Here is an 81,795-nt window from a genome sequence, read left to right on the forward strand (position 1 = left end):
GGCGCACCAACGGACAAATTACTGACTAAATATGAAGCGGCACTAGCTCAGTTGGTAGAGCGCGACCTTGCCAAGGTCGAGGTCACGAGTTCGAGCCTCGTGTGCCGCTCCAATCTCTCTAAATACTCCACTAAAATAAACATCTCTTTAAAACAATATCTTGATCTGATTTATAGCTACGAAAATTATTTATAAATATTAAACGCACGAGTGGCCGCATGCCGCCGCGCGATATAAAGGGTTTTAAATAATGCGAAGTGGCGTGGGTAAAAGCTAGGGAGGGGAGGTCAATACAAGGTTAAAAGGTTTCGCCTTGCAAGGTCGCTATAATACGTCTTGCACCGCCAGCGTCGCGATGCTCACCTAAGTAAATACCTTGCCATGTACCTAGCGCTAAGCGCCCATTGCTTATAGGAATACTTAATTCACACCCTAACGTACTGGTTTTTATATGGGCTGGCATATCATCATCACCTTCGTAATCGTGACGATAGTAAGGCTGGCGCTCAGGAACGAAATGGTTAAAGTGGCTTTCCATATCCATGCGCACTGTTGGATCGGCGTTTTCGTTTATGGTTAAACTTGCCGATGTGTGCTGAATAAACAAATGTAATAGGCCAACTTTATAATTGGCCAGCTCGCTCAGCTGCGCGAGTATTTCATCATCAATTAAATGAAATCCTCGAGCACGCGGTTTTAAGGTTATTTGAGTTTGTTGCCAGCTCATAACTTATCAAAGCTAACTTCTATATTTGCATCGCCTGCATCACAGCTAAATGGCATAATTATTTTTTTGCCCTTACTTTTATGTGTGATGGTGTGGCCTTTACCTGCAACTACAATTGGCGTAGCCATATCAAAGTCATAGCCTTTTTCGCCGAGTAAGTTTTTAGCTCCACCGGTAACCATATTAGTAATTTCCCCAACCATATCAGTTACTTCATCGTCTATGTTGTCAGGGCGCTCACCAAGCATGCGTTCCATGATGGTCAGAGCTAAGTTTTCATCAAAGGTAATTGAAAATGAGCCACGAGTTTGCGCGCCCACCATGCCAATTAAACCAGATACATCGCCACAGGCGACTTCGTCTGTTTTTATACGCGGCTTACCTGGTTTTAACTCGGTTTGTGCCATTGTAGATAACACATTGATCAAAGAAGATAAAAATGGATTAATGAACTCAACATTCATGTTAGGTACTCTTAAAATTGGTGCTAAAGTGGCTATCTAAATATGAGTATAGCTTTAAAACAAACTTTGGGTTTAGCTTCTACAAGACTCACACTTACCGTGTGCTTCAATAGTTTGCCCTGATACAACAAAGCCGCTTTCTGCTGCTAAGTTGTTTAGCTCGTGAGAAATAACCGTAGAGTGCAGCTCTTTTACAAAACCACAACTGTCACAGATTAATAGCTGCACAGGATGAATATGATCAAAGTGATGGCAAAGCATAAATGCATTGGTGCTTTCTATTTTGTGAATAAAGCCCAGCTCTGATAAAAAGTCTAGCGCACGGTAAATTGTTGCAGGTTTTGCGCCTGTTTCTGTTACTTTTAATTGCTCAAGTAAATCGTACGCCCCAACGCCGCCTTGGGCGCTAGCTAATAGGCGAAATACTTTTTCGCGGATAGGCGTAAAACGCGCACCACGGTTGTCACAAACTTGTTTTGCTTTACTTACGAGTGATTCTATATTCATCATTCTCTTATCCTTACGCTACCGTGATATACTAACATACTGTGTTGTACTTGCAGCGTTTTTATTAAACACTTTTTATCTAGGAACCCCATTAATGCATGAACTGGTAGCTATATTTATTTTCTTTTTTGCGGTGATAGACCCTATAGGTACAGTGCCTGTATTTATTGCTGTGACACGTGGGGAAGATGAAAAGTTTAAACGAAAAGTTGTTTTTAAAGCCGTGGGTGTATCCGCTGTGGTTTTACTCTTTTTTGTTATTGCCGGTGAGCAGCTATTAAATGCAATAGAAATACCGCTGTCGGCGTTTCAAATAGCCGGGGGCATAGTCCTGCTTATTTTTGCGCTTTCAATGATTTTTGGTGAAAGTAAGCCCGAGTCTGAGATTAAAAGTGTGCGCGACAGCACAGAAACCGCTATTTTTCCGCTAGCCATTCCCTCTATAGCAAGCCCAGGCGCCATGCTTGGCGCAGTACTGATGACCCGCAACGAAGAATACACGTGGGTTGAGCAAGTTACTACATCGTCGATGATGTTGGTTGTATTAGTTGTTGTACTTGTGCTGTTGTTACTCGCAAATCATGTGCATAAATTAATAGGCGACAGTGGCGCAAGTATTATAAGTAGAATCATGGGGTTAATTTTAAGCTCTGTGGCAGTTACAAATATACTCAACGGTATCGCGCATTATTTTGGTTTACAAATATACAGCTAACATTGATGCTAATTAGGCTTTTGTGTAAAATACAGCGCCTTTTTATGGGCGCATTTACTTATAATCCCCGAGGCTTTTACATTGCAAAAACGCACATTAGATAATCCAACGTTAAACAGACGTTTTTCTGTTGCACCCATGCTTGATTGGACTGATCGTCATTGTCGCACTTTTCATCGTAAGATGACTAAGCACGCTGTTTTATACACTGAGATGATCACCACGGGGGCGATTTTATTTGGTCGCGGCGATTACCTACACTTTAATCAGCACGAGGGGCCGGTTGCTTTGCAGCTGGGGGGTTCTGATCCCGAGGCGCTAGCAAAGTGTGCAAAGCTTGCTGGTGAGCGCGGTTACGATGAGATTAACTTAAATGTAGGCTGCCCTTCAGATAGAGTACAGAACGGGCGCTTTGGTGCATGCCTAATGGCCGAGCCTGAGCTGGTTGCACAGTGTGTTGCGGCAATGAAAAGCGAAGTTAGTATTCCTGTTACGGTAAAAACACGAATCGGTATTGATGAGCAAGACTCGTATGAGTTTTTATGCGCATTAATTGAAGCCAGCCATAAAGTTGGCTGTGATGACTTTATTATTCATGCCCGTAAAGCGTGGTTAAATGGTTTAAGCCCTAAAGAAAATCGTGAAGTACCGCCTCTTGATTACCCACGCGTCTACCAACTAAAAAAAGACTACCCACAGCTCGATTTAAGCATTAATGGCGGCGTTAAAACAATTGAAGAAAGCCTAGCGCATTTAGCGCATATAGATGGCGTTATGATTGGTCGCGAAGCATATAGTAATCCATTTATGCTTAATGAGGTGGATGAAAAGATTTACGGTGAGGTGGCCAATACTCAGACTCGTCACGATGTGGTGCGCGCTATGTATGATTACATAGAAGAAGAAATGCGTTTAGGTGCTAACTTTTGGCATATAGCACGCCATATGCTGGGGATTTTTCAGGGGCAGCCAGGGGCGCGCGGATTTAGACGTCACCTTTCAGAAAACGGTCACGGTAAACAGGCTGATTTGTCGGTAATGGATAAAGCATTAAGTTTTGTGCCTGAGTAATACTAAAGCGTTGACCAGTTATAAAAAAACCACTTTATAAAGTGGTTTTTTTATAACTAAAATTTAGTCAAAAGATAAATAAATTAGTGATTTTAGCTTATTAGCATTCAGTTTTTAGTCAGTTTAAAATAACGTGTTAGTTATCTAACTGTCTGAATATAAAGGCTTATAAATAAATTTTTGTTAATTGGCATAACTCTTGGAATCCTGTTGTTGTTATCAATTAAAAACAACAGGACAAAACAATGAGTATATTTAATCGCGTAAATGATGTTATCCAATCCAATATTGCTGCCATGCTGGATAAAGCAGAAGACCCAGAAAAACTCCTCAACCTTATGCTAAGTGAAATGCAAGAAGCGCTTAACGAATGTAGAAGCACGGCCGCAGCCTTGCTGTGCGAAGAAAAAACGCTTAAACGCCAAATTGCACAAAAACAAAAAGACTTAACTTTGTGGCAAACAAAAGCTGAGCTGGCAGTTGCTAAAAACCGTGACGATTTAGCCAAGTCTGCGTTAGTAGAAAAACAGCGAGTAGATGAGCAAATTGCAGCAAAAAACACTCAGCTAAATACTCTAAAAGAGTCGATAGAGAAAATTACGGCAGATTGTGAGCGTTTACAGCAAAAAATGGCGCAAGCTAAAAGCAAACAAGCTCAATTAATAAAACGCCACGATATTGTTGCTGCACGTGAAAAAGTGAACATGCAATTACACAGCGACAACGTCGCAAATGCTTTGTCTCGCTTTGAAATGATAGAGCAAAAAGTGGAAGGCATAGAAGCACAGGTTGATGCTTATGAACTTACAAATACAGCGCAATCAACCGCTGAGCAAATTGAGTCTTTAGTTAAAAATGAAAAAATAGATGCAGAGCTGGCTCGTTTAAAAGCCAATGTTAAGCAAAGTAATACCAGTACAACTGCGCCAAGCGCTTAAGGAGTAAAGTATGAATAACTTTAAAACACAGCGTGGTTGGTACAAAGATTCACTGAATAAAAAAATATCGGGCGTATGCAGTGGGTTAGCGCGTCGCCTTGATTTTCCAGTGTGGTCAACACGCTTAGTAACAATTTTATTATTTATAAGTTTTCCGTTTGCAGTGGCGCTTGGTTATTTGATTGCTCACTGCTGTCTTGAAGAGCGTGCGTATTAGGAGAGGGATATGAAAACCTTAGCAATATGTGTTGTCGTATATGTGTTACTTTTTACTGATACAGTGTCGCTAATACATTTTGATTCATGGCAGTTTCCACTGTGGATTGCAGATATGAGCTGGGTGGGGCTTGAGCTGGCTGGCGTATTAGTCGCTATTATTGCAGTGGTAGCCGTAATGGCTTTAGTGACCATGGGGTTAATAGGCGCAGGGATTGTCGCGCTGGTTGGCACCATTTTGGCACTGTTATTTGGTTCAGTGATGATAGCCTGGCCATTATTATTTGTAGCTGTACTGTGCTGGTTGGTGCTCGATAACAAAAAAGTAACCTCTTAAGCCTTAATTTAACTGACTATTATTAGTTAACTATGTTAAATTTAAAGTGAAATTTTATGCTTTCACAAGGAATAAAGCGATGATGAAGCAGTGCTTTTTTATGGCCTCGGCGTTAATGATTAATGTGTTTTCGTCATCGGTTGCTGCACATGCTGGGCACAGCCACGATACAGACGAAGCTAAGCTTGAAGTAAGCCATGCACAAGTAAGGGCATTTTTGCCTGGTAGTAAGTCGAGTGTTGGCTATTTAACAATTTCTAACCACGGTGGTGGTGTTGCTAAATTAACTAAAGCGACCATCGAAGGTTTAGGCCGTGTAGAAATACATGAGCACAAACATGTCAACGGCATGATGAAAATGCAACAGGTTAAAGCTGTCACCATTAAGGGCCATGAAAGCCTAAGCTTTGAGCCTGGTGGTTACCATTTAATGGTATTTGATCCACAAGGACCGCTAAAAGTAGGGCAAGAACGTAAACTCACGCTATATTTTAGTGACGGTAACCGCTTGTTTACTAATGCTCAAGTGGTTTCGCTTGAAGCGCAAGCTGCGCATTCAAAGCCATCTAAAAAACAACACGCTCATCACTAGGAGGATAAATGTCGCAACATAAAGGAAAAATAGCTGGTGCCTTAGTGGTACTACTTATTATTTTTTACGCTATTGCAGTTTATTGGAGCATTGAGCCGGCACGTTTTAACGTAGTGACTAATGCAAAAGAAACGGCGCAAGCACGCAACGAAAAAATGGTAACAGGCTATACAACCACCTCAACGCTTATTACCGTTGCTAGCACATTACTTGATAAGCAAGGTGGGTATTTATCAAACGATGTGATGCCGCCAAGTGTGATAATGGATGACATGCCTGCGTGGGAATATGGCGCGCTTGAAATGGTGCGTGATTTAGCGCTATCAATGCGTAAAGACTTTAGCCGTTCACAGTCGCAATCTACCGAACATGAAGCCCTTAAAAAAGCGCAGCCGCAATTTAATATTAGCTCTGAAGCATGGGCATGGCCAAGTGCCGAGGGAGAGTACCAAAAGGGAATAGACTACCTTCTTGTGTACCGCTCACAAATTGCTAACGAGCATGAGCGCGATAGCCAATTTTATTCACGTGCAGACAATCTACGTAGCTGGTTAAAAGAAGCCGAAAAGCGTTTAGGCAGTTTAAGTCAGCGTTTAAGTGCAAGTGTTGGCCAAGACAAAGTAAATACCGATTTAGCCGGTAATTCTTCAAACACGCAAGCGACCTATACACCACTTCAGCAACAAGTAAGAACGTCGTGGTGGGAAATAGACGACGTGTTTTACGAGTCGCGCGGTGCAACGTGGGCGTTATTACACTTTTTACAAGCGGTTGAGTATGACTTTGCTGATGTATTAGAAAAGAAAAATGCACGTGTAAGCTTACAGCAAATTATACGTGAGCTTGAGGCAACACAAGAAACCGTGTGGAGCCCAATTATATTAAACGGGAATGGTTTTGGCTTTGTGGCAAATCATTCTTTAGTTATGGCAAATTATATTTCAAGAGCCAATGCGGCTTTAATCGAACTTAGCGAACTACTAGCTCAAGGATAAAAAATGAAAAAGTATTGTTTAGCAGCTGCCCTTTCAATGGCATGTTTAGCCCCTGCAGCACAGGCAGACACTCTATTAGGTTTATATGTAGGTGTTGATGGCTGGCAGTCAGATAACGACGGTCAGTTTTCTTACAAAGATAACGCACCACAAGATTTTAATTTTGAAGACGAAACCTTTATTAGCTACTACGCGGCACTAGAGCACCCAGTGCCATTAGTTCCTAACCTAAAGCTTAAATACACTGAGCTTGAACTTAATGGCTCAGCAACCCTTACTGATACGTTTAGCTTTAATGGCTCAGATTACGTAGTTGGTACAACTGCAAATACATTAAGTGATTTAACTCACATTGATTACATTCTTTATTACGAAATTTTTGATAACGATTTAATTTCAATTGATTTAGGTTTAAACGCAAAGCAGTTTGACGGTGACATTGTTGTAACTGGTACTACTCAACAAGGCGGCACTAACTTCTCTGAGACTAAAGATTTTTCGGGCTTTGTGCCACTTGCGTATGGCCGTGCTGAAGCAGGCTTACCATTTACGGGTTTGAGCGTGTTTTTTGAAGGCAGCTTTTTAGCTATCGACGATAGTAAAGTGCAAGACTACCAAGTAGGCGTAGCATATGAACTTATTGATAACCTAGCGGTAGATGTAGCTATTAAAGCAGGTTACCGCTCAATGACGTTAGAGCTAGATGATGTTGATGATATTAATACCGATATTGACGCATCAGGCCCATTTGCGGGTATTCAAGTTCACTTTTAATTAGTGAGCTTACAGCGTGGTGTGTTATTTATTAACATGCCACGTTAAATCAAATTCTCCCTCCAATGCATTATTAATTAATTGCTTATACACCTTATTTACAGGGTAATTTATAAGCTTAGAAAGCTCATCGCCAGTTTGGGTAAACTTGTAATAGCTTAATACTAAGTCACTGCTTTTAGCTTTTAACGTCACTTTTTGCGATAAAAACGACAGGGTGAGTTCTTGGCCTGCTTTTAATACCGCCGATTCTATTTCTTTTCTGTAGAGTAAATTAAGATCCATTAGCGTTAAAATATCAGGAAAGCTGATCCCCGTTTTTCCTAAATTAAGCGATACCTTATTGCCTTTTCGTAGTAAGTCGAAAAGCGAAGGCTTTTTATAAAACCCTAATAAAATAAAGTGACTGTCGTCTTTAGCGTTGTAGCTGCTCAGCGATACACACTTTTGTAATGCATCAGCTTCGCGTTGGGTCATATGCTTGAGTGTTTGTAAGCTTTTTATAGAAAATGTACCGGGGTTGAGGGTCTCGCCAGTTAAAATTTTAGCCCACAGTGTTTGCATCGATTCATTTGAGGTGTCTTCACATAGGGCAATAAAGCGCTCTATCCAGTCGGCATCTGGTTGCTTATTACTTGCCACATCGGGGCAAAACCCCATTGCTTTAGCTAAAATGGTTTCTATATTTTGCTGCTGTTTTATAAGCAGTAAATCTTGGCGCTTTTGGGCGCGCGCTAAAATAGGGTTATCGCTATTTATGTGATAAAGCGGGTTTAGATTGCCTTTAGAACCGTAACTTTGATCTGTACTTGGTTGCCCAGTATTTGTGGTTATTTTTTTTACGGGGTAGCCAAGTAAAGACTCAATTATATTGGCGAGGTTAATTCTCGCTTGGGCTGATTTTACTGTCATCGTTATCCAGCTGTGTTTTTTGGTCGCGTAATTGCGCCACTGTTTGTAAGTTATTTAAGCCAAGTGACACTGTATTGCTTAATACATACTCACTAAAAATTGATAGATAACCCGAAATTAGCGGGGTATTGGTTTGGCCATTAATATTACACGTTACATTTACCACACCTTCTACTTCGGTAAATGTAATTTCACCTTCAATAATATGCTCATTTTTTAAAAGCGCATTAAAGGTCATTTTATTTTGCGAAAGCGAAGTAATGGTCATTTCTCCATACCCCCAGTCGCTTTGCCACGATTGATGCGCGCCTATACCGCGACTAGGTTCGCCTAAAGTAAAAGTGATAGACGGATCTACTTTGCCCCAGGGCGACCATGTATGCCAAAGGCTAAAGTCAGACACCAGCGATTTAACGGTCGCTACATTGGCATTTATTTGTATGTTTTTATTTACGCTGTAATTTTGCGGCAGGGTAAAACCAATCAAAATAGCCACTAAAACTAACAATAAGAGCGTTTTTATAAGGATTTTAAAAAATTTAATAGGCACACCTTTTACGAGTTTTTTAGTTTGAAATATAACAACTTTTTATTAATCGACTATAGTATGAATTAGCCTATAAACCAAAAATATATTTTTAGCACATAGGTATGAGCTTATATAAGTATTAAAACTGATAAAGGGTAGATAATGTCGTCAGAACAAAGCGATTTTTTATTTTTAGCGCCAGACAGCGAAGAAGAAATAACCCAAGAATTAACTGATTTTTGGGATGTTTTGATCGTTGATGACGATCCTGAAATACATTCAGTGACTAAGCTTGCATTGTCGGGCGTAGAGTTTTGGGGAGCAGGGCTGCGTTTTCACGATGCGTACTCTGGCAGCGAAGCCATCGAAATACTCAAAAACAATAATACAATATCCGTTATTTTTTTAGATGTAGTGATGGAATCTGATGATGCGGGTTTGCAAGTTGTAAAACGCGTACGCGAAGAGCTAAATAATCAGCATGTGCGAATTATTTTACGTACCGGCCAAGCGGGCAACACCCCAGAAGAAAAAGTAATTCGCGAATATGACATTAACGATTATAAAACAAAAACAGAGTTAACTCGTTCTAAATTAGTAACTTCTTTAATTACCGCTATTCGCTCGTACGAGCAAGTGTGCCAACTTGAGTATCAAAGTGATGCAATGAACACCATTGTTTCGGCTTCAAAGTCTATTTTAGGGCTTACCGATATTAAAGTGTTGTGCAAAGAGATTATTAAACACTTGGGCATTATTTTAGAGTGTCAACAAGTTGGGTTGGTATGCAGTAAGCTAGATGGCGATAACTTTATTCAAGTATTAGGTGGCAGTGGCCATTATGAGAGCTACTTTGGTGAAAAGCTTGCTAATGTTGATAGCGTTGCGCTTGAACAAGTAGATCAGTGTTTTGAGTCGGCCCAGCATTGCCAAACTGATTCGAGCGTAACTTTTATTGTTAAAAGTAAGCACCGCCAGGCTGCTATTTATTTAGAGTGCGAGCATAAACCGAGTGATGCGCAGCTGCAATTTGCAGAGATTTTTCTTACTAATGTGAGTGTAGCCCTTGATAACGTAAGGCTGTTTGTAAAACTAAGAGATGCGGCCTACAAAGATGTACTAACCGGTATTTCTAATCGTACTAATTTTATTGAGCGGGTGGTGCGTTATCAAAAACCACACGTTAATGACTACGTTTTTGTATTAATTGATGTGATTGGTTTTGCAGATATTAACAATGGCTTAGGACAAGAAATTGGCAATCATTTGTTAATCGAGATTGTAAAGCGGCTTAAAGATGCTTACCCAGACGCAAAGTTATTGTCGCGTATTGGCGCAGATGTATTTGGCTTTATTATTCGCCAAACGGAGTTTGACCTTGAACAATTTAACGACGTGCTAAGTGTGCCTTTTAGTGCTGGCGAGCATATTTTGCCTGTCGATTTTAGAATTGGTTTATGTCAGCAGCAAGACTTTCAAAGTACTGGGTTAGATACACTCAAAGTTGCCTATATTGCATTAAACCAAGCTAAAAAGCTTAAATGCAAAGAGGGTATTTACTACGATATTGATATGCAAGACAAAATGGCTTGGCGCTTAGGTATTATTAGGCAGTTACGTCATGATTTTGCTCGGCAAAAGCTCCAAGTGTGGTATCAGCCTCAGCTTTCACTCGATGATTTGTCTTTGATTGGCTGTGAAGCATTGCTGCGCTGGCCATCAGAAGATGGCTCGTTTATATCTCCTGCGGTGTTTGTGCCTTTAGCAGAGGATGCCGGTTTAATTGTTGATATTGGCCAATGGGTTTTAGAACAAGCTTGCCAACAGCAAAAACGCTTAGAGGCACTCGGTGAAGAAATTTGCATTGCTGTAAATGTATCTGTGCCGCAGTTTAAGGTTAAAGGCTACGCTAAAACAGTAAAAAACACCTTACAAAAGTACGATGTTAAACCATGCAATATAGAGTTAGAAGTGACTGAAAGCGTGGTAATGGATGAATTAGAAACCGTGATCAATACCCTAAAAGAGTTAAAAGAATTAGGCGTAGAAGTGGCGATTGATGATTTTGGAACGGGCTTTTCTTCATTAAGTTACTTACAAAGTTTACCGCTTGATAGGCTTAAAATAGACCGCGCATTTGTAAAAGATTTACCCGATAACGATACCGGTGCTATTGCTGCTTTGGTGGTGTCGCTTGGTGCTAAACTAGGACTAAAAACAATTGCTGAAGGTGTAGAAACACAGCAGCAGGCAGAGTTTTTGAAAAACTTAGGGTGTGATGAAGTACAAGGTTTTATGTACGCTAAGCCAATGCCTGAGCATGAACTTTTAGAGTTTATTAAAGAGCGAAATAAAAAAACTTAATATCAACAGACTTTACAGTAGGCGCGATATCTCTAGGCAATGTTGTATAAATAAGCAATGTATTAGGATATAATTCGCGCCTTTTGTTATTCTACGGCCAAAACTATGAGCTCCCTTAAAGCTGAACGCGCGCTATTTTCATACCCCAAATATTGGGCAGAATGTTATGGCACCGCCCCATTTTTACCTACCACTCGCGAAGAAATGGATGCTCTTGGCTGGGATAGCTGCGACATTATAATTATTAGCGGCGATGCCTATGTTGATCACCCTAGTTTTGGTATGGCGGTTATTGGCCGTGTACTTGAAGCGCAAGGCTTTAGAGTAGGTATAATTGCTCAGCCAGATTGGCAATCAAAAGATGCCTTTATGGGGCTTGGTAAACCAAACTTATTTTTTGGTGTTACAGCCGGCAACATGGATTCGATGATCAACCGCTACACGGCAGAAAAACGAATGCGCCATGACGATGCATATACACCAGGTAATGTGGGCGGCAAGCGCCCTGACCGTGCGGTGATGATTTACTCTCAGCGCTTACGTGAAGCCTATAAAGGTGTCCCTATTGTTATTGGTGGTATTGAAGCAAGCTTGCGCCGTATTGCGCATTACGACTACTGGCAAGAAAAAGTACGCCGTAGTATTTTATTTGATGCCAAAGCCGACATCCTTATTTATGGTAATGCAGAGCGCCCGCTGGTGGAAGTAGCCCACCGTATAGCCGCTGGCGAAACTATGGATACAATTCAGGATATTCGTGGTACAGCGGTTATTCGTAAAGAGCCAATACCGGGCTGGCGCGGAAGTGATTCAACAGCGATAGATAAAATAGGCAAAATTGACCCTATCCCAAACCCCTATGGGGCTGATGATGTTGGGTGTAGTAAATCAGAGTTTAAGCAAGCCGGAATTGATTTAAAAGCAGAGGCCGCTAAACCAATAACTATTCAGCCTGCGCGCCCTAAACCGTGGGAAAAAACATACGTTAAACTGCCTGCATTTGAGCAAGTAAGCGTTAATAAACCGCTTTATGCTCATGCCTCGCGCATTTTGCACCAAGAGACCAACCCAGGCTGTGCTCGTGCGTTATTTCAGCGCCATGGCGATCGCTCTATTTGGGTTAACCCGCCGGCATTCCCGCTCGAAACCCATGAGATGGATGATGTATTTGGTTTGCCTTATCAGCGTATACCGCACCCAAGTTATGGTGATGCAAAAATACCAGCCTACGATATGATTAAAACGTCGGTTAATATTATGCGTGGCTGTTTTGGTGGCTGTTCGTTCTGCTCTATTACCGAGCATGAAGGACGTATTATTCAAAGTCGCTCGCAAGAGTCGATTATTGACGAAATAGAACAAATTAGAGATAAAGTACCTGGTTTTACCGGTGTTATTTCTGATTTAGGTGGCCCAACGGCCAACATGTATAAATTACGCTGTACGAGCAAAAAAGCAGAAAGTACCTGTAGACGACTCTCATGTGTTTACCCTGATATATGTAAGCACATGGATACAGACCATACACCTACTATCGATTTATACAAAAAAGCCCGTGAAGTGAAAGGCATTAAAAAGATTTTGATCGCCTCCGGCGTTCGTTACGATCTAGCCGTACAAGACCCTCGCTATGTAAAAGAGCTGGTTACACATCATGTGGGTGGCTATTTAAAAATTGCCCCTGAGCACACAGAAGATGGCCCTTTGTCTAAAATGATGAAGCCGGGCATGGGTGCTTACGATCAATTTAAAGAACTATTTGATAAGTACTCAAAAGAAGCGGGTAAAAAGCAGTACTTAATACCGTACTTTATTTCAGCGCACCCGGGTACCAAAGACGAAGACATGGTTAATATGGCATTGTGGCTTAAATCTAACGACTTTAAGTTAGACCAAGTACAAAACTTTTACCCGTCGCCTATGGCCAATGCAACCACCATTTACCATACAGAAATGAACTCGTTGCGTAATATTAAAAACAACAAAGAGCAAGTGCCCGTGCCAAAAGGAGCACGCCAACGTCGCTTACACAAAGCCATATTGCGTTATCACGATCCATCGGGTTGGCCAATGATCCGCGATGCACTGCGCAGTATGGGGAAAGCCAATTTAATTGGTAAAGGCCCAAATTGCTTAGTGCCAGAAGAAGGCCGCGATGAAAAAGCACATAAAGGCGCTGGTAAAGGTAAAGGAGGGCGCCCAGCCTTAACGCGCCATACTGGGTTTAGCCAATTTAAAAAGGCTAACACTAAACCTAAAGTAGGCGGCAATCGCCAGCGTGCTTCTCGCTAAGCGTTAAAACAAGTAAACAAAAAACCCGATACTGAGTAACAGTATCGGGTTTTTTATTGCGTAAATTTACTGCTGTTAGGAGTGCATTACACCTTAAAGTTTTCTACCGATATTCTTAGCTCTTCAGCGAGTTTGGCTACTTCTGAGCTTGAAATGTTTGTTTGATTTGCACCCTCAGCAGTTTGCTCGGCTATGGCTACAATAGATTCTAAACGTTCACTAATTTCTTGTGATACTTGTTGTTGCTCTTGAGCTGCGGTAGAGATTTCTTCACTTACATCGTGTGCTTGCGATACGGCAAGTGTAATTGAGTCTAATGCGCTGCTTGCTAAGTCGCTTTGTTCAACACATGACTCTGCTTGCTGTTTACCTTTATCCATTGCTGTTACAGCCGCTTCTGCGCCACTTTGAAGCGATTCAATCATAGATTGTATCTCTTGGGTCGACTCTTGCGTTTTGCTTGCCAGTGAGCGTACTTCATCAGCTACTACCGCAAAACCTCGGCCATATTCACCGGCACGTGCTGCTTCAATTGCAGCGTTAAGTGCTAATAGGTTGGTTTGCTCTGCAATGCCGCGTATTACATCTAAAATACTGCCTATTGATGCGCTGTCTTGATGAAGCTTATTAATAACACCTGATGCATCGTCCACCTCGCGAGCAAGTTGCTCAATAGTGGCTTTATTTTGATGAGAAATACCTTTTACACGTTCAGCTTCTTTATCGGCATTTTTAATTTCGTTAAGTGCCTGCTGTGCGCTGTTGCTTACTGTTTGCGACGTGCTGCTCATTTCGGTTGTGGCTGTTGCCGCTTGCTCTACTTGTGCTTGTTGGTTACGAATAGCTTGGCTTGACTCACCGGTAATGGCCGATGTTTGCTCAGACGCCGCTGCTAATTGAGTTGAGCGTGAAATAATGCCCTTAATTAAGCTACGTAGGCTATCTATAAGGGTGTTACAGCTTTTTGATAGCTCGCCAAATTCATCTTTTGCAGAGTCATCTAAGCGTTGGGTCATATCACCGCTGGCAACAATATCTAAAATCCGATTAACCTCAGCCAGTGGCTTAGTGATTCTATTAACGGTAAGGATCGCAATTGCAATTGCAATTAACGTTGCGATGATCATGCCTGCCCATGTCCAGAGCGTCGCTGAATCTACATCCTCGCGAACACCTTCTTGTAATTTGTAAGCCACAGTACTTGCTTGTGTTACTAAATCATCAATTTGCGACAGTGCCATAGTGGTTGCTTGCTCTGATTGGGCAAGTTCTTTTTCGGTAAGTGCGATAGCGTCAATAAGGCGCTGCTTATTGGCCGCTAGGCTATTATTGCCGCTAATATTTTCTATTAGCGTATCAACGTATGCTTGTAAATCACTGTATAGGTCGTTGTTATCTTGCTCTATAGCTGGCTTTATTAACGCTAAAGTACGAATAACTTCGTCAAGGTAATAAGCTTGCTCATTTTTTACAATATCTAGGGTGTTTGTCGTTTTAACCGTGAGCATATCGGTACTGTTACTCACCACAGACATAAAGTTGTTTTCTAAGTTATTGGCAGCTTGGTAAGCGCGTGGGTGGTTTTGCTCAAAGTTAGTAATATCTGTGATATCAAGCACGACTGAATTGGCATCTTCAGCTGCAATCTCAATTGTTTCAAGCTGTGCTGTGAGGGTTTTATTAAGTGCCAGTTGTTTATCTTTATCAGCTAATAGGTTTTCGACCGTACCTAAAAAGCTTAAGTAGGTTTTTTCTACTGCTTGGCTTTTTTGACTCAGTGATGCATCGTTTTTTACTACACGTTGAAGGTCGGCGTGCAGCGAGTTGAATTTGTCTTTTTGCTCAAGTACTTTTTGTTTTATAGGGGTGAGCTGTGCGCTTGAGGTGGTATAAAAACTAGCTTGGGCTGCTTTACTCATTAAAATAAATTCAGCTTGTAGTTCTGAGCTTTTATTAAGCGCGGGCAGTGATAACTGGTTTACCTGCTGGGTAGAGCGGTCAATGCTCGCAATTTTTATTAAAGAGTTACCACCAATGATTATGAGTAATAAGGTGATAAATATAAAACCACACCAAATTCGTTGGCTTACTGTCAGATTCATATGGATTTCCAATTAAAGTACTTCAATCACATCTTATCGGCTTTTTAACCAATAAGTTAAGCAATTAATATCTATTAATTTAAATTTAACATATGTACTGGGGTTTTACAGTTTATTTAGATAAAAGCGTCGGCTTTTCTACTATTTTTTGCTTAGTTTGCAAATCCATCATCGTTAAAGCACCGCCCCATACGCATCCGGTATCGAGCGCATGTATGTGATTGAGCTGAGTAACCCCTTCAAGAGCGGCCCAATGGCCAAATATAAGGTTGTTTTCTAATGCTTTTATATTAGGGTGAGTAAACCAGGCTGTTAACGTTTTATTATCGTTAATTGCGCCTTTCGCACTAAGCTCTAACGTGTTGTTGCTAGTTAAAAAGCGCATGCGGGTAAAGTAGTTAACAATGTATCTAAACTTATCAAATTCGTTTAAATCGTCATGCCATATAGCGGGGTGGGGCTGATACATTTTTTCAAAAAAGTGCTTAGCATTTGCCGATTGATAACAACGCTGAGCAAACTGTGCGTGTTTAAGTGCGCTTTCTATAGACCAATTAGGGTTAAGCCCTGCATGCGATATAAAGCTGCGGTGCTGCGCTAAATAAATAGCAAGCGGCTGAGTTTGCAAATAGGCGATATAGTGATGAAGCTTTTTACTATCAAAAATAGCACCGAGTTTATCTTTGGGGTTTATTGGCTTATTAAGATAGTGACAGGCAACCATGTGTAAATCATGATTGCCTAAAGTAACACTCATGCTGTCTTGATGGCGATAAATATAATCTAGGCAGGCTAGGGAGTCCGGCCCACGTGCGACGATATCGCCCACTAAATAAAGGTGATCTTTGCTTGGGTTAAAGTCAACCCGTTTGAGCAAGCGGCTAAACTCTTTAAAGCAGCCTTGTAAATCACCAATTGCGTAATCAGCCATGGCGCTTTTTACTAATGTAAAATGTTAGGGCACGCTAAACGAAATACGCTTATAGGTGCTTCAAACTCAGAGCCAAACTCATTGCGCAGTGTGTAGTGTCCCTGCATGGTGCCAACAGGGGTGTCTAATATTGCGCCACTGGTGTATTTGTAAGTTTCGCCTGGGCCTATAACGGGGGTTTCGCCCACAACGCCTTCGCCCTCTACTTCAACTTCTTTACCATTGGCATCGGTGATCAACCAATAACGGCTTAAAAGTGTAGCGCTGCAAAGACTGTGGTTTTTAATTGTCACTGAGTAGGCAAAAACGTACTTTTCTAGCTCAGGCTGAGATTGCCCTTCAACATAAAAAGTCTCTACAGAGACTTTTACAGGAGAGCCAATATTACTGCTTGTTGTCATAAATCCAATTAGCTATATCAATAAATTGTTGTAACGTTAGGCTTTCAGCACGCAAAGTAATATCAATACCAATGCTGGTAAGCTCATCTGCGGTGAGTAAGTTGCCTAAGCTGTTACGCAATGTTTTACGGCGTTGATTAAAGGCTTCTAAACACACGGTGTTTAAAATTTTCACGCTTTTAGCGGTACGTTGAACGGCTTTTTTAGGGATCAGACGAATAACCGCAGAGTCTACTTTAGGTGCTGGTTTAAAACACTCTGGCGGTACTTCAACCACGGGCATTGCGTGGCAGTAGTATTGCGTCATCACACTTAAACGGCCAAAGGTTTTGCTGCCTGGGCCTGCAACCATACGTTTTACTACTTCTTTTTGCAGCATAAAGTGCATGTGCTCAATATGATCAGCAAACTCAAAAAGATGGAACAGTAATGGCGTAGAAATATTGTAAGGCAGGTTACCAAACACTTTTAATTTTTTGTCATCGCGTACAAGGCTTGCAAAGTCAAACTTCATTGCATCGCCTTGGTTTACGTTTAATTTAGGACCTAAAAAAGGGTGCTCAATTAAACGCTGAGCTAAGTCTTTATCTAGCTCAACAACAGTAAGTTGGCCGCTTAAATCGGCAACAGGCTCGGTAATTGCGCCTAAACCTGGGCCAATCTCTACTAGGTTGTCTTGTGGTTTAGGATCGATTGCAGTCACTATTTTATCAATGATAGATTCATCAAATAAAAAGTTTTGCCCAAAACGTTTACGGGCGCGGTGTCCTAAATGTACTTTATCGGTCATTGATTCTGTGCTTTTTCATGGGCGAGCTTAATTGCTTCGCGGATCGCTAATTCAAAACTGCCAACTTCAGCGTCACCGGTACCTGCTAAATCAAGCGCAGTACCGTGATCAACCGAAGTGCGGATAAATGGTAAACCTAAGGTTATATTTACCGAGTTACCAAATCCCTTGTATTTTAGCACAGGTAAACCCTGATCGTGATACATAGCAAGCACGGCATCGGCTTGAGAGAGGTATTTATCCTGAAATAGGGTATCGGCAGGAAGCGGACCAATTAAATTCATGCCTTGGCTGTTTAAGAGCTCAAGCGTAGGTGAAATTGTTTCTATTTCTTCAGTGCCTAAATGACCGTCTTCGCCGGCATGGGGGTTTAATCCACACACTAAAATTTTTGGTTGCTCAATACCAAACTTAGTTTGTAAGTCGTGGTTTAAAATACTAATAACTTTGGTTAAGCGCTCTTGTGTAATTGCACGCGATACATAAGCCAGTGGTATATGCGTTGTTACTAGGGCAACACGCAAGCCTTCAGTTGCTAGCATCATTACGACATCAGAGGTGCCCGATTGCTGAGCAAAGTACTCCGTGTGGCCACTAAAGGAAATACCGGCTTTATTAATAATCCCTTTGTGAACAGGGCCCGTGACAACGGCATCAAAGGTACCGTCCATATTTTTTTCGCTGGCAATACGTAAGGTATCAAGCACGTATTGGCCGTTTAAGTCATCTAGTTCACCTAGCTTAACGTCAGTGCCTAAATCTACTTGGTGAATATAAATGCTACCTGCAGGCGCTATAGCTGCAGGGGCATTTTCATCAAAATCAATTAGCTCAATATTAAGGCCCAAGTGTTGAGCGCGTTCTTTTAATAACTGTTTGTCGGCGATAGCGACCAGTTGAGCTTGCCATGGTTGCTGAGCTAATTGCAGCAGCAAGTCAGGGCCAATCCCCGCAGGTTCACCCGGGGTAATTGCAATTCGTAATGTCATAATTACTCGTCTATAGGGAAAATTTCAACATGGGCTTGTTCGCGCATTTCTTGCTGCCAGTTAAAACTTTCTTCTTTAAATTTACGATTAAACAACATGCCGTGCGCACGGTTACGTTTAGCTAGCTCGGTTTTATCTGCTACACGTTTATCTAAAAGTTGTACTATGTGCCAACCAAATTGTGTTCTAAATGGTTCACTAATTTGATTTTTATCAAGTGATAACAAAGTATCTTTAAACGCCGGTACATACGTTGTAGGGTCAGTCCAATCATACTCACCGCCTTTAAGGGCTGAGCCTGGATCTTCTGAATATTCTTTAGCAAGCTCAGCAAAGTCAGCGTTTCCTGCGCGTAAATCTTTGGCAAATCCTGCTAGCATGCTACGTGCTTTTTCTTCACTTAAAATAATTGAAGGCTTAATAAGAATATGGCGTGAGCGTACTTCTGTAGTTTCTACTAATTGGCGACCACGTACATCTTGCACCTTAATTATATGAAAGCCAGCACCCGAGCGAAGCGGGCCAACAATAGCACCTTTCTTTTGACCTTTTACAGCTTCGGCAAATAACGAAGGCATTTCGTTGATACCCATATAACCGAGTTGTCCGCCTTCAAGCGCTTTTGAACCACCTGATGATGAAATAGCGATGCGTTTAAACTCTTGGCCATCGTTTAATAGCTCAATAACTTTGTCAGCACGGGTTTTAGCACTGGTGATTTCATCTGCTGTTGCATCGTTAGGTATATCAATAAGGATGTGGCCAATATCATACTCTTCAGAGTTTTGACCTTGGCTTTCCATTATCTTTAACAGGTTATCTACTTCTTGTTGGCTAATATAGATTCGACGATCTACATTGGCGCGGGTAACCTGTTGGGTGGTGATCTCTTTACGAATTTCTTCGCGGTAGGCTTGAAAGCTCTCGCCAGCGGCTTCAATGGTACGACGAAGATCGGCAATGCTGCCGCCTTGATCTTTTGCCATATTCGCGAGTGTTTGGTCTAACTGGCTGTCTGAAATTTCAAGGCCCATACGTTCAGCCATTTGCATCATAAGCGTTTGGTTAACTAAACGCTCAACGGCTTGTACGCGAAGCGTTTCGTCTTTAGGAAGTTGTTGGCCTTGCTCTGCGGCTTGCTTTTTAACACGATTAATTATGGTGTCTACTTCACTTTTTAAAATTACGCCTTGGTTTACAACACCAATTACTTTGTCGATTTCCTGTGGGGCGGCAAATGCGCCATGGCATAAGCTTAAGCTTAAAATAGCTGTTGATAATAGTTTTTTTAAATTCATATTCTTTTTACTACTCTTCTAATAGTACTGCTTTAAAACAGGGCGTACTGCATTTTAGGGCTTTAAAGTATCACCTTAATTGCTCGTTTGCCTTAATTATTAAGAAAATACGGTCTACGGTAGCCAAAAATACCTTGTTGTAATAATTTTTGTGCATCGTAACGGCTCTTACTGCCAAGCCCTTTTAATACAAAGTTTAAACTAATACCTGAATCAAAAGTGGCTTGTTGCTGCCCGATAGACTGATTTAAATCGGTTTCAATCTGACGGTGACCAGTAATTTGGATTGCCCAACAGCATGACTCATACTGTAATCCGCTTAAAAATTCGATGCTTCGATTATTTTCAAGGTCCCGGTGGTAGCTTGCAATAAATTGCCACTGATCACTAATTGGGATACTTGTAAATACACCCGTTTGCTCGATTGTATTTCCTGAGACATCATTTGCATAGCGATGGTTCAATTGAACTAGCTCATTATTGTCACCTTTGTAATCGAGGGTGACATTTGACTGGATCATTTGCTTACCATCCGTGTCGTATTGCATACCCGCTGAGAGGTACCAACGGCGGTGCCAATGTAGCATTGTTTGCGCTGCAAAAAGGGCGTTGTAGTTTGTCTCTGAGTCTAAATCTTGCTCGGTAGGTTTAGCCGAGTCGTTTAGGTAAAAAATTTGACCCGCGCTAAAGTTAAACACTTCTTCGTGTTTATTATCAAATAAGCGTGTTGTTGCACCTAACGTAAATTGGTTAGCTGCGGCTATACGGTCTACACCCGAAAAGCGCGTATCTCTAAATAGGCCAAAAAAGTCATCCTGTAGGCGAGTGGTGTCAAACAGGCCTATCTCAGATTGATCCTTATTAGGGGTATATAAATACTGTATTTGTGGCTCAAGAGTTTGAATGCCATCTTCAAAAAAGGTCGAGGTGTCACGTTCAAAGTTAAGCTGCGAGTACAAACGTACTTTTGGCAAGGTACGCGAAACGCTATCGCTATATTGAGTGCCCGTTAAATTACCACTTTGTTTGTAGTTAGTTTGCAATAAGCTCACTTCTGAGAGAAACGACCACGCATGTGTTGCGTAGTTAAAGCGCGCTTTTGGCTCTACGTGTACACGGGTAGCACTGTCTATGGCAATTTCTGAAGATTCGTTGGTAAAGTGGCTTACTTCACCCGACAAACTAAAGTCAAAGTTATCAAAACGCCACGGGGCGGTTTGTGTAAAGCTAATTTGTGGAACCGCGGCATACGACTCTAAGTGATCGCCCAGTACTTCAAAATTTTGAAATTTAATATCGGTACGCCATGTGTCGCCAAGGTGAGTCACAGAGCCGGTACGATAAAGTTGGGTATCGGTTTTATTTGCGTAATTAGAGCTTAAATCGGTGATGTAGTTGTCATCACTGACGTTAGTTACATCAATATTAGCGCGCCAGTCTTCACTTAAATAGCTTTGTTGCTGCCAATGAAACATATAGCGCTCATCAAGGCTTGGCTCCGAATCATCGCTATCTAAATATTCAATACCGACTAAGCCTTCATGTTGCTCCGTGAGGTATCTAAACTCGGTTTGCAATTGTAAGCCTTTGCGCGACATATAACGTGGTGTAATAGTGGCGTCAAAATTAGGCGCAATATTCCAATAATAAGGCGTAACAGTTTCAAGGCCGTAACGGTCGGAGCTCGAAATGCTTGGTGTTAATAAGCCCGACTTGCGTCGCTCATCCAGCGGAAACGTGAAATAAGGTAAATATAAAACGGGGGTATCAAGAATACGTAAAACGGCGTTATAGGTTTCGCCCCAGCCTTCTTCACGAGAGAGGTTAATTTCGTCGGCTTCTATTTCCCACACTGGTGTATCGCTTGGGCAAGTAGTAAAGCTTGCATTCATTAACAATAAGCCAGACTCGTTGACAGTGAGTTTTTCGGCGCCACCTTTACCTTGTTGCGCTGTTAAGCTGTAATCGGCACCTAGTAGGCTTATTTCTGAATTATTTAAATCGGCATTTAAACCTGAGCTGTTTACTTGGCTTACACGGTCTTGATAAGTAATAGGGCCTGTTGCATTAAGTAAACCGCGCTGTTTATCTATAAGCGCAGTTTGTGCGGACAAACTCATATCAAGGGTGTTAATATCAACATTGCCGGTAAATTCAGCGCTTTGTGTGCCTAGGAGCTCTACATCGTCAGCTTGTATATCAACCGATCCTACCGCTAAGTTTGGTAGAGGTTGCCAAGCTCTGGTTTGCATTGAAATGCCACATAAATTGTGTGCCAGTTCAGTTTCGGCAAGCGATGGTGCGCTAATTACGCCTAGCATCAATATGCCCCAGGTTTTGCTCATTTATCGACCTTAATGCTCTTTGGTTTATTATAAGCTAGACATAATAAAGGAAAACAATGGCAAATACAGTAATTGACCTATAAAAATAGACATCTTATATAATGACACGCTTTGATAATTTACAACTATTTATAAATACGCACTTTGATGCTAAACCACACTCCTTAGTAGCCATTACTGGGGATGCCAGCTTTCGCCGTTATTACCGTTTAAGCTGTGCCGGAAAAGCGTTTATTGTGATGGACTCCGACCCACAAAAAGTAAATAACGCTCCGTATATCTCTCTTAATAAAGTATTCACCGACAACGGCTTTTTATTGCCTGAAATAATTGCAAGCGATGAAGAACAGGGCTTTTTTGTGTTAAGTGACTTAGGAAATACACACTTAGCCGATAAGCTCGATGAGCCAAATAGAGATGAATATTACAAGCAATTAATCCGTTTAGCGGCAAGCTGGGCCAAAACACCTGAATCAGCAGCTATGCAAAATTATAATAAAAAATTTATTCATCTTGAGCTGAATATTTTTAGCCAATGGCTGGTTACTGATTTTATTGGCTTAACATTAAATACTGAGCAACAAACGCTTTGGCAACAAAGCTGTGAGCTGTTAACGAACGCTATGCTAGCGCAGCCTACGGTCACGGTTCATCGTGATTATCACAGCCGTAATATTATGTATAGCAATGAGCAGTGGGCAATTATAGATTACCAAGATGCCGTGCGCGGGCCGCTGTGTTATGACTTAGTGTCGCTGCTACGCGATTGCTACTTTAAGTTGCCACAAGCACAGCTTAATCAGCTGCTTGAGTACGGGTATGAAGAATTTACAGCGCAAAAATTAATAACAGATATTTCTTTTGAGCAGTTTAAACAGTGGTTTGATTTAACGGGTATTCAGCGCCATTTAAAGGCAGCGGGAATATTTTGCCGGCTCTATTTACGCGATGGTAAAACCGGCTACCTTGATAATATTTTACCGACGTTGGATTACATTGTTGATGTTGCTAAAACCTATCCAGAGCTTGCAGCGTTAAGTGAGTGGGTAAGTAGCATTGTAATACCGCAGGCAACACTAAAATTAGCTAAGGAGCGCACATGAAAGCCATGATTTTAGCTGCCGGGCGCGGCCAGCGAATGATGCCGCTTACACAAGCTATGCCTAAACCTATGCTAAAAGTGGCGGGGAAACCGCTGATTGAGCACCATATTAATAACCTTAAAGCCGCTGGCATTACTAACATTGTTATAAACCTAGCTTGGCAAGGGGATAAAATAAAAAGCTATTTTAAAAATGGTGCTGAGTTTGGTGTGCGCATTGAATATAGCCAAGAGGCGGAGGGCGGCCTTGAAACCGCAGGCGGAATTATTCAGGCGCTGCCATTACTAGGTGAGCAATTTATTGTAATTAACGGCGATGTATTCACAGATTACGATGTGAGTGCGCTTACACAATTGCACCTGCAAGACGGCGAGGCCCACATAGTGTTAGTAGAAAATCCACCGCATAACGAAAAAGGGGATTTTGCGTTAAGTCACTTATCGGCTGAGAGTCAAAAGTATACATTTTCGGGAATTAGCCGTTACCACGCTAATTTTTTTAAAGGTTTAGAGCCTGGCATACGCCCGCTTGGGCCAATATTGCGAGAAAAGCTCGCCCAACAGGTTATCTCAACTGAGCTTTATATTGGTCAGTGGGACGATATCGGCACACCACAGCGACTCGCGCAGCTCAACGAGCGCATACAAAACACACTTTAATAGAGGCAGTTAATTAGATGTGGGGAAAAATACTCGGTTTTTGTTTTGGCTTTATGTTTGGCAAAATTTTTGGTGCCATTTTAGGTTTATACCTCGGCCATTTATTTGATAAAAGCTTAAAAAACGATTTTGATAAAGCCGGCGGCTTTTCAGGTTTGTTTAAAGGTGATGATGTAAACGAGCGCCAAGCGTTGTTTTTTTCGAGCTGCTTTGCGGTTATGGGGCATATTGCAAAGTCGAACGGTCGCGTAAGCGAGGTGCATATAAAAGCGGCAAGTATGTTTATGGATGAAATGGGGCTAAAGGGCGATGAGCGCCGCGAAGCTCAGCATGCATTTCAATCAGGTAAAGACAGCGACTTTTCGATTAAAGAAACAGTACACGACTTTAAAGAACGCTTTGCAAAACGTTACGACTTACTGCAACTGTTTTTAGAAATTCAAATTCAAATGGCGTTTTCTGATGGCGTGCTCGCAGAGCAAGAAAAACAGCTGTTACAAGAGGTAAGTAAGCAATTAGGTATTTCTAAAACTCATTTTGCTTTTATTCTTAAGCGTTACCAAGCTGAATTTAGTTTTAGACAGCAGCAACAACAGTATAGACAACAGCAGCAAGGTCAAAGTAGCAGTTACCGTGAAGGCTCTGGTCATCATGTGCCCCCTAATAACAGCATGAACCGCTCACAGGCCTTGGCTTTATTAGGGTTAAGTAGTGACGCGACGCAACGAGATATTAAAGTAGCGTATCGTAAATTAATGGCGCAGCATCACCCTGATAAATTAGTATCTCAAGGGCTGCCTAAACACATGATGGAAGTAGCAGTTAAAAAAAGCCAAGATATTCAAGCGGCTTACGAGTATTTAAAAAAGGCGGCGTAAAAAACCGTCTATCACTTTAGTTAACCGTGCATGCTGCTCTGGCGCATCGCGCAGGCCAAAGAGTTGGCGCTGGCGGTAATCAAATTTAGCATTTCGATTTACCCAGCGCTGGCGGTTTTTAAGGCTCATAAGTATATCGGTATTATCATTTGCATAGTAAATATCAAGCAAGGCGGGGGTCACCAGCGATGTGGTTTGCGCTAAACCTTTATTGCGCTGTGTATTAGGTAAATAACTACTTAAGCTTATAAACGCATCTATTCGCGAGTCTGGAAAATCTGCATAGTATTCTAGGAGTACCCCCGCACTGGTACCTTGTGCTATGACGACAATATTATTTGGCTCGCTCATCGCGTTTTGATAGAGAGCCTCATAACGCATTATTAAATTAGTTTTATAATGACTTAGTACCTCGTTACTCACCAAATCAATGGCATTAACAAAGTGTGGCTCTTGAGCCGTTGTAACAGCACCGTCGCTGTTACTTTGCGCCGTTTTTGTTGGCTCTTCATTTTGCGCTTGCGTACTTGATTGGGCAGCGGCTTGTGCAGCCATGTTACTTGTTTGCCAATCTATATCGGGTACTGTCATGGCGTAGGTTGTATACCCTAAGTTATTAAGCTCTTTTCGCAGATAGTTCATGCCCGAATTATTTGTTGGCGTTGACCTCCAGTCGGGTACTAATAGTGCAATACCTCTAAAATCGCGGCTCATGTATTCGCTATACAAACTTAAAAACTCTGTATCGCCAGCAAGCATGGGTTTAACTTCATCATTGGGTAGTAGACGTTTTATATCGCTATTTTCGATACTTGATAAAGAAGGTGGGGCTATATGCTCTGCAGCACTGGCATATGCGCTTAAGCATAACGCAGAGCAACAACATACACTTTGTAGCGTTTTTTTGATTAGCTGCGCAGATATCATAGTAAGCCCAAAACGTGAGTAATAACTAAGTATCGGCGCGCTAAGGTAAAAGTTTAGTACTAACTTTGTGGGCTTTACCTATTAAAAGTCGGGCTCTACCTCAAAGGTCAGTACTTGCTCGGTCACGGGGTGTTTTAGTTGCAACATTTGCGCATGTAGTTGTAAACGTGGCGCCGCGGCTAGGGCCTCTTTATGGGCATAAAGTCTATCGCCCAGTATTGGGTGGCCAAGGCTTAACATGTGCACGCGTAATTGGTGCGAGCGCCCCGTAATTGGCGTGAGCTCTACACGTGTTGCGCCCGCTTCTCGTGCAAGTATTTTAAAGTGGGTTAGCGAGGGCTTACCGTTTTCATAATCAACCATTTGCTTAGGGCGATTAGGCCAATCACAGATAAGTGGCAAATCAACCGATCCGGTATCTTGCTCAAGTTGGCCGTAAACACGTGCAATATAGCGTTTTGCAGTTTCACGTTCTTGAAACTGCATACTTAAATGCCTATGAGCTGCCTTATTCATTGCAAGGCAAAGTATTCCCGAGGTTGCCATATCTAGGCGGTGCACTATTTTAGCTGTAGGAAAAACACGGTTAACGCGATTAATTAAGCTATCGGCATGTTTTGGATCTTTACCTGGGACGGTTAAAAGTTCGCTGGGTTTATTAACGATGAGCAAGTCGTCATCTTGGTGCAGTATTGTTAAATACGGACTCATTGGGGGATTGTAATTAACTAACACGGCCGACCTCAGTAATTTTGCAGGGCGCTATTTTAGGGGAGCGAGAGCAAAGGCTCAAGGAAAAGATAAAAGTTTAATTGCGTATTTTTCATGCTGGTGTGAAATTGCACCAGCTTAAAGTTGTAGGAACACATTATGGCAAGGCAAAGTATTTCACTTACTGTACAGAATGATTTATGGCTTCGTAATTACGTTGAAAACGTGGGGGGATTACACAAATAAAAGTGAATTGGTGAATGATTTAATTCGCCGTGTAAGAAGAGCAGAAGCAATAAATGGTAAGCTTGCTAACTCAGAAAAAAAGCGGTTTTAGTGATCAATCGGCCGAACAAATGTTAGCAGAATTCAAATCAAGCATTAAGTAGTGCGTACAATTAAACTTTCAATCGATGGCAAAAAGGATTTGCGCCGCATTTATCAATATGACTGCCAAGCATTTTCACAACAGCAAGCGGACAACTACTTTTATAGTTTCTTCTCTATGTTTGAAAAACTACCAGCAAACTCCTATTCCTACCTATCAGTTGACCATATACGTACAGGCTATCGGCGTGACGTTTGTGGCTCAGAAAGCATTTATTATAGAGTTACAGAAACAGGTATTGAAATAATGGCTACATTAGGTGGCCAAGATACTGATGAGTAATTGTAGAGGTGAATGTAAAAAGCACGGCCTGTAAACCGTGCTTTTTGAAATGTAGTTTAGTTATATCTTGATCTAACTAACGGCTGATAGCTATAAACTGATAGCTCAAAAACCCTTTAGTGTGAAACTACGATTAAGCGTATCGCATCAAGTTTTAACTGGGCTTTTTCGATATGCGTTGTCAGCTCGCTGCGCTGCTTATCGAAGAAGGTAATTTCTTCTTGGCGAATATTAGGGTTAATTTGCTTAAGCGCTTCAAGGCGAGCTCGTTCTTCACCTAAGGTGCTTTGCATTTTTTCAAGTGACGCACTGCGTATAACCTCAAGCTGTTGCTGAGCCATGTCTTTTGCAGTGTTGATCATTGGATGAACCGCACCTTGTAAAGCGCCTGCTAATTTACTTGCAGTTTGACGACCAACGGCTGAAAGCTGTTGGTTAAAGCTATCAAATGCCACGTTTTCGCCTAGGTTATTACTGGCTTTATCGAGTAATATGCGAATAGGCGTTGGCGGTAAAAAGCGACCTACTTGCAGGGCTTTTGGTGCCATAGCTTCGGCTACAAATATTAGCTCAACAAAAAAGGTACCTGGTGGTAATTTTTTGTTTTTAAGCAAAGCTACAGAAGCACTACCAAAGTCATCATCACAAATCATGTCCATCGTGCCTTGCACCATAGGATGATCCCAGCTAATAAAATGTACGTCTTCTTGAGAAAGGGCGGTATCGCGGTCAAATGTAACCGTCATGCCATCTTCTTTTAAGCTAGGGAACGATGCACTTAGCATATGCTCTGTTGGCTTTAAAATAATGGTGTTTTCGCCTTTGTCTTCTTGGCTTACTCCAAACGTGTCGAATACGTTGATCATGTAACTTGGTAACTCAAATTGGTTATCAAGTGCTTCAATTTCTTCAACCAATGAATCGGCAGCGCCTTGGCCAGATGAATGCAGCTCTAATAAACGGTCACGGCCACTTTCCATTTGTTTGCGTAGCACGGCATTTTGCTTAGCTACTTGCTCAAGTAGAGGGTCGAGCTCTTCTTCATCACAATTATGGGCAGCAATGTAATCAAGTAGGTCTTCACTAAACTCTTTATACAATAGCTGGCCAGTGGTTGATGTGCTTTCAAAGGCATCAAGGCCTTCGTTGTACCAACGCAGTAATACTTCTTGCGCTGTATTTTCAAAATACGGCACATGAATATTAACATCCTTTGTTTGCCCAATACGGTCTAATCGGCCGATACGTTGTTCAAGTAAGTCAGGGTTTAGTGGTAAATCAAATAACACTAAGTGATGCGAAAACTGGAAGTTACGTCCTTCTGAGCCAATCTCTGAACACAGCAGTATTTGTGCATTGTCGTATTCATCGGCAAAAAAGGCGGCTGCGCGGTCGCGCTCTATAATCGACATGCCCTCGTGGAACACAGATGCTTTTATTGCTTCACGCTCACGCAAAATTTGCTCAAGGCTAATAGCGGTTTCGGCTTTGGCACAAATAAGCAGTACTTTTTCGTGCTTTAGGGTTTTAAGTGTTTCGATTAACCAATCTACACGCGGATCAAATGCGCCCCAGCTGGCACTTTCACCTTCAAACTCTTGAAAGATTTTCTCTGGAAACAGAGCGCGTTGTGCGCTTAGCTCTGCACTTTGTATACCGCTCATGCTGCCAAGTACTGACATTGCTGTTTTATATTGCTTTGGCAGTGCCATTGGGTAAGCATGTAATTTACGGCTAGGGTAGCCATCAATTCCGCTGCGACTGTTTCTAAACAAAATACGACCTGTGCCGTGGCGATCAAGCAGCATGTTAAGTATTTCTTTACGTGCCGGTAAATCACCTTGCTGAGCTTTTTCAAGCACATCAGTAATATCGGTTTCTTTTAATAGCTCAATAAGTGTCGCTTTGGCTGTATCATCAAGGGCTTGCGCTTGCAGTAGCTGATTTGCCGCTTCGGCAACGTCTTTGTAATTAGCCTCTTCTTCTTTGAATACGTCGTAGTCGTAAAATCTATCTGGGTCGAGCAATTGCAAGCGGGCAAAGTGGCTACGGTGACCAAGTTGATCAGGCGTTGCTGTAAGTAAAATAAGGCCCGGAATATCTTGGCTAAGCTCAGCCATGCGCTGATATTCGGTGCTCGGCTTACCATTGTTAATGCTTAGGTGGTGCGCTTCATCAACAACTAATAAATCCCAATCAGCAAGTGTTGCTTGTTCAAACCAGCGTTTTTTCTTGGTTAAAAACTCAAGGCTGGTAAGCACTAGCTGCTCGGTATCAAATACGTTTGGCGAGTCTGCAAAGGCTTCGTCGCAGCGCTCTTCATCAAAAATAGAAAAACGTAAATTAAAGCGGCGTAGCATTTCTACTAACCATTGGTGCTGCAGGTTTTCTGGCACCACAATGAGTACACGGCTAGCACGGCCACTAATGATTTGTTGGTGTAAAATCATGCCGGCTTCAATGGTTTTACCAAGGCCTACTTCATCTGAGAGCAGTACCCGTGGGGCAAAACGTTTACCTACTTCTTGTGCAATATAAAGCTGATGCGGAATAAGGTTAGCGCGCTGGCCAATTAAGCCTTTAATAGGCGATTGCTGGCGCTCAAATTGGTGTTGCCATGTTTGGTAACGTAAGGTATAGCGATCAAAGCGATCTACTTGGCCTGCAAATAAACGATCTTGCGGTTTATTAAACTTAATAAAATGATCTAAAAAGGTTTCTTTTAGCTTTGCTTCTTCGCCGGTATCAACGCGAGTACCTACGTAGCAAAGTAGTTCACCTTGCACTTCAATAGACTCTACTTCTAATTCCCATTCTTCAACGCTTTTGATCACATCACCTGGATTAAATGCCACACGGGTAACCGGTGCTTCTGCACTAGAATAAACACGGTTTTCACCACTGGCAGGAAATAAAATGCTGACCTGGCGGCCTTCAATGGCAACTACGGTGCCTAATCCTAAATCTGACTCTGTATCACTGATCCAACGCTGACCTAAGGAAAAATTCATGTATGTCTCGTCTATGAAGAAAAAGGCGGCTATGTTACCTGTTACATAACACCACTGCAAGGCGCTATTTGACTCACTTTTAATTAATTTTATAAGTGCGAATTAATCCCATTAACAGTGCTAACAAATGGCTCTTTTTTAGGTAAATAAAAACTATGTCGTGTTTGTAATAAAACGGACTTTTATGACAAATAGACTAAACTTAGATTATGCCTTAGCAATTAAGTATTGCAGGTTTGAATTTAGGCCCGTTTTACTTAGTTATTTTGGTATAGCATAAAAATCATAAAACGTAAGGAAAGTGCTATGGAAAAAGCTTCGAACCTTGAAAGTAAAATGTATGTGCTAGACACCAATGTATTACTCCACGAACCCCTCGCTTATTTGTCTTTCCAAGAACATAACGTTGTCATTCCCATGACTGTTTTAGAAGAGCTTGATCACATTAAAGATAGAAAACACGACGTAAGCCGTGATGCACGAGTGGCTATTCGCGGCTTAGATGAGGTACTAAAAGACGCAACTCCAGAGCAAATGTTGCAGGGTGTTGCACTGCCTAGTAATAAAAAGGCAAATGCCAATTCAACCGGTACGCTCATTATTGTTAATGACCATCTTTTTGCAGATTCTATTTCGGGTTTACCGGGGGATGAAAACGACCACCGCATTATTAACTGCGCCGTGTATTTACAAAAACAGCACAGCGATTCAAAAATTGTATTGGTGACAAAAGATATAAACATGCGCCTTAAGGCAAAAGGTGCAGGCCTTAAATATGTTGAAGATTACCGTACCGACCAATTAATCGATGATATTGCTTTATTAACTAGCGGCTATAAAAAAATAGAGGGCGATTTTTGGCAGCACGTAGGGCAATGCGAAACACAGCAACACGGCCGTGATACGTTTCATTATGTGGCTAAAAACTTAATTCCTGATGTGTTTTGCAATGAGTACATACTTGATGGCAGCGAGCACTTTGCTGCGCGGGTCAAATCTTACGATAACGAGCGTATTAAATTAAAAGATATTAGTGTTGAGCGTTTAATGCATCAGCAAGCGTGGGGCGTAAAGCCTAAAAATATTTACCAAGGTATGGCACTCGACGCCTTGCTTGACCCTAGTATTGAGCTGGTTATTTTAACCGGCCCAGCGGGGTGTGGTAAAACATTACTGGCACTGGCCAGTGCGCTTGAAATGGTGATTGAGCGTAGTATCTACGACAAGGTCATTGTAACGCGTAATACTCCCGAAATAGCCGAGTCTATCGGTTTTTTACCCGGTACCGAAGAAGAAAAAATGGCGCCGTGGCTAGCTGCAATTACCGACACCTTAGAGGTACTACACAAAGGAGACGAGAACCCAATTTCGAGTCGAAATTACATAATGGAAAAAGCCAATGTACAGTTTAAGTCGGTGAACTTTATGCGTGGGCGTAGTATTCAAAATGCAGTGGTAATTTTGGATGAGAGCCAAAACTTAACGGCATCTCAGCTTAAAACTATTATTACCCGTTGTGGCGAGGGAACAAAACTAATTTGTAGCGGTAATTTAGCGCAAATAGATAGTAACTACTTAACCCCCGTTACTTCCGGCCTTACTTATATTGTTGAGCGTTTTAAAGACTTTGAAGGCAGTGCAACAGTTAATTTAAACGGGGTAGTGCGCAGCCGTTTAGCCTCCTTTGCAGAAGAAAATTTATAACTTGCGCAGAACAATTTGGCTCGATAGTCTAGTGGCTGACTATCGGGCCAAAACTTAGGCAAAACGTTGAAATTTTTACCTCTAAAAGACTATTACCGCTCTTTATTTGTAGCATTATTTGTTCCCTTATTTGTGGCATTTTTACTGTGTTTGCACTTGTATAATATAAAAGTTGAGCGCGCCATAGAAAAACGTCAAGCCGATTTTGAGCAAGTGTCGGCTCAAGTTAGCCATATAATGAGCTCGGTAAATGACTTTTTTGACAATGCCTTTATATCGTATCAGCAGCCTAGTGTTGAGCAGTTCAATCGCAACTTACTAGAAGGTATTAATCAATACGACAATTACTACTACCGCCACTTTAGCGAGCGCCAAGGCGAAATAGTCGGTAAAGGGCAGTTTGCTTTTTCTAACCGGGCGTTGATCCAATGGCAGCAAGCTACAACCCTAAGCCCAACGTTTAATACCGCGTTATCGCTTATGCAATCGTTGTCGGCTGTTGCCTATGTTGATGATTCGGGGTTTGCCTATGTGGTAAGGCGTAATAAAAGCCAAAGCACTATGCTTAATAAAATTTTAAATGGTAATTTTAAGCCCACATTTATACCTGGCCAGCTTACCTCAAGCGCTATTGTTAAAATACGCGATAGCGCTTATTTTGCTATTGGCCGTAAAAAACAACCTAATTCGTCAGACTACATCATTTTAATATACGATTTAGAGGCCATGTCTAGCTGGCTTAAAAAGGTGGCACCAAGCGAAGGCGAATATGTGTTTATGAACCAGTCGCATCAAGTGATAGCCAGCTCTGTTAAGCAGTTAAATGAAGCAACAGCCTTAAAAGATTATTGGCCTGAATTAGCCCATGACAATGAAAAAATAAACTTAGTTAATAACACAAATGCGCAGTTTTTTATGCAAGCAATGGGGAACCTGCCCATTCATGCCGCCTTTTATGAGCCGCAAATAAAAGTGATCACGCCAATTAGGTATGAAGTTCTTTTGGAGTTTGCGTTTTTAACGTTATTTTTAAGCTTAATGTTTGCGGTATTTTTTTGGTTAAGCCAACGTATTTTTGTTAGACCTATGACTCATTTAATGCAATATTTTGAACAAAATGATGCCCCTAAAGCCGCGCTTTCTAATTACCCCATCCCTTTAAATTGGCAACCTTGGTTTTCTCGCGTTAAATATGTGTTTGATAAAAATGCACAGCTAGTTGAGTCGCTCCAAGAAGCTAATAAAGAACTCGATGAGCAGTTACAGCTGCAATCTCAAAAGCTAAAACGCAGCTACGAAGCAAAAGAGCGACACCTAGCGCTATTAAATACCATGCTAAATAGTGTGCCTGATCTTATTTACTTTAAAAATATTGATGGCTCTTTTTTAGGTTGTAATAAAGCATTTGAAGCCTATGTAGGCAAAGAGCAAGCCATCCTAGTCGGTAAGCGTATTGAAGATTTAGACAGCGACGATTTACAGTTAAGCCTACTAGAAAAGCAAGTTTTACAAACCAAAAGTAGCATTGAGCAACGCATAGATAGCACCGACAAATCGTATCAATTAACGATTGCCCCATTTTATAACGAGCACCAGCACTTATTAGGCACTATGGGAATTGGGCGAGACATTACTGAGCAGCAGCAAACTCTATCGGCGTTAAAAGCGTCAGAATCTAAATTTAGAAGTGCAATAGAGTTTGCAGCAAACAGTGTGGTGTTACTTTCGCTTGAGCACACCATATTGCAAGTTAACAAAGCGGCTCGTAAGTTATTTTCACAGCAAGATATTTTAACTGGTGAGCCACTAAAAATGCTGTTTGATGAGGCGCAGTGGCAAGAAATAAAAAATGCGCTTTGCCACTTATTAGATGATAAAAAACGGGTTTATCACTTAACGCTCTCACAAGGAAAACTAACAAGTTGGCTGCAGCTGAGTGTGTCGCTGGTGTGGGATGAAAACCGTGATCCCTCTTATTATGTTATTCATATTCAAGATGTAAGTGCGCTGACTAAAGCTAAGCATGACGCAGAACGCGCAACAATAGCTAAAAGCCGCTTTATTGCTAATCTAAGCCATGAGATCCGCACCCCTCTTAACGCTGTGTTAGGGCTGTTAGATATGATAGTAGAGCAAGGCTTAAAAAATAAGCAGCTGCAACAAACTAAGCAGGCTAAAAACGCAGCTCAAAGCTTATTGCTGATGCTAAACAGAATGCTCGATTTTGCCCGAGTAGAAAGTGCGCAAGCGCAAATTAAACCGGTGCCTTTTTGCTTAGTTGAACTGATTGATATTTGCGAGAGCTTAACAGCGCCATTGTGCCAAAACAAAGGGTTAAGCTTTAATATTGAAATAGATCCACTCATTAACCCCGCGCTGGTGGGAGATTCAATACGTTTGCAACAAATATTAGGTAACTTACTTACCAATGCCGTTAAGTTTACTAATAAAGGCAGTATTACTTTAAAAATGGTGCTTGAAGAAAATGACGTTTTAGATCAGCAACGTATTTGTTTTCACGTAATAGACAGTGGTGTAGGTATTGCTAAAGCTGACCAACGACGACTGTTTGATGCTTTTACTCAAGGCGATGAATCTTCTACGCGTATTCACCAAGGGGTCGGGCTTGGACTTGCTATAGTTAAACATGGTGTAGCCTTAATGGGCGGCGAAATTGCAATTAATAGTGACAAAGGCCGTGGATGTGAGTTTTTCTTTACTCTAGCGCTTGCGATAGATACGGCTAAAAATAGTGTATTTATACCTAATACATTAGCCATTGTGAGCGATGACACTGTACAGCTAAACGAAGTGGTTAATGCCTACTCACAAGTGGTAGCTATTGATTTAGAAGAGGCTCTTCGCTACCCAATAAAGCTTGCTGATGCACAGCAACTGATTATTGATGAAACCACATTGAACGATTTATTAAAGGTTGAATCTATACACGAAACGCTCAGTGGCAACTCATACCCTGTGGTTGTGGTGAATCACGAACACACTTTAGCATTGCCTTGTACTACGCAAATTAACGCACAACATGTTAAAGCTACGGCGTTAGCTCAGCGCTTGATTAGCTTAAATGCTAATGCGGGGGCGGAGCCACCTAAAGCCGCTGAAAATAATGAAGAAGTAAAAAAAGATATATCGGGTCTACTTATTATGGCGGTTGATGATAACCCGCTTAATTTAGACATTATTAGCAGTGTGCTAAAACAGGCCCATATAAATGTAATAACGGTTACCAATGCGCCAGATGCAATAGAGCTGCTACAAATATTAAAACCAGATTTAATTTTGATGGACGTGCAAATGCCGCATATTGATGGTTGCCAAGCAACGCAATTAATTCGCCAACAGTTTGACGCGCGCCAGCTGCCTATTTTTGCTTTAACAGCACATTGTGAACCTGCAGATGTTGAGCGCTCACTTAGTAGCGGCATGAATAAGCATTTGACTAAACCTGTGGTTGCAGCTGTGCTGTTAGATGCAATTAGAGACGTAGACTTTATAAAACCTAAGTTTTATGACCAAAGCTTTGCGCTCACCCAGTTTAATTTCGATGAAAATTTACTGGCAACCATGGTCGGAAAGTTTGCGAAGTTGTGTGAAACGCAGTTAGAACAAATTGAAGAAAACACCCAGCGAGATGAAGTGGTACGCTTAGTGCATAGCATTAAAGGCGTGGCGGGTAACTTAGGTTTTATTAGGCTTTCATTGTGTGCAAAACAATGTGAAACGCACCTTAAAACCACTAACGAGCCGCTTCAGCACACTTTAAAAGAGCTAATCATTCAGCTAAAGCAAGTGATTATATTTATTGAAACCTTAGGGGGACTGGATGTCGAAAAAAGCTAAAATACTGATTGTGGATGATGATCCCCTTAACCGGCTGGTGCTTGAAAAAACACTGGGCACGGAGCATGACGTATTTTTAGTCGAAAGCGGCGAAAAAGCGCTCACCTTTATTAAATCTAATCAGGTCGATTTAATTATTTTAGATGTGGTGATGCCAGGCATTGATGGTTATGAAGTGCTTGTACAGCTTAAAGAAAACCCTATTACTCAGTCTATTCCTATTGTGTTTATATCGGCTAATAATAGCCACACCGATGAAGCAAAAGGCCTTGAGTTAGGTGCAATGGATTACATCACTAAACCCTTTAATGCGTCTATAGTCAAAGTGCGGGTACGCAACCAATTACTGATCAAGCAAAAAAATGATTTGCTAGAAATGCTTGCCTCAATAGACGGTTTAACGGAAATACCCAACAGGCGTTATTTAGATGAAAACCTCTCTCGTGAATGGCGTAGAAGTAAACGTAATGGCTCGTGCTTGTCTGTTTTATTAATGGATATAGATCACTTTAAGCGTTACAACGATTGCTATGGCCACCGAGCGGGGGATGAGTGTTTAAAGCAGGTTGCCCAGGCGTTAGCAGCGCAATGTGAGCGTAGTACTGACTTTATTGCCCGCTACGGGGGGGAAGAGTTTGCAGCGGTATTACCCGATGTTAATAAACAACAGGCATTAGCATTTGCCCAAAAGTTAAGAAAAGCGGTAAACAGCCTCAATATAGAGCACAAAGCTTCGTTAAATGCAGATCACATAACAATCAGTATTGGCATTGCTAGTATGGAAAACGGCAATGCAAGTGCCGAACAAGCCTTACTCGAACAAGCTGACCTAGGGCTATATGCCGCAAAAGATGCAGGGCGCGATCAGGTGGTTGCGCTTAACTTATAATGTGGCTGTGTTTATATTAAAGCGTTATTTAAATCGGCCCCACACGTTAATGTTATTACCAAGCGGGGCTGCTTTACGCTACTAGCGATTATTTTGTGATCATGCCCAGTGCGCTTTCACCAATACCCACCAATTTATCATTTTTAAATACCAATGGCGTGCATTCATCTTTTGTTGTTTTGCCATCAGAGTGAATGCTGTTAGTCACGTAAAACAGTATCTGATACACATCATCGTCTTTTTTCAATAGCTCGGTAAAGTTTGGCGTTTTTAATTGCGCTAAAACAGATTGATAGCTGCTATCCATTGTTAAATCTGCAATCGCTTCGCGGTTTTTTTTATGCTGATGTTGCCAGCTTGATGAGTCGTTACCTGCCCAGTGCGTTTCTGCTTCGCCATCTGATACGGCAATAACACAGCCTGTTAAAAACGGAGCAATAAGTGCAGCAGCTAAAAGTGATTTTTTCATTGTTATAGTCCTTGATGAGTTTTAATTTAATTATTTACTTATCAGGAGCAAGTAATAGGCCAATATAACAAAGTTATAAAATTCATAGGGTTAGAGTGTGGTGGCTATTTTTAAGTGATTAATTATAAAAATCATTAGCAAAAACAGCCACTTTTTAGGTTTTTTAACGATTAAGCTAGCCTGCGTTTATTTAGCCTAGCGAAAACACGTTACAGCTATTTACTAAATAGAATGAGCGACTTTGAGACAGGTAAAGCCTAGCCTCAATGCGGCTCATTATTGTTGTAAATTGTTATTATACCAAGCGGTTACGAGACTCATCGTTAGTAAAGGCTGCAATATTTAGGCTTACTTCATTAATTAAGCGTACGATTGACTCTGTGCTGGCCCATGCAATGTGAGGTGTAAGAAGCAAGTTTTCGCCTGTGTAATTAGCCAGCGGGTTAGAAGGCTCTGCCGGCTCTTTAGTTAGTACATCAACACCCGCACCGGCAATTAAATTTTGCTCTAGGGCTGTGGCTAAGTCGGCTTCATTTATAATGCCACCACGGGCGGTATTGATAATAATACTGCTGGGTTTCATCATTTTTAGCTCATCTAACGAAATTAAATCGCGTGTTTCATCAGTAAGCGGGCAGTGCACGCTAATTATATCAGCGGTTTTTAATACTTCTTCAAAAGGTGTACGGCCTTCTCTACAAGAGGCGCCTTTACGCTCTGCAACCACTACATTGGCTCCAAAAGCTTGCGCTACTGTCGCCACACCTTTACCTAGCGTTCCGCCGCCTATAATGGCAAATGTTTTACCTTGTAAATCATTAAAGCTGTAATCTAATCTGCAAAACATCTCGCTTTTTTGCCAAGCGCCTTGCTGGCAGTCGCGCTGGTAGCGGTGTGTATTACCTAATAAATTAGTCACTAACGAAAACGTGTGCTGTACAACCGAAGGGGTCGAGTAGCCTGCTACGTTGGTAACGGCAATACCAAATTCTTCAGCGGCGTTTAAATCAACATTATTAGTGCCTGTTGCACTTACGCAAATAAGCTTAAGCGTTTTAAGTTGGCTTATCGTATCGCGATTTAGCACAACCTTGTTGGTAATAAGGACGTCCGCGCCTTGGCTGTGAGCAACAACTTGCTCAGGTGACGTAAGTTCGTAAGTAGTTAGCTCACCTAGTTCTTCAATGCAAGTTAACGAGGTTTTAGCTAAAGTAGCGTTATCGAGAATGGTGATTTTCATTGTGTGTCCTATCTAAATGCGTACCGTAAAATGGCAAGAGCGTTTAAGGTACTACGAATACACACCTTTGTTAATGCTATTACTACCAAATGCTTAGTACAAAAAGTCAGGTTGCTGATAAAAGTTTAAATTGGCTGGTCTGCCCACTCAAATATAAATAACATGATATTTTAGCGGGCTATATCGCTGGGGCCTGTTTATTTTTTGAGGTTGAACTCACTTTCCTGTGAAAGGTCAACAAGCCTTATTAACGTTGATAAAACTAAAAAACAATGCACCAACCCCTTTTTGTGTGGTCATAGACTGAAATGGCTCGCAAATAAGCATAACCAAATGGCTATTTCTTATTTAAGAGTGGCTGAGTTATAATCAAAATTATATATAAACGGTACGTTTTGCGTGCCGTTTTTTTAACATTGTAGATGCAGTAATGAGTGAATTAGAAGATAAGTACGCAGACATAAGACCTTACAACGACGATGAAGTTGCGGCCTCGCTAGCGCGTTTAATTAACGATAATGCGTTTATAGATGTAATAGCAAAGTACAACTTACCGCGCTTTATATCCGCAATGCCTTTTATTGCTCGCACACTGGTGAGAAGCCAGTTACGAAAAAAATGGGGTAAATTTACGAGCGTTGAAGATGTACAAAACGAAGTTGCAAAGTATTTAGATAAACTTATAAAACGCACTACCTCAAAAGTTACCTTTTCTGGATTAGACAAATTAGACCCGCAGCAGGCGTATTTATTTATATCAAACCACCGCGACATAGTGCTGGACCCTGCACTTGTTAATTGGGGTTTGTATCAACATAAAATGAAGACGGTGCGTATAGCAATAGGTGATAACTTATTGCAAATACCGTATATAACCGAGCTGATGCGTTTAAATAAAAGCTTTATCGTTAAGCGCTCAGCCAAAGCACCTAAAGAGATGCTTAAGGCGCTTACGCAGTTGTCATCGTATATTTATGACTCGTTAACAGCAGGAAATTCTATTTGGATTGCGCAAAAAGAAGGGCGTGCAAAAGACGGCTTTGATCAAACAGATCCGGCGCTTTTAAAAATGCTGCAACTTAATGGTCGTAAACAAAAGAAAGAATTTGGCGAGTATATTAAAGAGTTAAAAATTGTTCCTGTGTCTATTTCTTACCAGTATGAGCCTTGTGCAATTTCTAAAGCAAAAGAGCTTTATCATAAACAGCAGCACGGTGAATACGTAAAATCAGCGGGCGAAGACATAGCAAGTATTGTTGAAGGGTTTAGCTCTGCTAAAGGGCATGTGCACTTAGCATTTGGGCAACCGGTTGAAAGCGGTTACGATGATGCTGATGAGCTGGCGCAAACAATCGATAAGCACATTGTTGAGTCTTTTTACTTACACCCAGGAAATTACATTGCCGGTGGGTGCAAGCAAGCAGTTATTGATGAGCCCGATACCGCCACTTTTGAACAGCGTTTAGCCTTAGTGCCAGAAGAGCTAAAGCCACTTGTTTTAGCTATGTATGCAAAGCCATTTCAACGCAAAACTGAAATCACAAACAAAGTATGTGAGCAAAGCCATTAGGCATCTGCGTTGGCAAATAGCGTAATAAAGCAGCGTAAACGCTGCTTTTTTTTTGTGCATAAATAACGCTATACTCATACAAAGCAATTATTCTACTTAGGGGGCGCAATGCAACAAATTGAAATATTTGATATTCCAAGCCCCTGTAAAAGTATTTGCCAAGTAAACAACCGAGGTTATTGCAAAGGCTGCTACCGAAGCCGGGATGAGCGCTTTAATTGGAATGCGTTAAGCAATGCGCAAAAAAAGAAAGTACTTAGCTTGTGCCAGCAACGTTACAAACGGTATTTACAAAAGCGCCAAGCTGCGCAATCACAAGCCACTTTAGATAAACAACAAGGCTTTGAATTTTAAACCTTGCTGTACATGCTAGAGTTTTAAATTGTATTTTGCGCGCAATGCGCGACTAGTGCCGTTATCGTGTAGCTTATTTAAAGCATTCAATAATTTACTTACCAAAGCCGCGTGCTTTTTATGTACATAATGATAGAGCGAAAACGTACTTAGCAGCTGGGTTTGCATACACGTCTCTGGCAGGGAAAAGTTATCGGCTTTAAGCACAAAGTCGAGCATAATTGCCCCATCAACTTTATGCTGGGCTAGTAGGTTAAGTTGGGTCGTAATATTTTTTACTTCAATAATATTGCCGTTAAACTTATGCTCATTTAAGTAATGGTGCTGAACTGGATAGCCTGATAAAACCGCAATACTATCGAGCTTATCGAGTGTATTGGGTTGGCAGTTTTTAAACAGTAAAAGCTTATAGTCAAACAGTGGGTAGTTAATTCTGATCAGGTTTTTATTGTCCGCCTCTATACTTATATCGCGGCCAAGTTGGCCATCTAACACCCCATTATTGGCTGCTAATAAGGCATTTTGGCGATTGAAATCAATTATGTGTACTTCATAATTAAGTTCTTTATAGGCTAATGTGAGTAAAGCGAGCGCATAGCTTGCTTGAGCTGAGTCGGCCGGGCGGTTAAATATAACGCTATTGTGATTGGCGAGTGTAATTTTACTAAAAAATAAAACGACTAATAAAAACAAAGCATTGAGCTGTATCTGCAAGGTTACTTCCGTTTAAAATAAGGAGAGGGCAAATGAACGCAGCGAATAATACCAAAATAGTTTGGTTTTTGCCCATGTTTGTTGCTTTTTAAACAGTAAATGGGTTCAAATATACGTATAATAAATGCGGATAACTAACCGTACTTAGGAGTGGTTGTGAGTTTTAATTTATGTGCTTTACCCCGAGAGCAAAAATACCAGATTCAATTAGATTACGAAGCCTCATTTTGGGCTTATCAAATTAAACGTAATAAAAAAACACGTGAGCAAGTTTATAACACGATTCATAGCCGCCCAGTGGCAGAGCAAACGTTTTTAAAGCAACAGTTTGAGCAGTATTTGGCGTTAATGCTAAGCTAATATATGTACACAGTACAAAAGTTAGACACACTTAAGATTCCATTAGTTAATAAGTTTTATGCACTGTATAGCGTAAGAGGACGTGCTAATAAGCAAGATCAGGTTTGGGTTGTTTACAGTGAAATGCAGATAGTTGCGGCGTGTCGAATACAAAATAAACACGATTTTTTATTTTTATCGACCGTATTTGTTGCCCCGCAGCACCGTGCAAAAGGGCTGGCAAAGCAACTTGTATGCGCCGCTATAAAACAGCAAAGTATGCCGCTTTACACCTTTGCTTATAAAAATATTACAGCTTTATATACGAGTCTTGGTTTTAACCAAGTATTAACATATACTCCTGGTTTAAAAGCACTTTTTGATATTTATACGCATCGAAATATAGTCGCACTCGAATACCTATAACAAAAACAACGGATCAAGCCATGAGTAAAGGCGTTCATTGGATCATTAGTTGCTGTATAGCTTTAATCGCTATATTTAGTTGCCATGTTGGCGCACAGGTTAAACGTTTATCCCCCAGTGAAGGCCTGTCGCAAAGCTATGTGAACACTATGCTGCTTGATGATAACGGTTACCTATGGCTCTCTACCGAAGGGGGGTTAAACCGTTATGATGGTTACCAAGTTGTTTCAATTAATGGCCCTAATGGCGAGCTTGAAGAAGCCATAATTGATTGTATTTACCAAGACCCCGCAGGCAATATTTGGATAGCCTCATTACTTGCCGGCTTATTTAAATACGACCCAAGTACCGACACCTACCAGCAATTTATTGCTCAACCTACCAGCGAAAAACAAATTTTAAGCCAGTCGGTATTTAGTATGGCAGCGGTTGATGACAAAACCTTATGGATTGGGCGTGGTCGCGACTTTGCTAAATTAGATATTGAAACAGGTAAAATAACCAGCCTATTTGAGCTGCCTAAAGAATACGAAAACACCTTAGTCAGAGAGCTTTTTCATTACAATGGGTATATTTTTATAGGCACAAGCCATGGGGCGTTTGTATTTGATATCGCCTCTGAGCAAATTAGGCCGCTGCAGCATTTAAAAAGCAAAGCTGAGCATATTTATCAAAACAACGTTAAATCGTTTTCGGTTATTGAAAATAATCAGTTGTTAGTAGGCACCGTTAAAGGCTTGTATCAAGTTGATATTAGCGACTTGCCAGGCATGTTTGAACGCCCCGACATAGCATTTAAAAACCAAGCCGTTATTGCCGATTTAAATGTATGGCGCATCATCAACGAAGGCGAAAAGCTAGATCTGGCGACTAATAAAGGGCTCTTTAAATTTGATTTAAATAGCAAAGAGTTGGTAAAAAACACACGTATTACGCAAAGTAAATACAGCCTATCTGATACCAGTATGATAGACATGGTAAAAGATAAATCAGGAGGGTATTGGCTCGCTACTAAAACCGATGGTGCATTTTATCTGTCTAATAATACCTATCACTTTAGCAATATAGATGGTAGTAAACTGGGTGGCGATGGCCTTTCTCATCCTTCGGTTTGGGGCATTACGGAGTATGGCAACAGCCTATGGCTGGCAACGCATAATGGCTTAACCGAAATTGATTTAGCCACTAACACCAGCCAAGTTTACTTAAAAAACTACAAAGTAGACTTACTGACTACCGAATTTAGCGTGTATGAAATTATTCCTTATAAGCAAAAGCTTTGGTTACATACAAACCGTGGGCTGTTTGAGTTTGACCCCATAACGCATCAAATTAACGAGCCAACAATAACAAACCCCAACAATAGAGCCTACATAGAAGGCTGGGTACACGGCGTAACCTTAATGCCTAACGGTGATTTGTACTATGTGCACTCAGATCACGGTATGTTTGTATATAATATTGATACTCAGCAGATCACCCGGTTAGAAGGGGCCTTTAGCAACATAGAGCCGTTTTTGGCGCATGGTTTTTCGCCAGCGCTGGCAACCAAGCCTGATATGCCCCTGTTTTTTAATGCGGGTATTTTATATCAGGTAAACCCAACCACATTAGCATTAAACACCATTTATAAAGTGCCAAAACAGCACGATAACGTGGCTATTAATGTGCTTTCTTACGTGGTCGATAACAACAATATTTTATGGATTTCACTATCTAATTTTGGCCTGATTGGGCTTGATGCAGCCAGTTACAAATTGGTACACACGATTGACTTAGAAAAAAATAAGTTAGGTACCTTACTTTATGACATGGTGCTTGATGATAATGGCATGATTTGGATGAGTAGCCATAAAGGCATATGGCGACTAAACCCAGAAACACTTCATTTTCAGCAGTTTACTACATCTGAGGGGCTGCTTTCTGCTGAGTTTAATAGCAGTGCCATGGCGCATTTAAGCGATGGCCGCATTGCCTATGGCAGCTTAAAGGGCATTACATATTTTCATCCGATGGAAAATCAAAATTACCACTCATTAATTGATCATGTAAATATAACGCGAGTTGATTTAATGTCGCGCGACTTATCTATCGATTTAAAACAGCCATTAAATGAAATAGTCCTCAACCATGATGATATCGGTTTAGAGGTGGCGTTTTCGGCGATGGCCTTTAGCTATCAAGAGCGCATAATTTATGAGTACCAGCTTGATAACGGCCAAAAAACCTACACCCGTAATAATAATCGGGTGTTATTCCCTAAATTAAATCCAGGTAATTACCAGCTCAAAGTATGGGCTAAAGATCCGTTAACCGGCGAGTACACGCCGCCTGCAGTGCTAAAAATTCGTGTTAAGTATCCTCTGTGGCGAGCGCCATATTTTATGGTGCTTTATGGCGTTTTGTTTATCGCATTTATTGCTTTTTGGGTAATGCGCCGCAACAAAATTCAGCGCATATTACTGGCCGCTAATAAAGAAAGTAAAGAAAGTGAAGCGCGATTAAAACTAGCCTTAGAGGGTAGTGAGTCGGGCATGTGGGATTGGCAGTCTACATCGAGTAGTATTTACCAGCCGCGCTTATGTAATGAACTGGGGTATGATCAAGAAAGCGTGAGCCTAGATGATTACCTAGCTAAAATTCACCCGCAAGATAAAGCGCTTTTCAGATTAGAATGGTTAGAATTTTTATCAACCGATAAAGGCTACTTTAATTGCACTTATCGTTTACGCCACGCTAAAGGCTATTGGCGTTGGTATAAAGACTTTGGCAAAGTGGTGGAATGGAGCGGGCAACTTCCTAAAAAAGTTGCGGGTACTTACACCAATATGACCCGCGAAATGGTGTTTGAAGAGCATGCCCGTTTATTTACCGCTGCGTTTGAGCAAACCCGTGATTGGGTATTTATTCTTGATAAAAACTTTACGGTTCGCGCCTCTAACAAATCGTTGCAAACGGCCTTTAACTTTCCTAGTGAGCCACGCTCTAGCCGCGCCCTTAATTTAGGCATATCACGAAGTAATCGCTTTGACTATTTACGGATAATGCAAAAGCTGAATGTGGGTGAGCATTTTTCCTGTGAAGACTTAGTCACCCTTGCCAGTGGTGAGCAGCGCCATGTGTTAGTAAAAATAAGTGCAGTGGCCGACACCGAACACCGTTTAAGCAGCTACGTTATTATTTTAACCGATATTCATGCGCAAAAATTGGCTGAAAATGAGCTTCATATTTTAGCCAATTATGACTCATTAACCGGTTTGCCTAACCGTATGCTGTTTAACGACAGGGTTGAGCATGCGATTGAGCAAGCGCAAAATCATCAATGTAAAGTAGCTATGCTGCACATAAACATTAAGCGGTTTAAATACTTTAACGACTCATTTGGACGTGAAGCGGCTGATGAGCTAATAAAGCAAGTGGCTAAGCGTATTAAGCGCTCCTTGAGTCCTTCTGCAAGTGTTGCACGCTTTGGTGGCGATGAATTTGTGGTGCTGGTGGAAGATGTGCAGCAAATTGAAGAAGTATTACTTATTTGCTCTAAATTAATAGACTCTGTAAGCCAAAATATGGAATTTAATGGCCAGGTGGTAAATGTTAATTTAAGTATCGGGGTAGCAATAGCGCCTGATGACGCCGCAGATCATGCTGCGCTGTTAAAAGCTGCCAGTATAGCTTTGTACCATGCAAAAGAGTCGCTCGAAAGCAGTTATAAGTTTTACAAGCAGGAGATGAACCAGCATGTACAAAAAGCCCTGCATTTAGAGTCTTTGCTAACTAAAGCGTATCAGGAGCAAGAGTTTTGCAATTACTACCAGCCTATAGTGAATGCGCACACTCAAAAAACCGAAGGTTTTGAAGTGTTGTTACGCTGGCCAGAAAACACTTTAGTGCCCACGCAAGAGTTTTCTTTAGCGGCTGAGAGCATAGGGTTAATTACAAAAATTATGCTGCAAACCTTTGCCCGTGCGTTGCAAGCGCTTAAACAATGGCGTGAGATTTCACCACAGCTGTACTTGTCGATAAACCTCTCTGCACTTGATTTTGAATACGAAGAGCTTGTAACCGACATACATAAAGCGTTGAGCCACGCTAATGTGCCCTCAGAAGCCATAGTGTTTGAAATTACCGAGTCTATTTTAATGCGCGACTCTAAACATGCGCTGCACAGTATGGAAATGCTGAAAAAGCTTGGCTGTAAGCTCTACATGGATGACTTTGGAACAGGCTATGCCTCATTAACGTATTTAAAGCGTTTTCCTATCGATGTACTAAAAATAGATAGAAGCTTTGTGCAAGATATTGGCGTGGACTCGGATGATGAAGCCATTATTCAATCAACGCTTACCTTAGCTCATAGCTTAGGTAAAGAGTGTGTGGCTGAGGGCATTGAAAACAAACAACAGCTGCAGTTTTTAAAGCAGTTAGGGTGTAAGCATTTTCAGGGCTATTTATTTAGTAAGCCAGTACCTAAAGAAGCTGTTCCCGCACTGATCAAACAAGATTGGAGCAACATATTTAACCAGTAAAAATAAGCTTATTGGCGTTTACCACAGTGGCGGCAAAATAAATGGCTGTTGCGTTGATTAAGCTGCGTTTTAATTGCTTTATTGGCCTCAAGCTTACTTAAACCTAGTTTGTAGCGCAGCTCCTCTAAGTGCAAACGCTGTGAGTCACCTAAACTGCCTTGGTGAATTTGCTCATGTACGGCATCTTCAAAAAATTGCCGGCGTTTACGTATTTGCTCCGAAAAACTTGAGGCAAGCAAGCCTGTAGGAATTGCCACCATTCCCATGCTCACCAAAGTGACTACGCCACCAAATAGTTTACCAAGTGGCGTTAGCGGTACAACATCACCATACCCAACCGTAGTGAGGGTCGCCATAGCCCACCACATAGCCGCAGGAATAGAGCCAAATTTATCTGGCTGAATATCGTGCTCCAATAAATAAATACCGCAGGAGGCAAGTATTAGCAGTACCGACATAATAAAAAACGCGGCCAGTAACGAGCTCGCTTCGTCTTTAAATGCTTGTAATAACAACTGCATTGCACGTGAATAACGGGTAAGTTTAAATACTCTTAACAGCCTTAATACACGTAAAAAACGCAAATCCAGAGGAAACACAAACATTAACAAGCTGGGTAAAATGGCTATTAAATCGATAAGAGCCAAAGGTGATAAAAAATAATGCAGCCGGCGTTTTACGTTTGAACCTTTTATAGCCGCGTATTTGCTTTTATCGACACAGGCCCAAAGCCTTGCAAGGTATTCAAGACTAAAAATAGCCACCGAAATAACTTCTAAAAGTAAAAACTGCGGGTAATATACTTTGTTTATACTCGGTACTGATTCCAACACAATAGCAATAACGTTAAGCATAATTAAAGCAATCAGCGCGGTATCGAGTATATGCCCCGCTTTGCGGTAATCGCCAGTCCCTTCAAATACCTGCGCTAACGTTTGTCTTGCTGTGCTACTCATGTGTTTAGCTTTAAAAGCATATTAATACTGCCTTCTTCAAAATCGCGGCTAATTGTGAAACCTAACTTACGGGCAAGCTCAATCATGCCGGTGTTCTCAGGCAGTGTTATACCTTCAATTACTTCTACGCCTTGGCGCTTACAATGATTTATTGCAGCGCTCATAAGCAGCCTGCCAAGACCTAAGCCTTGGTAGTCAGAGCGAACCACGGTTGCAAACTCAGCATGTAAATTATCAGGGTCCATAATAACGCGTGCTACACCTAGGGTGCGGCTTTTACCTTCAAAGCGCTGGCATACAATAAAAGCCATTTCTCGGTCGTAATCTATTTGCGTCATTTTTGCGAGTTGATCGTGGTTAAACTGGGGCAGCTCACCAAAAAAGCGTTTGTAACGATCTTCTTTATTGAGTGATTGATCAAACTCTTGGTGGGCTTTTTCATCCTCTGGACGAATAGGCCTTAATGTAGCTCGCGTATTATTTTTAAGGGTTACTTCTTCTACAAGATCAATAGGGTAAGGGCGGATACATAAACGTTTACGATCGCTTTGTGCCTGATAGCGATTAACACTAATAGTGGCATCAAGCACCAAAAATTGCCCATTACTGGCTAAAATAGGATTAAGTTCCATGGCACTTATATCGGGCTGATCGACAACAAGTTGAGATATACGTGTGAGCAGGGCGCATAAGCGATATTTGTCGACTTTTTCTGGCAAAATACGATCTTTTAATACGCCTTTATCGTTTGCTGCTGCAATGAGGTATTTAGCTAAGTTCATATTAAGCGGCGGCAAAGCAACGGCTGCTTGGGCATACTCTAACCCATTACCCGCTTCACCAAGTAATATAACAGGGCCAAAATTAGGCTCAGTTTTAATGGCGATTCGCAGTTCATTAGCGCCGGCGCGCGGCGCCATTTTTTGCAATGAAAACCCTTCAATAACAGCATCTGGATAGGTGTTTTTAATTCGTATCAGCATGGCAAAGGCGGTTTGTTCAACCTCGTTTGCATCGTTTAAGTTAAGAACCACGCCCCCTACTTCTGATTTTGAGGCAATACTTGGGCTAATCAACTTTAACGCTACCGGAAAACCTAGTTCAATTGCTTGCTCACGCGCCTCTGTGGGCGTGTAGGCTACTTCTGTTTGAATACACTCAACACCATAATGACTAAGAATTTGGCTTGCTTGATGAGTGGGTAAGTAGCTTTGCTCTTCTTCTAAAAATTCGTTAATGAGCGTAGTGGCCGCTGATTTATTTATTTTTGCATCATCGGTATTTGATTCGGGTGTTTGCGTTAAATGTTTTTGGTTACGACGGTAGCTAACTAAATGCATAAATGCGCCAACCGCACCCTCAGGCGTACGATAGGTTGGAATAGTGTGGTTAGAGCAAACACGCCTCGCGGCATAAGCCGCATCTTCACCCATAAAGTTGGTCATTACATAAGGGCGTGCCATCTTTGGTATTTTTTGTAAGGTTTGCACTATCATATCGGCATAGTCTTCACTTGGTGCAAGTGCCGAAGGGGTATGAATAATAAGTAAGTTTTTAACTTCTTCGGCGCGAAGTAAAATTTCTAATGCTTGTTTGTAACGCGCCGGAGCAGAGTCGCCAAAAATATCGACAGGGTTAGATGTAGTATCTGACTGCGGAATAACTTTATTGAGTGCGGATCGCGTTTGCTCACTAAGCTGGGTAAGTTTGCCCGAATTTAAAATAAGCTCATCGACCGCCATAACCCCCGGGCCGCCGCCGTTGGTTAAAATGGTTAACTGCTCAACTTTTAGTAATTTAGGGTGGATGGCAAGTGTTTGCGTGGCTGCAAAAAGTTCGCGCAGATCACTAACACGCAGCATACCGGCGCGTTGAAAAAGCGCATCGTACACTGCATCTGAACTTTGCTTGCCACCGGTATGAATTTCAGCAGCCAGCGCGCCTGCTCCGGTTTTTCCCGTTTTAATGGCAATAACCGGCTTACTAAAGGCCGCTGCCCGTGCTGCTGATATAAACCCGCGAATATCCTCAATATTATCTATGTAGAGCAAAATCGCTTTGGTTTTAGCATCGCGGCCTAAAAAATCGAGCAGCTCGTCAAAATCGATATCTAGGCAATCACCGACCGAAACAAAATACGAAAAGCCAATTTCTTTATTTTTAGCCCAATCTAAAATAGTGGAACACACCGCTGCGGATTGCGATATAAATGCCAGTTTCCCTGGTGCCGCAACTGTGTGAGAAAAGCTGGCATTAAGGCCAATATGCGGAATGAGCAGCCCTAAACAATTAGGCCCAAGCAAAGTAACGTGATGTGCATTTGCAGCACGCTTTAAGGCTGTTTTTTGGCTCAATGAGAGCCCATCAGCAATCACAATTGCACTTTTACAGCCAAGCTCACCTAGCTGCTCGATAATGCTCAGTAAGGTATTTTTATTTGTACAAATAACGGCTAAGTCGGGCACTTTGGGCAGCGCGGCAATATCAGGGTAGGCAAGCACACCGTGTACTGCACTATGAGTAGGGGTTACGGGCATAATTGGCCCTTTAAACCCACCTTGCAATAAATTGCGCATAACCACAAACCCCGCGCGTGTGGGGGTATTTGAGGCGCCAATAACGGCTACCGAGGCCGGATTAAAAAACTGGCTGATGCGCTTTAAGCTCATGGCATATCCTTGGCTGATTATATTTTGCGTTATTTATAGTCTCAATGTACCCTGTTTGCTGTGTTATTTCGAGCGCATAGATACTTATTATTGATATCAATCAAGGAGTTTTTTGTGAATAAAACACCCGGTTTTTACACAGTTATAGCCGCAATTTGCCTAAGTATAGGCTTAATTTTATTAGGCTTTATTATTAAAAGTGCCGCAGTAGATGTAAAAAGCATGGAACGTAGTGTGCAGGTTAAAGGGTTAGCAGAGCGTGAAGTTAGCGCCGATACGGTAATTTGGCCGCTGCAATACAGTGATGCAGACAACGACTTAGAAAAACTGGTTAGTCGAGTTGAGCAAAAAAACGATGCTGTTATTGCATTTTTAAAGCTACATGGCTTTGATGATGACGAAATAAGCACGGGTAGCCAGTCGATTATTGATAAGCAAGCCCGTGAATACGCTAACGATAATCAAAAGTTTCGTTACTTGGTACGCGTTAATATTATTGTGTATTCGAACGCGCCCGACAAAGTACAAAATGCGCTGAGTAAAGTGAGTCAATTAGCTAAACAGGGCATTGCCATTGTGCAAAATAGTTACGAAACCAAAGTTGAGTATTTATTTACCGGCCTTAACGATATAAAGCCTGCAATGGTGCAAGAGGCTACAGAAAAAGCCCGTGAAGTTGCCAACAAATTTGCTAAAGATTCGAACTCAACGCTGGGTAAAATAAAATCCGCTCGCCAAGGGCAATTTAGCATTAGCAATCGCGATTCAAATACGCCACATATCAAAAAGGTGAGGGTGGTCACCAGTGTTGAATATTACTTAAGTGACTAAATTGCTCTAACTAAGTGGGCAATTTGCGCGGTTGAGCGCTGTAGGTAAGCAGCGCTAAGTAAAATGCTGGTTTCGTTTATATCAGCGCCTTTTAATATATTTGCCAGTTGCTGTTTAGCGGTTGGATTTTGTTTTTGCTCTATTTCCATAAGCGCTAATAATGCTGAAAATTCATGCTTTATTGGTGTGCTAGGTTTATCAGCATAGGCGATATAACAGGCAACAGGGGTAAGGCCGCGAGCATTTGTTTGTGCAAGGGCTTTTACTAAATTGTCGTTAGATTCAAATAGCATTAATGAGCGCACATAGTTAAACGCCAGCTTTTGAGCATTGGCGTGTTTAAATACATTGTGCAGTACATTATTTCCTTGGCTGTCTTGTGCTAAAAAGCCGTTATTTTCTTTTAATGCAGGTGTAAAAAACGTTAATGCATCAGTTGTTGTTAATTGGTTTATAAAAGGTGCTGGTGGGGTGTTGGTTGTTAAAATACGTGTTGCCACATTTTGCATAAAGTCGTATTTAATACTCATCCGCAAAGCACTTTCGTAAAGGTGGTTTAGCTGTAATGTTTGCTGAGCCGGGCTTAACTGTTTAAAGTCGTTATCGAGCTCGTCTAGCTGATGCTTAGCAATGCGCGCATTAAGTAATTGTATGCTTAAATCCATTCTTAACCCTACCTCTGAGCGTTTTTATTACTATAAAACAAAAAAGGCCGCATCAGCGACCTTTTTCTATTTATAACCAAGTATTAAGCTTTTTTACTTGCTACCCACTCGTTTACAAAGTTCTCTAATACGTTAAGTGGTACAGGGCCATTTTTAAGTATAACGTCGTGGAACTGACGAATATCAAACTTATCGCCTAGTTGCTTTTTAGCCTCTTCACGCAGCTCTAAAATTTTAAGCATACCCACTTTATAAGCTGTCGCTTGCGATGGCATTACAATGTGACGCTCAACCATTTTAACACCGTCAGATGTGGCGTTAGGCGTATTATTCACGTAGTAATCAATACCTTCTTGGCGAGTCCATTTCATTGCGTGAATACCGGTATCAACGACTAAGCGACACGCACGCCATAATTCCATCGAAAGGCGACCAAAGTCTGAGTATGGGTCTGAGTAAAGGCCCATTTCTTTAGGAATGTACTCTGAGTATAAGCCCCAACCTTCAATATAAGCGGTGTAGCCACCAAACTTACGGAACTTAGGTACACCTTCAAGCTCTTGTGAAATGGCAATTTGCATGTGGTGACCCGGAATACCCTCATGGTACGCTAATGCTTCCATTTGGTACGTTGGCATCGCTTCCATGTCGTAAAGATTTGCGTAGTAAATACCAGGGCGTGAGCCATCTGGCGCAGGTTGTTGGTAAAATGCTTTACCTGCTGCTTTTTCGCGGAATGCTTCAACGGCTTTAACTTTAAGATCAGCCTTTGGCTTAACAATAAATAACTCATCTAGACGAGTTTTCATGGTGTTGATTAGGCCAGTGGCTTCATCTAAATAACGCTGTTTACCTTGCTCGTCATTGGCATAATAAAATTGTTTATCCGTTTTCATAAACTGCATAAACGCTTTTAAATCACCTTTAAAGCCTACTTTGTCTTTAATTTCACGCATTTCATCATGAATACGTTTTACTTCAGCAAGGCCAATGGCATGAATTTCTTTAGCGGTTAAGTCAGTTGTTGTGGTGCGCTTAAGTGCGTTATTGTAAAACGCTTCGCCGTCAGGCAGTTTCCATGCGCCATCGCGGTTATCTGCACGTTTTTCTAACTGTGCTAAGTAATTAATTAACTTAGAGTAAGAAGGCTTAACGGCTGATTTTAATGCATCAGTTGCATCGCTAATTAAGGCATCTTTTTCATTTTGGCTAATTTCAAGAGCGCTTACTTTACGTTTAAAGTCGGCTAATAGTGTTGAGTCTTCACCTTTTTCAAATGGCGCACCATGAATGATGTTTTTGCTCGAATCTATAACATGTGGGAACACAAATTTAGGCGCAATAATGCCTTTATCAGCACGGGTTTCTAAATCAGTAATTAGCTGATCAAATACAGTCGGTACACCGTTTAAACGCGCAATATAATCTTTAGCTTCTTTAACATTACTAATTGAATGTTGGTTAATTAAAAACGCAGGCACCATAGAGTGCGTACCAAACATTTGGTTAACCGGGTAGTTATGGTAACGCCATTTAAAATCAGCAATCGAGCTTTCTAGGTCTTGTTTTTTTAAGTCGTAACTTACTTTAGTGGCGTCATCAAGCAGGTCGCGGTTGATAGCATTTAAAGTAACTAAGTCTTCTTTTGCTTGCGCAAGGTCTTTTAGTTTTTGCTCTTCGCTTCCGTCATCCCATTTATCGTAATCTTTTTTAATACCCATGTAAGTTTGATAAACCGGGCTGCTCATTACATCGCGGTTAAAGGTATCTTCAAAAAACGCATTCGCTTTGTCGATTTCGCTTTGCACAGGTTGCGCTTGAACTGCAGGCGCCGGGGTTGTTTGTTGTGGTGCCTGCTGGCAGCCGGCTAAAATAGCAACGCTCACGGCTGCTGCAATAAAGGTAAGTTTACGCATTGTTTTCCCTTTGTTGTTAGAAACCCATTAGGGTGTATTATATTTATTTGCTTGTATTTTATGTTTATCGCGCGTGGTTAAAACCACTACACGAACAATTCTAGCAGGTCATTTAAAAAACGATGCCCTTTGAGGCTAACTTGCCAATGGCCGTTTTCTTGTATTAACAAACCTGCATTTATTGCTTTAGTTAACGCTGCTTGTTGGCTTTGTAATGGCTGATTAGTCAGCGCACTGTAATCATCAATAGGGCAAGGCTCCACTAAGCGAAAGCGATTCATAAAAAATTCAAAGGCTAAATCGTCTTGCTCTACTTGCCAGCTTTTATACAAGTACGGCTTAAGCATATCCATGTAACCACGCGGATGCTTAATTTTTTCAGTACGGGTAATAATGCCGGTTTTTGCATCAGTCACCTTACCATGAGCGCCACAGCCAATACCGAGATAATCGCCAAAACGCCAATAATTCAAGTTATGTTGGCATTGAAAGCCTGGCTTTGCATAGCCCGATATTTCGTATTGTATGTAACCGGCTTGAGCAAGTAGTGCTTGGCCTTGCTCTTGAATATCCCATAGGGTTTCATCTTGTGGCAAAGTTGGCGGCTTGGATGCAAATTGTGTATTAGGCTCAATAGTGAGCTGATACCAGGAAATATGTGGCGGGTTTAAAGCAATTATTTTTTTTAAATCGCTCAGTGCATCGTCAAGGCTTTGCCCCGGTAAGCCATGCATTAAATCAAGGTTAAAGCTATTTAACCCGGCCTGCTTAGCTTGCTCTGCAGCGTAGTGCGCTTCATCGGCACCATGAATACGGCCAAGTGCTTTTAACTTGTCGTTTTGCATGCTTTGCACGCCAATAGAAATACGGTTAATACCCGCTTTAACGTACTCTTTAAAGCGCCCGGTTTCTACGGTACCAGGATTTGCCTCAAGGGTTATTTCGCAGTTGTCGCTTAGGCCAATTAGGTTATCGACTTCGCTTAATAAGCGGGTATATGCATCGCCAGTTAATAAGCTTGGTGTACCGCCGCCAATAAAAATACTGTGAATTTTACGCCCTTGCACCAAGTGCAAATCGGCTTTTAAGTCGTCAATTAAATGCTGAACATATTCAGCTTCAGGAATGTCGCCTTTTTGCCCATGGCTATTAAAATCGCAATAGGGGCATTTTTGCACGCACCAAGGTACGTGCACATATAAGCTCAGTGGTGGAAGGTTCACAGGCCGCCTTTGCTTTGTAGCTCTAGTAATAACTTTTTAAGTGCTTGGCCGCGATGACTCACCGCATTTTTTTGCTCTTTGGTGAGCTCGGCGCTGGTACAGTTTTGCTCTGCTACAAAAAATACCGGATCGTAACCAAAGCCGCCTTCGCCATTTTGGGTTTGTGTAATTTCGCCTTCCCAGCTTGCGCTACAAATTAGCGGGGTAGGGTCATTGGCGTGGCGCATTAATACCAGCACACACCAAAAGCGGGCTTTACGATTTGGGTTATCGGCTAATTCGTTAAGTAGTTTATCTATGTTGTCTTGATCGCTGGCGCTTTCACCGGCAAAACGAGCTGAGTACACGCCCGGCGCACCATTTAAGCCATCTACCTCTAAGCCTGAGTCATCTGCAATGGCTGGCATGCCGGTAATTTTAGCAGCATGGCGGGCTTTAATTATCGCGTTCTCTACAAAGGTGGTGCCGGTTTCGGCTACTTCGCCTACGTTAAAATCGCTTTGAGGAAGCACATTTATATTAAGCGGGCTAAGCATATTGGCCAGCTCGTTAACTTTGCCAGGGTTGCCTGTGGCAAGCACTAATGTTTTGGTCATGTTTTTAATCTACGTAAAATTTTTGCTGAAACGTGAGTTTTTGAGACTGACTACCTTGCTGGATGTTTATCTCAAAACGTAAAATCTCTTCGTTGGTGTAGTCTACTTGCGCAAGGTAATAAATTGATTCACCTTCTTTTACTTCTTTAAAAGTAAGGGCTTGCTTATTGCCCAGTAGGTTTTTTGCGGTGCCGCTGAGCTGAGCGGTTTGCGCGGTTTTATCGCTATTGTTTTTTAGTACTGAAATATTAACAATGCCTTTATAACCACTACGCTCAAGACCATATGTTTTAGCTATTTGCGGCTGAATAAAGGTAGATGGAAAAGCAATGTAATGCACTTGCCAAGGGCCCAGCTCTTTGTACTGTGCGCCTTGCATGTCTTCACTGTGGGCATTAAAAGCAAAGGCTAAAAAACTAATAAAGCAAAACTTAATTAAACGGTTCATTATGATGTCCTATATAAAAAAGAGGCCAAAGGGCCTCTTTTGCTTATAACAAAAAATTTAGGCTAAAAAGTCCATTAGCAGCATTTGTAAAAACTGAATACCAATAATTAGTACAAGCACCGATAAATCTAAGCCACCCATTGGTGGAATAATTTTACGAAGTGGCTTGAGCATTGGCTCAGTAAGCTGATGGAAAACCGCTTCTATTGGGTTATAACCTTGACTTACCCAGCTTAAAATAGCGCGAATAATCAATACCCAAAATACAAGGTTTAAGCCTTCTTTAAGTACGGTAATAAGTGCTTGTATAAGCACAGGTTGCGCAGCCCATGCACCGTATATCACCAGCATTAAAGTACTAATTTTGGCAACGGCTACAATAAATGCCAGCAATAGAGAGGCTAAATCAAGCCCACCTAGTCCAGGTATAATTTTACGTAATGGGTTAACTGCAAACGAGGTTGCTTTAACCACAAATTGGCTCATTGGGTTGTAAAAGTCGGCTTTTGCCCACTGTAGCCAAAAACGCAGTAGTACCACCATTAAAAACAAATCAAACAGGGTACTGATCAAAAATTGCATGGCATTCATAGTGTAACCTTCAATAAAAAGTAATTTTAAAGTTCTTTTTCCATTTGCATTGCACGCGCAATACACGCATCCATTGCATCGCTAACTGTTTGCACTAGGCCTTCGCCTTTTAAATGCTCAACCGCAGCATGGGTGGTGCCGCCTTTAGAAGTTACATTAGCGCGTAATTGCGAAATGCTTATCTCTGGTTGGCTCAATGCCATTTCGGCTGCACCTAGCGCAGTTTGCTGTACTAAGCGGCGCGCATCTTCATCGTTAAAACCAAGTGCTTTCGCTTTTTCTTCAATGGCTTCCATAAATAAGAAAAAGTAAGCGGGCGATGAACCTGTCACAGCAATGACATCGTTAATTTGTGACTCTTGCTCTACCCAAACAACAATACCTGTGCACTCAAATACTTGTTGTACAAAGTCGTGCTCTTCGGCTGTTTCATCTGCGCCAAATAAACCCGATACACCACGCCCTAGTAGCGATGGCGTGTTTGGCATACAACGTACCATCTTAACGTTTTGGCCAAGCATTTCGCGTAAACGCTTAACGGTTAAGCCAGCCGCTACCGAAATAAACAGTTTATCACTAAAGTCGATACCCGATTCTTGAAACGATTTACATAAATCGCCCATCATTTGTGGTTTAACAGACAATACAATGACATCAGCATCGCGTAAGGCTTCGTTATTGTCGCTGGTGGTTTTCACCTTGAAATCGTCTGCTACCTTGGCAAGCTTTTCTTGGTTGCGGTTTGTAGCAATGATGTTGTTTGCATTAAAACCGTTTTTTACCATGCCACCAATAATGGCGTAGCTCATGTTACCTGTGCCTATAAATGCGATTGTTTTATCTGACATATGTCTGTTATCACCTTTTAAGTTCGAGTTCCAAAAATATCTGTGCCGATCCTCACCATGGTTGAACCTGCGCTAATGGCGGCTTCAACATCATTGCTCATCCCCATCGACAACGTATCTATATGAGGATATTGGGCCCTTAGTTTATCAAAGCAAGTTTGTAATTGCTCAAAAGATTGACTTTGCTCACTCGGATCGTCGCTTTTAGCCGGAATAGCCATTAAACCACGCAAAGTGAGTTGCTCACATTGGTCAATAAACTCAGCTAGTTCGGGGATTTGCTCTACGCTGCAGCCCGACTTTGCCTCCTCGGCGCTTATATTTACTTGAATAAGCACATTTAAAGGCGCTAGGTTTTCTGGGCGTTGACTGTTTAAACGCTTAGCTATTTTTATTCTATCTACGCTTTGTACCCAATCAAAATGTGCAGCAACAAGGGCGCTTTTATTTGACTGAATAGGGCCAATGAAATGCCAAATGATGTCGCTAAATGTGTGTAGTTGAGCTATTTTATCTACAGCCTCTTGAACATAAGACTCACCAAATTGGCGCTGGCCATGCTCGTAGGCAGCAATAATATCGTCGCTTGGTTTTGTTTTTGATACTGCTAGCAGCGTAATAGTATCGCTACTACGCTTAGCATTTTTAGCCGCGCTGGCAATTCTAGCGTAGGCGGATGTGAGTCGTTCTGCTATTGTAACCATATATTTATCAGTTAGTTGTGGAGTCATAAATGGATATTACCGAATTATTAGCGTTTAGTGTGCAACACAAAGCATCTGATTTACACTTATCGTCAGGTGTTTCACCTATGATACGCGTAGATGGTGATGTTCGCCGCATTAATATACCTGCACTTGCAGACAAAGATGTAAACAGCCTTGTTTACGACATTATGAACGATAATCAGCGCAAGGACTACGAACAAAATCTAGAAGTGGATTTTTCGTTTGAAGTGCCTAACCTTGCACGATTTCGTGTTAACGCATTTAACTCAAACCGCGGCCCTGCAGCGGTGTTTCGTACCATCCCTAGCGATGTACTGACGCTTGAGGATTTAGGTGCGCCAGATATTTTTAAAACAATATCAGATAACCCGCGTGGTTTAGTATTGGTTACCGGCCCTACTGGTTCGGGTAAATCAACAACGCTTGCGGCTATGGTCGATTATATAAATCAAACAAAACATCACCATATCCTCACCATTGAAGATCCTATCGAATTTGTACACGATAATAAACTCAGTCTTATTAACCAACGTGAAGTACACCGAGATACGCATAGCTTCTCTAATGCACTGCGCAGCGCGCTGCGTGAAGACCCGGATGTAATACTCGTTGGTGAGTTACGTGACTTAGAAACCATTCGCCTTGCGATGACCGCCGCAGAAACCGGCCACTTAGTGTTTGGTACGCTACATACCACCTCGGCACCAAAAACGATTGACCGTATTATTGATGTATTCCCAGGTGAAGAAAAAGATATGGTGCGCTCAATGCTTTCTGAGTCACTGCGTGCCGTTATTTCGCAAACACTGCTTAAAAAAATTGGCGGTGGACGCGTGGCCGCGCACGAAATTATGATTGGTGTACCGGCGATTCGTAACTTAATTCGTGAAGATAAAATTGCACAAATGTATTCATCTATTCAAACGGGTGCATCACACGGTATGCAAACCATGGATCAATGTTTAAATAATTTAGTTAATCACGGCATTGTGACAACCGCAGCCGCAAAAGAAAAAGCCCAAGATAAAACCCAGTTTGGTGGCTAAGGACATATTATGAATTTATCTTTAAATCACTTTTTACACATAATGATTGATAAAAAAGGCTCGGATTTATTTGTCTCTAGCCAATTACCAGTCAGTGCAAAAATTAATGGTGAGCTTATCGCTCTTAGCGACGATAAGTTAAGTGATGAGCAATCGCTTGCGCTTGTAGAGTCAGCGATGAGCGATAAACAAAAAAACGAGTTTCATACCACTAAAGAGTGTAACTTTGCGATAGCCACAGACGAAGGGCGTTTTCGTATATCGGCTTTTTGGCAGCGCGATAGAGCGGGTATGGTTATTCGCCGCATTGTAACGCAAATACCTGATATAAGTGATTTAGGGCTGCCCTCTACCCTTACCGATGTGATTATGTCAAAACGCGGGTTAGTGCTGTTTGTTGGTGGTACTGGCACGGGTAAATCAACTTCACTGGCTGCCTTAATTGGCTACAGAAATCGTCATCAGCGTGGCCATATACTCACCATTGAAGATCCGATTGAGTTTGTACACGAGCACCGTAAAAGTATTATTACTCAGCGCGAAGTAGGGCTTGATACCGACAGCTTTGAATCGGCACTTAAAAGCTCTTTACGCCAAGCTCCCGATGTTATTTTAATTGGTGAAATACGCTCGCAAGAAACCATGGAATACGCACTGAGCTTTGCCGAAACGGGTCACTTATGTGTGGCTACATTGCATGCTAATAATGCCAACCAAGCCATTGACCGTATTATGCACTTAGTGCCTAAAGAAAAACACGACAAGCTTAAGTATGACTTAGCGCTAAATTTACGCGCCATTGTTGCACAGCAACTTATTCCCACTTCTGATGGGGAAGGGCGTGTAGCCGCGATTGAAATATTATTAAACTCACCCATGGTGGCAGAGCTAATTAAAAATGGGGATATTGGTGGCATAAAAGAGGCCATGTCTAAATCTAAAGAAATGGGTATGCAAACCTTTGACCAAGCCTTATTTGAGCTATACAAACAGCAACGTATTAATTACGCCGATGCACTGCATCATGCTGATTCGCCAAACGATTTACGCTTAATGATTAAGCTGCGCAATAACGAGCAACAAGGTGCAGGATTTTTACAAGGTGTAACCATAGATGGACTAGATGATAAAAACAGCAATTAACACTGTATTTTATCCATAAAAAAAGCGCCGCTGGGCGCTTTTTTTATGGATAAAATTACTTATAACGTTTTATACCACTGCGGTGTTTTTCGACCTTTAAAATAGATTACGTAATTAAAGGAGTCGGCATTATTTATTCACCATAACTGGCTTCAAAAAAACTCTCTAAAATAATCACTGCCGACATATTATCGACATTTCCTTTCCCTAAATTTTTATAACCACCGTGCTCAAATAAACGCGCTTTTGCATCGGCGGTTGTGAGTCGCTCATCTTGTGTTTGCACCGGTATGCCGTAATGATTGTGCAAGCGGTTAGCAAACTTTTTAGCCTTAAAGGTTACCTCTTGCGAAGTACCATCCATATTAAGGGGTAACCCGACGACCATTAAGTCGGGTTGCCACTCTTTAACTTGAACCGCAATATGATCCCAATTAGGAATACCATCTTGGGCTTTTACCGCTTTTAGGCTAGACGCACTGCCTGTCAGTTCTTGTCCTATGGCAATACCAATGCTTTTGGTGCCAAAGTCAAAGCCCATTACGGTGCGCTGGCCTTGCGGCTTAAGGTTTTTTTTCGTCATTATCGTTCTTTAAGCGTGTCCAGCTTCGCTGCAAAGTTGGCTAACATCAAAGCCTAGCATTGAAACTGCTTTTTCCCAGCGTTTTTCTACCGGCGTATCAAAAATGATCTTCGGATCGGCTTTAATGATCAACCAACTGTTATCTAAAAGCTCTTTCTCAAGTTGTCCTTGCTCCCAGCCCGAATAACCAAGCGTAATAATAAATTGCTCAGGTGCGTGGGCGGTGGTTAGGTTGGCAAGTACGTCTTTTGATGTGGTGATCATTATATCACTGCTAAGCTTTTGGCTTGCAGAGTAACCTGGCTGAGGTGAATGAAGTACAAAACCTCGGTCGGTTTTAACCGGACCACCTGCAAACACAGAGACTTGCGCGGCTTGTTGGGTTTTGTCGTTGTCTATTTCTATTTTATCTAAAAGCTCACCAACGGTCACATCAATAGGCTGGTTGATCACCAATCCCATAGCCCCATCTTCATTGTGCTCACAAATATAGGTAACGGCACGTTTAAAAAAAGGGTCTTGCATCGACGGCATAGCGATTAAAAAATGATTTTCTAATGATTGCATAGATTTCACCCTTTTAGTTTATGAATACTTATTGAACTTTGAGTATGGCATAGATATATACGTAGCGTATAAAAAGTCCATTAATTGTATGAAATACTTAAATTAATGGACTTTTAAATGGTGTTTATTTAGCGAGCTTACGCTCAATTGCGTCAAACAAAATACCGGTAATAGATATATCGTAAGCGGCTTCAATTTCACGTACGCAGGTTGGTGCTGTTACGTTAATTTCGGTGAGCTTGTCGCCAATAATATCTAACCCTACAAACACTAACCCTTTTTCTTTAAGCGTAGGGGCAACTGCTTGAGCTATTTTAAGGTCTGACTCGCTAAGGGGGCGGGCTTCACCACGGCCACCTGCAGCTAAGTTACCGCGGGTTTCACCATTTTGTGGAATACGCGCTAAACAATACGGAATAACTTCACCATCAACAACCAATACGCGTTTATCACCTTGTTTGATCTCTGGAATGTAATTTTGCACCATGGCAAAGCGACTACCATGCTCAGTTAAGGTTTCGCAAATAACGCCAATGTTTGCATCATCTTCTTTAATACGAAAAATAGATGCGCCGCCCATGCCATCAAGTGGTTTTAAAATAATGTCTTTATGCTCAGCTAAAAACGCGCGTATTTGAGCTTGGCTGCGTGTTACTAGCGTATCTGGCGTATGTTCGCTAAACCACGCTGTAAATAGCTTTTCGTTAGCATCGCGCAGGCTTTGTGGTTTATTAATAATTAATGTACCTTCTTGCTCTGCACGCTCTAAGATATAAGTTGCGTAGATGTACTCCGTATCGAACGGCGGATCTTTTCGCATTAAAATAACGTCTAGGTCGGCAAGCGCGATTGTGGCTTTTTCTTCAAGTTCGTACCACTTTTCGGTGTTGTTAAATACCTGCGCTTTTGCTGCGGTTGCATACGATTTACCTTGGCGAAGCGATAAGTCATCCATCTCCATGTAGTAAATTTCGTAGCCACGTTTTTGCGCTTGCATCATCATTGCAAAACCGGTGTCTTTTTTGATGTTAAATCCACTAATAGGATCAGAAATAATACCTAACTTTATCGCCATGCGCTGTGCCTTAATCTAATTATAATGACTACTAGAGTGCTAATAGTTTTAATATGAGGGTGCCATTGAGCTATTTCAATTAGCTAAATCGCCAAATTGTAATTGTAATGCGCTTAAGACCGTTAAAGCGGCCGTTTCTGTTCGTAAAACGCGCGGCCCTAAGCGAATATCAACAAAGTGCTGATCTTTAGTTTGCAGCATTTCTTCATCAGTAAAGCCGCCTTCAGGGCCTACTAAAAAGCGTACACCGGCGCTTGGAACGGTTATTGTTTTAATGCTGTGCTCGGCACGAGGGTGCAAAGTGAGCTTAATGGCGTCTGTTTGTTGTTCAAGCCATTGCTTTAAATCAACCGGTGTGTGAACAACTGGCACAAAGTTACGCCCCGATTGTTCGGCGGCTGAAATTGCAATTTTTTGCCATTGTTGGTGTTTTTTTTCTAACCGGTCGCCACTGAGTTTAACGCCACAGCGCTGACTAAAAATAGGGGTGATTTCGCTAATGCCAAGTTCAACAGATTTTTGGATGGTAAAGTCCATTTTGTCGCCACGTGATACGCATTGCCCTAAATGAATTTTAAGCGGCGACTCGACATCATGCTCATCAAAACGTTGTGGCATAACAACAACTGATTTTTTAGTTACCTCAATAATTTCACTGAAGTATTCACCGCCTTCGCCATTAAAAATAGACACATGTTCGCCTACTTTCATGCGCAATACGCGGCCAATATGGCCCGCTGCATCGTCGTTTAAAGAAACCGGGGTGTTTAAGGCAATACTCGATGCCTGATAAATATGAGGTACTCGCATGGGGGTCACTTATTTTATAGCGTAAAGGTGTATAGCGCTATGGTAAGTAAGCAGGGCGTTGTACGCAATTATTTATTTTTGTTTAAGTGCCTTGGCAAGTGCGATTAAATCTTTAGGTGTTTCGGCAATATCGGTATCGCACGATAAGTGATTTTTAAAGCCTTCGTCAGTAATACGATTAAATATATAGCCGTTGTCGTCAAAGCTAACTACGTAGCGTTTTTCATGCAGGGAGTTATATATAAAACGTTGTTTGTCGTCGGCAAGTAGATAGTCGGTGTTATTAAATAATACGCCCTGAATATCGTGGTGCTCGTGCAGGTAAGTGGCCAGTTCAGATACGCTAATTTCGTTTTCTAGGTCGCAATAGCAATAGTCTTTAATGAGTTCGTCAAACATCATTTTTACTAGCTTACGGGTGTTACTGCCTGCAACTATTAAGGTGCTGGGTGTATTGGGTGCCGCGTGCTTAAAATAATACTCGGCAAATGTACGACTAAATTCGTTATCTATATCAATTAACAAATAGTTAGTTACTTCAAATGACATAGGGCCCCGTTGCTTTATGCAAATGTGTTATGCCAGTTAACTAAATACGGGGCGCTTGGCGACTTATTTAATAGCGTGGCGTTAAAGTGAAAACATGCTAATAAGTAAATAGCCTATAGCACAAAAAACAGCAAACTCAATGCATGCTATGCCTATATTGTCCTGATGGTCGACCTCTAAGGCGGCATCAATATTGGGTAATGAAATGGCTTTTATTACAAAACTTAAACAATATAGTAACACCCACATTACACCGCAATGCATTACCAGTGTAAATATATTTTCGACCATTTTTCCATTTTGAAAAGCCGCACTAGATAATCCTGCATACACGGCTAGGGCTAAACCTATTGATTTTCCTGCGTATCTAATGCCAATAGAGGTGTTTTCAAGGTTAAAGTTACTTTGCAGTGAGGCACCTTGGTTTGCTTTAGCGAAGCGGTATTCACGGATTTTACTATCTAGTGCAAACATCCCTTGTAGCGTAAAAAAGCTAACAAAAGCAATAAGTAAGTTACTAAACCCTTGTGCGTGAGTCCAGGTATACAAGCCAAGTGCAATAATACAGTTGGCTAATAACATACCAGAATCAACCAATGCAGCGCATACATTTTGCTTTAATATAGCAGCTTCTTCATTAAATCTATGTAATATCCACTTTCTATGAATTAAATGTCCGGCTTTTATAAATGTAAATAATAGAACAATTAAAATAACCACTTTTAATGGATTATGTTGTGCCGTACTCATACTTATTTCATCAAATAAAAACGCCATAGTGGCAATAACCACGGTAATTTCTGAGGCGAAACTAATCCCCATTGCAAAATTATCATGCTGCGCTAGTTCATCTTTAAGTGCCTGTTTTGCTTTTATTTGAGCGACAATTCTAAGACTAAAAATAGTAATGCATATAACCGCAAAACTAATGGCAATCGCAACTAAACTAGTGTTAGATAATGATAAATATGACATGCTGATCCTAAGTAGAGATAACCTTTCTTGGTTTTAGTTATTCTAGTATGGTTAGCGCATATATAAAAGAGAGGATTGATGAGTAACAAAATGCAACTTCCTATTCAATTACAAAAACTTGGCTCAACACGCTTTGCACAGCTGTATCCGCAGCAACCTATACAAGAAGAAGTTGTAAAATTATGTGCTTTGAGCGACTTTGCTTTTCGCAGTTTAGAGTCGCAACCTCAATTAAAAGACTGGTTAATAAACCCCGATGAGCAATTTAGCCGAGATGTTCCCGCGCCATTCGACGGCCTTGACTTACAGCAGGTAGATGAAAACCAGTGCAATAGGATTTTAAGACAGTATCGAGAAAAATACTGGTTAAAAGTAGCGTACCTCGATTTGTGTTGCGATAACCCAATCAGTGACAGCATAAAATACATAAGCCTATTAGCTGATATGCTTATTAATAGCGCAAATAGATGGGCCCATGCGCAAACGGCAAAAACAGCAGGGGAGCCATTAGATGAGCAAGGTAACTCTTTGCCTTTAATGGTTTTAGGCATGGGTAAATTGGGCGGCCACGAGCTTAATTATTCATCAGATATAGATTTGATTTTTGCCTACCCGCGCAATGTACCGACCCAAGGTGGGCGTAAACGTATTGAAGCCCAAGTGTTTTACACCAAAGTAGCGCAAAAACTGATTAATGCACTTAATCAAGTAACCGGTGATGGCCAAGTATTTAGGGTTGATATGCGCTTGCGCCCATTTGGTGAAAGTGGGCCTTTAGTGATGAGCTTTCACGCCATAGAAGATTACTACCAGGAGCAAGGGCGCGATTGGGAGCGTTACGCCATGTTAAAAGGGCGGCTAATTGGCACACCCAATCAATATTGGGATGAATTTATTCAACTTTTAAAGCCCTTTGTTTATCGTCGATATATTGATTTTTCGGTGATCGAATCGCTGAGAAAAATGAAGCTTATGATAGCCCAAGAGGTTCGCCGAAAACGCCTGACCAACAATATAAAACTAGGTGCTGGTGGCATTCGCGAGGTTGAATTTATTGTACAAGCTTTACAAATGGTCCGTGGTGGGCGAGAAGCTAACTTACAAACCCAATCGTTACTGTATGCCTTAGAGCAGTTAACGTTAAACCAAGCGATGGATGAGCAAGAAGCGAATGAGCTAAAGCGCAACTACTTACACTTGCGTAAAGTAGAGCAATACTTGCAAATGTTTGACGATCAACAAACACAAACCCTGCCCGATGATGAGCTTAATCAAGAGCGCTTAAATTACTTACTCGAGTCTGAAAGTTTTAACCATACCATGAGCGATATTGAGCAGGTTATGGCCAAAATTCACGATGAATTTTTATTGGTGATAGGGGAGGAAACCGTTCCCCTTGATACCTGCGAAGGTGCGTTTATAAGTGCTTGGGATCATGGTGATGTTAGCTTTTTAAACGATATAAAAGAGCAATGGCAAGTGCCACTTCATGATTTTAAACAACGTTTGAGTAAGGTAAATATAGGGAATCGTGGGCGAGATATTCTCGACAAACTAATGCCTTTATTGCTCAAACAGCTTAGTGACTTTAATGCCAGCGGTGAAACATTTACCTTGGTATGCCAAATTTTAAATAAAATTGTATCGCGTACTGCTTACCTTGAATTGCTTTACGAAAACCAAGGTGCGCTAAAGCAGCTTGTTTTATTATGTTGCCATAGTAAATGGATAGGGGAGCATATTTCCCGTTATCCTATTTTGCTTGATGAGCTAATAGACCCTGCTGCGCTTTACAAACCTACGCCGTTGAGCGCCTATAAAGATGAAATACGGCAATATTTTTTGCGTATAGAACACGACGACCTAGAGCTACAAATGGAAGCGCTTAGGCAGTTTAAGCAAACACATCAATTACGTATTGCGGCTGCCGATGCAACCGGTGTGATTGATGTTATGAAAGTAAGCGATCACTTAACGGCTCTTGCCGAGGCTGTGGTAGACCAAGCCGTTAATATAGCGTGGTATAACACGGTTAAGCGCTTTGGCATGCCACCAAATACAGATGATGAACACAAAGGCTTTGCCGTTATTGCGTACGGTAAAACGGGCGGCTTTGAAGTAGGCTACGACTCCGACTTAGACCTTGTGTTTGTGCATAATCACGACGGTAATAGCAGCACCAATGGCGATAAATCGATTACCTCACGACAGTTTTATTTAAAACTTGCACAGCGCTTAATGCATTTATTTAATACCCGTACCGCCTCGGGCATATTGTATGAGCTTGATACACGCCTGCGCCCTGAAGGCGCCTCTGGTTTATTGGCTATTAACTTAGAGAGCTTTAATCATTATCAGCAAACCCAAGCATGGACTTGGGAGCACCAAGCGCTTGTGCGCGCCCGCGTTATATTAGGCCAAGATGAGCTAAGAGCGCGCTTTGCACAAATTCGTAAAGAGATATTATGTGCCCCACGCGATGTAGATACACTTAAGCAGGATGTGCTTAAAATGCGCGAAAAAATGCGCACGCACTTAGCTAAGGGAAACTCTGAGCAATTTGATTTAAAACAAGATGTAGGCGCCATGACCGACATTGAATTTATAACTCAATACCTAGTGCTCAAAAACGCGAATCAGTTTAGCCAGCTAACGGTGTTTTCCGATAATGTAAGAATACTTACAGACGCTGCTGCGATTGGTTGTATCACTAAAACCCAAAAGCAGCAGTTAATCCAGGCGTATATTGATTATCGCTCACGTTATCACGTTTTAAGCCTAAATCAGCAAGGTCGCTTGGTGTCGCGTAAGGAGTATCAAACCGATATAGAAAGTGTAACGGCATGCTGGAATGCAATATTTGAACTAGGGCGTGTTGATCTTTGCGGATTGAAATTTGTTCAATCTAGGGACGATTAAATCGCGGCGCGAGGTTTGTAACCTAGTGGGCTAAGTAAAAACCGAGCAACAAAGAGTTTATCGCCCCTAGGCAGAACCCGAAGGGCAGCGCATGTTTGGCATTTATGCTGCGTTATCGCCTATTTATGTGGAATAACCACACTTCATAGGCTCTGTCTTGCCTAAAAACCAAACATGCTGCTGCAAATTTAACCATCAAAGTTCAACACGCCCTCGAAACATAAACACTAAAAACCCAAGCACAGGCTTGGGTTTTTATTATGTATGGGTTTGGTTTATTTACGCTGCTAAGTATTAAGCTTTAAACAATTGCTGCGCACAAATTCAGAAGGTAATTCAGTGATCACCGCTGCGCGCTGTTTGTGGCAAAGGTAGGTATACACTTCGTATTCAAAGTCATCATTAATTGCGCGGCCAACTTGATAAAGCGCTGAGGTAAAACTGCTATCAACCCTAAAATGATCTTTTACAACGTAGTCTTTACTCAAATACCAATATAATTGAATACCTTCGCTTTTAGCGTATTGGTTAAGTACGTCTTTTAACGTTGAGCCGTTTTCAAAGCGTCTTGGTGCACTTGTTCCTGTCCAGCTAGCAGGCATAGGGTCAACGGCTCTGCCGCGCTCTGCTAAAACACGATCAAGTGTTTGCTCGGGCTTTTTAAGTTGTAGTACAAACTTATCGCGCTCCCTATCGGATTTAACTTGGTTACGGATAGACGAATAAAAGCGTGAAAGCCCCTCGGCGGCTGCGTTTTTACTCTCTTTTATGTCAAACAATGGACCCGTACCAACTAACACATAGGTAGCTAGTAAGATTAATGCAACTGCTAGTATTAAATGCTTAACCCAAAACCACATAACTCATGCTCATTTATTATCATTATTTATTTATACCACTACTTTTTATAAAAAGAAGGGGTATTTTTATCAGGGCGTGTTTTAAAACGGCGGTGCAGCCACATGTATTGCTCAGGCGCAGCGTTAATTGATTGCTCAACGCGCTGATTTACACGTGTTACATCTGCTTTATCATCGCCGCTTGGGAAATTTTCAAGCTCAGGTACTATTTCTAAATGGTACTTACCGTGCTCATCACGACGACTAATTAGGCTCATGGTTTCGCAGTGTTTACTTGCTGCAAACAGTAATGTACCTGTGGTGGTGGCTGTATCTGGCACTGCGTAAAAAGGCACAAATTCACAGCGGTTACGGCCGTAGTCTTGGTCGGGTAGGTAATAACACACCTTTTTATTTTTTAGTGACTTTAACAAGCCTTTTACGTCTTTTCGTCCAATTAAATACTCGTTAGAACGAAGGCGGCCATTGGTTGTAAAGTATTCCATGAGTGCATTGTTATGTGGGCGGTAAAACCCCAGCCCTTGGCATTTGGTGCCCATAACACGACTCGCCATTTCTAAATGCAAAATATGCGGCACCAATAGCAATACGCCTTTACCTTGAGCCTGCACGCGCTCAAAGTGCTCTAATCCTTTGATAGAGCCATACGCTTTTTTAACGCGCCACTGCGGCCACCACCAGGCCATGCCAGTTTCAACCATGGCAATTCCGGTGTTTTCCATGTTTTTTAGCACAAGCTGATGTTGCTCGGCTTCGCTCATATCAGGAAAACACAGCTTTATATTAACCTCGGCAATATGGCGACGACGTTTCATAAATTTATGTACTAAGCGCCCCAATAACTTACCTAAGCTAAGCTGAATTTTTTGTGGCAACCACGAAATCAAATACAAAAAGAAAACGCCAATCCACGTTAGCCAATAACGAGGGCCTAAAAACGAGGCTTTAAAAGGAGATGAGGTGACCACAAAATACTCTCTAAAATAAAAACGCTAGTTTAACGCTTAGTGTTATAAAATACAAAAAGCCAGCAATGGCTGGCTTTAAACGTTACTCTTTAACTTATTAGGCTTTTTTTAAGCCTTGGTTAATACCCAGTAAATCGGCACTTGTTAGTGTACCTGCAGCTTGCTTTAAGCGAAGCGTAGATAACACGTAACGATAGCGTACATCAGCTAGGTTACGTTTTGCATCATACAAGTTTTGCGTGCTTACAAGCACATCAACAATAGTACGCGTGCCTACTTCAAAGCCAGCTTCTGTTGCTTTAAGCGCACTTTGCGCTGATACCACGGCTTGCTCTAGAGCTTTGTAAGTCGCGATGTCTGATACAACTTGGTTGTATGAGGTAATAACGGTACGCGTTACGGCGCGGTAATTTGTTTCGTAATCTTGGCTGGCTGAAACATAAAACGCACGGGCTTGTTTAGTTGCAGCTACGGTTGCGCCGCCTGTGTACAGAGGAACACTTAAATTAACGGCAACAGATGTTGAGTCGGCACGAGGTTGGTCGTTAAAGCTTAAACCATTTATATTTTGGTCAGTTAAAGAATCACCGTAGCTGGCATCAAGTGTTAGCTTTGGGTAGTGGCCAGCTTTAGCAAGCGTGATCTGATCCTTAGCAATATCAACCGTGACTTTAGCCACTTGTAAGCTGATATTATTGTTCTCAGCTACTTTTACAAAGTCAGTCGATTTTTTAACCGGTTTTACTGTTGAAAATGTTTCGGTGTTTAAAAAATCAAGTTTTGCGTGGTACTTACCGGTTATTTCGCGCAGTTGCTCGCGTGCGGTTTCAACGGCATTACTGGCAATAATTTCTTGTGCTACTGAGTTATCGTATTGTGCTTGCGCTTCGTGAACATCTGTAATTGCTGTAAGGCCAACTGCGTAGCGCTGTTTTGTTTGCTCTAACTGGCGTTCAATGGCACGCTTTTCGGCTTGCACAAATTCAAGGTTATCAATGGCGCTTAATACGTTAAAATAGCCTTCAGCAACGCGCACAATTAAGTTTTGTTTTGCGTTATCGTATTGCGCATTGGCTTGCAGCGCTTGTTTTTCGGCAATATCGAGTGTATTCCATGCGCCTAAGTCGAATAAGGTTTGGCTTAAACTAACACCACGCGTGAATTGGTCGGTATCGCTGTTTATTTTAACTTGGTCAGCTAAATCACCGACGCTTTGAAAAGAGGTAGAATCGCTTTTTTCATAGCCCATGCTTACGCCAATTTGCGGCAGTAATGCACTCATTGCTAAATCGCTCTCGTAAGATTGCGCATCTGCTTGGGCTTTTGCTTTTAAAACAGTGGGATCGTTAGCAGTAGCAATTTCAAAAACTTGCATTAAATCTTCAGCACTTGCTGTGGTTGTGCCTAATGCGCACGACAAACTAACGAGCGCTGCAAGGATGTTCTTTTTCATGTTAGGTTCAGTCCTTAGACAAATTTTGTACTAAAAGCATGGTAACGTGTTTTGCTTAATAACTAAAAAAGAAATTAGTAAAACTGTATGTTCAAATGTAACAGAATATATTAACAAACTTTAATCGTTTAAATAAGCGGGATGTATAATATGGCAGATAAAAGCTTGGTTCAATTTACACATAAAGATGTGAGCTTAAAAGCAGTTAAAAGTCTGTATAATGGCTTTTTTAAGGTGGATATGTATGAGTTTGAGCATAGCCTGTTTAATGGTGGTACATCGCAACTTATAAAGCGCGAAATACTAGAGCGGGGTGATGCAATCGCTGTTCTACCTTATGATGTAACTACGCAAAGTGTACTTTTAATAGAGCAAATACGTATTGGCGCTATTAACAGCAAACACTCGCCCTGGCTGCTAGAATGTATTGCCGGTATGACCGATGGCAGTACCGATTACGAAGGGGTGGTAAAAAAAGAAGCCTATGAAGAGGCTGGACTTGAGCTTACTGACCTTGAATTTATGCTCTCTTACCTTTCAAGTCCGGGCGGTACCACTGAGCGCTTACATTTATACCTAGCACGGGCAGATTTAAGCCAAGTACAAAGTGGTGTATATGGCCTTGAAAGCGAAGGTGAAGACATTAAAACTCATATTTTAAGCCTTGATGATGCGCTTTCGCGCCTCAATAACGGTGAAATAGATAACGCGGCAACGGTAATCTGTTTACAGTGGTTGGCGTTAAATCGTGAAAAAATAAGCAGTAAGTGGACATAATTTTAACTTTTTAATACGGCGGTACTTTGACAGCACTTTTAGCAACCCAACGATATATTCAGAGCCTCCCAAAGTACATGACGCTTTGCGAGCATAATTACGTACGTCTTTCAAAACTATTACCTAAAGAGCGCAGCGCTAATAGTGTGCGTAAAGTTAAATTAGGTCATAGTGAATTTGCCATTATCATTGACGATAGTGCTAAGTACACACTGGATATTTCTATCAAACAGCTAACAGGGATGGTTAAAGGCGTTTCTCCTTTGTATTTAACAGTCAGGCTTTATCAAGATGCAAAAGTGGCTGAAATTATTCACCACGATTACCATCAACGGATAAAGCCATCTTATGGTTATCCAAATCCTAAAATGCACCAAAAAGATGAAAAGTATCAACTTAATGCATTTTTATATGACTGGTTAGTGGCCTGTGTAGAGCATGGCCGAGCAGTACTAAACTGGGATATAAACAATGGCTTGGTTTGATGAGCATTATCACTTTAACCGCTCATCGCTGCGTGTTGCGCATATAACCGATAGCCATTTATTTGCCGACCCTAACGCAGAGTACTTTAACGTAAACACCGCCGCGCATTTTGCACAAGCATTAGCGCACATGGCCACGCAGTCATTAGATGCGGTTATATTTGGTGGTGATTTAACACAAGATCATAGTTTTGAATCTTATTTATTATTTGCTGAGCTTATTAATAACGCTGATTTGACCTGCCCAGTATTTTGGGTACCAGGCAATCATGATGAGATTGCCATGCTTAATCGCATCAGTGGTGGGCAAATAGTGTCGGCTAAACGCATTATCGCACAAGGATTTGAGCTGCTACTTATAAATTCAAAAGGCCCTACACCTGCAGGGTGGGTGTCTAGCGAGCACTTAAATGAAATCGCGGATTGTTTAGCAAGTTCGCAATCGCAGCATGTGGTGTTTTGTCATCACAACCCGCTTGCTATTAATGGCTACCTTGATAAACACATGCTTGAAAACGGCCCGCAATTATTAAACGTGTTAGTTAATAGCGCTAATGTAGCGGCGTTGCTGCACGGTCATGTGCATAATCACTATACGCAAACTTTTAGAGAGCTGAGTATTTATGCAACGCCCGCCAGTTCGGTGCAATTTACAAAAAATTGCCCGCAATGGCAGCAAGAAAACCACGGCCCCGCTTATCGAATGTTGCATTTAACTACACAGGACAATGCTTTAACAGTTAAAACGGATGTTGTATGGTTAAACGCGTAATTTATATTCATGGCTTTAATAGTTCTGAAAAATCATATAAAGCTGTGCGCTTTGGCGAGCTTATGGCAAACTATGACGTTGACTATTGCGTACCGCGTTTAAATCACGAGCCCTTACAAGCTATTTTACAGCTTGAGCATTTATTAACGCCAGATACCGCGTTACTTGGGAGCTCACTAGGTGGGTTTTATGCCACCTACTTGTCGCAGCGTTATAACCTGCGAGCAGCATTAATAAACCCAGCAGTAGCACCGTTTAACTTATTAGCGCCGCTTATTGGCCACAATTATAATCCGTATCAAGATTATCATTATGAGTTAAATACCAGCCACATGGATGCTTTAAAAGCATTGTATGTGCCTAAATTAACATCCCCCGAACTGCTCTATTTGTTGCAGCAAACGGGAGATGAAGTGTTAAATTATCAACACGCAGTAAATTATTTTTCACAATGCAAACAGTTAGTTGAGTTTGGTGGCGATCACAGCTTTGTTGGTTTTGAACGCACCTTAGATAGTATTGTAGAGTTTCTTAAATTACCTAAAACAAATTAGCCTAAGCGCATATAAAGATAAAAATTATGAGTCAGCAAAATTATAACGCCGAAGCCATTGAGGTTCTCAATGGATTAGAGCCGGTAAAACGCCGCCCTGGTATGTATACCGACACGGTACGTCCAAATCATTTAGGCCAAGAGGTTATCGATAACAGTGTCGATGAAGCCATGGCGGGCCATGCCACTAAAATTGATGTGATCTTACACGAAGATAACTCTCTTGAAGTTATAGACGATGGCCGTGGTATGCCTATAGATATTCACCCTGAGGAAGGTATTCCTGGGGTGGAGCTGATTTTTACCAAGCTGCATGCAGGTGGTAAATTCTCTAACAAAAACTATCAGTTTTCGGGCGGTTTACACGGGGTAGGTATTTCGGTTGTAAATGCGTTATCGCATCGTGTTGAAGTAACGGTAAGGCGCGACGCTCAACAATTTAGAATGGCCTTTGAAAACGGTGATAAAGTTGAAGACTTAAATGTCATTGGCACTGTTGGTAAGCGCAACACCGGTACAACCGTTCGATTTTGGCCCGATGCGAGTTACTTTGACTCAGCTAACTTTTCAATTACTAAATTAAACCACCTATTAAAAGCTAAAGCGGTTTTATGCCCAGGCTTGCGCATTAAGTTTGTTAATAAGCAAACTAAAGAAACTCAAGAATGGTTTTACGAAACAGGCTTAAAGGATTACTTAATTGAAGCTGTTAAAGGCTTTGAAGTACTGCCAAAAGACCCATTTGTAGGCGAGTTTTCAAGCTCGATTGAAGGGGCTGATTGGGCTGTTGTATGGCAACCTGAAGGCGGCGAATCGATTGCTGAGAGCTATGTAAACCTTATTCCTACCGCACAAGGTGGTACACACGTAAATGGTTTGCGCCAAGGCTTACTTGAAGCAATGCGCGAATTTTGTGAATTTAGAAACTTATTACCGCGTGGCGTAAAGCTTACCCCAGATGATATTTGGGAGCGCTGTAGCTATGTGTTATCGGTAAAAATGCAAGACCCACAATTTGCCGGCCAAACCAAAGAAAAGCTTTCCTCTCGCTCATGTGCAGCGTTTGTATCGGGTGTGGTTAAAGACTCATTTAGCTTATGGTTAAACGAGCACACAGACACTGCAGAATTGCTTGCAGAACTGTGTATTTCAAATGCACAGCGCCGATTGCGAGCGGCTAAAAAAGTAGTGCGCAAACGCGTTACCTCAGGCCCTGCGTTACCCGGTAAACTAACCGACTGTAGTGCCGCCGATAACGACCGTACCGAACTATTTTTGGTAGAGGGTGACTCAGCAGGTGGCTCGGCTAAGCAGGCACGTGATCGTGAGTTTCAGGCAATAATGCCACTGCGCGGTAAAATTTTGAATACGTGGGAAGTTGAATCAGGGCAAATATTAGCCTCGCAAGAGGTGCATGATATTTCGGTGGCGCTGGGTATTGACCCTGACTCAACTGATTTAACCGGCCTGCGTTATAATAAAATTTGTATATTGGCCGATGCTGACTCGGATGGACTACACATTGCCACCTTATTGTGTGCTTTGTTTGTGCGTCATTTTCCGCAACTGGTTAAAACAGGACATGTATACGTAGCTATGCCACCGCTGTTTAGAATCGACATTGGTAAAGAGGTGTATTACGCCCTCGATGAAGATGAAAAAACAGGTATTTTGGCCCGCATAGAAGCAGAGAAAAAACGCGGTAAAGTAAACGTGCAACGATTTAAAGGGCTGGGCGAAATGAACCCGCTGCAGCTGCGCGAAACGACAATGGACCCAAATACTCGCCGCTTAGTGCAACTTACGCTAGATGAAGAAGAGCAAACATTAGAAATGATGGATATGCTACTTGCTAAAAAGCGCTCGTCAGACAGACGCCAGTGGCTAGAAGATCACGGTAATAAAGCACAGGTATAATAGGCTTGTGTTTAACACTTGGAGAGGCAAATGAATAAAATACTAGGAAGTTTATTATTGCTTGGCTTAACAACAGCCCCAGCGATGGCAAAAGACATACTAGACAAACTCACCGTAGCACCTGGGTTTGAGGTAAGCTTATTTGCTGATGATGTTGAAAATGCACGCCAAATAGCAGTATCAAAAAAAGGCATTGTTTACGCAGGTTCGCGCAAAGCAGGAAATGTGTATGCGTTAATCGATCATAACAGTGATGGCATAGCAGATAAAAAAATGGTGATTGCTGAGGGGCTAAATATGCCCTCTGGTTTAGCAATTAAAGATGGCGATTTATACGTAGGTGAAGTACACCGTATTATTCGCTTTAAAAACGTAGACACGCAGTTAAAAGACCCTAAATTTGACGTGGTTTACAACGCGTTGCCATCGGATCGTCACCACGGGTGGAAGTTTTTACGCTTTGCACCCACTGGCGAGCTTATTATTCCGGTTGGTGTTCCGTGTAATATATGCGCCGAAGATGAGCGTTACGGGCGTATTTTTGCACTTGATGTAGAAACAAAACAAATTAAAACAATAGCCCAAGGGGTACGCAACTCAGTGGGGTTTGACTTTCATCCAAGCACGCAAGCATTATGGTTTAGCGATAACGGCCGCGACATGATGGGTGATGATATTCCACCTGATGAAATTAATCGCGTAAGTAAAGAAAACGAGCATTTTGGTTTTCCTTATGTTCACGCCGGTGCCATTGTAGATCCTGAGTTTGGTAAAGGTAAAAACATTAGCGACTACAGCCCGCCAGCGCTTGCGCTAGGTGCTCACGTTGCGCCCCTTGGTATTCATTTTTATACCGGTAAACAGTTCCCGGGTTCTTACAAAGAGCAGCTATTTGTTGCTGAACATGGCTCGTGGAATCGTACTAAAAAATCAGGTTATAAAGTGGCTGTAGCTAATGTAGAGCAAGGGCGTATTACTAAATACACGCCATTTATTACCGGCTTTATGCATAACGAAACAACCTTTGGACGCCCAGTTGCATTTGCACAATTAAATGACGGCAGTCTGCTAATAAGCGACGATTACGCAAACGTGATCTACCGCGTAAGCTATAAGAAAAACTAGGTAAGCTTTAATGAGTGATACAGATACCTTGCTAATGCAAGGAATTGAACAACAAACAATGGGGCGTTTTACTGAAGACGCCTACTTAAATTACTCTATGTACGTAATTATGGACCGTGCATTACCGCATGTTGGTGATGGTTTAAAACCGGTTCAACGTCGTATTATTTATGCTATGAGTGAGCTGGGTTTATCGGCCGCTGCTAAATATAAAAAATCGGCTCGTACGGTAGGTGATGTATTAGGTAAATACCACCCGCATGGCGACAGTGCCTGTTACGAGGCTATGGTATTAATGGCACAGCCGTTTTCTTACCGTTACCCATTAGTCGATGGGCAAGGTAACTGGGGGGCAGCAGATGACCCTAAATCGTTTGCGGCAATGCGTTATACCGAAGCACGCTTATCAAAGTTCTCTGAGGTATTACTTAAAGAGCTAGGGCAAGGCACCGTTGATTGGACGCCAAACTTTGACGGCACTATGGACGAGCCATTAGTGTTACCGGCGCGCTTACCGCATATTTTGTTAAATGGCGTAACGGGTATTGCAGTAGGTATGGCAACCGATATTCCACCACATAATGTGCGTGAAGTAGCCAGTGCCTGTTGTTTATTACTTGATAAGCCTAAAACCGAGCTTGATGAGTTACTTGAGCTTGTGCACGCACCTGATTATCCAACCGACGCTGAAATAATTACCCCAAAAGCCGATATTCATAAAATATACAAAACCGGCCGAGGCTCAATTAAAATGCGCGCGGTGTATACTGAAGAGCATGGCGATATTGTTATTACGGCGCTACCGCATCAGTGTTCAGGGGCTAAAGTGCTTGAGCAAATAGCAGCGCAAATGAATGCTAAAAAGCTGCCAATGGTCGCTGATTTACGAGATGAGTCTGATCACGAAAATCCAACCCGTATTGTGATTGTACCGCGTTCAAACCGCATTAAAGCTGAGCCGTTAATGGCGCACCTATTTGCCACCACCGACCTTGAAAAAAACTACCGTGTAAACTTAAACATGCTAGGCCTTGATGGCCGCCCGCAAGTAAAAGACCTACGCAGTATTTTATCTGAGTGGCTAACGTTTAGACGCGAAACAGTACGTAGGCGCTTACAGCACCGTTTAGATAAAGTACTGGCACGATTGCATATTTTAGAAGGTTTACTTGCTGCCTTTTTAAATATTGATGAAGTGATTGAAATTATTCGCACAGAAGATAAACCAAAACCTGTGTTGATGGAGCGCTTTGATTTAACCGATACTCAAGCCGAAGCCATTTTAGAATTAAAACTTCGTCATTTAGCAAAACTAGAAGAGTTTAAAATACGTGGCGAGCAAGATGAGCTGGCCAAAGAACGTGACAAGTTAGAGCAAACGCTTGGCTCAGACCGTCGTATGTCAACGCTTCTTAAAAAAGAAATTCAAGAAGCGGCCGACATGTATGGCGACGATCGCCGCTCACCTGTTATTGAGCGCGTAGAAGCTAAAGCACTGAGTGAAAAAGATTTAATTCCTTCAGAGTCAGTAACAGTCGTGCTTTCTGATAAAGGCTGGGCACGTGTTGGTAAAGGCCATGACATTGATGTAGAAGGGCTTAATTACCGTGCTGGCGATGAATACAAAGCCTCCGCTAAGGGTAAGAGTAATCAGCCTGCGGTATTTTTAGACTCAGCAGGGCGTGCATTTGCAACCGATGCACACAGCTTGCCTTCGGCACGTAGCCAAGGCGAGCCAATGACTGGGCGCTTTAACCTCACCACTGGAGCTAATTTTGAGCACGTGGTAATGGGTGAAGATAATCAAGTGCTACTTATGGCCTCTGACGCGGGTTATGGTTTTATTACTGACTTTAAAGACCTAGTAAGTAAAAATAAAAACGGTAAAGCCTTGGTGAGCGTGCCTAAGGGCGGAATTTTACTCTCACCAATCAGAGTAAACGATGTAGCAACCGATTACTGCATGGCCATTTCGAACGAAGGACGCATGCTGTTGTTCCCACTGCGCGACTTACCAAAACTGGGTAAAGGTAAAGGCAATAAAATTATCTCTATACCAGGGGCTAAAGTGCAAGCACGTGAAGAGTTTGTCAAAGTGCTGGCGGTGGTACCACAAGGCAGTAGCGTTACCCTTCATGCTGGTAAACGAAAGCTAACGCTTAAACCGAGTGACCTGGAGCATTATCATGGTGAGCGCGGGCGTAGAGGTAATAAGTTACCGCGAGGCCTGCAGCGTGTTGATGAAGCAGTGGTGGAGTTTACGCCGGCAGATGAGCAAAATGATGACACATTAGTCGAAGAATAAACCCGTAATATATACCTCTAACGGCCTGCTTTTGCAGGCCGTTTTTGTTTATGCTGTATTTTTCAGCTTACAGCTGTTCGCTATTGTCTCGTGATCGTCATAAAATCACGTTATAATAGTGAAATATGCGTGGCTTATAGCGCATTGCACACACATTTTGGAGAGAAGTTTGTTAGCTGTTATACGTATTTTAATTATGGTGCTGTTTATATTTTTCAGCTGCGTGTTTGGGTTGTTATTGTCGATTGTGAGACCGTTTCACCCTAATAATGTGCATGTGATAGCCGGCTGGTTTGGCTCAATGGCTAAAATGTTAGGGGTTAAACTTGTCCTTAAACGCCACCCTGATGCGCTCAATACTGGCCCTGCGGTTTACCTATCAAACCATCAAAACAATTACGATTTATTTACTGTATCGGCTATGGTGCCTGAAAACTGCGTTAGCTTAGGCAAAAAAAGCTTAAAGTGGATCCCATTTTTTGGACAACTTTACTGGTTGTCGGGCAACATATTGATTGATAGAGCTAATCGCTCAAAAGCGGCAGGTACAATTTCAAAAGCCGCTGAAAAAATCAAACAAAAAGGCCTATCTATTTGGGTATTTCCCGAAGGCACAAGAAGCTATGGCCGCGGTTTACTGCCATTTAAAACCGGCGCATTTCACACCGCTTTAAGCGCAGATGTACCCATAGTACCGGTATGTATGAGCACAACTGATAAAACTATTAAGCTAAACCGCTGGGATAATGGTACAATTTACATTGAAATGTTAGCGCCTATATCACTTGATAAAAAAGTGAGTGCCCGTGAACAGGCCACCCAAGTGCATAGTATTATGGCTGCTAAAATAACTGAATTAGATGCTCAAGCGAGAGATAAATAATGGAAAACTGGCGTGAAATAAGTGAAGACATTGTAAGTTCACTACTTGAAGATGGCTCTGATCCTGAAATACTTTATGAAGTTGAGCATCATTTTGTATGCGAAGATTTTAGCAAATTAGAGCAAGCGGCACTGGCTGCCTTTAAATTAGGCTACGATGTTGAAGAACCGGCAGAGCTTGAGCTAGAAGATGGCAGCAAAATTTGGAGCTTTGATATTGTAGTCGAAGCTGAGCTAGACGTTGAAGTTATAATGGAAGACGTTGATAAACTTGCAGCGCTAGCTGTTGAGTGTGACGTTGAATACGACGGTTGGGGCACTTACTTTCAAGAGTAAGGCTTTAGCTAGTTGATAAAGGCGAGCATTTATATATGCTCGCTTTTTTTGTGCACAGAGTAAACATGACTCTTTAAACCGCAGCCTATTTTCAGATATTAATTCATTTTTAGTGTAATGGCGTATTAATACCCCCCTTTATTTTGCCTTATTTAACGGCAAAAATTTAACACTTTTCGTGTTACCAATTTTATTTTTGTTATAACCAATTATTATCTTTCATATAAAAAACTTAATTATCCTTAATTTATTCATTAAAAGTTAAGCTTGTTCATATTCCTATTGGTAATAGGGCTTATTTCGACGTACTACTTATTCATTAAATTGAAAAAATATTTTTATTTATTGCTAACCTGTCCCTAATATGTAACCTGCTGAATAGTTATAACTATTTATAAGGTGTAAATGCAAAATTTAATAAAACTAATACTTATTTGCTATTACATCCTCTGTTGACATATTGGTAACAAAGAATATAGCCTTTAGCTCGCCATATGGCATTAATATTGGTAAGGCCAATTTGAGGGTTTTAGATTAATTTTTGTAACCCGAGTGTTCTTGCCAAATCTATTCATACACAAAAATAGAAACCTGTTTACACTGGGTGATCTAAGTTTTAGTGACTGACACAAAACTAGGTAGTTAGGTTATTTTTATATTCAGGTTTAAAGGAATAAAGATAATGATTAACCATAAAAAACTGTTTTTTTACAGCGCAATTGCGACAAGTTCAGCGCTATCTCATGCTGCAACAATTAATAATGCAGGCTTTGAAAGTGGCTTTAGTAATTGGAACGAAACCGACCCAGCAGCTATTTCTTCAGATGCTTACAGTGGCGCAAAATCGTTAAAAATTCAGGGCAGTCCAGCACGGGTTTATCAAGTGGTAGATATACAGCCTAACACTGAATACACCCTAAGTGCTTATGTGCTGGGTAAAGGGCAAATTGGTGTAAACGATTTAAATGGTTTATTTAAAAACCAAACCTTTAATGTTTCTTCGTGGACTAAAGTAACAAAAACATTTACCTCAGCAAACACCAATTCACTTCAGGTTTTTGCTAAACATTACAACAACACCAGCGATGTAAGGTTTGATAATTTTGCCTTGGTTGAGGGCAGCGGCAGTAATGATGGTGGCTCAGATGGCGGCAGCGATAACTCAAATGGTTCAACAATACCTAGCAGCATAACCAGTGGTAGCATTTTTGATTTAGAAGGGGATAACCCAAATCCTCTCGTTGACGATAGCACCTTAGTGTTTGTGCCGTTAGAGGCACAACATATTACGCCTAATGGTAATGGCTGGCGTCATGAGTATAAGGTTAAAGAAAGTTTACGCGTTGCTATGACTCAAACCTATGAAGTGTTCGAAGCTACGGTAAAAGTTGAGATGTCTGATGGCGGAAAAACAATTATATCGCAGCACCATGCTAGTGATACCGGCACTATATCTAAAGTGTATGTGTCGGATACTGATGAATCGGGCTTTAATGATAGCGTAGCGAACAACGGGATTTTTGATGTGTACGTACGTTTACGTAATACCAGCGGTAATGAAGAAAAATTTGCTTTGGGTACAATGACCAGCGGTGATACATTTAACTTGCGGGTGGTTAATAACTATGGCGATGTAGAGGTTACGGCATTCGGTAACTCGTTCGGTATACCAGTAGAGGATGATTCGCAGTCATACTTTAAGTTTGGTAACTACCTGCAATCGCAAGACCCATACACATTAGACAAATGTGGTGAGGCCGGAAACTCTAACTCGTTTAAAAACTGTTTTGAGGATTTAGGCATTACAGAGTCAAAAGTGACGATGACCAATGTGAGTTATACGCGCGAAACTAATTAATTAGTGACTTATTATGGCCACTCAATTGA

73 protein-coding genes and 1 tRNA gene are annotated in these 81,795 nt (G+C 41.6%); 37 read left to right on the forward strand and 37 right to left on the reverse strand.

What is annotated here, in order from left to right:
• Nucleotides 1–36 precede the first annotated feature (36 nt).
• A tRNA-Gly gene (locus CWC04_RS15430) sits at nucleotides 37–112 on the forward strand.
• Nucleotides 113–298: 186 nt separating this feature from the next.
• On the opposite strand, the gene CWC04_RS15435 is transcribed toward CWC04_RS15430, so the two are convergent.
• From CWC04_RS15435 to CWC04_RS15445, 3 genes are all read right to left on the reverse strand, one after another.
• Nucleotides 299–727: a secondary thiamine-phosphate synthase enzyme YjbQ gene (locus CWC04_RS15435; RefSeq protein ID WP_054983902.1), complete on the reverse strand. Its 429-nt coding sequence runs from the start codon at nucleotides 725–727 to the stop codon at nucleotides 299–301.
• Nucleotides 724–1,191: a chemotaxis protein CheX gene (locus CWC04_RS15440; RefSeq protein ID WP_029773279.1), complete on the reverse strand. Its 468-nt coding sequence runs from the start codon at nucleotides 1,189–1,191 to the stop codon at nucleotides 724–726. Before CWC04_RS15440 ends, CWC04_RS15435 begins: the two co-directional genes overlap by 4 nt.
• A 72-nt stretch (nucleotides 1,192–1,263) precedes the next feature.
• Nucleotides 1,264–1,698, reverse strand: coding sequence for a transcriptional repressor (locus CWC04_RS15445; RefSeq protein ID WP_029773280.1), 435 nt, complete (start codon nucleotides 1,696–1,698; stop codon nucleotides 1,264–1,266).
• 94 nt (nucleotides 1,699–1,792) lie between these two features.
• Here CWC04_RS15445 and CWC04_RS15450 point away from each other — a divergent pair, with 94 nt between their 5' ends.
• The 8 genes from CWC04_RS15450 (at nucleotide 1,793) to CWC04_RS15485 (ending at nucleotide 7,336) form a co-directional block, all read left to right on the forward strand.
• The gene (locus CWC04_RS15450) at nucleotides 1,793–2,413 is read left to right on the forward strand and encodes a MarC family protein (protein ID WP_004589061.1); all 621 of its coding nucleotides are present in this window, start codon (nucleotides 1,793–1,795) and stop codon (nucleotides 2,411–2,413) included.
• Between the two features lie 81 nt (nucleotides 2,414–2,494).
• The gene (gene dusA, locus CWC04_RS15455; RefSeq protein WP_126005878.1) at nucleotides 2,495–3,484 is read left to right on the forward strand and encodes a tRNA dihydrouridine(20/20a) synthase DusA; all 990 of its coding nucleotides are present in this window, start codon (nucleotides 2,495–2,497) and stop codon (nucleotides 3,482–3,484) included.
• A gap of 245 nt (nucleotides 3,485–3,729) precedes the next feature.
• Complete coding sequence (locus tag CWC04_RS15460; RefSeq protein WP_138685842.1) at nucleotides 3,730–4,422, forward strand: PspA/IM30 family protein; 693 nt, start codon at nucleotides 3,730–3,732, stop codon at nucleotides 4,420–4,422.
• A 10-nt stretch (nucleotides 4,423–4,432) separates the two neighbouring features.
• On the forward strand, nucleotides 4,433–4,639 hold the full coding sequence (locus tag CWC04_RS15465) for a PspC domain-containing protein (protein WP_024031508.1): 207 nt from the start codon (nucleotides 4,433–4,435) through the stop codon (nucleotides 4,637–4,639).
• 9 nt (nucleotides 4,640–4,648) lie between these two features.
• On the forward strand, nucleotides 4,649–4,975 hold the full coding sequence (locus CWC04_RS15470) for a hypothetical protein (protein WP_024031509.1): 327 nt from the start codon (nucleotides 4,649–4,651) through the stop codon (nucleotides 4,973–4,975).
• 79 nt (nucleotides 4,976–5,054) lie between these two features.
• Nucleotides 5,055–5,567, forward strand: coding sequence for a copper chaperone PCu(A)C (locus CWC04_RS15475; RefSeq protein WP_138685843.1), 513 nt, complete (start codon nucleotides 5,055–5,057; stop codon nucleotides 5,565–5,567).
• An 8-nt stretch (nucleotides 5,568–5,575) separates the two neighbouring features.
• Nucleotides 5,576–6,562 (forward strand): DUF2333 family protein, encoded by a 987-nt coding sequence (locus CWC04_RS15480; RefSeq protein WP_004585847.1) that lies wholly within the window; start codon nucleotides 5,576–5,578, stop codon nucleotides 6,560–6,562.
• A gap of 3 nt (nucleotides 6,563–6,565) precedes the next feature.
• On the forward strand, nucleotides 6,566–7,336 hold the full coding sequence (locus CWC04_RS15485) for a TIGR04219 family outer membrane beta-barrel protein (protein ID WP_004585848.1): 771 nt from the start codon (nucleotides 6,566–6,568) through the stop codon (nucleotides 7,334–7,336).
• A 24-nt stretch (nucleotides 7,337–7,360) separates the two neighbouring features.
• On the opposite strand, the gene CWC04_RS15490 is transcribed toward CWC04_RS15485, so the two are convergent.
• A complete protein-coding gene (locus CWC04_RS15490; protein ID WP_138685844.1) occupies nucleotides 7,361–8,248 on the reverse strand; it encodes a TIGR03899 family protein in 888 nt (295 codons plus the stop codon).
• A complete protein-coding gene (locus CWC04_RS15495) occupies nucleotides 8,217–8,798 on the reverse strand; it encodes an SRPBCC family protein (protein WP_138685845.1) in 582 nt (193 codons plus the stop codon). The genes CWC04_RS15490 and CWC04_RS15495 overlap by 32 nt, the downstream gene beginning before the upstream one ends.
• A 141-nt stretch (nucleotides 8,799–8,939) precedes the next feature.
• Between CWC04_RS15495 and CWC04_RS15500 the strand changes: the two genes are divergently transcribed.
• Together CWC04_RS15500 and CWC04_RS15505 are read left to right on the forward strand one after the other, a co-directional pair.
• Nucleotides 8,940–11,141 carry a bifunctional diguanylate cyclase/phosphodiesterase gene (locus CWC04_RS15500; RefSeq protein ID WP_138685846.1) on the forward strand — a complete coding sequence of 734 codons (2,202 nt, stop codon included), beginning with the start codon at nucleotides 8,940–8,942 and terminating at the stop codon, nucleotides 11,139–11,141.
• A 105-nt stretch (nucleotides 11,142–11,246) separates the two neighbouring features.
• On the forward strand, nucleotides 11,247–13,433 hold the full coding sequence (locus CWC04_RS15505; protein WP_024031514.1) for a YgiQ family radical SAM protein: 2,187 nt from the start codon (nucleotides 11,247–11,249) through the stop codon (nucleotides 13,431–13,433).
• An 86-nt stretch (nucleotides 13,434–13,519) separates the two neighbouring features.
• Here the strand turns inward: CWC04_RS15505 and CWC04_RS15510 are convergent, their stop codons facing one another.
• The 7 genes from CWC04_RS15510 to lptD all read right to left on the reverse strand — a co-directional run bounded on the left by CWC04_RS15510 (nucleotide 13,520) and on the right by lptD (nucleotide 22,289).
• Nucleotides 13,520–15,535: a methyl-accepting chemotaxis protein gene (locus tag CWC04_RS15510; protein ID WP_126005891.1), complete on the reverse strand. Its 2,016-nt coding sequence runs from the start codon at nucleotides 15,533–15,535 to the stop codon at nucleotides 13,520–13,522.
• Nucleotides 15,536–15,647: 112 nt separating this feature from the next.
• The gene (locus CWC04_RS15515; RefSeq protein ID WP_138685847.1) at nucleotides 15,648–16,466 is read right to left on the reverse strand and encodes a symmetrical bis(5'-nucleosyl)-tetraphosphatase; all 819 of its coding nucleotides are present in this window, start codon (nucleotides 16,464–16,466) and stop codon (nucleotides 15,648–15,650) included.
• Nucleotides 16,467–16,477: 11 nt separating this feature from the next.
• Nucleotides 16,478–16,867: a Co2+/Mg2+ efflux facilitator ApaG/CorD gene (gene apaG / locus CWC04_RS15520; protein ID WP_004585855.1), complete on the reverse strand. Its 390-nt coding sequence runs from the start codon at nucleotides 16,865–16,867 to the stop codon at nucleotides 16,478–16,480.
• Complete coding sequence (gene rsmA / locus CWC04_RS15525) at nucleotides 16,851–17,657, reverse strand: 16S rRNA (adenine(1518)-N(6)/adenine(1519)-N(6))-dimethyltransferase RsmA (RefSeq protein ID WP_138685848.1); 807 nt, start codon at nucleotides 17,655–17,657, stop codon at nucleotides 16,851–16,853. Before rsmA ends, apaG begins: the two co-directional genes overlap by 17 nt.
• Nucleotides 17,654–18,646, reverse strand: a complete 993-nt coding sequence (gene pdxA / locus CWC04_RS15530; protein ID WP_024031517.1) for a 4-hydroxythreonine-4-phosphate dehydrogenase PdxA — start codon at nucleotides 18,644–18,646, stop codon at nucleotides 17,654–17,656. The genes rsmA and pdxA overlap by 4 nt, the downstream gene beginning before the upstream one ends.
• Nucleotides 18,647–18,648: 2 nt before the next feature.
• Nucleotides 18,649–19,944, reverse strand: a complete 1,296-nt coding sequence (surA, locus tag CWC04_RS15535; protein ID WP_064385734.1) for a peptidylprolyl isomerase SurA — start codon at nucleotides 19,942–19,944, stop codon at nucleotides 18,649–18,651.
• 92 nt (nucleotides 19,945–20,036) lie between these two features.
• Nucleotides 20,037–22,289, reverse strand: coding sequence for an LPS assembly protein LptD (gene lptD / locus CWC04_RS15540; protein ID WP_138577966.1), 2,253 nt, complete (start codon nucleotides 22,287–22,289; stop codon nucleotides 20,037–20,039).
• Nucleotides 22,290–22,390: 101 nt separating this feature from the next.
• On the opposite strand from lptD, the gene CWC04_RS15545 reads away from it, so the two are divergent.
• From CWC04_RS15545 to djlA, 3 genes are read left to right on the forward strand one after another with little or no spacing between them, the layout of a single operon-like run.
• Entirely contained in the window at nucleotides 22,391–23,392 is a 1,002-nt protein-coding gene (locus tag CWC04_RS15545; protein WP_126005896.1) for an aminoglycoside phosphotransferase family protein, read from the forward strand.
• A complete protein-coding gene (gene murU, locus CWC04_RS15550; protein WP_004585861.1) occupies nucleotides 23,389–24,051 on the forward strand; it encodes an N-acetylmuramate alpha-1-phosphate uridylyltransferase MurU in 663 nt (220 codons plus the stop codon). Before CWC04_RS15545 ends, murU begins: the two co-directional genes overlap by 4 nt.
• 17 nt (nucleotides 24,052–24,068) lie before the next feature.
• Complete coding sequence (gene djlA / locus CWC04_RS15555) at nucleotides 24,069–24,929, forward strand: co-chaperone DjlA (protein WP_029773301.1); 861 nt, start codon at nucleotides 24,069–24,071, stop codon at nucleotides 24,927–24,929.
• On the opposite strand, the gene CWC04_RS15560 is transcribed toward djlA, so the two are convergent.
• Together CWC04_RS15560 and rluA are read right to left on the reverse strand one after the other, a co-directional pair.
• Nucleotides 24,912–25,856 carry a DUF3530 family protein gene (locus tag CWC04_RS15560; protein WP_138685849.1) on the reverse strand — a complete coding sequence of 315 codons (945 nt, stop codon included), beginning with the start codon at nucleotides 25,854–25,856 and terminating at the stop codon, nucleotides 24,912–24,914. The genes djlA and CWC04_RS15560 overlap by 18 nt on opposite strands.
• Nucleotides 25,857–25,937: 81 nt before the next feature.
• Entirely contained in the window at nucleotides 25,938–26,591 is a 654-nt protein-coding gene (gene rluA, locus CWC04_RS15565; RefSeq protein WP_024031523.1) for a bifunctional tRNA pseudouridine(32) synthase/23S rRNA pseudouridine(746) synthase RluA, read from the reverse strand.
• Nucleotides 26,592–26,955: 364 nt separating this feature from the next.
• Here rluA and CWC04_RS15575 point away from each other — a divergent pair, with 364 nt between their 5' ends.
• Nucleotides 26,956–27,237 (forward strand): type II toxin-antitoxin system RelE/ParE family toxin, encoded by a 282-nt coding sequence (locus tag CWC04_RS15575; protein ID WP_138685850.1) that lies wholly within the window; start codon nucleotides 26,956–26,958, stop codon nucleotides 27,235–27,237.
• A gap of 116 nt (nucleotides 27,238–27,353) precedes the next feature.
• Here CWC04_RS15575 and rapA read toward each other — a convergent pair whose 3' ends face one another.
• Nucleotides 27,354–30,248 (reverse strand): RNA polymerase-associated protein RapA, encoded by a 2,895-nt coding sequence (gene rapA, locus CWC04_RS15580; RefSeq protein ID WP_138685851.1) that lies wholly within the window; start codon nucleotides 30,246–30,248, stop codon nucleotides 27,354–27,356.
• Between the two features lie 306 nt (nucleotides 30,249–30,554).
• Between rapA and CWC04_RS15585 the strand changes: the two genes are divergently transcribed.
• The 3 genes from CWC04_RS15585 to CWC04_RS15595 all read left to right on the forward strand — a co-directional run bounded on the left by CWC04_RS15585 (nucleotide 30,555) and on the right by CWC04_RS15595 (nucleotide 36,699).
• Nucleotides 30,555–31,952, forward strand: coding sequence for a PhoH family protein (locus CWC04_RS15585; RefSeq protein ID WP_138685852.1), 1,398 nt, complete (start codon nucleotides 30,555–30,557; stop codon nucleotides 31,950–31,952).
• 66 nt (nucleotides 31,953–32,018) lie between these two features.
• Nucleotides 32,019–35,810: a PAS domain-containing hybrid sensor histidine kinase/response regulator gene (locus CWC04_RS15590; RefSeq protein WP_138685853.1), complete on the forward strand. Its 3,792-nt coding sequence runs from the start codon at nucleotides 32,019–32,021 to the stop codon at nucleotides 35,808–35,810.
• Nucleotides 35,794–36,699 (forward strand): diguanylate cyclase, encoded by a 906-nt coding sequence (locus CWC04_RS15595; RefSeq protein ID WP_024031527.1) that lies wholly within the window; start codon nucleotides 35,794–35,796, stop codon nucleotides 36,697–36,699. Before CWC04_RS15590 ends, CWC04_RS15595 begins: the two co-directional genes overlap by 17 nt.
• A gap of 88 nt (nucleotides 36,700–36,787) precedes the next feature.
• On the opposite strand, the gene CWC04_RS15600 is transcribed toward CWC04_RS15595, so the two are convergent.
• Both CWC04_RS15600 and CWC04_RS15605 read right to left on the reverse strand, forming a co-directional pair.
• Complete coding sequence (locus CWC04_RS15600) at nucleotides 36,788–37,168, reverse strand: DUF3192 domain-containing protein (protein ID WP_138685854.1); 381 nt, start codon at nucleotides 37,166–37,168, stop codon at nucleotides 36,788–36,790.
• A 295-nt stretch (nucleotides 37,169–37,463) separates the two neighbouring features.
• Nucleotides 37,464–38,408 carry a D-2-hydroxyacid dehydrogenase gene (locus CWC04_RS15605; RefSeq protein WP_138685855.1) on the reverse strand — a complete coding sequence of 315 codons (945 nt, stop codon included), beginning with the start codon at nucleotides 38,406–38,408 and terminating at the stop codon, nucleotides 37,464–37,466.
• Nucleotides 38,409–38,838: 430 nt separating this feature from the next.
• On the opposite strand from CWC04_RS15605, the gene CWC04_RS15610 reads away from it, so the two are divergent.
• Both CWC04_RS15610 and CWC04_RS15615 read left to right on the forward strand, forming a co-directional pair.
• Nucleotides 38,839–39,978: a 1-acyl-sn-glycerol-3-phosphate acyltransferase gene (locus CWC04_RS15610; protein ID WP_138685856.1), complete on the forward strand. Its 1,140-nt coding sequence runs from the start codon at nucleotides 38,839–38,841 to the stop codon at nucleotides 39,976–39,978.
• Between the two features lie 108 nt (nucleotides 39,979–40,086).
• Nucleotides 40,087–40,332 carry a DUF1289 domain-containing protein gene (locus tag CWC04_RS15615; protein WP_004586824.1) on the forward strand — a complete coding sequence of 82 codons (246 nt, stop codon included), beginning with the start codon at nucleotides 40,087–40,089 and terminating at the stop codon, nucleotides 40,330–40,332.
• A gap of 15 nt (nucleotides 40,333–40,347) precedes the next feature.
• Here CWC04_RS15615 and CWC04_RS15620 read toward each other — a convergent pair whose 3' ends face one another.
• Nucleotides 40,348–41,046, reverse strand: coding sequence for a substrate-binding periplasmic protein (locus tag CWC04_RS15620; protein ID WP_024031530.1), 699 nt, complete (start codon nucleotides 41,044–41,046; stop codon nucleotides 40,348–40,350).
• Nucleotides 41,047–41,202: 156 nt separating this feature from the next.
• Between CWC04_RS15620 and CWC04_RS15625 the strand changes: the two genes are divergently transcribed.
• Genes CWC04_RS15625 through CWC04_RS15635 form a run of 3 tightly spaced genes read left to right on the forward strand, consistent with a single transcriptional unit; the run spans nucleotide 41,203 to nucleotide 46,337 of the window.
• Nucleotides 41,203–41,406, forward strand: coding sequence for a DUF3283 family protein (locus CWC04_RS15625; RefSeq protein ID WP_004586826.1), 204 nt, complete (start codon nucleotides 41,203–41,205; stop codon nucleotides 41,404–41,406).
• A gap of 3 nt (nucleotides 41,407–41,409) precedes the next feature.
• Nucleotides 41,410–41,811 carry a GNAT family N-acetyltransferase gene (locus tag CWC04_RS15630; protein ID WP_004586827.1) on the forward strand — a complete coding sequence of 134 codons (402 nt, stop codon included), beginning with the start codon at nucleotides 41,410–41,412 and terminating at the stop codon, nucleotides 41,809–41,811.
• A gap of 20 nt (nucleotides 41,812–41,831) precedes the next feature.
• A complete protein-coding gene (locus tag CWC04_RS15635; protein WP_138685857.1) occupies nucleotides 41,832–46,337 on the forward strand; it encodes an EAL domain-containing protein in 4,506 nt (1,501 codons plus the stop codon).
• 8 nt (nucleotides 46,338–46,345) lie between these two features.
• Here the strand turns inward: CWC04_RS15635 and CWC04_RS15640 are convergent, their stop codons facing one another.
• Nucleotides 46,346–47,293, reverse strand: coding sequence for an ion transporter (locus CWC04_RS15640; RefSeq protein ID WP_138685858.1), 948 nt, complete (start codon nucleotides 47,291–47,293; stop codon nucleotides 46,346–46,348).
• The gene (locus CWC04_RS15645; RefSeq protein WP_126005906.1) at nucleotides 47,290–49,962 is read right to left on the reverse strand and encodes a bifunctional acetate--CoA ligase family protein/GNAT family N-acetyltransferase; all 2,673 of its coding nucleotides are present in this window, start codon (nucleotides 49,960–49,962) and stop codon (nucleotides 47,290–47,292) included. The genes CWC04_RS15640 and CWC04_RS15645 overlap by 4 nt, the downstream gene beginning before the upstream one ends.
• 114 nt (nucleotides 49,963–50,076) lie before the next feature.
• Between CWC04_RS15645 and CWC04_RS15650 the strand changes: the two genes are divergently transcribed.
• Nucleotides 50,077–50,793 (forward strand): SIMPL domain-containing protein, encoded by a 717-nt coding sequence (locus tag CWC04_RS15650; protein WP_126005908.1) that lies wholly within the window; start codon nucleotides 50,077–50,079, stop codon nucleotides 50,791–50,793.
• Here the strand turns inward: CWC04_RS15650 and CWC04_RS15655 are convergent.
• From CWC04_RS15655 to CWC04_RS15690, 8 genes are all read right to left on the reverse strand, one after another.
• A complete protein-coding gene (locus tag CWC04_RS15655) occupies nucleotides 50,790–51,458 on the reverse strand; it encodes a hypothetical protein (RefSeq protein ID WP_004586832.1) in 669 nt (222 codons plus the stop codon). The two genes, CWC04_RS15650 and CWC04_RS15655, sit on opposite strands and share 4 nt — an antisense overlap.
• Before the next feature lie 83 nt (nucleotides 51,459–51,541).
• On the reverse strand, nucleotides 51,542–53,374 hold the full coding sequence (locus tag CWC04_RS15660; RefSeq protein ID WP_138685859.1) for a DUF885 domain-containing protein: 1,833 nt from the start codon (nucleotides 53,372–53,374) through the stop codon (nucleotides 51,542–51,544).
• Between the two features lie 86 nt (nucleotides 53,375–53,460).
• Nucleotides 53,461–54,597: a radical SAM family heme chaperone HemW gene (gene hemW, locus CWC04_RS15665; protein ID WP_055254894.1), complete on the reverse strand. Its 1,137-nt coding sequence runs from the start codon at nucleotides 54,595–54,597 to the stop codon at nucleotides 53,461–53,463.
• A complete protein-coding gene (locus CWC04_RS15670) occupies nucleotides 54,594–55,193 on the reverse strand; it encodes an XTP/dITP diphosphatase (protein ID WP_138685860.1) in 600 nt (199 codons plus the stop codon). Before CWC04_RS15670 ends, hemW begins: the two co-directional genes overlap by 4 nt.
• Nucleotides 55,194–55,197: 4 nt before the next feature.
• The gene (locus CWC04_RS15675; protein WP_004586836.1) at nucleotides 55,198–55,641 is read right to left on the reverse strand and encodes a DUF4426 domain-containing protein; all 444 of its coding nucleotides are present in this window, start codon (nucleotides 55,639–55,641) and stop codon (nucleotides 55,198–55,200) included.
• Nucleotides 55,642–55,698: 57 nt separating this feature from the next.
• Nucleotides 55,699–56,232, reverse strand: a complete 534-nt coding sequence (locus CWC04_RS15680; protein WP_126005920.1) for a YggT family protein — start codon at nucleotides 56,230–56,232, stop codon at nucleotides 55,699–55,701.
• A 26-nt stretch (nucleotides 56,233–56,258) separates the two neighbouring features.
• Entirely contained in the window at nucleotides 56,259–57,080 is an 822-nt protein-coding gene (gene proC, locus CWC04_RS15685; RefSeq protein ID WP_004586838.1) for a pyrroline-5-carboxylate reductase, read from the reverse strand.
• 17 nt (nucleotides 57,081–57,097) lie between these two features.
• Nucleotides 57,098–57,811: a YggS family pyridoxal phosphate-dependent enzyme gene (locus CWC04_RS15690; RefSeq protein ID WP_138685861.1), complete on the reverse strand. Its 714-nt coding sequence runs from the start codon at nucleotides 57,809–57,811 to the stop codon at nucleotides 57,098–57,100.
• Nucleotides 57,812–57,813: 2 nt separating this feature from the next.
• On the opposite strand from CWC04_RS15690, the gene CWC04_RS15695 reads away from it, so the two are divergent.
• A complete protein-coding gene (locus CWC04_RS15695; protein WP_004586840.1) occupies nucleotides 57,814–58,854 on the forward strand; it encodes a type IV pilus twitching motility protein PilT in 1,041 nt (346 codons plus the stop codon).
• Nucleotides 58,855–58,863: 9 nt separating this feature from the next.
• Nucleotides 58,864–59,997, forward strand: coding sequence for a PilT/PilU family type 4a pilus ATPase (locus CWC04_RS15700; protein ID WP_029772387.1), 1,134 nt, complete (start codon nucleotides 58,864–58,866; stop codon nucleotides 59,995–59,997).
• A 133-nt stretch (nucleotides 59,998–60,130) separates the two neighbouring features.
• On the opposite strand, the gene ruvX is transcribed toward CWC04_RS15700, so the two are convergent.
• The 6 genes from ruvX to CWC04_RS15730 all read right to left on the reverse strand — a co-directional run bounded on the left by ruvX (nucleotide 60,131) and on the right by CWC04_RS15730 (nucleotide 64,556).
• On the reverse strand, nucleotides 60,131–60,580 hold the full coding sequence (ruvX, locus tag CWC04_RS15705) for a Holliday junction resolvase RuvX (RefSeq protein ID WP_004586842.1): 450 nt from the start codon (nucleotides 60,578–60,580) through the stop codon (nucleotides 60,131–60,133).
• Between the two features lie 9 nt (nucleotides 60,581–60,589).
• Complete coding sequence (locus tag CWC04_RS15710) at nucleotides 60,590–61,147, reverse strand: YqgE/AlgH family protein (RefSeq protein WP_004586843.1); 558 nt, start codon at nucleotides 61,145–61,147, stop codon at nucleotides 60,590–60,592.
• Nucleotides 61,148–61,271: 124 nt separating this feature from the next.
• The gene (gene gshB / locus CWC04_RS15715; protein ID WP_126005926.1) at nucleotides 61,272–62,222 is read right to left on the reverse strand and encodes a glutathione synthase; all 951 of its coding nucleotides are present in this window, start codon (nucleotides 62,220–62,222) and stop codon (nucleotides 61,272–61,274) included.
• 75 nt (nucleotides 62,223–62,297) lie between these two features.
• Nucleotides 62,298–63,032: a 16S rRNA (uracil(1498)-N(3))-methyltransferase gene (gene rsmE, locus CWC04_RS15720; RefSeq protein ID WP_024031543.1), complete on the reverse strand. Its 735-nt coding sequence runs from the start codon at nucleotides 63,030–63,032 to the stop codon at nucleotides 62,298–62,300.
• 72 nt (nucleotides 63,033–63,104) lie between these two features.
• Nucleotides 63,105–63,581: a hypothetical protein gene (locus CWC04_RS15725; RefSeq protein ID WP_138685862.1), complete on the reverse strand. Its 477-nt coding sequence runs from the start codon at nucleotides 63,579–63,581 to the stop codon at nucleotides 63,105–63,107.
• A gap of 81 nt (nucleotides 63,582–63,662) precedes the next feature.
• Nucleotides 63,663–64,556, reverse strand: coding sequence for a DUF350 domain-containing protein (locus CWC04_RS15730; protein WP_024031545.1), 894 nt, complete (start codon nucleotides 64,554–64,556; stop codon nucleotides 63,663–63,665).
• Nucleotides 64,557–64,634: 78 nt separating this feature from the next.
• Between CWC04_RS15730 and glnE the strand changes: the two genes are divergently transcribed.
• Complete coding sequence (glnE, locus tag CWC04_RS15735; RefSeq protein WP_138685863.1) at nucleotides 64,635–67,475, forward strand: bifunctional [glutamate--ammonia ligase]-adenylyl-L-tyrosine phosphorylase/[glutamate--ammonia-ligase] adenylyltransferase; 2,841 nt, start codon at nucleotides 64,635–64,637, stop codon at nucleotides 67,473–67,475.
• Between the two features lie 287 nt (nucleotides 67,476–67,762).
• Here glnE and CWC04_RS15740 read toward each other — a convergent pair whose 3' ends face one another.
• From CWC04_RS15740 to tolC, 3 genes are all read right to left on the reverse strand, one after another.
• Entirely contained in the window at nucleotides 67,763–68,335 is a 573-nt protein-coding gene (locus CWC04_RS15740) for a toxin co-regulated pilus biosynthesis Q family protein (RefSeq protein WP_024031547.1), read from the reverse strand.
• Between the two features lie 38 nt (nucleotides 68,336–68,373).
• The gene (lpxL, locus tag CWC04_RS15745; protein ID WP_138685864.1) at nucleotides 68,374–69,303 is read right to left on the reverse strand and encodes an LpxL/LpxP family Kdo(2)-lipid IV(A) lauroyl/palmitoleoyl acyltransferase; all 930 of its coding nucleotides are present in this window, start codon (nucleotides 69,301–69,303) and stop codon (nucleotides 68,374–68,376) included.
• Between the two features lie 97 nt (nucleotides 69,304–69,400).
• Nucleotides 69,401–70,756, reverse strand: coding sequence for an outer membrane channel protein TolC (gene tolC / locus CWC04_RS15750; protein WP_029772380.1), 1,356 nt, complete (start codon nucleotides 70,754–70,756; stop codon nucleotides 69,401–69,403).
• Nucleotides 70,757–70,906: 150 nt separating this feature from the next.
• On the opposite strand from tolC, the gene CWC04_RS15755 reads away from it, so the two are divergent.
• The 10 genes from CWC04_RS15755 to CWC04_RS15800 all read left to right on the forward strand — a co-directional run bounded on the left by CWC04_RS15755 (nucleotide 70,907) and on the right by CWC04_RS15800 (nucleotide 81,766).
• Nucleotides 70,907–71,533 (forward strand): NUDIX domain-containing protein, encoded by a 627-nt coding sequence (locus CWC04_RS15755; RefSeq protein ID WP_004587962.1) that lies wholly within the window; start codon nucleotides 70,907–70,909, stop codon nucleotides 71,531–71,533.
• 26 nt (nucleotides 71,534–71,559) lie between these two features.
• On the forward strand, nucleotides 71,560–72,018 hold the full coding sequence (locus CWC04_RS15760) for a DUF1249 domain-containing protein (protein ID WP_024031550.1): 459 nt from the start codon (nucleotides 71,560–71,562) through the stop codon (nucleotides 72,016–72,018).
• Nucleotides 72,005–72,790 carry a metallophosphoesterase gene (locus CWC04_RS15765; RefSeq protein ID WP_096041194.1) on the forward strand — a complete coding sequence of 262 codons (786 nt, stop codon included), beginning with the start codon at nucleotides 72,005–72,007 and terminating at the stop codon, nucleotides 72,788–72,790. Before CWC04_RS15760 ends, CWC04_RS15765 begins: the two co-directional genes overlap by 14 nt.
• Entirely contained in the window at nucleotides 72,775–73,344 is a 570-nt protein-coding gene (locus CWC04_RS15770; RefSeq protein ID WP_004587965.1) for a YqiA/YcfP family alpha/beta fold hydrolase, read from the forward strand. The genes CWC04_RS15765 and CWC04_RS15770 overlap by 16 nt, the downstream gene beginning before the upstream one ends.
• 26 nt (nucleotides 73,345–73,370) lie before the next feature.
• Nucleotides 73,371–75,260 (forward strand): DNA topoisomerase IV subunit B, encoded by a 1,890-nt coding sequence (gene parE / locus CWC04_RS15775; protein WP_055254871.1) that lies wholly within the window; start codon nucleotides 73,371–73,373, stop codon nucleotides 75,258–75,260.
• A gap of 30 nt (nucleotides 75,261–75,290) precedes the next feature.
• On the forward strand, nucleotides 75,291–76,385 hold the full coding sequence (locus tag CWC04_RS15780; protein ID WP_138578655.1) for a PQQ-dependent sugar dehydrogenase: 1,095 nt from the start codon (nucleotides 75,291–75,293) through the stop codon (nucleotides 76,383–76,385).
• A 10-nt stretch (nucleotides 76,386–76,395) separates the two neighbouring features.
• Nucleotides 76,396–78,690 (forward strand): DNA topoisomerase IV subunit A, encoded by a 2,295-nt coding sequence (gene parC, locus CWC04_RS15785; protein WP_096041195.1) that lies wholly within the window; start codon nucleotides 76,396–76,398, stop codon nucleotides 78,688–78,690.
• Nucleotides 78,691–78,859: 169 nt separating this feature from the next.
• Nucleotides 78,860–79,573 (forward strand): 1-acylglycerol-3-phosphate O-acyltransferase, encoded by a 714-nt coding sequence (locus CWC04_RS15790; RefSeq protein WP_096739122.1) that lies wholly within the window; start codon nucleotides 78,860–78,862, stop codon nucleotides 79,571–79,573.
• The gene (gene rraB / locus CWC04_RS15795; protein ID WP_004587970.1) at nucleotides 79,573–79,908 is read left to right on the forward strand and encodes a ribonuclease E inhibitor RraB; all 336 of its coding nucleotides are present in this window, start codon (nucleotides 79,573–79,575) and stop codon (nucleotides 79,906–79,908) included. Before CWC04_RS15790 ends, rraB begins: the two co-directional genes overlap by 1 nt.
• 682 nt (nucleotides 79,909–80,590) lie before the next feature.
• Nucleotides 80,591–81,766 (forward strand): polysaccharide lyase family 7 protein, encoded by a 1,176-nt coding sequence (locus CWC04_RS15800; RefSeq protein WP_138685865.1) that lies wholly within the window; start codon nucleotides 80,591–80,593, stop codon nucleotides 81,764–81,766.
• Nucleotides 81,767–81,795: the final 29 nt, after the last annotated feature.

The sequence above is a fragment of the Pseudoalteromonas sp. S2893 genome (assembly GCF_005887105.1).
Taxonomy (GTDB): Bacteria; Pseudomonadota; Gammaproteobacteria; order Enterobacterales; family Alteromonadaceae; genus Pseudoalteromonas; species Pseudoalteromonas atlantica.

Coding starts and splice junctions, on each gene's coding strand:
- CWC04_RS15630 (WP_004586827.1), top strand. CDS start 41,410: ATGTACACAGTACAAAAGTTAGACACACTTAAGATTCCATTAGTTAAT.
- proC (WP_004586838.1), bottom strand. CDS start 57,080: ATGTCAGATAAAACAATCGCATTTATAGGCACAGGTAACATGAGCTAC.
- CWC04_RS15645 (WP_126005906.1), bottom strand. CDS start 49,962: ATGAGCTTAAAGCGCATCAGCCAGTTTTTTAATCCGGCCTCGGTAGCC.
- CWC04_RS15510 (WP_126005891.1), bottom strand. CDS start 15,535: ATGAATCTGACAGTAAGCCAACGAATTTGGTGTGGTTTTATATTTATC.
- CWC04_RS15460 (WP_138685842.1), top strand. CDS start 3,730: ATGAGTATATTTAATCGCGTAAATGATGTTATCCAATCCAATATTGCT.
- CWC04_RS15450 (WP_004589061.1), top strand. CDS start 1,793: ATGCATGAACTGGTAGCTATATTTATTTTCTTTTTTGCGGTGATAGAC.
- CWC04_RS15585 (WP_138685852.1), top strand. CDS start 30,555: ATGGAAAAAGCTTCGAACCTTGAAAGTAAAATGTATGTGCTAGACACC.
- CWC04_RS15490 (WP_138685844.1), bottom strand. CDS start 8,248: ATGACAGTAAAATCAGCCCAAGCGAGAATTAACCTCGCCAATATAATT.
- CWC04_RS15655 (WP_004586832.1), bottom strand. CDS start 51,458: ATGGATTTAAGCATACAATTACTTAATGCGCGCATTGCTAAGCATCAG.
- CWC04_RS15710 (WP_004586843.1), bottom strand. CDS start 61,147: ATGCAATCATTAGAAAATCATTTTTTAATCGCTATGCCGTCGATGCAA.
- CWC04_RS15690 (WP_138685861.1), bottom strand. CDS start 57,811: ATGACTCCACAACTAACTGATAAATATATGGTTACAATAGCAGAACGA.
- djlA (WP_029773301.1), top strand. CDS start 24,069: ATGTGGGGAAAAATACTCGGTTTTTGTTTTGGCTTTATGTTTGGCAAA.
- CWC04_RS15595 (WP_024031527.1), top strand. CDS start 35,794: ATGTCGAAAAAAGCTAAAATACTGATTGTGGATGATGATCCCCTTAAC.
- CWC04_RS15605 (WP_138685855.1), bottom strand. CDS start 38,408: ATGAAAATCACCATTCTCGATAACGCTACTTTAGCTAAAACCTCGTTA.
- CWC04_RS15700 (WP_029772387.1), top strand. CDS start 58,864: ATGAATTTATCTTTAAATCACTTTTTACACATAATGATTGATAAAAAA.
- CWC04_RS15780 (WP_138578655.1), top strand. CDS start 75,291: ATGAATAAAATACTAGGAAGTTTATTATTGCTTGGCTTAACAACAGCC.
- CWC04_RS15515 (WP_138685847.1), bottom strand. CDS start 16,466: ATGGCTGATTACGCAATTGGTGATTTACAAGGCTGCTTTAAAGAGTTT.
- surA (WP_064385734.1), bottom strand. CDS start 19,944: ATGAATTTAAAAAAACTATTATCAACAGCTATTTTAAGCTTAAGCTTA.
- CWC04_RS15755 (WP_004587962.1), top strand. CDS start 70,907: ATGGCAGATAAAAGCTTGGTTCAATTTACACATAAAGATGTGAGCTTA.
- CWC04_RS15660 (WP_138685859.1), bottom strand. CDS start 53,374: ATGCGTAAACTTACCTTTATTGCAGCAGCCGTGAGCGTTGCTATTTTA.
- rsmA (WP_138685848.1), bottom strand. CDS start 17,657: ATGACCGATAAAGTACATTTAGGACACCGCGCCCGTAAACGTTTTGGG.
- CWC04_RS15560 (WP_138685849.1), bottom strand. CDS start 25,856: ATGATATCTGCGCAGCTAATCAAAAAAACGCTACAAAGTGTATGTTGT.
- CWC04_RS15435 (WP_054983902.1), bottom strand. CDS start 727: ATGAGCTGGCAACAAACTCAAATAACCTTAAAACCGCGTGCTCGAGGA.
- CWC04_RS15470 (WP_024031509.1), top strand. CDS start 4,649: ATGAAAACCTTAGCAATATGTGTTGTCGTATATGTGTTACTTTTTACT.
- CWC04_RS15445 (WP_029773280.1), bottom strand. CDS start 1,698: ATGAATATAGAATCACTCGTAAGTAAAGCAAAACAAGTTTGTGACAAC.
- CWC04_RS15465 (WP_024031508.1), top strand. CDS start 4,433: ATGAATAACTTTAAAACACAGCGTGGTTGGTACAAAGATTCACTGAAT.
- CWC04_RS15610 (WP_138685856.1), top strand. CDS start 38,839: ATGAGTGAATTAGAAGATAAGTACGCAGACATAAGACCTTACAACGAC.
- CWC04_RS15670 (WP_138685860.1), bottom strand. CDS start 55,193: ATGACCAAAACATTAGTGCTTGCCACAGGCAACCCTGGCAAAGTTAAC.
- CWC04_RS15730 (WP_024031545.1), bottom strand. CDS start 64,556: ATGTCATATTTATCATTATCTAACACTAGTTTAGTTGCGATTGCCATT.
- parC (WP_096041195.1), top strand. CDS start 76,396: ATGAGTGATACAGATACCTTGCTAATGCAAGGAATTGAACAACAAACA.
- pdxA (WP_024031517.1), bottom strand. CDS start 18,646: ATGACATTACGAATTGCAATTACCCCGGGTGAACCTGCGGGGATTGGC.
- parE (WP_055254871.1), top strand. CDS start 73,371: ATGAGTCAGCAAAATTATAACGCCGAAGCCATTGAGGTTCTCAATGGA.
- CWC04_RS15480 (WP_004585847.1), top strand. CDS start 5,576: ATGTCGCAACATAAAGGAAAAATAGCTGGTGCCTTAGTGGTACTACTT.
- CWC04_RS15500 (WP_138685846.1), top strand. CDS start 8,940: ATGTCGTCAGAACAAAGCGATTTTTTATTTTTAGCGCCAGACAGCGAA.
- CWC04_RS15800 (WP_138685865.1), top strand. CDS start 80,591: ATGATTAACCATAAAAAACTGTTTTTTTACAGCGCAATTGCGACAAGT.
- CWC04_RS15440 (WP_029773279.1), bottom strand. CDS start 1,191: ATGAATGTTGAGTTCATTAATCCATTTTTATCTTCTTTGATCAATGTG.
- CWC04_RS15475 (WP_138685843.1), top strand. CDS start 5,055: ATGATGAAGCAGTGCTTTTTTATGGCCTCGGCGTTAATGATTAATGTG.
- CWC04_RS15485 (WP_004585848.1), top strand. CDS start 6,566: ATGAAAAAGTATTGTTTAGCAGCTGCCCTTTCAATGGCATGTTTAGCC.
- murU (WP_004585861.1), top strand. CDS start 23,389: ATGAAAGCCATGATTTTAGCTGCCGGGCGCGGCCAGCGAATGATGCCG.
- CWC04_RS15725 (WP_138685862.1), bottom strand. CDS start 63,581: ATGTCATTTGAAGTAACTAACTATTTGTTAATTGATATAGATAACGAA.
- CWC04_RS15545 (WP_126005896.1), top strand. CDS start 22,391: ATGACACGCTTTGATAATTTACAACTATTTATAAATACGCACTTTGAT.
- CWC04_RS15615 (WP_004586824.1), top strand. CDS start 40,087: ATGCAACAAATTGAAATATTTGATATTCCAAGCCCCTGTAAAAGTATT.
- CWC04_RS15635 (WP_138685857.1), top strand. CDS start 41,832: ATGAGTAAAGGCGTTCATTGGATCATTAGTTGCTGTATAGCTTTAATC.
- rraB (WP_004587970.1), top strand. CDS start 79,573: ATGGAAAACTGGCGTGAAATAAGTGAAGACATTGTAAGTTCACTACTT.
- rapA (WP_138685851.1), bottom strand. CDS start 30,248: ATGAATTTTTCCTTAGGTCAGCGTTGGATCAGTGATACAGAGTCAGAT.
- CWC04_RS15600 (WP_138685854.1), bottom strand. CDS start 37,168: ATGAAAAAATCACTTTTAGCTGCTGCACTTATTGCTCCGTTTTTAACA.
- apaG (WP_004585855.1), bottom strand. CDS start 16,867: ATGACAACAAGCAGTAATATTGGCTCTCCTGTAAAAGTCTCTGTAGAG.
- glnE (WP_138685863.1), top strand. CDS start 64,635: ATGAGTAACAAAATGCAACTTCCTATTCAATTACAAAAACTTGGCTCA.
- CWC04_RS15740 (WP_024031547.1), bottom strand. CDS start 68,335: ATGTGGTTTTGGGTTAAGCATTTAATACTAGCAGTTGCATTAATCTTA.
- CWC04_RS15505 (WP_024031514.1), top strand. CDS start 11,247: ATGAGCTCCCTTAAAGCTGAACGCGCGCTATTTTCATACCCCAAATAT.
- CWC04_RS15680 (WP_126005920.1), bottom strand. CDS start 56,232: ATGAATGCCATGCAATTTTTGATCAGTACCCTGTTTGATTTGTTTTTA.
- CWC04_RS15640 (WP_138685858.1), bottom strand. CDS start 47,293: ATGAGTAGCACAGCAAGACAAACGTTAGCGCAGGTATTTGAAGGGACT.
- rsmE (WP_024031543.1), bottom strand. CDS start 63,032: ATGCGAGTACCTCATATTTATCAGGCATCGAGTATTGCCTTAAACACC.
- CWC04_RS15765 (WP_096041194.1), top strand. CDS start 72,005: ATGGCTTGGTTTGATGAGCATTATCACTTTAACCGCTCATCGCTGCGT.
- CWC04_RS15675 (WP_004586836.1), bottom strand. CDS start 55,641: ATGAACCGTTTAATTAAGTTTTGCTTTATTAGTTTTTTAGCCTTTGCT.
- gshB (WP_126005926.1), bottom strand. CDS start 62,222: ATGGCGATAAAGTTAGGTATTATTTCTGATCCTATTAGTGGATTTAAC.
- ruvX (WP_004586842.1), bottom strand. CDS start 60,580: ATGACGAAAAAAAACCTTAAGCCGCAAGGCCAGCGCACCGTAATGGGC.
- CWC04_RS15770 (WP_004587965.1), top strand. CDS start 72,775: ATGGTTAAACGCGTAATTTATATTCATGGCTTTAATAGTTCTGAAAAA.
- CWC04_RS15695 (WP_004586840.1), top strand. CDS start 57,814: ATGGATATTACCGAATTATTAGCGTTTAGTGTGCAACACAAAGCATCT.
- lptD (WP_138577966.1), bottom strand. CDS start 22,289: ATGAGCAAAACCTGGGGCATATTGATGCTAGGCGTAATTAGCGCACCA.
- tolC (WP_029772380.1), bottom strand. CDS start 70,756: ATGAAAAAGAACATCCTTGCAGCGCTCGTTAGTTTGTCGTGCGCATTA.